This window comes from Cellulosimicrobium sp. NPDC057862, from assembly GCF_042797035.1.
In the GTDB taxonomy this organism is placed as follows: domain Bacteria; phylum Actinomycetota; class Actinomycetes; order Actinomycetales; family Cellulomonadaceae; genus Cellulosimicrobium.
Genome location: NZ_JBHVMH010000012.1, coordinates 1 through 115,343, shown reverse-complemented (window position 1 = coordinate 115,343; position 115,343 = coordinate 1). Strand labels below are relative to the sequence as shown.

Annotated in this window: 87 protein-coding genes and 2 tRNA genes; 47 read left to right on the top strand and 42 right to left on the bottom strand. The window is 74.2% G+C overall.

What is annotated here, in order from left to right; translation table 11 throughout:
• Positions 1 to 50 precede the first annotated feature (50 nt).
• Positions 51 to 779 (bottom strand): SAF domain-containing protein, encoded by a 729-nt coding sequence (locus tag ACFVN3_RS15145; RefSeq protein WP_378233737.1) that lies wholly within the window; start codon positions 777 to 779, stop codon positions 51 to 53.
• A 155-nt stretch (positions 780 to 934) separates the two neighbouring features.
• Positions 935 to 1,240 carry an FmdB family zinc ribbon protein gene (locus ACFVN3_RS15140; protein WP_378233736.1) on the bottom strand — a complete coding sequence of 102 codons (306 nt, stop codon included), beginning with the start codon at positions 1,238 to 1,240 and terminating at the stop codon, positions 935 to 937.
• A 284-nt stretch (positions 1,241 to 1,524) separates the two neighbouring features.
• On the opposite strand from ACFVN3_RS15140, the gene ACFVN3_RS15135 reads away from it, so the two are divergent.
• Positions 1,525 to 4,068: a penicillin acylase family protein gene (locus ACFVN3_RS15135; RefSeq protein WP_378233759.1), complete on the top strand. Its 2,544-nt coding sequence runs from the start codon at positions 1,525 to 1,527 to the stop codon at positions 4,066 to 4,068.
• Positions 4,069 to 4,294: 226 nt separating this feature from the next.
• On the opposite strand, the gene ACFVN3_RS15130 is transcribed toward ACFVN3_RS15135, so the two are convergent.
• On the bottom strand, positions 4,295 to 4,927 hold the full coding sequence (locus tag ACFVN3_RS15130) for a 5-formyltetrahydrofolate cyclo-ligase (protein ID WP_378233735.1): 633 nt from the start codon (positions 4,925 to 4,927) through the stop codon (positions 4,295 to 4,297).
• Positions 4,928 to 5,106: 179 nt separating this feature from the next.
• Between ACFVN3_RS15130 and ACFVN3_RS15125 the strand changes: the two genes are divergently transcribed.
• The 5 genes from ACFVN3_RS15125 (at position 5,107) to ACFVN3_RS15105 (ending at position 12,181) form a co-directional block, all read left to right on the top strand.
• Positions 5,107 to 7,353, top strand: a complete 2,247-nt coding sequence (locus ACFVN3_RS15125) for an NTP transferase domain-containing protein (RefSeq protein ID WP_378233734.1) — start codon at positions 5,107 to 5,109, stop codon at positions 7,351 to 7,353.
• 61 nt (positions 7,354 to 7,414) lie between these two features.
• On the top strand, positions 7,415 to 9,871 hold the full coding sequence (locus ACFVN3_RS15120; RefSeq protein WP_378233733.1) for a GH36-type glycosyl hydrolase domain-containing protein: 2,457 nt from the start codon (positions 7,415 to 7,417) through the stop codon (positions 9,869 to 9,871).
• Between the two features lie 189 nt (positions 9,872 to 10,060).
• Complete coding sequence (locus tag ACFVN3_RS15115) at positions 10,061 to 10,711, top strand: GNAT family N-acetyltransferase (RefSeq protein WP_378233732.1); 651 nt, start codon at positions 10,061 to 10,063, stop codon at positions 10,709 to 10,711.
• A 61-nt stretch (positions 10,712 to 10,772) separates the two neighbouring features.
• On the top strand, positions 10,773 to 12,044 hold the full coding sequence (locus ACFVN3_RS15110; RefSeq protein ID WP_378233731.1) for a hypothetical protein: 1,272 nt from the start codon (positions 10,773 to 10,775) through the stop codon (positions 12,042 to 12,044).
• A 64-nt stretch (positions 12,045 to 12,108) separates the two neighbouring features.
• Positions 12,109 to 12,181 (top strand) — tRNA-Ala (locus ACFVN3_RS15105).
• A gap of 57 nt (positions 12,182 to 12,238) precedes the next feature.
• Here the strand turns inward: ACFVN3_RS15105 and ACFVN3_RS15100 are convergent.
• Positions 12,239 to 13,063 carry a DUF4253 domain-containing protein gene (locus ACFVN3_RS15100; protein ID WP_378233730.1) on the bottom strand — a complete coding sequence of 275 codons (825 nt, stop codon included), beginning with the start codon at positions 13,061 to 13,063 and terminating at the stop codon, positions 12,239 to 12,241.
• A gap of 100 nt (positions 13,064 to 13,163) precedes the next feature.
• Between ACFVN3_RS15100 and ACFVN3_RS15095 the strand changes: the two genes are divergently transcribed.
• A complete protein-coding gene (locus tag ACFVN3_RS15095; RefSeq protein WP_378233758.1) occupies positions 13,164 to 14,015 on the top strand; it encodes a formylglycine-generating enzyme family protein in 852 nt (283 codons plus the stop codon).
• 60 nt (positions 14,016 to 14,075) lie between these two features.
• Here the strand turns inward: ACFVN3_RS15095 and ACFVN3_RS15090 are convergent, their stop codons facing one another.
• Positions 14,076 to 14,573, bottom strand: a complete 498-nt coding sequence (locus ACFVN3_RS15090; RefSeq protein ID WP_378233728.1) for a DUF4190 domain-containing protein — start codon at positions 14,571 to 14,573, stop codon at positions 14,076 to 14,078.
• A gap of 189 nt (positions 14,574 to 14,762) precedes the next feature.
• On the opposite strand from ACFVN3_RS15090, the gene ACFVN3_RS15085 reads away from it, so the two are divergent.
• Together ACFVN3_RS15085 and ACFVN3_RS15080 are read left to right on the top strand one after the other, a co-directional pair.
• Positions 14,763 to 16,391: a hypothetical protein gene (locus ACFVN3_RS15085; protein WP_378233727.1), complete on the top strand. Its 1,629-nt coding sequence runs from the start codon at positions 14,763 to 14,765 to the stop codon at positions 16,389 to 16,391.
• 96 nt (positions 16,392 to 16,487) lie between these two features.
• Positions 16,488 to 17,993 (top strand): family 20 glycosylhydrolase, encoded by a 1,506-nt coding sequence (locus ACFVN3_RS15080; protein ID WP_378233726.1) that lies wholly within the window; start codon positions 16,488 to 16,490, stop codon positions 17,991 to 17,993.
• 4 nt (positions 17,994 to 17,997) lie between these two features.
• Here ACFVN3_RS15080 and ACFVN3_RS15075 read toward each other — a convergent pair whose 3' ends face one another.
• A complete protein-coding gene (locus ACFVN3_RS15075) occupies positions 17,998 to 19,746 on the bottom strand; it encodes a dolichyl-phosphate-mannose--protein mannosyltransferase (RefSeq protein WP_378233725.1) in 1,749 nt (582 codons plus the stop codon).
• Positions 19,747 to 19,780: 34 nt separating this feature from the next.
• Between ACFVN3_RS15075 and rsmI the strand changes: the two genes are divergently transcribed.
• Entirely contained in the window at positions 19,781 to 20,671 is an 891-nt protein-coding gene (gene rsmI / locus ACFVN3_RS15070; protein WP_378233724.1) for a 16S rRNA (cytidine(1402)-2'-O)-methyltransferase, read from the top strand.
• Between the two features lie 19 nt (positions 20,672 to 20,690).
• On the opposite strand, the gene ACFVN3_RS15065 is transcribed toward rsmI, so the two are convergent.
• Positions 20,691 to 21,290, bottom strand: coding sequence for an isochorismatase family protein (locus ACFVN3_RS15065; RefSeq protein ID WP_378233721.1), 600 nt, complete (start codon positions 21,288 to 21,290; stop codon positions 20,691 to 20,693).
• A gap of 130 nt (positions 21,291 to 21,420) precedes the next feature.
• Between ACFVN3_RS15065 and ACFVN3_RS15060 the strand changes: the two genes are divergently transcribed.
• Both ACFVN3_RS15060 and ACFVN3_RS15055 read left to right on the top strand, forming a co-directional pair.
• On the top strand, positions 21,421 to 21,897 hold the full coding sequence (locus tag ACFVN3_RS15060; RefSeq protein WP_378233719.1) for a MarR family winged helix-turn-helix transcriptional regulator: 477 nt from the start codon (positions 21,421 to 21,423) through the stop codon (positions 21,895 to 21,897).
• Between the two features lie 115 nt (positions 21,898 to 22,012).
• On the top strand, positions 22,013 to 23,197 hold the full coding sequence (locus ACFVN3_RS15055; protein WP_378233718.1) for an aminotransferase class I/II-fold pyridoxal phosphate-dependent enzyme: 1,185 nt from the start codon (positions 22,013 to 22,015) through the stop codon (positions 23,195 to 23,197).
• Here ACFVN3_RS15055 and ACFVN3_RS15050 read toward each other — a convergent pair.
• Together ACFVN3_RS15050 and ACFVN3_RS15045 are read right to left on the bottom strand one after the other, a co-directional pair.
• Positions 23,181 to 23,990 carry an SDR family oxidoreductase gene (locus ACFVN3_RS15050; RefSeq protein ID WP_378233717.1) on the bottom strand — a complete coding sequence of 270 codons (810 nt, stop codon included), beginning with the start codon at positions 23,988 to 23,990 and terminating at the stop codon, positions 23,181 to 23,183. The genes ACFVN3_RS15055 and ACFVN3_RS15050 overlap by 17 nt on opposite strands.
• A gap of 129 nt (positions 23,991 to 24,119) precedes the next feature.
• The gene (locus tag ACFVN3_RS15045) at positions 24,120 to 24,554 is read right to left on the bottom strand and encodes a hypothetical protein (RefSeq protein ID WP_313662017.1); all 435 of its coding nucleotides are present in this window, start codon (positions 24,552 to 24,554) and stop codon (positions 24,120 to 24,122) included.
• A 129-nt stretch (positions 24,555 to 24,683) separates the two neighbouring features.
• Here ACFVN3_RS15045 and ACFVN3_RS15040 point away from each other — a divergent pair, with 129 nt between their 5' ends.
• The 6 genes from ACFVN3_RS15040 (at position 24,684) to ACFVN3_RS15015 (ending at position 32,542) form a co-directional block, all read left to right on the top strand.
• Entirely contained in the window at positions 24,684 to 25,937 is a 1,254-nt protein-coding gene (locus tag ACFVN3_RS15040; protein WP_378233715.1) for a PQQ-dependent sugar dehydrogenase, read from the top strand.
• Positions 25,938 to 26,311: 374 nt separating this feature from the next.
• On the top strand, positions 26,312 to 27,586 hold the full coding sequence (locus tag ACFVN3_RS15035) for a G5 domain-containing protein (protein ID WP_378233714.1): 1,275 nt from the start codon (positions 26,312 to 26,314) through the stop codon (positions 27,584 to 27,586).
• A 190-nt stretch (positions 27,587 to 27,776) separates the two neighbouring features.
• Positions 27,777 to 28,313 (top strand): hypothetical protein, encoded by a 537-nt coding sequence (locus ACFVN3_RS15030; RefSeq protein ID WP_378233713.1) that lies wholly within the window; start codon positions 27,777 to 27,779, stop codon positions 28,311 to 28,313.
• A 93-nt stretch (positions 28,314 to 28,406) separates the two neighbouring features.
• Positions 28,407 to 30,200, top strand: a complete 1,794-nt coding sequence (gene metG / locus ACFVN3_RS15025) for a methionine--tRNA ligase (protein ID WP_378233711.1) — start codon at positions 28,407 to 28,409, stop codon at positions 30,198 to 30,200.
• A 2-nt stretch (positions 30,201 to 30,202) separates the two neighbouring features.
• Positions 30,203 to 31,198, top strand: coding sequence for a TatD family hydrolase (locus tag ACFVN3_RS15020; RefSeq protein ID WP_378233710.1), 996 nt, complete (start codon positions 30,203 to 30,205; stop codon positions 31,196 to 31,198).
• A gap of 177 nt (positions 31,199 to 31,375) precedes the next feature.
• On the top strand, positions 31,376 to 32,542 hold the full coding sequence (locus ACFVN3_RS15015; RefSeq protein WP_378233708.1) for a ubiquitin-like domain-containing protein: 1,167 nt from the start codon (positions 31,376 to 31,378) through the stop codon (positions 32,540 to 32,542).
• A 40-nt stretch (positions 32,543 to 32,582) separates the two neighbouring features.
• On the opposite strand, the gene ACFVN3_RS15010 is transcribed toward ACFVN3_RS15015, so the two are convergent.
• Entirely contained in the window at positions 32,583 to 32,969 is a 387-nt protein-coding gene (locus ACFVN3_RS15010) for a VOC family protein (protein ID WP_378233707.1), read from the bottom strand.
• A 144-nt stretch (positions 32,970 to 33,113) separates the two neighbouring features.
• On the opposite strand from ACFVN3_RS15010, the gene ACFVN3_RS15005 reads away from it, so the two are divergent.
• The 4 genes from ACFVN3_RS15005 to ACFVN3_RS14990 all read left to right on the top strand — a co-directional run bounded on the left by ACFVN3_RS15005 (position 33,114) and on the right by ACFVN3_RS14990 (position 37,905).
• Entirely contained in the window at positions 33,114 to 34,139 is a 1,026-nt protein-coding gene (locus ACFVN3_RS15005; RefSeq protein ID WP_378233705.1) for a helix-turn-helix transcriptional regulator, read from the top strand.
• 333 nt (positions 34,140 to 34,472) lie between these two features.
• The gene (locus ACFVN3_RS15000) at positions 34,473 to 35,894 is read left to right on the top strand and encodes a transglycosylase family protein (RefSeq protein ID WP_378233703.1); all 1,422 of its coding nucleotides are present in this window, start codon (positions 34,473 to 34,475) and stop codon (positions 35,892 to 35,894) included.
• A gap of 125 nt (positions 35,895 to 36,019) precedes the next feature.
• On the top strand, positions 36,020 to 36,958 hold the full coding sequence (rsmA, locus tag ACFVN3_RS14995; RefSeq protein WP_378233702.1) for a 16S rRNA (adenine(1518)-N(6)/adenine(1519)-N(6))-dimethyltransferase RsmA: 939 nt from the start codon (positions 36,020 to 36,022) through the stop codon (positions 36,956 to 36,958).
• The gene (locus ACFVN3_RS14990) at positions 36,955 to 37,905 is read left to right on the top strand and encodes a 4-(cytidine 5'-diphospho)-2-C-methyl-D-erythritol kinase (protein ID WP_378233701.1); all 951 of its coding nucleotides are present in this window, start codon (positions 36,955 to 36,957) and stop codon (positions 37,903 to 37,905) included. Before rsmA ends, ACFVN3_RS14990 begins: the two co-directional genes overlap by 4 nt.
• A 437-nt stretch (positions 37,906 to 38,342) precedes the next feature.
• Here ACFVN3_RS14990 and ACFVN3_RS14985 read toward each other — a convergent pair whose 3' ends face one another.
• Positions 38,343 to 39,368, bottom strand: a complete 1,026-nt coding sequence (locus ACFVN3_RS14985) for an acetylxylan esterase (protein WP_378233700.1) — start codon at positions 39,366 to 39,368, stop codon at positions 38,343 to 38,345.
• 222 nt (positions 39,369 to 39,590) lie between these two features.
• On the opposite strand from ACFVN3_RS14985, the gene ACFVN3_RS14980 reads away from it, so the two are divergent.
• From ACFVN3_RS14980 to ACFVN3_RS14950, 7 genes are all read left to right on the top strand, one after another.
• Entirely contained in the window at positions 39,591 to 41,603 is a 2,013-nt protein-coding gene (locus tag ACFVN3_RS14980) for a DUF1349 domain-containing protein (protein ID WP_378233699.1), read from the top strand.
• Between the two features lie 258 nt (positions 41,604 to 41,861).
• Positions 41,862 to 42,953 carry a LacI family DNA-binding transcriptional regulator gene (locus tag ACFVN3_RS14975; protein ID WP_378233698.1) on the top strand — a complete coding sequence of 364 codons (1,092 nt, stop codon included), beginning with the start codon at positions 41,862 to 41,864 and terminating at the stop codon, positions 42,951 to 42,953.
• 54 nt (positions 42,954 to 43,007) lie between these two features.
• Positions 43,008 to 44,666 carry an FAD-dependent oxidoreductase gene (locus tag ACFVN3_RS14970; protein WP_378233697.1) on the top strand — a complete coding sequence of 553 codons (1,659 nt, stop codon included), beginning with the start codon at positions 43,008 to 43,010 and terminating at the stop codon, positions 44,664 to 44,666.
• A 52-nt stretch (positions 44,667 to 44,718) separates the two neighbouring features.
• Positions 44,719 to 46,065, top strand: coding sequence for an ABC transporter substrate-binding protein (locus ACFVN3_RS14965; RefSeq protein WP_378233696.1), 1,347 nt, complete (start codon positions 44,719 to 44,721; stop codon positions 46,063 to 46,065).
• 2 nt (positions 46,066 to 46,067) lie between these two features.
• Positions 46,068 to 46,955 carry a carbohydrate ABC transporter permease gene (locus tag ACFVN3_RS14960; RefSeq protein WP_378233695.1) on the top strand — a complete coding sequence of 296 codons (888 nt, stop codon included), beginning with the start codon at positions 46,068 to 46,070 and terminating at the stop codon, positions 46,953 to 46,955.
• On the top strand, positions 46,945 to 47,919 hold the full coding sequence (locus ACFVN3_RS14955) for a carbohydrate ABC transporter permease (protein WP_378233693.1): 975 nt from the start codon (positions 46,945 to 46,947) through the stop codon (positions 47,917 to 47,919). Before ACFVN3_RS14960 ends, ACFVN3_RS14955 begins: the two co-directional genes overlap by 11 nt.
• Positions 47,920 to 48,013: 94 nt before the next feature.
• Positions 48,014 to 49,888, top strand: a complete 1,875-nt coding sequence (locus ACFVN3_RS14950; RefSeq protein WP_378233692.1) for an ABC-F family ATP-binding cassette domain-containing protein — start codon at positions 48,014 to 48,016, stop codon at positions 49,886 to 49,888.
• A 106-nt stretch (positions 49,889 to 49,994) separates the two neighbouring features.
• Here the strand turns inward: ACFVN3_RS14950 and ACFVN3_RS14945 are convergent, their stop codons facing one another.
• Entirely contained in the window at positions 49,995 to 50,741 is a 747-nt protein-coding gene (locus tag ACFVN3_RS14945; RefSeq protein WP_378233691.1) for an SAM-dependent methyltransferase, read from the bottom strand.
• A gap of 219 nt (positions 50,742 to 50,960) precedes the next feature.
• Complete coding sequence (locus tag ACFVN3_RS14940; RefSeq protein WP_237839915.1) at positions 50,961 to 51,446, bottom strand: MarR family winged helix-turn-helix transcriptional regulator; 486 nt, start codon at positions 51,444 to 51,446, stop codon at positions 50,961 to 50,963.
• A 119-nt stretch (positions 51,447 to 51,565) separates the two neighbouring features.
• Between ACFVN3_RS14940 and ACFVN3_RS14935 the strand changes: the two genes are divergently transcribed.
• Positions 51,566 to 52,168 carry an NADPH-dependent F420 reductase gene (locus ACFVN3_RS14935; RefSeq protein ID WP_378233690.1) on the top strand — a complete coding sequence of 201 codons (603 nt, stop codon included), beginning with the start codon at positions 51,566 to 51,568 and terminating at the stop codon, positions 52,166 to 52,168.
• A 71-nt stretch (positions 52,169 to 52,239) separates the two neighbouring features.
• Here the strand turns inward: ACFVN3_RS14935 and ACFVN3_RS14930 are convergent, their stop codons facing one another.
• From ACFVN3_RS14930 to ACFVN3_RS14890, 9 genes are all read right to left on the bottom strand, one after another.
• Entirely contained in the window at positions 52,240 to 53,274 is a 1,035-nt protein-coding gene (locus ACFVN3_RS14930) for a TetR/AcrR family transcriptional regulator (protein WP_378233689.1), read from the bottom strand.
• A 107-nt stretch (positions 53,275 to 53,381) separates the two neighbouring features.
• Positions 53,382 to 54,209 carry an ABC transporter permease gene (locus ACFVN3_RS14925; RefSeq protein ID WP_378233688.1) on the bottom strand — a complete coding sequence of 276 codons (828 nt, stop codon included), beginning with the start codon at positions 54,207 to 54,209 and terminating at the stop codon, positions 53,382 to 53,384.
• Positions 54,206 to 55,153: an ATP-binding cassette domain-containing protein gene (locus tag ACFVN3_RS14920; RefSeq protein WP_378233687.1), complete on the bottom strand. Its 948-nt coding sequence runs from the start codon at positions 55,151 to 55,153 to the stop codon at positions 54,206 to 54,208. Before ACFVN3_RS14920 ends, ACFVN3_RS14925 begins: the two co-directional genes overlap by 4 nt.
• Before the next feature lie 176 nt (positions 55,154 to 55,329).
• Positions 55,330 to 56,709, bottom strand: coding sequence for a CynX/NimT family MFS transporter (locus ACFVN3_RS14915; protein WP_378233686.1), 1,380 nt, complete (start codon positions 56,707 to 56,709; stop codon positions 55,330 to 55,332).
• A 62-nt stretch (positions 56,710 to 56,771) separates the two neighbouring features.
• Positions 56,772 to 57,272 (bottom strand): MarR family winged helix-turn-helix transcriptional regulator, encoded by a 501-nt coding sequence (locus ACFVN3_RS14910; protein ID WP_378233685.1) that lies wholly within the window; start codon positions 57,270 to 57,272, stop codon positions 56,772 to 56,774.
• Positions 57,273 to 57,461: 189 nt separating this feature from the next.
• Positions 57,462 to 58,670 (bottom strand): ABC transporter permease, encoded by a 1,209-nt coding sequence (locus tag ACFVN3_RS14905; protein WP_378233684.1) that lies wholly within the window; start codon positions 58,668 to 58,670, stop codon positions 57,462 to 57,464.
• The gene (locus ACFVN3_RS14900; RefSeq protein ID WP_378233683.1) at positions 58,667 to 59,644 is read right to left on the bottom strand and encodes an ABC transporter ATP-binding protein; all 978 of its coding nucleotides are present in this window, start codon (positions 59,642 to 59,644) and stop codon (positions 58,667 to 58,669) included. Before ACFVN3_RS14900 ends, ACFVN3_RS14905 begins: the two co-directional genes overlap by 4 nt.
• A 131-nt stretch (positions 59,645 to 59,775) precedes the next feature.
• Positions 59,776 to 60,462, bottom strand: a complete 687-nt coding sequence (locus ACFVN3_RS14895; protein ID WP_378233682.1) for a hypothetical protein — start codon at positions 60,460 to 60,462, stop codon at positions 59,776 to 59,778.
• 121 nt (positions 60,463 to 60,583) lie between these two features.
• The gene (locus ACFVN3_RS14890) at positions 60,584 to 61,189 is read right to left on the bottom strand and encodes a TetR/AcrR family transcriptional regulator (protein ID WP_378233681.1); all 606 of its coding nucleotides are present in this window, start codon (positions 61,187 to 61,189) and stop codon (positions 60,584 to 60,586) included.
• Between the two features lie 241 nt (positions 61,190 to 61,430).
• Here ACFVN3_RS14890 and ACFVN3_RS14885 point away from each other — a divergent pair.
• From ACFVN3_RS14885 to ACFVN3_RS14840, 10 genes are all read left to right on the top strand, one after another.
• Positions 61,431 to 61,502: transfer RNA gene (locus ACFVN3_RS14885), tRNA-Gln, on the top strand.
• 30 nt (positions 61,503 to 61,532) lie between these two features.
• A complete protein-coding gene (gene glmU / locus ACFVN3_RS14880; RefSeq protein WP_378233679.1) occupies positions 61,533 to 63,209 on the top strand; it encodes a bifunctional UDP-N-acetylglucosamine diphosphorylase/glucosamine-1-phosphate N-acetyltransferase GlmU in 1,677 nt (558 codons plus the stop codon).
• Positions 63,210 to 63,276: 67 nt separating this feature from the next.
• Positions 63,277 to 64,260, top strand: coding sequence for a ribose-phosphate diphosphokinase (locus ACFVN3_RS14875; protein ID WP_053370151.1), 984 nt, complete (start codon positions 63,277 to 63,279; stop codon positions 64,258 to 64,260).
• A gap of 26 nt (positions 64,261 to 64,286) precedes the next feature.
• Positions 64,287 to 64,883, top strand: coding sequence for an SIMPL domain-containing protein (locus ACFVN3_RS14870; protein WP_378233678.1), 597 nt, complete (start codon positions 64,287 to 64,289; stop codon positions 64,881 to 64,883).
• A 90-nt stretch (positions 64,884 to 64,973) separates the two neighbouring features.
• The gene (locus ACFVN3_RS14865; protein ID WP_378233677.1) at positions 64,974 to 65,702 is read left to right on the top strand and encodes a GPP34 family phosphoprotein; all 729 of its coding nucleotides are present in this window, start codon (positions 64,974 to 64,976) and stop codon (positions 65,700 to 65,702) included.
• 316 nt (positions 65,703 to 66,018) lie between these two features.
• The gene (locus tag ACFVN3_RS14860; protein WP_378233676.1) at positions 66,019 to 66,621 is read left to right on the top strand and encodes a 50S ribosomal protein L25/general stress protein Ctc; all 603 of its coding nucleotides are present in this window, start codon (positions 66,019 to 66,021) and stop codon (positions 66,619 to 66,621) included.
• Between the two features lie 214 nt (positions 66,622 to 66,835).
• Positions 66,836 to 67,438: an aminoacyl-tRNA hydrolase gene (pth, locus tag ACFVN3_RS14855; RefSeq protein ID WP_378233675.1), complete on the top strand. Its 603-nt coding sequence runs from the start codon at positions 66,836 to 66,838 to the stop codon at positions 67,436 to 67,438.
• 115 nt (positions 67,439 to 67,553) lie between these two features.
• Positions 67,554 to 68,723, top strand: a complete 1,170-nt coding sequence (locus ACFVN3_RS14850; RefSeq protein ID WP_378233674.1) for a glycosyltransferase — start codon at positions 67,554 to 67,556, stop codon at positions 68,721 to 68,723.
• Positions 68,720 to 70,687: a hypothetical protein gene (locus tag ACFVN3_RS14845; RefSeq protein WP_378233673.1), complete on the top strand. Its 1,968-nt coding sequence runs from the start codon at positions 68,720 to 68,722 to the stop codon at positions 70,685 to 70,687. The genes ACFVN3_RS14850 and ACFVN3_RS14845 overlap by 4 nt, the downstream gene beginning before the upstream one ends.
• Positions 70,684 to 71,886, top strand: coding sequence for a glycosyltransferase (locus ACFVN3_RS14840; RefSeq protein ID WP_378233672.1), 1,203 nt, complete (start codon positions 70,684 to 70,686; stop codon positions 71,884 to 71,886). The genes ACFVN3_RS14845 and ACFVN3_RS14840 overlap by 4 nt, the downstream gene beginning before the upstream one ends.
• Here the strand turns inward: ACFVN3_RS14840 and ACFVN3_RS14835 are convergent.
• Genes ACFVN3_RS14835 through ACFVN3_RS14815 form a run of 5 tightly spaced genes read right to left on the bottom strand, consistent with a single transcriptional unit; the run spans position 71,840 to position 78,645 of the window.
• On the bottom strand, positions 71,840 to 73,006 hold the full coding sequence (locus tag ACFVN3_RS14835; protein WP_378233671.1) for a glycosyltransferase: 1,167 nt from the start codon (positions 73,004 to 73,006) through the stop codon (positions 71,840 to 71,842). The two genes, ACFVN3_RS14840 and ACFVN3_RS14835, sit on opposite strands and share 47 nt — an antisense overlap.
• Positions 73,003 to 74,034, bottom strand: coding sequence for a glycosyltransferase family 4 protein (locus tag ACFVN3_RS14830; protein ID WP_378233670.1), 1,032 nt, complete (start codon positions 74,032 to 74,034; stop codon positions 73,003 to 73,005). The genes ACFVN3_RS14835 and ACFVN3_RS14830 overlap by 4 nt, the downstream gene beginning before the upstream one ends.
• Entirely contained in the window at positions 74,031 to 75,203 is a 1,173-nt protein-coding gene (locus ACFVN3_RS14825) for a glycosyltransferase family 4 protein (RefSeq protein WP_378233669.1), read from the bottom strand. Before ACFVN3_RS14825 ends, ACFVN3_RS14830 begins: the two co-directional genes overlap by 4 nt.
• Positions 75,200 to 76,609 (bottom strand): O-antigen ligase family protein, encoded by a 1,410-nt coding sequence (locus ACFVN3_RS14820; protein ID WP_378233668.1) that lies wholly within the window; start codon positions 76,607 to 76,609, stop codon positions 75,200 to 75,202. Before ACFVN3_RS14820 ends, ACFVN3_RS14825 begins: the two co-directional genes overlap by 4 nt.
• Positions 76,606 to 78,645, bottom strand: a complete 2,040-nt coding sequence (locus ACFVN3_RS14815; protein WP_378233667.1) for a glycosyltransferase — start codon at positions 78,643 to 78,645, stop codon at positions 76,606 to 76,608. The genes ACFVN3_RS14820 and ACFVN3_RS14815 overlap by 4 nt, the downstream gene beginning before the upstream one ends.
• Positions 78,646 to 78,763: 118 nt before the next feature.
• Between ACFVN3_RS14815 and ACFVN3_RS14810 the strand changes: the two genes are divergently transcribed.
• Positions 78,764 to 79,720, top strand: a complete 957-nt coding sequence (locus ACFVN3_RS14810; RefSeq protein ID WP_378233666.1) for a glycosyltransferase family 2 protein — start codon at positions 78,764 to 78,766, stop codon at positions 79,718 to 79,720.
• Here ACFVN3_RS14810 and ACFVN3_RS14805 read toward each other — a convergent pair.
• From ACFVN3_RS14805 to ACFVN3_RS14785, 5 genes are read right to left on the bottom strand one after another with little or no spacing between them, the layout of a single operon-like run.
• A complete protein-coding gene (locus ACFVN3_RS14805) occupies positions 79,694 to 80,794 on the bottom strand; it encodes a hypothetical protein (protein ID WP_378233665.1) in 1,101 nt (366 codons plus the stop codon). The genes ACFVN3_RS14810 and ACFVN3_RS14805 overlap by 27 nt on opposite strands.
• The gene (locus ACFVN3_RS14800) at positions 80,791 to 81,840 is read right to left on the bottom strand and encodes a glycosyltransferase (protein ID WP_378233664.1); all 1,050 of its coding nucleotides are present in this window, start codon (positions 81,838 to 81,840) and stop codon (positions 80,791 to 80,793) included. The genes ACFVN3_RS14805 and ACFVN3_RS14800 overlap by 4 nt, the downstream gene beginning before the upstream one ends.
• Entirely contained in the window at positions 81,837 to 82,628 is a 792-nt protein-coding gene (locus ACFVN3_RS14795) for a polysaccharide deacetylase family protein (RefSeq protein ID WP_378233663.1), read from the bottom strand. The genes ACFVN3_RS14800 and ACFVN3_RS14795 overlap by 4 nt, the downstream gene beginning before the upstream one ends.
• Positions 82,629 to 82,663: 35 nt before the next feature.
• Positions 82,664 to 83,455, bottom strand: coding sequence for a hypothetical protein (locus ACFVN3_RS14790; protein WP_378233662.1), 792 nt, complete (start codon positions 83,453 to 83,455; stop codon positions 82,664 to 82,666).
• Positions 83,448 to 84,845 (bottom strand): hypothetical protein, encoded by a 1,398-nt coding sequence (locus tag ACFVN3_RS14785; RefSeq protein WP_378233660.1) that lies wholly within the window; start codon positions 84,843 to 84,845, stop codon positions 83,448 to 83,450. Before ACFVN3_RS14785 ends, ACFVN3_RS14790 begins: the two co-directional genes overlap by 8 nt.
• Positions 84,846 to 85,073: 228 nt before the next feature.
• Here ACFVN3_RS14785 and ACFVN3_RS14780 point away from each other — a divergent pair, with 228 nt between their 5' ends.
• A complete protein-coding gene (locus ACFVN3_RS14780) occupies positions 85,074 to 89,621 on the top strand; it encodes a LamG-like jellyroll fold domain-containing protein (RefSeq protein ID WP_378233659.1) in 4,548 nt (1,515 codons plus the stop codon).
• Between the two features lie 45 nt (positions 89,622 to 89,666).
• Here ACFVN3_RS14780 and ACFVN3_RS14775 read toward each other — a convergent pair whose 3' ends face one another.
• Genes ACFVN3_RS14775 through ACFVN3_RS14745 form a run of 7 tightly spaced genes read right to left on the bottom strand, consistent with a single transcriptional unit; the run spans position 89,667 to position 97,237 of the window.
• The gene (locus ACFVN3_RS14775; RefSeq protein WP_378233658.1) at positions 89,667 to 90,911 is read right to left on the bottom strand and encodes a GNAT family N-acetyltransferase; all 1,245 of its coding nucleotides are present in this window, start codon (positions 90,909 to 90,911) and stop codon (positions 89,667 to 89,669) included.
• Entirely contained in the window at positions 90,908 to 92,155 is a 1,248-nt protein-coding gene (locus ACFVN3_RS14770) for a GNAT family N-acetyltransferase (protein WP_378233656.1), read from the bottom strand. Before ACFVN3_RS14770 ends, ACFVN3_RS14775 begins: the two co-directional genes overlap by 4 nt.
• Positions 92,152 to 93,363 carry a glycosyltransferase family 4 protein gene (locus ACFVN3_RS14765; protein ID WP_378233655.1) on the bottom strand — a complete coding sequence of 404 codons (1,212 nt, stop codon included), beginning with the start codon at positions 93,361 to 93,363 and terminating at the stop codon, positions 92,152 to 92,154. The genes ACFVN3_RS14770 and ACFVN3_RS14765 overlap by 4 nt, the downstream gene beginning before the upstream one ends.
• Entirely contained in the window at positions 93,360 to 94,346 is a 987-nt protein-coding gene (locus ACFVN3_RS14760) for a glycosyltransferase family 2 protein (protein ID WP_378233654.1), read from the bottom strand. The genes ACFVN3_RS14765 and ACFVN3_RS14760 overlap by 4 nt, the downstream gene beginning before the upstream one ends.
• Positions 94,343 to 95,185, bottom strand: a complete 843-nt coding sequence (locus tag ACFVN3_RS14755; protein WP_378233653.1) for a hypothetical protein — start codon at positions 95,183 to 95,185, stop codon at positions 94,343 to 94,345. Before ACFVN3_RS14755 ends, ACFVN3_RS14760 begins: the two co-directional genes overlap by 4 nt.
• Entirely contained in the window at positions 95,185 to 96,021 is an 837-nt protein-coding gene (locus tag ACFVN3_RS14750; RefSeq protein WP_378233652.1) for an ABC transporter permease, read from the bottom strand. Before ACFVN3_RS14750 ends, ACFVN3_RS14755 begins: the two co-directional genes overlap by 1 nt.
• Position 96,022: 1 nt before the next feature.
• The gene (locus tag ACFVN3_RS14745; RefSeq protein ID WP_378233651.1) at positions 96,023 to 97,237 is read right to left on the bottom strand and encodes an ABC transporter ATP-binding protein; all 1,215 of its coding nucleotides are present in this window, start codon (positions 97,235 to 97,237) and stop codon (positions 96,023 to 96,025) included.
• A gap of 174 nt (positions 97,238 to 97,411) precedes the next feature.
• Between ACFVN3_RS14745 and ACFVN3_RS14740 the strand changes: the two genes are divergently transcribed.
• Positions 97,412 to 100,789 (top strand): hypothetical protein, encoded by a 3,378-nt coding sequence (locus ACFVN3_RS14740; RefSeq protein ID WP_378233650.1) that lies wholly within the window; start codon positions 97,412 to 97,414, stop codon positions 100,787 to 100,789.
• A 26-nt stretch (positions 100,790 to 100,815) separates the two neighbouring features.
• Here the strand turns inward: ACFVN3_RS14740 and ACFVN3_RS14735 are convergent, their stop codons facing one another.
• Positions 100,816 to 101,892, bottom strand: coding sequence for a glycosyltransferase family 4 protein (locus ACFVN3_RS14735; RefSeq protein WP_378233649.1), 1,077 nt, complete (start codon positions 101,890 to 101,892; stop codon positions 100,816 to 100,818).
• 179 nt (positions 101,893 to 102,071) lie between these two features.
• Between ACFVN3_RS14735 and ACFVN3_RS14730 the strand changes: the two genes are divergently transcribed.
• Entirely contained in the window at positions 102,072 to 103,325 is a 1,254-nt protein-coding gene (locus ACFVN3_RS14730; RefSeq protein ID WP_378233648.1) for a glycosyltransferase family 4 protein, read from the top strand.
• Here ACFVN3_RS14730 and ACFVN3_RS14725 read toward each other — a convergent pair.
• Positions 103,276 to 103,992: a phosphatase PAP2 family protein gene (locus ACFVN3_RS14725; protein ID WP_378233647.1), complete on the bottom strand. Its 717-nt coding sequence runs from the start codon at positions 103,990 to 103,992 to the stop codon at positions 103,276 to 103,278. The genes ACFVN3_RS14730 and ACFVN3_RS14725 overlap by 50 nt on opposite strands.
• A 302-nt stretch (positions 103,993 to 104,294) precedes the next feature.
• Between ACFVN3_RS14725 and mfd the strand changes: the two genes are divergently transcribed.
• Complete coding sequence (gene mfd, locus ACFVN3_RS14720; RefSeq protein ID WP_378233646.1) at positions 104,295 to 108,047, top strand: transcription-repair coupling factor; 3,753 nt, start codon at positions 104,295 to 104,297, stop codon at positions 108,045 to 108,047.
• 6 nt (positions 108,048 to 108,053) lie between these two features.
• On the opposite strand, the gene ACFVN3_RS14715 is transcribed toward mfd, so the two are convergent.
• Complete coding sequence (locus ACFVN3_RS14715; protein ID WP_047234128.1) at positions 108,054 to 108,272, bottom strand: PLD nuclease N-terminal domain-containing protein; 219 nt, start codon at positions 108,270 to 108,272, stop codon at positions 108,054 to 108,056.
• Positions 108,273 to 108,636: 364 nt separating this feature from the next.
• Between ACFVN3_RS14715 and ACFVN3_RS14710 the strand changes: the two genes are divergently transcribed.
• Both ACFVN3_RS14710 and ACFVN3_RS14705 read left to right on the top strand, forming a co-directional pair.
• Positions 108,637 to 110,850, top strand: coding sequence for a carbohydrate-binding module family 20 domain-containing protein (locus ACFVN3_RS14710; RefSeq protein ID WP_378233645.1), 2,214 nt, complete (start codon positions 108,637 to 108,639; stop codon positions 110,848 to 110,850).
• 332 nt (positions 110,851 to 111,182) lie between these two features.
• Positions 111,183 to 115,274 (top strand): endo-1,4-beta-xylanase, encoded by a 4,092-nt coding sequence (locus ACFVN3_RS14705; protein ID WP_378233643.1) that lies wholly within the window; start codon positions 111,183 to 111,185, stop codon positions 115,272 to 115,274.
• Positions 115,275 to 115,343 lie beyond the last annotated feature (69 nt).

Sequence of the window (115,343 nt, the reverse complement as noted above, 5' to 3'; positions counted from 1 at the left end):
CGGGTCGGGCACCGGCGTCCGGTTCACCCGTCTCCGAGCCCGGGTCGCCGTCAGGGCACGAGGACGGCCGTGACGGCCGTCTGCCCGCTCACGGCAGCGAGCCGGACCGCCTCCTCGGGGAGCACGGCGACGAGCGTCACGACGTCCGAGCCGGACCCGCCCGTCCCGAGCAGCCCGCCCCCGCCCTGGGGCTCGGGTGCCGGGACGACGACGGCCGCGCGGGCGAGGTAGGGGTCGACGGCCGCCGGGTCCTGGCCCTCGGTCGACGCGTCCGTGGGGGCTGTCGTGAGCACCAGGTCGCCCGTGGCGAGGAGATCGACGCGGTCTCCCGGGCCGAGGAGGGCCGCGACGCCGGGGTCGAGCCGGACGGGCGCGACGACCGTGCCCGCCGGAGCCGCGGCGGCGAGCTCGCCACCGGCGACGAGCGCGTCCTGGAGCAGGGTGCCCGCGGGCAGGGTCACGGTCGCGCGACGCCCGACGACGTCGTCGGGTCGTGCCGCGGCGCCCGCGGGGACGACCTCCGCGGACACGGGGTCCACGCGGAGGTCCGCCTCCGTCAGCACGGCACCCGCCGGGACCTCACGCGTGGTGACGACGGCAGGTGCGGTCGGGGGCGGGGGAGGGCGGAGCGCCCCGACGACCACCGAGGACGCGGCGCCGCAGCACAGCGCGGCCACGACGAAGCGGGACCGCCACCACACCCCGCGCAGCAGCCGTCGCCGCGCGGGCGAGCGGTCGGGTCGCGGGCGGGGGTCCGGCAGGCGGGACGAGCGCAGCATGGCGCGACCGTAGCCGTGCGACGGGCGCCGACGGTCGCCGACGGGTGCGAATCTGTGGACGGGACGCGGCGTCGACCCCGACGCGCCGTCCCGAGAGGGGCTGTGGTCGACCGCCGAGGGCAGGGCCGCCGTGGACCGCGCCCACGGGCGTCAGATCAGGAGGCGGTCGAGCTTCCCGACGAGGACGAGGTGCTGCTCGAGCCGCCGGACGTGCTGCTCGCGCCGGACGCCGCGGAGGAGGAGGCCGGCTTCGAGGCGGCGGGCGCCGTCGAGGACTTCCCGCCCGAGCGCGAGTCCGTGCGGTAGAAGCCTGAGCCCTTGAACGTCACGCCGACCGAGGAGAACACCTTGCGCAGGCGACCCGAGCACTCGGGGCACACCGTGAGGGCGTCGTCGCTGAACGACTGGTGGATGTCGAAGGCGTGACCGCAGGCGGTGCACGTGTACGCGTAGGTGGGCACGGGTTCTCCTCGTTCACGAGACGGCCGTCGGGCGGCCACCGGCGGGTCGGGATCGGGTCGGTCTCGGCCGGGTCGTCGGTGTCAACACCGCCTGGCACTCGAAACTTCCGAGTGCTAATCATACGCGGCCCGGTGCCCGCCCCGGGCCGGGTAGTCTCGCATCCGTGTCTGTGCACGAACCCGCCGAGGCCCCCGCCGGTGACTCCGTCCCCGGTGCCGACCCCGCGACGCCGGCCGAGGCGCCGGCTCCGCCCCGGCGCCGGCGTTCGGCACGACGGCGCGTCCTGATCGGCGTCGCCGTGCTCCTGGTCCTCGCGCTCGTCGCCGGTGCCGCCTTCGTCGTCGTCACCGTGCGCCGGCCGCTGCCGCAGACGTCCGGCGAGATCGAGCTCGCCGGGCTCGAGGGTCAGGTCACGGTGCTGCGCGACGCCCAGGGCGTGCCGCAGATCTACGCGGACACCCCGGAGGACCTCTTCCGCGCGCAGGGCTACGTCCAGGCGCAGGACCGCTTCTTCGAGATGGACTACCGCAGGCACGTCACCGCGGGCCGGCTCGCCGAGCTCGTGGGCGACAATCCCGACGCGATCGCTGCCGACACCGTGACGCGGACGTTCGGCTGGCGGCAGGTCGCCGAGGAGGAGTGGGACGTCGTCTCGCCCGAGACGAAGGCATACCTCCAGGCCTACGCCGAGGGCGTCAACGCGTACCTCGAGAACCGCAGCCCGTCCGAGATCGCGATCGAGTACACCGTGCTCGGGCTCCAGGTCGACGTCGCCGAGCCCGAGCCCTGGGACCCGGTCGACTCGCTCGCCTGGCTCAAGGCGATGGCGTGGGACCTCCGCGGAAACTACGACGACGAGCTGGAGCGCGCGCTGTCCTACAGCACGCTCCAGGACGCGGGGCGCGTCGCCGCGCTGTTCCCCGCCTACCCGTCCGACGTCAACGCGCCGATCCTCGACCCCGGCGAGCTCGAGAATCCTCAGCAGGTCGCGCTCGAGCTCGGCCCCGAGGCCCGCGCCGCGTACGGCTCGGACCATCTCCAGGGCGCGCTCGAGGCCGCCGACCGCGCGCTCGACGCCGTCCCCGTGCTCATCGGGCGCGGCGAGGGCACGGGCTCCAACTCGTGGGTCGTCTCCGGCGACCACACCGCCAGCGGCAAGCCGATCCTCGCCAACGACCCGCACCTGAGCCTCGGCGCCCCCGGGATCTGGGCGCAGGTCGGGCTGCACTGCAACGAGGTCGGGCCGCAGTGCGCGTTCGACGTCGCGGGCTTCTCGTTCGCCGGGTTCCCCGGCGTCATCATCGGCCACAACGCGCAGCTCGCCTGGGGCCTGACGAACATGGGCGCCGACGTCACCGACTTCTTCGTCGAGCGCGTGCGGGACGACACCTACCTGCGCGGCGACGAGTGGGTGCCGCTCGAGACCCGGACCGAGACGCTGAGCGTCGCCGGAGGCGAGGACGTCGAGTTCGAGATCCGCTCGACCGTGCACGGGCCGATCGTCTCCGAGGCGATCCCCGCGACCGAGTCCGCCGTCGACACCCCCGCCCTCGACACGCGCCTGGGCGAGTACGCCGTCTCCCTGCAGTGGACCGCGCTCGAGCCGGGCCGCACCGCCGACGCGGTCTTCGCGTTCAACCTCGCCCAGGACGCCGACGACATGCAGGCCGCCGCGGCGCTCTTCGAGGTGCCCGCGCAGAACATCGTCTTCGCGACGGTGGACGGCCAGATCGGCTACCAGGCGCCCGGCAAGATCCCGGTCCGTCAGGCGGTGCCCGACGCCGAGGTGCCGTCGGACGGCACGTGGCCCCGCGACGGCTCCGACGAGCGCTACGACTGGCAGGGGTACGTCCCGAGCGAGCAGATGCCGCGCGTGGTCGACCCGGCCGAGGGATTCGTCGTCGCAGCCAACCAGGCCGTCCTGCCCAGCGGCGTCGCGCCGTTCCTCACGACCGACTGGGACTACGGCTACCGCTCGCAGCGCATCCGCCAGCTCCTCGAGGCCGAGATCTCCGCCGGGCGACCGGTCGACGTCGACACGATGAACGAGATCCAGACCGACGACCGCAGCCCCTACGCCGAGGTGCTCGTGCCGCTCCTGCTCGACCAGGAGATCGACGACAGCTTCGAGGCCGAGGGCCAGGCGCTCCTCGCGGACTGGGACTACCGGACCGACACCGACTCCGCCGCGGCCGCGTACTTCGCCGCGGTCTGGCGCAACCTGCTCCAGCTCACGTTCTGGGACGACCTGCCCGAGTCGGCGCGACCGAACGGCGGGAGCCGCTGGCTCGCCGTCGTGCAGAACCTCCTCGAGAACCCGACCGACCCGTTCTGGGACGACCGCCAGACCGTCAGCGTCGTCGAGACGCGCGACGAGGTCCTCACCCAGGCGCTCGTCTCCGCCCGCCTCGACCTGACCGTGGAGCAGAGCAAGCAGCCCTCCGACTGGGCCTGGGGCACGCTCCACGTGCTCGCGCTCGAGCACCCGATCCTCGGCGGCGAGTCCATCCCCGGTCCTGTCCGCAACTGGGTCAACCCCGACCCCGTCGGCATGCCCGGCGGCTCGTCGATCGTCAACGCGACGGCCTGGGACGCGGCCTCCGGCTCGTTCGACGTGACGGCCGGCCCGTCGATGCGGATGGTCGTCGACCTCGACGACCTCGACCGCTCCACCTGGGTCACCGTCACCGGCACCTCCGGCCACCCGGCGTCCAGGCACTACTCCGACCAGCTCAAGACCTGGGCCCGCGGCGAGACCTACGACTGGCCGTTCTCCACTCAGGCCGTCGCCGAGGCCAGCAAGGACGAGCTCACCCTCGTCCCGTAGTCCCCGGTCCGGGCGCGGGGCCGTCGCGCCACCCGGTGCTCGGACGTCTGGCCGAGATGCGAGAAATGGCCCCTCCAGGCCTCGCCCCAGGGGCCACTTCTCGCGTCTCGTCGCCACGCGCGCGACCCTCGGCGGGGCGTGGCGACGACGGCAGGCCGAGCGCGACGGGCCGACCGGTCCGTGGTCCGGACGGGCCCCGCGGGAAGGGGCCCCGCTGCCGGAGACGCTACGGGAGCCAGCGCCAGCCGAGGGGGGTCACGACGGCGTCGACGGTCTTGTCGTGGGACTCGACCGGGAGCGGGCGGTCGGACGCGTCGTAGACCTCCTCGGGGAAGACGACGGCGACGACCTTGGTCCCGGGGCGCAGGTGCTCGAGGGCGCGGTCGTACCAGCCGCCGCCCTGGCCGAGCCGGACGCCTCGTGAGTCGACGGCGAGCGCGGGGGCGACGACGACGTCGGCCTGGGCGATGGCCTCGGCGCCGAGCGGCGGGGTCCCGGGTTCGGGCGGTCGGCCGGGGGCGCGGACCTGGAGGTCGGCCGGATCGTCGTACAGGGCCCAGTCGCGCTGGAGGCCGGCGCCGAGCACGGGGAGCAGGACGCGCACGCCGCGTGCGGAGAGACGTTCGAGCATCTCGGTGGTGCCGGGTTCGGTGGGGCGGGCGGCGTAGGTCGCGACGCACGTGGCGGTGGCGACCTCGGGGATGGTCTCGACGACGTCGGCGATCGCGGCGGCCGCATCCTTGCGGAGCCGCTCGGACCGCGCCTGGCGGTTGGTGCGGATGGCCTTGCGGAGGATCTCCTTCGCGTCCTCGGCTTCGATGCTTCCGTGCAGGGGGTACGGCTGGACCGGGCCACTCATGTCCCTATTGTCACCCGGCTCGCGGTTCCGTGCGGACGCAGCGCGGGTGACCTTCGGCCCTGGTGGGCCGGATCGGGTTCCGTCGACGGGTCCGGGGTGCCTATGATCGGGGAGAGCCAGTAGTTCGGACTCCTGACAAATGAGTCGTTGTCCGACGGAGGTCGACCAGTGAGGACGCCATGACCGCGACGACGCCCGCGAAGACCAGCGCGACGACCCCGCGACCGCGAGGGAGCGCGCACGCCCGGACCGCGCGGGCCGCCGTCGTGCTCGCCGCGGGGCACGACGCCGCGTCGCGCGAGCTCCTGTCCCGCCCGCTGGGCAGCGCGACGGTCGTCGAGCTCGCGGTGGCGAACGTGCGCCGCGTCGTGGACGCGAGCCGCATCGTCGTCGTGGTGGCGCCCGACGACCCGACGGTGCGCGAGCTGCTCGGCGAGGACGTCGTCTACGTCGAGCAGGAGGCTCCGCTGGGCACCGGCGACGCGGTCCTCGCAGCGCGCGGGGCAGTCGCCTCGGTGCTGGGGCTCGGGGTCGACGAGCCGGTGCTGGTCGCGTACGCGGACACGCCGCTGCTGCGCTCGGAGTCGCTCCTCGGCCTGCTCACGCGCCACACCCTCACCGGCGCGGACCTCTCGCTCCTCTCGGCCGTCGTGGACGACCCGGACGGCTACGGCCGCGTGGTCCGCGCCGAGGGCGAGATCACGGCGATCCTCGAGTCGTCCGAGGCGGGCGGCATCGCCGAGCCGCGCACGGAGATCAACGTCGGTGCGTACGTCGCGGCACCGGGCCTGCTGTTCGGCGAGCTCGAGCGCATGGCGTCCGACGGCGAGCACCGCCTCACGGAGCTGGCCCGCCGCGTCATCGGCGCGGGCAAGCGCATCTCGTCGTACCGGATCGTCGACGTCGACGAGGTGCGCGGCATCAACACGCCGGACGAGCTCGCGCAGGCGGCGGACATCGTCCTCAAGCGCCTGTTCGTCCCGAAGAAGAACACCGACACCAAGATCGTCTTCGGCACGGGCGGCTGGCGCGCGGTCATCGGCGAGGGGTACACGCTCGCGAACGTGCGCCGGCTCTGCCAGGCGATCGCGAACGAGACGATCCGCCGCGGCCTCGACGGCAAGGGCGTCGTGATCGGCGGCGACCGCCGCTTCCTCTCGCGCGAGTCGGCCATCGCGGCGGCCGAGGTCTTCGCGGGCAACAACATCGCGGTCACGCTCCTGCCCGACGACGTCCCGACCCCGCTCGTGACGTTCGCCGCCCCGTACCTCGGCGCGGCGTACGGCGTCATCGTCACGTCGAGCCACAACCCGCCCGAGTGGAACGGCATGAAGGTGTTCCGCCAGGACGGCTCGCTCCCGCTCGACGACGAGACGGACCGCTACCAGGACGAGGCCAACGCGCTGTCGGTCGACGACGTCATCACGCTCGACATCGACGTGGCGCGCAGCGCCGGCGTCGTGGTGGACCGGTCGCTCACCGACCCGTACGTGGACGCGATCGAGAAGATCATCGACGTGGACGCCGTGCGCGGCTCGGACCTCCAGGTGATCGTCGACCCGATGTACGGCACGAGCCAGCTCACGCTCGGCACGATCCTGTCCGACATGCGCGTGCGCTCGGAGTTCATCCACGCGACCCACAACCCCCTTTTCGGCGGGGTCGCGCCCGCGCCGGACCTCCAGCGCCTGAGCACGCTCGTGACGATGATCCAGCAGGGCGGGGGCCGCTACGACCTCGGCATGGCGACGGACGGCGACTCCGACCGCATCGGTATCGTCGACGAGACCGGCGAGTACATCTCCACGAACGACCTGCTCCTCCTCCTGTACTGGTACCTGCACGAGGTCCGCGGCGAGAAGGGCGGCGTCGTGCGCAACCTCGCGACGACGCACCTGCTCGACCGCCTCGCAGCCCACTTCGGCGAGGAGTCGCGCGAGGTCAAGGTCGGCTTCAAGCACGTCACCGCGGGCATGGAGGAGATCGGTGCCGTGCTCGGCGGCGAGTCGTCGGGCGGCCTGACGATCCGCGGCTGGATCCTCGGCAAGGACGGCATCTTCGCGTGCGCCCTGGTGGCCGAGATGCTGGCCCGCACGGGCAAGCGGATCTCCGAGCTGCGCGCGATGATCTACGAGATCACGGGTCGCCTCCACACGCTCGAGGCGGGCGTCCCGGCGACGCCGGAGATGCGCGTCGAGGTGCCGCGGCGCCTCGAGGCGGAGCCGCTCACGCACGTCGGCCCCTACCCTGTCGTCTCGGTCTCCCACCTCGACGGCACCAAGATCCTCCTCGAGAACGACAACTGGGCGCTCCTGCGGTTCTCCGGCACCGAGCCCGTCCTGCGCATGTTCGTCGAGGCGGACTCGCCCGAGAAGGCCGCCGAGCTCCTCGAGTGGCTCCAAGGGTTCGTCACCGCCGGCGTCTGACGGCCCCGGACCACCCCACCCCGGCCCCCCAGCCCACCCCACGACAGGAACCAGAGCAACGATGCGCTACGGCCACTTCGACACCGCGCACGACGAGTACGTCGTCGAGCGCCCCGACGTCCCCGTCTCGTGGACGAACTACCTCGGCAGCAAGAACCTGTGCACCGTGCTGTCGCACACCGGCGGGGGGTACTCGTACTACAAGAGCTCGCAGTACGGCCGGATCACGCGCTTCCGGCAGAACGGTGTCCCGGTCGACCGGCCTGGCCACTACGTGTACCTGCGCGACGACGCGGACGGCGACTTCTGGTCGGTGTCGTGGCAGCCGGTCGGCAAGCCGTTCGTCGGGCCGGGCGAGGAGCTCGACCCCGCGGGCGGGGCGGGCCGCTGGACGACCCGGCACGGGCTCGGCTACTCGACGTTCCGTGCCGAGTACAAGGGTGTCGACGCCGAGCAGACGGTCTTCATCCCCGTGGACGACGACGTCGAGGTCTGGGACGTCCGGCTGACGAACACGACGGACGAGGTGCGTGAGCTCACCGTCGGTTCGTACGTGGAGTTCAGCTTCCACACGATCACGATCGACAACCAGAACCTCCAGATGTCGCTCTACGCGTCCGGCTCCTCCTACGAGGACGGCATCATCGAGTACGACTTCTACTACGAGCCGTGGACGTACCACTTCTTCGCGTCCAGCGAGACGCCGTCGTCGTACGACTCGCTGCGCGACAACTTCATCGGCCCGTACCGCTCCGAGGCGAACCCGATCGCGATCGAGCGCGGGCACGGGTCGAACGAGTCCGCGACGACGCAGAACCACTGCGGTGCGCTCCAGCACAAGATCACGCTCGCGCCGGGCGAGACCAAGCGGCTCGTCTACATGCTCGGCTACGGCTCGCGCGACGCGGCCGGCCGTGCGCTCCAGGCGAAGTACTCGGACGTCGCGACGGTCGACGCCGAGCGCGCTCGGCTCCGCGCGTTCTGGCGCACCAAGCAGGACAAGCTGCGGATCCGCACGCCCCACGAGGGCATGAACACGATGATCAACTCGTGGACCCTCCTCCAGGCGGAGACGTGCGTGCAGTGGTCGCGCTTCGCGTCGTTCGTCGAGGTGGGCGGACGCGCGGGCCTCGGGTACCGCGACACCGCGCAGGACGTCATGAGCGTCATCCACTCGAACCCGACGAAGACGCGCCAGCGCATCGTCGAGCTCCTGCGCGCGCAGACGGAGGCCGGGTACGGCCTGCATCTGTTCGACCCCAAGGCGTTCGACCCCGACGCGGAGAAGCTGCCCGACGTCCCGTCGCCGACGATCGTGCCCACGGTCGACCCGAAGGACCTCATCCACGGCCTCGAGGACACGTGCTCGGACGACCACCTGTGGCTCGTGCCGTCGGTCGTCGAGTACGTCAAGGAGACGGGCGACCGCTCGTTCCTCGACCTGGAGATCCCGTTCGCCGAGGGCACGCCCGCGACCGTGTACGACCACCTGGTGAAGGCGCTCGAGTTCTCCGCCGAGCAGGTGGGCCAGAACGGCGTCGCGCTGGGCCTGCGCGCGGACTGGAACGACTGCCTCAACCTCGGCGGCGGCGAGACGTCGCTCGTGACGTTCCTCCACGCGTGGGCGATCGGCGCGTTCCTCGAGATCGCGGAGCCGCTCGCCGCGGCGGGCGACGAGCGGGCCGAGGCGGACGTCGCGCGGTTCACGGCCGAGCGCGAGCGCATCGCCAAGGTCGCCGACGCCCAGCTCTGGGACGGCCGCTGGTGGATCCGCGGGTACACGCGCGACGGCGTGAAGATCGGCTCGGCCGAGAACGAGGAGGGCAAGATCTTCCTCGAGCACCAGGCGTGGCCCGTCATCGCCGGGATCACGAGCCAGGAGCGCGGCGAGGCGTCGATGGACGCGGTGCGCGAGCTGCTCGGCTCCGAGTACGGCAACCACCTCAACTGGCCCGCGTTCACCAAGGTCGACGACACCGTCGGGTTCGTCACGCGCGTCTACCCGGGCATCAAGGAGAACGCCGCGATCTTCTCGCACCCCAACGCGTGGCCGATCATCGCCGAGGCGATGCTCGGGCGCGGCGACGAGGCGGTGCAGTTCTACGACGCGATCCTGCCGTACCACCAGAACGACAACATCGAGGTGCGAGGCGCGGAGCCGTACGCGTACGTCCAGTTCCTCTACGGCCGCGACCACGAGTGGTTCGGCAAGGCGCAGAACCCTTGGCTCACGGGTACGGCCGGCTGGATGTACACCGCGGTGACCAAGTACGTCCTCGGCGTGCGCCTCGCGCTCGACGGCCTTGTCGTCGACCCGTCGATCCCGAAGGACTGGGACGGGTTCGAGGTGCGCCGCGAGTGGCGCGGCGCCGTCTACGACATCGAGGTCCGCAACCCCGACCACGTGTCGAAGGGCGTGCGCTCGGTGACGGTCGACGGCGTCGAGCACGACCCGGCGGCCCCGATCCCCGCGCTGCCGGAGGGCACCGAGGCGAAGGTCGTCGTCACGCTGGGCTGATCCACGCTCCGCCGACGACGGACGCGCGGGATCCACTGCCAGGCACCTGCGCGTCGACCACGGCACGGCCCGACGGTCCGGGCGCCACCACGCCGGTGGCGCGCGGGCCGTCGGTGGTGTCACCCTGTGCACCGAGGACCGGGCGACCGCCCGTCCCCGCCGACAGCTCCCGAGGACGGTCACCGCCGGATGACGCACAAGATCACGCGCGGCTGGAGCGTCACCAAGCCGTGGCCCGTGACCCTGCGGGACGACACCCTGGGCGGGTCGATCGTCCTGCGCCCGCTGCGCCGTCGGGACGCGAACGCGTGGATGCGCCTGCGCGCGCACAACGCGGACTGGCTCGAGCGCTGGGAGGGCACGTCGCCGCGCCCCGGCAGCGGGGGAGGGCCGCCGACGTTCGCCGAGTACGTCCGCGTGCTGTCCGCCCAGGCGCGGGCCGGGTCGTCGCTGCCGTTCGCCGTCGAGCTGGACGGGGAGCTGGTCGGCCAGCTCACGGTCTCCTCGATCACGTACGGGTCGCTGTGCGGCGCGAGCATCGGCTACTGGGTGAGCGAGCACGTCGCGGGCCGCGGCGTCATCCCGACGTCCGTCGCCATGGCGACGGACTACTGCTTCGCGGTCCTCGGCCTGCACCGCATCGAGATCAACATCCGGCCGGAGAACGGCCCGAGCCTGCGTGTCGTGGAGAAGCTGGGCCTGCGCGACGAGGGCGTGCGCGAGCGGTTCCTGCACATCCAGGGGGCGTGGCGCGACCACCGCACGTTCGCGATCACGAGCGAGGAGGTGCCCGACGGGCTCCTCGCGCGCTGGCAGGCGACGCGCCGCGAGACCATCTGAGCCGACCGACACGCCGGAGCGCGTGCGGAGCGTGGCCACGCGCCTCGCCTACGGTCGTGATGTGGAATCGGCCTCGGGGATCGTCGCGCTCGCGGTGTTCCTGCTGTGGGTCGGGTTCTACGTCCCGCACCGGGTGCGTCACCGGCAGCAGCTGCTGGAGGCGCGCACGGACGACCGCTTCTCCGGCTCCCTGCGCGTCCTGGCCGTCGCCGGCCCGGGCGGCGGAGGGATGGACCGGTGGGACGCGCGGCTCGACGGCGTCACGACGGTCGCCGCGATCGCGTCCGGACCCGCCGGTGGCGGCGGGCGCCCCCTGCTCGGGGGAGCGGGGTCGCAGGACCGGTCCGAGGACCGGACGCACGAGGAGGAGGGAACGCACGCCATGGGGAGCACCGAGAGCGCGTCACCCTCGCGCGGGGCACCGCCGCGCCGTCAGCCGGCGTCCGAGCAGTCCCGCCTCGCCCTCCTCGAGCGGCGTGCCGCCGCGGCGCGCCGTCGGCTCGCGCTCACCGTCGTGCTGCTCCTCGCGAGCGTCGCGGTGTGGGTCGTCGTCGCGCTCGGGTACCTCCCGTGGTGGGCCGGCGTGGTCCCGACGGCGGTCCTCGGGCTCGTGCTCGTGCTGGGCCGTCGTGCGGTGCTCGCTGCGCAGCGGTCCGACGCCGCGTGGCTGGCGGAGCGTCGTGCCGCCGCCCGCGCCGCGCGCGGGACCGTCCTGGGGGCGCCGCCCGCGCCCCGGGGCGCCCGTCCGCGCGTCACCGGCCGTGCGGTGCACGGGTCGCAGGTCAGCACGCAGATGATCCCGCGCGTCACGCCCCAGGACCTCGCGCGGGCGAACGCCACCGCGGCGGCGCTCTCCGGGGCGTCCGGCGTCTCCGCCTCGTCGCCGCGTGAGCGCACGACCGCGTCGAGCACGACGACGGCCGAGGACTCCGGCTCCGAGGAGCCCGCCTCTGCCCGTGGTGCTGCGGGCGTGACCGCCGTGCTCGTCACGGAGGTGTCGGTCGAGGCGACGGAGGTCGTCGAGGTCGAGGTCGTCGACGAGGAGCACGTGCCCTCGGGGCGAGCCTGGGACCCGATGCCCGTGCCGCCTCCGACGTACACGATGAAGCCCACGGCCCCGCGCCGCGAGCCCGCCCCGCTCACGGACGACGACGTCGTCTCGCCCGCCCGGGCGGGCGCCGCGCCTACGCCGGCCGCCGCGGTCGAGGTCGTCGTGGACGTGCCGTCCGGCGCGCCCGAGCCCGCCGCGGGCGACGAGCGCAAGCCGTCGACCGAGACGCTGGGTCTCGACCTCAACGAGATCCTCGCCCGCCGCCGGGCAGCAGGGCAGTAGCTCCCCCGGGGGTGGCCGGTTTGGTAGACCCCGCCCCCGGGGTGCTAGTCTGTTCCTCGCTTGAGGGGCTATGGCGCAGTTGGTAGCGCGTCTCGTTCGCAATGAGAAGGTCGGGGGTTCGAATCCCCCTAGCTCCACCCTCTGAGAGGGCCGCTGACATCGTCAGCGGCCCTTTCTGCTGCTCAGGGCGCGTCTCAGTCCCACCAGAACGACCAGGCGTGGGTCCCGACGAGTGCGTGGGCGTACTCGTCGAACGTGTCGTGGGCACCTTGCCAGACGTTGTCGGGGCAGACGGCGAAGTGCTCGACGGCGAGAGCGCGGGCGTGCTCGATGTCCTGGGGCGGTCGCGCGACGGAGACCTGCAACGTGTCCGTCCCGACGCCGACGACCCGGGCGCCGAAGCGATCGGCCCAGGAGCGCAGGACCGCCGAGACCAGCTCCGTGTCGTTCGTGTGGTTGCAGGGCCCGTCCCAGCCGGCGAGGGTCAGGGCACCCGCGCCGTCGGGCGCGGGCACCAGGCCGAGCCGCCACGGTCGCGGTCGACCGTAGGGGTCGACGTCGTCCTGGAGATGGCGGGCGAAGGCGTCGGCGAGCGTCTCAGGGTCCTCCCCGGCCTGCCCGGGCCGAGCCAGGCCGGGCCAGGGCCCGCTCGGTTCTCCCGCCCCGGGCACCTCGTCCGCGTCGGAGCCCGCGTCGTCCTGGAGGTCGTCCCAGAGCGACCGGAGGGCCGTCTCGGGATCGACGGCGTCGAGCACCTCAGCGGGCTCGGGGAACGACCACCGTCCGACCCAGGCGTCCGGGTGGTCGTCGTCGTGCTCCAGGAGGAGAGGGACGAGGCCGGTCTGCGCGTGCGCGCTGCGCAGGCGCGCCCAGACCTCGCCCGCGTCCCGGACGGGTGCGTCCGAGACCCAGAGCAGCGCCGTGCCGTGGAGCCCGGGCGGTGCCCAGTCGCTCTCGTCGGCGAGCACGAGGCGCCCGGGCGGGAGGTCGTCGGGCAGCGAGGGGAAGCGAGGTGTCATGACGCGCAACGTACGACGTCCCACCGACAGCGAGACGCGACCCTATGCTGGCCGCGTGAGCCTCACCGAGCTCTGCCTCGTCCCCGGCGGGACGTTCCGCATGGGTTCTGACCGGCACTACCCCGAGGAGGGGCCGGCGCACGACCGGGAGGTCGAGCCGTTCCTGCTGGAACGCCACGCGGTGACGAACGCGCAGTACGCGGCGTTCGTCGCGGACACCGGCTACGTGACCGTCGCGGAGCGCGCGCTCGACCCGGCCGACTTCCCGGGGGCCGACCCGGCCGACCTGGTGCCCGGGGGTCTCGTGTTCACCCCGACGGCGTGTCCGGTGGACCTGCGCGACTGGCGGCAGTGGTGGCGGTGGCAGCCGGGGGCGTCGTGGCGCGCGCCGCAGGGGCCGGGCTCCGACGTCGACGACCGCCCGGACCACCCGGTGGTGCTCGTCGCGTTCGAGGACGCGTCGGCCTACGCGGCCTGGGCGCGGCGGCGCCTGCCGACGGAGGTCGAGTGGGAGCGTGCCGCGCGCGGCGGGTTGGAGGGCGCCGAGTTCGCGTGGGGCGACGAGCTCGCGCCGGGCGGTCGCCCGATGGCGAACACGTGGCGGGGCCGGTTCCCGTACCTCGACGAGGGATGGGGCGGGACGTCGCCCGTCGGCTCCTACGAGCCGAACGCGTACGGGCTGGTGGACCTCATCGGGAACACGTGGGAGTGGACGGCGGACACGTTCACCCCCCGTCACGTCGTCCCCGGGACGCGCGGGCCGGACGTCGGGGCGCGGCCGAACCTCCTGGCGCCGACGACGTCGCCGCAGGTCCTGCGCGTCACCAAGGGAGGCTCGCACCTATGCGCGCCCGAGTACTGCCGCCGGTACCGGCCCGCGGCGCGGTCACCGCAGTCGGACGACACCGCGACGACGCACCTCGGCTTCCGCTGCGCCGCCGATGTCGGCTGACGACGACGAAGGCCCCCGCCGTCGGCGGGGGCCTTCGTCAGGTGCGGAGCACGCGAGCGGTCAGCCGCAGGTGTACTCGATGCCGTTCTCGTAGTGCGTGCCCGGACCGAGCTCGGCGCACTTCTCGGCCACGGTGGCGATGCCGATGCCGAGCACGATGCCGACGACGATCGAGATCACCAGCACGACGGCACCGACGATGATGCCCGCGAGGGCAACGCCGTTCTTGTAGCCGGCCTTCTTCGACTTGTTGAAGGCGATGATGCTGAGGATCAGGCCCACGATCGAGAGGCAGCCGAGGAATGACAGCACGAGGCCGACGATGCCCATCGTCTTGCCGGGGTCCTGGGCCGGGGCGGAGTATCCGGGGGTGCCACCCTGGGGGGCTCCGTACTGCGGTGCCTGCGGCGCGCCGTACTGCGGTGCCTGCGGGGCTCCGTACTGCGGGGCCTGCGGCGGCTGCTGGGGCTGGCCGGGCTGCGGAGCGCCGTACGAAGGCGGTCCGGACGGCGTCCCGCCGGGCTGCGGGTTCTGGTCGGGCTGGTCGGGGGTCGACATGCGATCTCCTCGGCGGTGGGTTCGGGCCCGGCCAGTATGCCGGTCGGGGCCGCCTGACGTCCCGAGCGCCCGCGGCGCGTCCCGAACACCGGTCGCCGGTTCGTCCGCCGTCCACCCGACGGGCCGACCGTCACGAGTCCCACACATCCGTGGGTCGGCGGGGCGTGGGGCATGCGCGATGATGGGGGCGTGAACTCTCGGAAGGTCCGATTCGTCCCTGTCGTCCTCCCTGTCGTCCTCAGTCTCGGTGCCGCTGTGGCGCTCGGTGGCTGCGCCGCGGAGGCCGCGAAGGCCGACGGACCGTCCTCGGGCGAGACCGGGCTCGTCGCGCGTGCCGCGGAGCCCAGCGACGGCGTCCTCGTGCTGGACTCGACAGACCCGGCGGAGCTCGCTCTGACGAGCAGCCAGGCATTCTTCACGTCCGCGCCCGTCGTCGTCCTCGCCGTCGCCGACGACGAGGCGGCGCGGGCCACGGCGGCCGCCGCGGCGGTCGAGCTCGCCGCGCCCGTGCTCCTGGTCGGCGGGGCGATCTCCGACGGTGGGCTGCGCACGGAGCTCGCCCGGCTCGGCACGGTCGCGGCCGTCGAGGTCGGCGAGGCGGACGCGCCCCCGGGGCAGGACGACACGGGCGAGACCCCGGAGCGCGCGACGCTCGGCGACGTCGAGGGCGTCGAGCGGGTCCTGCTCGACGTGGGGGCGCTCGGCGCCGACGGGGCCCTCGACCCGCACGACCTCGACGACGTCCGCGCCGCGCTGCCCGAGCGCGGCGAGCCGGACACGCTGACCGAGGTGCTCGCCCTCACCGAGCCGGGGGGCCTCGACGCGCACGGGGGGCCGCAGGCCGCGGCGATCGCGACCGCCCGCGCGGCCGGTGCGGTGCCGCTCGAGGTGCCGCAGGGCGACCCGCGCTCCTCTGCGGAGGTCGTCGACGCGCTCGCGGCCGCGAAGGCGCTCGCCGTCGTGGGCATCGGGGAGAGCTTCGGGTCCGCGGAGGACCTGGCGTGGCGGCTGCGCGCGGCCGAGGCCGGCGACCTGCTCCCGAGCGGGTCGCAGCTCGTGCTCGCGGACCGCGTGCGGTACGTGGCGGTCGAGGCGGACGCGGTGACCTCCGGGCTGGAGGCGGTGGGGGAGTGGGCGGTGTCCGACGCCGTCTCCCGCGCGCAGGACGCGGCGGCGTCGTACGCGGAGGCCGTGCCGGAGGAGACCGTCGTCCCGGTGCTCGAGGTCCCGGCTACCCGGGCGTCCTCGAACCCCGGCGAGGACCGGGACTACTCGACCGAGATCCCGGCCGAGGAGCTGGTGCCGCTCGTGGACGCAGCGGCCGAGGCGGGGGTCATGGTCGTGCTGCGCCTCGAACCGGGCCGTGCGTCGTTCGACGAGCAGGTGACCGAGTACGCGGACGTCCTCGCCCGCCCGACCGTGGGCGTGGCCCTCGACGTCGACGCGCGCCGGGTCGGTGACGGTTCCCCGACCGGCACCGTGGACGCGGCCGAGCTGGGCGCGGCGATCGACGCGGTCGGCGAGGTCGTGCGGACGGAGGGGCTCCCGCAGAAGCTGGTCGTGCTCCAGCGCTCGGACGGGGACGCGATCCGGGGGGCGTCGGACCTCGACCTGGGGTCGGGAGAGGCGGCCGTGGTCCTGCAGTCCACCTCGGGCGACAGCTACGGCGCACGGGTGCGGGACTGGGGGCTGCTCCTTGACGGGCTGCCGCAGGGCGTGGTCGGCGGCTGGACGACCGGTTCGTCGGACCCGGCCCGTGACGTCGAGGGCGTGCTCTCGCTCGACCCGAGCCCGCGGTACATCGCGCCCTCGCGCTAGTCCGGAGGCGCTTGGCCGGGCCCCGGGCGGCGGGTTAGGGTGTGTCGCTCGCAAAAGCCGAATCGATTCGATCCCAGCCAGACGACGAGGTACCCGATGGTCTCGGTCATCCCCCAGCCCCTGCACGTCGAGCCCGGGACGGGGTACGTCCCCGTCGCCAGGCTGGAGGTCCACGCGCTCGGTCTCGAGCGGTCCGCCCCGTGGCTCGGTGACTTGGCCGCCTCGCTCCTGAGCGGCCGCGACGGCGTCGCCGCGACCCACGACGACCCGGCGTCCGGCACCGCGGTGGGCGCCGCCTCGGGCGCCCCGACCCCGACCGCGCTCGTGCTCCGGATCGACGCGCAGGCGGGCCCCGCGGGTTCGACGAACCCGGAGCGCTACAGCCTCGTCGCCGACGACCGCGGTGTGACCGCGACCGCCGCCGAGCCCGCCGGGCTGCTCCACGCGGTGCAGACGCTGCGCCAGCTCGTCGAGCCGTCCGGCCCGGGCGACGAGCCCGCGCGGGTGCCCCACGTCGTCGTGCACGACGCGCCCCGCTACCCCTGGCGCGGCCTGTCCGTGGACCTCGCGCGGACGTTCTTCGGTCTCGACGCGCTGCGTGCCGTGATCGACGTCGCGGCGGCGTACAAGCTCAACGTGCTCCACCTGCACCTCACGGACGACCAGGGCTGGCGCATCGAGTCGCCGTCCCGGCCCGAGCTCGCCAAGCTCTCCTCGGGGAGCGACACGTCGGGCGGGAAGGGCGGGCACCTGTCGCTCGCGGACTTCCGCGCGCTGCAGGACCACGCGGCGGAGCGCTTCGTGCGGGTCGTGCCGGAGATCGACGTCCCCGGCCACATCAACGCGGCGACGCACGTGTACGGCGACCTCATGCCCGACGGCGTCCCGACCGACGCCTACTCCGGCATCGAGGTCGGCTTCTCGCGCCTCACGTTCGACCTGCCGGCCACGGAGCCGTTCCTGCGCGACGTCTTCACGGACCTGGCGCACGCGACGGACGGCGAGCACGTGCACCTCGGCGGTGACGAGGTGCTGAAGATGGAGCCCGCGGAGTACGCGCAGTTCGTCGAGCTGTGCGAGCGCCTGGTGCTCGAGGCCGGCAAGAAGCCGGTCGCGTGGCAGGAGGCCGCGAAGGCGCCGCTGCGCCCGGGCACGATCGTGCAGTACTGGGACACGCACCCCATGGACCTCACGTACCTGGTCGATGCCGCCAAGGCCGGGGCGCGCGTCATCCTGTCGCCCGCGAACCGCGTCTACCTCGACATGCGCTACACGGCCGAGTTCGACCCCGCCCTGGGGCAGGACTGGGCGGGCCTCGTCGAGGTGCGCGACTCCTACGACTGGGAGCCGGAGGAGGTCGTGCCCGGCCTGCCGGTCGACACGATCGAGGGCGTCGAGGCGGCGGTGTGGACCGAGCGCATCCCGACGCTCGACGCCCTGTTCACCATGCTCCTGCCGCGCCTGAGCGCCGTCGCGGAGGTCGGCTGGACCGCCCCGGACCGCAAGGACTGGGACGACTACCGGCGTCGCGTGGCGCGCGAGGCGCACGCCTGGCGGCGCGCGGGCATCGCGTTCCACGCGTCGGGGCAGGTCGACTGGTGACGCGTCAGATCCAGGTCGGCAGCCACATGTGCAGGCGCCAGAACCAGTACGGCACCTGCCACGCCGTCCAGATCGGGTAGAAGAACACGCTGACGGCGCCGATCGTCGTGAGCAGGACCGTGAGCCCCACCTTCACGCGGGCCCGTGCGACCGGGCGGTGCTCGGTGCGTTCGAGTGCGAGCGTCATCGCGTACACGAGCGTGAGCACGACCCACGGAGTGAACACGATCGAGTAGAACGTGAAGATGGTCCGCTCGGCGTAGAGGAACCACGGCGCCCACCCCGCGACGACGCCGCTGAGCACGGCGAGCGCCCGCCAGTCCTTGAGCCGGACGAGCGCCCAGAGCGCGACGAGGATCGCGAGCGCCGCCGTCCACCAGATCACGGGGTTGCCGAGCGAGGTGATCGCGCGCGCGCAGCGCTCCACCTCGCACCCCGCCTCGCCGGGGTCGTAGGAGCGCCAGTAGAACGACGTCGGCCGCCACTGGAGGATCCACCCGAGCGGGTGGGCCTCGTACGTGTGCTCGGACGTGAGCCCGTTGTGGAAGTCCCACATCTTGAGGTGGTACTCCCACAGCGACCGCAACCCGGGCGGGAGCCACTGGACCCCCTCTCCGGGGTGGTCGAGCGCCCACTGGCGCATGTACGCCCCAGGGGTGCGGAACCACGACGTCCAGGCGCCGAGGTAGGCGAGCGCCGCGGTCGGGAGCATGACGAGCGCGGCGGGGATCGCGTCGCGCACGAGCGCGTCCTCCCACCAGCGCCCGACGCCCGCGGCGCGCCGCGCCGTCGCGTCCCACAGCACCGACACGACGGCGAAGACGGCGAGAAAGTACAGCCCCGACCACTTGACCCCGCACGCGAGACCCAGCGCGACGGCCGCCGCGAACCGCCACCACCGCCACCCGAGCCCGGGCCCGTAGCGCCCGATGCGCCCGCCCGCGTCGAGGATCGCCCCGCAGCGGTCCGCGAGGCGCCGTCGGGCCTGCTCGCGGTCGAGCAGCAGGCACCCGAACGCGACGAGGACCCAGACCATGAGCATGTTGTCGAGCAGACCCGTGCGGGAGTGCACGATCGCCTCGCCGTCCACGGCCATGAGCGCGCCCGCGACGATCCCCATCGCGGTGGAGGCGAACAGACGCCGGGCGATCCGCGCCACGAGCACGACGGCGACCACCCCGACGACCGCGGACGCGATGCGCCACGACCACGGGTTCTCCGCGCCGCCGAAGAACCTCATCCCGAGCGCGATCATCCACTTGCCGAGCGGGGGGTGGACCACGTAGTCGGCCGTCGGGAGGAACGAGTTCACGTCCCCGGCCTCGAACGCCGGGTTCGGCTCCTCGGGCCAGTCGGCCTCGTACCCGACCTGGAGCAGCGTCCAGGCCTGCTTCACGTAGTACGTCTCGTCGAACACGAGGGTGCCCGGTCGGCCGAGGTTCCACAGCCGCAGCACCGCCGCGACGACGGCGACGATCGCGACCCCGAGCCATCCCCACAGCCGGTCGTGCGCGGTCGCCCCCAGGGCCAGACGGCGAGGCCCGAGCAGGGCGAGCAGGAGACGCTCGCGGTGGGTCAGGTCGGGCGCGTCGACGACGTCCTGCTCGGGGCGGACGGCCGACCCGTCGGAGGCGGTGCCGTCGGGCTCGTCGCCGGACGCCGGGCGCGACGTCTCGGCGGGCTCGTCGGGGACGTCGGTCGCGTGCCGGGGTCCGGGGTGCGCGTCGGCGGGCGGCTGGGACACGCTGGCCATCGTAGGGGCACACGGGTGTGGAACCCTGGGAACCATGTCCTCCTCGACCGACGCGCCCGACGCCGACCGGCTCACGACCCCGCGGGAGGCCGGGCACCTGGTGCTGGGCGGCACCCCGATCGGCAACGCGGAGGACGCGAGCCCGCGGCTGCGGCGCCTGCTCGCGGAGGCGGACGTCGTCGCGGCGGAGGACACGCGCCGCCTGCACGCGCTCGCGGGCCGGCTGGGCGTGCAGGTCGGTGGTCGCGTGCTGAGCTTCCACGAGCACAACGAGTCCGACCGCGCGGACGACCTGCTCGACGTCGTCGACGGCGGCGGGACGGTGCTCGTCGTGTCCGACGCCGGCATGCCGAGCGTGTCCGACCCGGGCTTCCGCGTGGTCGCGCGCGCGGTCGAGCGCGGGGTCCCGGTCACGACGGCGCCCGGGCCGAGCGCCGTCCTCACCGCCCTCGCGCTCTCGGGCCTCCCGACGGACCGCTTCTGCTTCGAGGGCTTCCTGCCGCGCAAGGCGGGCGACCGGTCGCGCGCGCTCGCCGCGCTCGCCGACGAGCCGCGCACGCTCGTGTTCTTCGAGGCGCCGCACCGCGTGGCGGAGACGCTCGCCGCGATGGCCGAGGCGTTCGGCGCGGACCGGCCGGCCGCCGTCGCGCGCGAGCTCACCAAGACGTACGAGGTGGTGCTGCGCGGGCCCCTCGCCGAGCTCGCGGAGCGCGCCGCCGAGGAGCAGCTCCGCGGGGAGATCTGCGTCGTGGTCGGCGGCGCGCCGCCGCGCGGTCCGGTCCCGCTCGCCGAGCTCGTCCCGGGCGTGCTGGCGCGCGTCGACGGCGGCGAGCGGCTCAAGGAGGTCGTCGCGGACGTCGCCCAGGACGCGGGGGTCGCGAAGCGCGACCTCTACGCGGCGGCGCTGGAGGCGCGCCGCCGCTGAGCCTGCGCGGGACGGGTCGTCAGCGCCCGACGGCGGTGCTCGGCTCCAGCGCGACGCCCGCAGCGGCGAGCTCCTCGCGCGCCGCGGCGCCGAGCTCGGGCGTGACCGGCACGGTGAGGTCGGTGAGGACCCGGGTGGCGAGGCCGAGCGCGTGCGCGTCGAGCGCCGTCGCGCGCACGCAGTGCGACTCGGCGATGCCGACGACGTCGACCGCCTCGATCCCGGCGTCGCGCAGGACGTCCGCGAGCGGACGGCCGCCGACGTCGACCCCCTCGAAGCCGGAGTACGCGGCCTGGTACTCGCCCTTCTTCACCCCGGCGTCGGGCGCGAGGTCGGCCAGCGCGGGGTGCAGCTCGGCGTTCGGGGTGCCCGCGATGCCGTGCGGGGGCCACGTGTCGACGAAGTCGGGCTCCGGGCTCCAGTGCTCGCCCGGGTCGACGTGCCAGTCCTGGGTCGTCACGACGAGGTCGTAGGCGTCGCGGTGGTCGCGCGCGTGGTCGGCGATGCGCTGCGCGACGGCGTTCCCGCCCTCGACCCCCAGCTCCCCGCCCTCGCAGAACGTGGGCTGGACGTCGACGACGATCAGCGCGCGGCGCGCCGCGGGAGTGTTCTCGCTCATGCGCCCACTCTGCCACCCGGGACGGGGATGTGGGCCAGCCCCCGGGTGGGGTGCCGGGCCCGTCGGGCGCGTCCCGCGCGCGGGTGCGAGAGTGGGACCAGCCGTGACCCGAGCACCCGGGAGGTACCCGATGAGCGACGACCCGACGCCCGCCACGACCCCTCCGGCCGGCGCGCCCGAGCGCCCCATCGGGTACTGGCTCAAGCTCGTGGACCGGCTCATCGACGAGAGCTTCGACGGCGTGTTCCAGCACTCGGGGCTCACGCGCCGGCACTGGCAGGTGCTCAACACGATCCGGGACGGCGTGAGCGAGGAGACGAGCGTCGACGGCGTGCTGTCCCCGTTCACCGGCGCGGCCCCGGTGGCCGGGCACGGGGCGAGCGCCGTGACGGCCGAGATCGACGACCTCGTGCGGCGCGGCTGGGTCGCGCGCGACGGCGCGGGCAGCCTGTCCGTGACCGTCGCGGGCAACCACGCCTACCACGACCTGCTCGACGCGGTGTCGGTCTCGCGCGAGCGGGTCGCGGACGGGATCAGTCGCGCGGAGTACGCGCAGACGGTCGCGACGCTCGAGCGCATGGCGCGCAACCTCGGCTGGGAGGGCTGAGCGCCCGTCCCGACGAGACGGGACGCGCGGCGTCCGGCAGCAGGCGTACCCTGCGAGACCCGCGACCCGTGCGCACCCCGCGCCCGGGAGCGCCGCACAGAGCTGGAGCACTGCGATGGAGTTCCGCCGGATCCCCGGTCTGCCGCCCTACGTCTTCACCATCATCGACGGGCTCAAGATCGAGGCACGCCGAGCGGGGCGCGACGTCGTGGACCTCGGCTTCGGCAACCCGGACCTGCCTAGCCCGCAGGTCGCGGTCGACAAGCTCGCCGAGGCCGCCCAGAACTCGCGCAACCACCGCTACTCCGCCTCGCGCGGCATCCCCAAGCTCCGCGAGGCCGTCGCGGGCCTGTACCAGCGCCGGTTCGGCGTGAGCCTCGACCCGGACACGGAGATCATCTCGACCATCGGCGCCAAGGAGGGCTTCAGCCACCTCATGTGGGTGCTGCTCCAGCCGGGCGACGTCGCGCTCGTCCCGACCCCGAGCTACCCGATCCACATCTGGGGGCCCTACTTCGCGGGTGCCGACGCGCGCCAGGTCCCCATCGGCGACGGGACCGACGCCGCGGGGTACATCGACCGGATCATCGAGGCGTGGGAGCTGGGCTGGCCCAAGCCGCGCGTCGTCGTGCTGTCGTTCCCGCACAACCCGACGACGACGGTCGCGACCAAGGAGGACCTCCAGCGCCTCGTCGACTGGGCGCGGGACAAGGACGTCGTGCTCGTGCACGACCTCGCGTACGCGGACATGACGTTCGACGGGTTCCGTCCGCCGTCGATCATGGAGTGCGAGGGCGCGCGCGAGGTCGCGGTCGAGCTCTACTCGATGACGAAGTCGTTCTCCATGGCGGGCTGGCGCGTCGCGTTCCTCGTGGGCCGTCGCGACGTCGTCGGGGCGCTCGCCAAGCTCAAGAGCTACCTCGACTACGGCACGTTCCAGCCGATCCAGATCGCCGCGACCGTGACGCTCAACGAGGCGACGGAGTTCCCGCAAGAGATCTCGTCGGTGTACGAGTCGCGCCGCGACGCCCTGTACGACGGCCTCCAGCGCATCGGCTGGGACATCCACAAGCCCGGCGGCACGATGTTCGCGTGGGCCCGCATCCCCGAGCCCTACCGGGACATGGGGTCGATCGAGTTCGCGACGCACCTCGTCGAGGAGTGCGACGTCGCCGTCTCCCCGGGGGTCGGTTTCGGCCCCGGCGGCGACGAGTTCGTCCGGTTCGCGCTCATCGAGAACGAGCACCGCATCGGTCAGGCGATCCGGGGTCTCAAGCGCGGCCTCACCCGGCTGGCGTAGGCGTCGTCCCCGTCCACACGTCGTCCCCGCGCAGCACGGCGTCGGCACCGCCGTCGTCGTAGATCGTCTGCCCGGTGACGTGGGTGTTCGCCGGGTCCGTGAGCCACAGCAGCAGGCTCGCGACCGACTCGGGCGACTGGTGCCCGTGCAGGGGCATCGGGACGGCGGCGTCGACCATCGCGGCGGACTCCGGGGTCGCGAGCAGCGAGGACGTCATGGGCGTGAGCACGGTCCCCGGGGCGACGGCGTTGAGCGGGATCCCTCGACCCGCCCACGCCGGGGTCACGCACTCGCGCCGCACCCACCGCGAGAGCGCCCGCTTGGACGACGGGTAGCTGAGGTAGCCGACCTCGGGCCCCTGGTCCGCGAGCGCCGCGGCGACGCGCAGCGCCGCGTCCTCGTCGTCCGCGAGGCACGCGGCGACGAGCTCGTCGGAGACCGGCTGGAGGGTCGCCATGGACGACACGACGGCGACGCGCGGCGCGTCCGACCGTCCGAGCGAGGGGAGCAGCGCAGTGAGGAGCCGCGTGACGCCGAAGAAGTTCACGGCGACGGTCTTCGGCACCGGGGCGGCGATGCCCGCGCACGCGACGACCCCGTCGACGCGCCCGTCGGTGAGCCTCGTGACGTGGTCGACGGCGTGCGACCGGCCGTCGGGGGTGCTCAGGTCGGCCTCGACCTCGGCGTCGCGCAGGTCGACACCGACCACGCGGTCTCCCCGGTCGCGCAGCAGCGCGGCGGTGGACGCACCGACCCCCGACGCCGAACCCGTGACCACGTACGTCCGCGACATGCGTACCGACCTCCTCGCCGGCTCCTCCGGCCCTCGGAGGAGCTTCCGGTACCAGCGTGCCTCGCCGCGCGCGGGCGCGTGGCCGCCGAAGGACCGGGGCGCCGGGCCAGAGGTCCTGAGGGTCCGGGGTCAGGCCGGCGCCGCCGTGGGCGGCGTCCGACCGTGCCGCCCCTGGTACCTGTCGACCTGACGCCCCGCCGCGGCGACGGCGCGGTCGTCGACCAGGTCGTAGACGACCGTCCCGACCCAGACGATGAGCGTCGCCCAGACCCAGGTCCAGAAGCCGTCGATGTCGAACCCGCTCGACGGGGACAGCAGCGTGGTGACGATGAGCGAGCCGAGCACGGTGACGATCCCCAGGGTCCACGTCCAGCCGTGGACGTGCTTGCCGAGGAGCCGCACCACGAGCGGTCGCAGGAGGGTGATCGTCACGGTGAAGAGCGCGACCGCGACGAGCCCCCACAGCCAGCTCATGGTCATTCCCTCGAGCACCAGGTTGGCGATGACGAGCGTCACCCCGTACGCGACCGCGGCGACGACGAAGCTGAGCACCTTCGGGTTCATGGCGCCCCTCCTTGAGGGCCGGTGAGGCGGGAGGACCCGCCTCCTTCTCTCCAGTGTGGCGCGGATCGGCCGTCGTGCGCGGCGAGCGCGGCACGTGCGACGACGCCGACGGCGCGCGACGATGGGCGCATGCCCACGAACCGGACGTCCGCGCGTCGGGCGAGACGCGCGGCCGTGGCGGGCGCCGCCGTCGTGCTGCTCGCGGCATGCACGCCCGACGACGGTCCGGAACCCGCCCCGGGCCCGTCGGTCACGACGGCCACCGCCGAGCCGAGCGAACCCGCGGAGACGAGCACGCCCGAGCCCGAGCCCGAGCCCGGGCTCGTCGTCGTGCCCGAGGTGCGGGTGGACGTGACCGAGGTGGCGACCGGGCTGCCCGCCCCGTGGGCGCTCGCGGCGCTCGCGGACGGGACGCTGCTCGTCTCGCTGCGCGACGAGCGCCGACTCGTCGTCGTGGACCCGGCGACGGGCGCCGTCGAGCCGATCACGGGACCGGGCGCGGACGACCTGCGCGACGGCACGGTCGCGCGGGGCGAGTCGGGTCTGCTCGGGGTCGCGGTCGGGCCCGAGGGCGGCGCGGCGCCGGGGGAGGTGTTCGTCTACCGGACCGCGGACGGCGGCAACGAGGTCCTGCGGGGGACGCTCGCCGGTCGCGAGCTGTCGGGCCTCACCCCGGTCCTCCAGGGCATCCCCGCGGCCTCCACGCACGACGGCGGTCGTCTCGCGTTCGGGCCGGACGGCTACCTGTACGTGACGACGGGGGACGCGCAGCAGCGCGGCGCGGCGCAGGTCGCGGGCGCGTTGAACGGCAAGATCCTGCGGCTGACGGTGGAGGGCGATCCCGCACCGGGGAACCCGGACCCGGCCTCGCCGGTGTGGAGCCTCGGGCACCGCAACGTCCAGGGAGTGGCATGGGACGTGACGGGCCGCATGCTCGCGTCGGAGTTCGGGCAGGACACGTTCGACGAGCTCAACGTCGTCGTGCCGGGCGGGAACTACGGCTGGCCGGAGGTCGAGGGGGTGGGCGGCGCCGCGTCGGGGTTCGTCGACCCGGTGGCGACCTGGTCGACGTCGGACGCCTCCCCGAGCGGGCTGGCCGTGACCCGCGAGGGCGCGTACCTGGCGGGGCTGCGGGGCCAGACCCTGTGGCGGGTGCCGTTCGCGACACCCGACGGCGGCGGGTCGGCCGACGCCTTCGGCGCTCCCCAGGCGGTGGTCACCGACCGTGGACGGCTGCGCGCCGTCCTGGTCGACCCGGCGACTCCGCTCGGGGACGACGGGAGCGCGGTGCTCTACGTGCTGACCAACAACACGGACGGGCGGGGTGACCCGCGCGACGGCGACGACCGGCTGCTCCGGGTCGCGGTGACGCCGGTGGGGTGAGGCCGCCGTGACCCGTGGGGCTCGGTCCGTGAGCGCCGTCGCGAGATCGGCCCGAGCGCCCGAGATCTACCCTCGGGAGGTCGATCTCGGGGCGGTGAGGTCGATCTCGACGGATCCGGGGGCTGACCAGTCGGTTTGGAGCGTGATAACGAATCGGTTACGGTCGAGTGTCTCGCGTTGCCGCTCACCGGGGACAGGTGTATTGGCCGGCCGTGGGGCGCGGTCTCCGTAGAGCACCCAGGGTGCCGGGGGTCCGCAGGACGGCCGGATCGGCTGGTCGAACCGGGTGACGCCCGCGCCGTGGCGCGGGACGGCCCCGGGGCGCGCGTGCGCCGTCGACCCCCGTGCCCGGGACCCCCGACGACTGGACCAGAGTGCACAACCCCTTCCGCTTCCGCGCGCCCCAGAACCGTGACGTCGAGACGACAGCGTCGGACGTCACCCCCGACGAGACCATGCCCGGTACGCCGAGCCGTCGCGCCGCCCGCTCCGCGCGGACCCTGCGTTCGACGCGCCGCCGTCGCTGGTCGATCGTCGCGGCGGCCACCGCCGTCGCGCTCGTCGGCTCCGGCGCCGTCGCCTACGGCGAGGCCAACAAGACCGTGACGATCGACGTCGACGGCGAGCTGACGACCGTCAGCACGCTCGCCGGCTCGGTCGGTGGCGCGCTCGACGCCGCCGGGATCGAGGTCGGTACGCGCGACCAGGTCGCGCCGGACCCCGGCTCGGCCCTGGACGACGGGGACGAGGTCGTGGTGCGCCTCGGCAAGCAGGTCACCGTCCAGACCGACGGCGAGCAGTCCGACGTCTGGCTCACCGCGCTCGACGCGGACGAGGCGCTGGAGACCCTCGCCGAGCGCGGGGGCGACGTGCGCCTCGTCGCGTCGCGGTCGGGAGAGCGCGCGTCGCTCGACCTGCGCCTCGACACCGACGGCCCGGTGAACGTCGTGGCCGACGGCGAGACGACGGTCGCGCCCGACGGCAGCATCGGGATCCCCGCGATCCTCGAGCAGCGGGGCATCGAGCTCGGCGAGCTCGACCGCGTGAGCGTCCAGCGTGTCGAGGCGCCCGAGCCGGGCGCGCCGACGGTCTCGCTCGTCGTGCAGCGCGTCGTCGTCGAGCAGCAGCAGACGACGACCCCCGTCCCGCACGGGTCGGTCCAGCAGCCCGACGACTCGAAGTACACCGACGAGTCGGCCGTCGCCCAGGCCGGTGCCGACGGCGTCACCACGACGACGTTCGAGGTCACTCTCGTGGACGGCGTCGAGGAGTCGCGCGAGCAGCTCTCCGAGGAGGTCACCACGGCGCCCGTGGACGAGGTCGTCGTGACCGGGACGCAGGAGCGCCCGAAGGACCCGCGCACGATCGGGCAGGCCATGGCTGCCGAGCGCGGCTGGACCGGGTCGCAGTGGACGTGCCTCGAGAAGCTGTGGACCAAGGAGTCCAACTGGAACCCGGCGGCGGACAACCCGACGTCGAGCGCCTACGGCATCCCGCAGTCGCTGCCCGGCTCGAAGATGGCGAGCAAGGGCGCCGACTGGGCGACCAACCCCGCGACGCAGATCGCGTGGGGCCTGGACTACATCGCCGGCTCGTACGGCTCGCCGTGCGGCGCGTGGTCCCACTCGCAGGCCGTCAACTGGTACTGACGGCTGGTACTGACGGCTGGTACTGACGGCTGGGCCCGAGAAGGCAGCGCAGCGCAGACGACCGCGCCGGACGGCTCCGTGCGGGCCCGCGACCCCCGAGGTCGCGGGCCCGTCGTCGTCCCCGGTTCCTCGGCAGGCTCTGCACGCCGTCGCCACCGGGGTGAGCGCCCGTCCCGATAGCGTCCGCGACGTGGGACGACGGGGGCGGCGCGAGAGCGACGGGCGGGTGCGCGCGGTGCTCGTGCCCGCGACGGTGCTCCTCCTGCTCGTCGTGTCGGTGGCGGCGGTCGGCGGCGTGCTGCTCGGACGGACGCTCGACCGCTCGGTGCCGGCCGTCGAGGACGGCTGGAGAGCGTGGCGCGGGGTGGACGAGGACGACGAGCGGTACGTCGCCGACCTGGTCGCGGACGTCGAGTCCTGGCCTCGCGTGGACGACGTAACGGAGCCCTCACCGATCCGCCGCGGGGTCCTCGACCGGGTCGTGCGTGTCCGCGTGGTCGTCACCGTCGCGGAGACGCTGACCGACGCGGACGCCGACTCTCTGGGTGAGCGGATCTGCGGCGCGACGCACGCCGCGAGCGTCCACGGCTTCGACGTCTCGTTCCGTCTGGAGCGCGCCGATGTCGCGGTCGGCGTCGACTGTCGAGAGGTCGCCCAGGCTGCCGAGACGACGGCGGCGCTGGAGGAGGCCTTCGTCGACTCCCGTGGTGGTGCGGGCGACGGTTGACGACGGACGGCCCGGCCCGGTCAGCGCGGCGGGAGTCCAGGGTCCCGAGACGCCCCCGCAGGGCGCGCCGCGGCCCGACTAAGATCGGGCACCATGACCCACATCCTCTCGGCCGTGGCGTGGCCGTATGCCAACGGGCCGCGCCACATCGGCCACGTCGCAGGTTTCGGTGTCCCGTCGGACGTCTTCAGCCGGCACATGCGGATGGCGGGTCACGACGTCCTCATGGTCTCGGGCACCGACGAGCACGGGACGCCGATCCTCGTGCAGGCGGACAAGGAGGGCGTGAGCCCGCAGGAGCTGGCGGACCGGTACAACCGCGTCATCGTCGAGGACCTGCACCAGCTCGGGCTGTCGTACGACTTGTTCACGCGCACCACGACGCGCAACCACTACGCCGTCGTGCAGGAGATGTTCCGCACGGTCCACAAGAACGGGTACATGGTCGAGCAGACGACCATGGGCGCGATCTCGCCGTCGACGGGCCGCACGCTGCCGGACCGCTACATCGAGGGCACGTGCCCCATTTGCGGGTACGACGGCGCGCGCGGCGACCAGTGCGACAACTGCGGCAACCAGCTCGACGCGATCGACCTCATCAACCCGCACAGCCGCATCAACGGCGAGACGCCCAAGTTCGTCGAGTCGAACCACTTCTTCCTCGACCTGCCCGCGTTCGTCGACGCGCTGGGGGACTGGCTGCGCACGCGCACCGCGTGGCGCCCGAACGTCCTGAAGTTCTCGCTCAACCTGCTCGACGACGTGCGCCCCCGGGCCATGACGCGCGACATCGACTGGGGCATCCCCGTCCCGCTGGAGGGCTGGGAGTCCAACCCGAGCAAGCGCCTCTACGTGTGGTTCGACGCGGTCATCGGCTACCTGTCGGCCTCGATCGAGTGGGCGCGGCGCAGCGGCGACCCGGACGCGTGGCGCGCGTTCTGGAACGACCCCGAGGCCCGCTCGTACTACTTCATGGGCAAGGACAACATCACGTTCCACTCCCAGATCTGGCCGGCCGAGCTGCTCGGCTACGACGGCCGGGGGAGCAAGGGCGGGGCACCGGGGGCCTACGGGAACCTCCAGCTCCCGACGGAGGTCGTGTCGAGCGAGTTCCTCAACGTCGAGGGCCAGAAGTTCTCCTCGTCGCGCGGCGTCGTGATCTACGTGCGCGACATGCTGGCCCGCTACCAGCCGGACGCGTTCCGCTACTACGTCGCGTCGGCGGGTCCCGAGACGCAGGACGTCGACTTCACGTGGGCGGACTTCCAGCGCCGCACGAACGACGAGCTCGTCGCGGGCTGGGGCAACCTCGTGAACCGGACGGCGAACCTGGTGCACAAGAACTTCGGGGCCATCCCGGAGCCGGGACAGCGCCAGCCGATCGACGAGGGCGTGCTCGCCACGACGACGACCGCGTTCGGCCGCGTGGGCGAGCTCATCGCGACGCACCGCCAGCGCGCGGCCGTCGCGGAGGCGATGAAGACGGTCGGCGAGGTGAACAAGTACGTGTCGGACACCGAGCCCTGGAAGCTCAAGACCGACCCGGACCGCCTCGCGACGGTGCTGCACACCGTGACCCAGGCGGTGAGCGACCTCAACACGATCCTGTCGCCGTTCCTGCCGCACTCCGCGCAGCAGGTGCACGAGGCGTTCGGCGGCACGGGCACGATCGCGCCGCAGCCGCGCATCGACGAGGTGACCGACCTCGACGACGACTCGCGCCACTACCCGATCATCACGGGCGACTACCGCGCCGAGGGCCTGGCGACGTGGGAGCCCAAGGCCGTCGTGCCGGGCACCCCGGTGGGCAAGCCGACGCCGGTGTTCACCAAGCTCGACGACTCGATCGTCGAGGAGGAGCTCGACCGCCTGCGCGAGACCGCCTGACGGTGGCCAAGCAACGCGACCGCGGGTGGCCGCCGGACCCGGAGGCGCTGCCCGTCCCGGTGGTGGACAACCACACGCACCTCGACTCGATCGCGCACGTCCTGCCCGACGACGTCCCCGCCCCGAGCGTGGCGGACCACCTCGCGCGGGCGGCGGCCGTGGGGGTGGACCGGGTCGTGCAGGTCGGGTGCGACCTGCCCGCGGCCCGCTGGACCGACGCGCTGCTGCGCGGGGTCCCGGAGGCGTGGGGGACGACGTCGACCGCCGAGCATGGCGTGACCCCGGCCGAGCATGGGGTTTCTGCCCGTCCGGCCGGCGTGGGGCGGCTGCTCGGGGCCGTCGCGATCCATCCCAACGAAGCGGTGCTGCACGGCGGGGTGCGCGAGGTGGGGCCGGACGGGCTCGAGCCCGACCCGCGGCCGCAGCACGACGTCCCGCTCGACGACGCCGTCGCCGAGATCGCCGCGATCGCGCGCGGCAACGACCGCGTGCGCGCGATCGGCGAGACCGGGATGGACCTGTTCCGTACAGGTCCGCAGGGAGAGGCCGTACAGCGGGAGGCGTTCCGCGCGCACGTCGCCCTCGCGAAGGAGCTGGGCCTGGCGCTGCAGATCCACGACCGTGACGCCCACGCCGAGGTGCTCGACGTGCTCGCACGCGACGGCGCCCCGGAGCGGACCGTCTTCCACTGCTACTCGGGCGACGCCGCGATGGCCCGGTTCTGCGCGGAGCAGGGCTGGTTCCTGTCCTTCGCCGGCCCGGTGACGTTCCGCGCGAACGACGAGCTGCGTGCCGCCCTGCGGGAGGTGCCGCTCGGGCAGGTGCTGGTCGAGACGGACGCGCCCTACCTCACCCCGCACCCGTACCGGGGTCGTCCCAACGCCCCGTACGTGCTGCCGACGACCGTGCGTACGGTCGCCGAGGTCGTGGACCTGCCGCTCCCGGACGTGTGCGCGCGGCTCGCCGCGACGTCCGTCGCGGTCTACGGGCCCTGGTGACGCGGGCCGACGCGGCACCACCCGTCACCTCCCGTTCCGGGCGAACCGGAGGTTTCGTCCTGGGTCACGTTTCGGCTACGGTCGGGTCCGTGCGTCGCGCGCCGTGCGCCGACGACGTGCCCCACCTCGCCCTCGGCGGTCGCCGAGGGCCGCTTCCCCGCAGAAGGGACCGCGCGCGTGCTCGCACCTGACGGAACCGGTCGCCGGCGCCTGCAACGGCTGGCGGCCCAGGGCGTCGTCGTCGCGAGCCTGGTGGTCGTCACGGGTGCCTTCGCCTCGCTCCAGAAGAGCGTCACCCTCGACGTGGACGGCGAGCTGCACGAGGTCTCCGCGTACGGGCGCACGGTCGCCGAGGTGCTCGACTACCAGGACGTCGCGGTCGGCGCGGAGGACCTCGTCGAGCCAGGCCTGGCGGACCCCGCGCGCGACGGCAGCACGATCGTCGTCCGGTCGAGCCACGACGTGACGATCGAGATCGACGGCCAGGTCCAGACGATCTCGACGACCGCGCGCACCGTCGGGGAGCTCCTCACCTACCTCGGGCCGCGCGCCGAAGGCGCCGTGACCGAGGTCTCGCGCACGCAGGCGCTGGGCCGCGACCCGATCCGGGTCTCCACGCTCAAGACCGTGCACGTCGCCGTCGACGGCGCGGTCATGCCCATCACGACGGCGGAGCCCACGGTGCGCGGCGTCCTCGCGACGGCGGGCATCGTGCTCGCCGAGGGCGACAGCACGTCCGCGCCCCTCGACGCTGCCGCGGTCGACGGGATGCTCGTCCTCGTGAGCCGGGCCGCCGCGTCGGCGACGACCGTCACCGAGGTGCTGCCCTTCGCCACGGAGGAGGTCGAGGACCCGAACCTGCCGAAGGGCCACCGGGTCGTCGTCCAGTCCGGCCGCGTGGGCGAGGCGACCACGACGTACGCCGTCCAGACGCTCGGCGGCGCCGAGGTCTCGCGCACGGTCCTCACGCGCACGGTCACGACGGAGCCGCGCGACGAGATCATCAAGATCGGGACGATGGACATCTCCGTCTCGGTGGACCCGGGCTCGGCCCGGGCGATCGGCCGTTCGCTCGCGGCCCAGCGCGGTTGGGGCGACGACCAGTTCGTCTGCCTCGACAAGCTCTGGACCAAGGAGAGCAACTGGCGCGTCGACGCCGACAACCCGAGCTCGAGCGCGTACGGGATCCCGCAGGCGCTTCCCGGGTCGAAGATGTCGAGCGCCGGGGACGACTGGCGCACCAACCCGGCGACCCAGATCACGTGGGGCCTCGGGTACATCGAGGGCCGGTACGGCACGCCGTGCTCGGCGTGGTCCCACTCGGTGGCCAAGGGCTGGTACTGAGGCCGGTGCGGCGCCCGGGGTCCGCGGGCGCCGCGGCACGCTAGGCCTCGAGCATCTCCAGGTAGTGCGGGTTCTGCATGATCCCGAGCACGTTGCCGAACGGGTCGACCACGGACGCCGTGACGAAGCCCGTACCCTCCCCGCGCTCGACGACGCCCTCGTACTCGGTCGCGCCGAGCGCGAGCAGCCGGGCGAACGCGTCGCGCACGTCGTCGACGTGCCAGTTCACGATCGCGCCCCCCGGGGTCTCCGGCTGCGGGTGGGGAGACCACGACCGGGCGATGATGCCGAGCTCGTCCTGGCGGTCACCGATCCTGAACTCCACGTACCCGCCCGGCACGACGTAGTAGGGGTCCGTCCCGAGGACCTCCGCGTACCACGCGGACGCGGCCTCCAGGTCGTCGGCCCACAGGTTCAGCGTCGCCATCCCTCGCAGCATGCTCGTCTCCCTCGTCGTCGTCCCCGGGATCCTGCCCGGTGACCGCGGTCGTCGACCCGGCGGGACCGACACCACGACAGTAGGACTCCCTGCGGAACGTGCGGTTCCGCAGGGTGGGGCAGGATGGGATCCGTGCTCGACACCTCCGTGCGACTCCTGCGCCTGCTCGCGCTCCTCCCGTCGCGGCCGACGTGGTCGGGCCCCGACCTGGCGGAGCGGCTCGGCGTCACGACCCGCACGGTCCGCAACGACGTGGAGCGGCTGCGGATCCTCGGGTACGAGGTGCGGTCGGCGCCGGGTACGGCGGGCGGCTACCGGCTCGGGTCGGGGGCAGCGCTCCCGCCGCTCCTGCTGGACGACGAGGAGGCGGCCGTCGTCGCGGTGTCGCTGCGGGCCGCCGCCACGGGGTCGATCACGGGGGTCGAGGACGCCGCTCGCCGCGCGCTCGTCAAGCTCGACACCGTGCTGCCCGCCCGGCTGCGCGCCCGGGCGGACGCGCTGCGCGCCGCGGTCGCGAGCGCGCCGGTGGGTGGTCCGGCGGTCGACGCGCGGGTGCTCTCCGACATCGCCGGCGCGGTCGCGGCGCGGACCGGTCTGCGCCTCGAGTACCGGGCCCACGACGGGACGACGACGTCCCGGGCGGTCGAGCCGTACCGGCTCGTGCACGTGGGCCGGCGGTGGTACCTGCTGGCGTTTGACCTGGGCCGCGACGACTGGCGGACCTTCCGCCTCGACCGGCTGCGCCTCCGCACGCCCGTCGGACCCCGCTTCACGCCTCGCCCCGTGCCGGGCGGCGACGCGGTCGCCTACGTGGTCCGCGGAGTGGGGTCGATCGCGTGGGCGCACCCCGCCCGCGTGCGGCTGCACGCGCCGGCGAGCGTCGCGGCGGAGCGGCTCGCGCCAGAGGCGGGGGTGCTCGTCGACGACGGCCCGGACGCGTGCGTGCTCGAGACCGGGGGGACGTCGCTCGCCCAGCTCGCCGGGTTCCTGCTGGGCCTCGACGTCGACCTCACGGTCCTGGACCCGCCGGAGCTCGCCGAGACGCTGGCGCGGCTCGGGGCCCGTGCCGCGCGATCCGGGTCTGCGGGCTCCGGGCGCCCGGGATCGGGCTCGGGGAGGGGCGGCCCCGCGCGTGACGCCGACGGTGACACCGGGTGAGAAGCGCGTGGAGGCGCCGGTGACATAGGCGCTGAAATCCGGACAGAACCTCCCAGTCTAGCGGCCTGGGGGTTGGACTTCGATAACGGATCGGTTACGGTCGAACGTCGCTCGCGCGTGAACGGCACGCTGCCACGGTCCTTTCCGGACCGCGGGAGAGGTGCCCGGACCACGCGGGCGGTGCGCCGTCGTCGGGCCCTGGGGAAGGGGCGCCGGGGTGGCGCCGGCAGCCGGATCGGCCGCTCGAGACTCGCGGACGCACGTGTGCGCCCGCCGCGGAGGACGCACGTCCGCCGCGGACCGCGGGTGGTGCCCACGCGCCGTCGAGCACCCGTGCCCGGGACCCCCGACGACTGGACCCGAGTGAAGAACCCCTTCCACCGGACCGCTGACGCGGCCGGCGCACACGAGAGCGCCGACACCACCACCCTGACCCCCTTCGAGACCACCGACGGCCCCGCGGAGAGCCCCCAGAGCCCCGCGGCCACCGCCCGTCGTCGCCGCCGCTGGCCCCTCGTGGCCGGCGCCACCGCCGTCGTCCTGCTCGCGACCGGCGCCGTCGCCTACGGCAACGCGCGCAAGACCGTCCAGCTCGACGTCGACGGCCAGATCACCACCGTCACGACCTTCGCCGGGTCCGTCGAGGGCCTGCTCGCCGAGCAGGATGTCGCCGTCGGCGACCGCGACCTCGTCGTACCCGACGTCGACTCGGCCCTGCGCGGCGGTGGCGACGTCGTCGTGCGCTACGGGCGCGAGGTGCCCGTCCAGGTCGACGGCTCCCAGTCCTCCGTCTGGCTCACCGCGCTCGACGCGGACGAGGCCCTGACGACCCTCGCCACGCGCGGCAGCGACGTGCGCCTCGTGGCGTCGCGCTCCGGCGAGCGCGCGTCCCTCCCGATCCGCCTCGACGCGGACGGCCCCGTGAACGTCGTCGCGGACGGCGAGACGAAGGTCGCGCCCGACGGCGGCATCGGCATCGACGCGATCCTCGACCAGCAGGGCATCCAGCTCGGCGAGCTCGACCGCGTCCACGTGGAGAAGTCGGACCAGATCGCCGCGGCCCAGGCCGACGCCGCTGCCGAGGCAGCACCCGCCGACGCCACCGCCACCGCCGCCGCGACCGAGGACGCCGAGGCCGCGGCGGACGCCGCACCGGTCTCGCTCGTCGTTCAGCGCGTGAAGGTCGAGGAGGTGCCCACCGAGAAGGCCGTCCCGTTCGAGACGGTCACCGAGGAGGACGCCAACCGGTTCAAGGACCTCGACCCGGTCGTGAAGCAGGAGGGCGTCGAGGGCGTCCACACGACCGTGCACCGCGTCACGACGGTCGACGGCGCCGAGGAGTCGCGCGAGCTCGTCTCCGAGGGCGTCACCACGCCCCCGGTGAACAAGATCCTCGTGCAGGGCACCAAGGAGCGCCCCAAGCCGCAGCCGAAGGCCGAGACGCAGCAGCGCTCGTCGTCGTCCTCCTCGTCGTCGGGCGGCTCGTCCGCGCCGGCCGCGAACCTTGGCTCCGCCCCCGGCGGCGTCTGGGGTGCGCTCGCGCAGTGCGAGTCCGGTGGCAACCCCGCGACGAACACGGGCAACGGCTACTACGGCCTCTACCAGTTCTCCGCGTCCACGTGGCGTGCCATGGGCGGCTCCGGCCTCCCGTCGGAGGCCTCGGCCGCCGAGCAGACGCAGCGCGCCCAGGCGCTCCAGGCCCGCTCGGGCTGGGGCCAGTGGCCCGCGTGCGCGGCCAAGCTGGGTCTTCTCTGACCGGCTAGCAGGACTCACGGCCGCCCGACGGCCGCACCGCGGAGGGCGGGGCGCACGGCGCCCCGCCCTTCGTCGTCCCCGCGGCGTCCGACCCCCGGGTGTCCCGGTCGGTAGGCTTGGCTGTCATGAGCGACACCCGCGGCGCCCTGCTGGGTCCGGCCGAGATCCGTGACCTGGCGGGCCGCCTCGGCGTCCGCCCCACCAAGACTCTGGGCCAGAACTTCGTGCACGACGGCGGCACCGTCCGCAAGATCGTGCGCGCCGCGGACGTGCGGTCGGGGGAGCGCGTGGTCGAGGTCGGCCCGGGGCTCGGCTCGCTCACCCTCGGACTCCTGGAGGCCGGGGCGAGCGTCGTCGCGGTCGAGATCGACCCGGTGCTCGCGAAGCAGCTCCCCACGACGGTCGCCCGGCACGTCCCCGACCTCGGCGACCGGCTCGAGGTCGTCGGCGCGGACGCGCTGGAGGTGACGACCCTGCCCGGCGAGCCGCCGACGGCGCTCGTCGCCAACCTCCCGTACAACGTCGCGGTGCCCGTGCTGCTCACGTTCCTCGAGCGGTTCAACTCGCTCGAGCGCGTGCTCGTCATGGTGCAGGCCGAGGTCGCGGACCGGCTCGCCGCCCCGCCCGGGTCGCGCACGTACGGGGTCCCGTCGGTCAAGGCCGCCTGGTACGCCGACGCCCGCCGCGCGGGGACGATCGGCCGCAGCGTGTTCTGGCCGGTGCCGAACGTGGACTCCGCGCTCGTCGCGCTCGACCGGCGCGAGCCGCCGGCGACGACCGCGACGCGCGAGCAGGTTTTCGCGGTCGTCGACGCGGCCTTCGCGCAGCGGCGCAAGATGCTGCGCTCCGCGCTGTCCGGCCTCGCGGGCTCCGCGAGCGTGGCCGCCGAGGTGCTCGAGGCGGCCGACGTCGACCCGCAGGCGCGCGGCGAGGTGCTCGACGTCGCGGCGTTCGCGCGCGTCGCCGAGCAGCTCGTCCTGCGGGACAGCCTCGACGAGCGTCCCGCCCGCGGCGCGGCACCCGCGGAGCGTCGCACCGGACGACCTGGCACAGTGGACGCGTGACACCCCCGCGACCGCCGAGCATCGCCCTCGCGCCACCCCCGTCCGTCCGCGTGCGCGCACCCGGCAAGGTCAACCTCTCGTTGCGGGTGGGGGCGCTCCAGGACGACGGCTACCACCCGCTCGTGACGATCTTCCAGGCGGTCGGGCTCAGCGAGGACGTCGTCGCCCACCAGGTCCCGCCGGGCTCGGGCGTCTCGCTCAGCGTGACCGGCCTGCAGGCCGACGTGGTGCCGACCGACGAGACGAACCTCGCGTGGCGGGCCGCCGTCGCGCTCGCCGAGCACGTGGGCGTCGACCCGGACGTGCGCCTGGAGATCCACAAGGAGGTCCCCGTCGCGGGCGGCATGGCGGGCGGTTCCGCCGACGCCGCGGCCGCCCTCGTCGCGTGCGACACGCTCTGGGAGGCCGGCGTGCCCCGCGCCGACCTCGTCCGACTCGCCGCGGGGCTCGGGGCCGACGTCGCGTTCGGGCTCGTGGGCCACACCGCCGTCGGGACGGGGCGGGGCGACGTGCTCACGCCCGCGATGACGCGCGGCGAGTTCCACTGGGTCTTCGCCGTCCAGGCGGAGGGGCTCTCCACGCCCGAGGTGTACCGCACGTTCGACGCGACCGTCGGCGGCCCGGCCGAGCTCGACCTCGCCGACGACACCGCGCTCATGCAGGCGCTGCGCGCGGGCGATGCCGTCGGGCTCGGGCAGGTGCTCCGCAACGACCTCCAGGGCCCCGCGCTCACCCTGCGCCCCGAGCTCCAGCGGACGATCGACGTCGCGACCGAGGCCGGCGCGCTCGGCGCGATCGTCTCCGGATCCGGCCCGACCGTCGCCGCCCTCGCGCGCAGCCGACAGCACGCGCTCGCGATCGCCGCGTCGTGGACGGCGAACGACGCGTGCGACACCGTCTGGTGCACCACCGCCCCTGCGGCCGGTGCGCGGGTCGTCGCGCACTGACGAGCCCGCCCGCCGAGAGCGATCCCGGTCGCGCGAGGGAGAACCGTGGTTCGTGTGCCCGACGGCGTGTGGTCGCCCTGGGTGGTCGGGGTGGGTGGTGGTGCCGCGTCTACCATCCGCCAGGCCCGCCACGACGCGGCACCACCACCCACCCCGCCCTACGGTGTCTCGCCCTGGTCGTCGCTCACCCGGGCGAGTGCCCGCGGTGTCGGGTCCTTCCGCACCGCACCGCATCGCATCGGGCGACCCGACTGCGGCGCGCGGCCAGCCGCCGCCGGGCAGGACCAGGGTTCTACTTCGCGCGACCACGGTTCTACCTCGCGCGACCGTGGTTCTACCTCGCGCGGCCACGGTTCTCCTTCGGCAGGCCGGGGTTCTCCCTCGTGCTCCCGGGGGTCTACTGGTGGCGGCCCAGGTCGTTCGCTCTCCCGGCCGGGCTAGCGGGTGTGCTCGCGGAGCCAGGCGAGCTGGCGGGCGAAGCGGTAGGCCTGGCCGCCCTCGTGCTCGTTGAAGCGGTAGACGTCGATCGCGCGTGCGACGTCCCCAGCACCCGAGCCGGCGGCCCAGCCGTTGTAGGCCGCGTACACCGTGGACGGCGGGCAGACCGGGTCCATGAGGGCGACGGAGAACAGGCCGGGGGCGGTCGCGCGGCGGGCGAGGCTCGCGCCGTCGAGGTAGGAGAGGGTGCGGAAGACGGCGTCCTCGTGCTCGCGGTGGACGGCGAGGTAGCGCGTGATCTCCGAGTAGGGCGGACGGTCGGTGATTTCGACGGCGCGACGGTAGTGGGTGAGGAACGGGACGTCGGGCATCGCGGCGACGAGCCCCTCGGTGAGGCCGGCGACGGCGATGGTCAGGCCCCCGCCCTGGCTCACCCCGGTCACGGCGACGCGCGCGGGGTCGATCCCGTCGATGGTCCGCACGGCGTCGACCGCCCGCACGGCGTCGGTGATGACGCGGCGGTAGTAGTGCTCGTGCGGGTCGAGGATGCCGCGGGTCAGGAAGCCGGGGGCGGCCGGGCCGGACCCGACCGGGTCGGGCGTGTCGCCTCCGGCGCCCCAGCCGCTGCCCTGGCCGCGCGTGTCGACGACGAGGTGCGCGTAGCCCGCGCTCGCCCACACCAGGTGCTCGTGCGGCAGGCCCCGCCCGCCCCCGTACCCCAGGTACTCGACGACGGCCGGGAGCGGTGCGGCGTCGCCCGCGGCGACGGCGCCCTCGGCCGCGGCCGGCCGGACGAGCCAGCCCTTGACCGGCTGGCCGTCGAAGCCCGGGAACGTGACGTCGTCGACCACGACCGTCTCCAGGCCGGCGTCCACGCGCTCGAGCCGGACGGTCTCGGCGAGGTCGCCACCGGCCGCGCGGGACCCGTCGAGGGTGCGCGCCCAGAACGCGTCGAGGTCGGCGGGCTCGTCGAGCGCGGGCGTATAGGCCTCGAGCTCGGCGAGGGGCAGGTCGAAGAGCGGCACGGTGGCGATCCTCCGGGGTGCGCATAAGTCTGATGTCGGACATCGATGTCGGGTCGGGACGACTCTAGCGCCGCCCCGAGAACCCTCGGGCCACGCTAATAATGCGCATCATCCCTTTGACCCGCGCAGGGCCGGTGCGGCGAGACTGCCACCAGCCGCCGCCGCGCGCGCGGCGCCCGGTCGGCGACGAGGCCGCCGGTGAGGAACCGATGGAGGTCCCCTGTGAGAACCCGAGCAGCAGCACCCCGCCGCAGACGCGGCGTCGCGACGGCGGCGGTCGCCGCCCTGGCGGTGGTGGTGGCAGCCGGCGCGGTCGCCCCGGCCGTGGCCACGACGCCGGCAGCCGTCGTCCCCGCGACGGTGAGCGCGGCAGCGGCCGACGCTCCGTCCGCGTCCGACCTCCCGGTGTTCGAGTACCGCGGCGTGATCACCGACAAGGAGTCGATGACCTACAACCCGACGGACGAGTTCATCTTCCCGAGCGTCTTCCACGCGGGCGCGTACCTCGACGAGCCGCTGGGGGAGTGGTACCTCTACTACGCCCCGCACGACTCCCCGGGCGGCATCTCGCTCATGTACGCCGACTCGCTCGAGGGCCCGTGGACGGAGTACGCGCACAACCCGATCGTCGCGAACGAGTGGCTGCCCTTCTACGAGCGCGTCTCGCACGTGTCGTCGCCGGACGTGCTGTGGGACGACGAGGCGGGCCAGGTGCTCCTCTACTTCCACGGCGAGAACTCCACGACCCGCTGGGCGACGTCGCCCGACGGTGTCACGTTCGACGACTCCGGGGTCGCGGTCACCAACGCCGACGGCGGTGCGGGGACCACCGAGACGTCGTACGCCCGCGTCGTCGAGCACCCGGACCCGGCGTCCGGCTACCGCTTCGCGATGACGTACATGCAGAACCGGACCGACAACATCCGGCGCATCAAGGTGGCCGAGTCGGTCGACGGCAGGGCCTGGGACGTCCGACCTGACCCGCTCGTCGTGCCCGACGCCGCGACCGGCACGAACGTGTCCGGCGGCAACCTGTGGGAGTGGGAGGGCCAGCTCTACGTGGTCTACCACGGCTCCACGGGCATCACGTTCGCTCGCACGCTCGACCCGACGATGACCCAGGTCGGGCCGCGGTGGGAGCTGCACAAGGCCAGCGGCGTGGGCGACGACACGGGCCGGGTCGCCGCGCCCGAGATCGTGACCGACGGCGACGAGACGTACCTCTTCTACGAGTCCGGCGACCGGCTGGGGGCGACGATCGCGTGGGCGCAGCGCGACCCCGACGCCGTCCGGCCTCCCGAGCCCGGCCAGGATCCCGACCCGCTGCGCGAGCAGTGCAGCGGCGCCGCGTCCGACGAGTTCGACGGCGCGACGCTCGACCCGGCGAGGTGGTCCGTCGTCCGCGCGGGCACCGCTCGGCACGAGCTCGCCGACGGCGCGCTGCGCATCCCGGCGTACCCGACCGGCGTCGCGGGCGCCGCGCTGCCGCTCCAGGCCGTGCCCGCCGGGCCGTGGGAGGTCACGACGGCCGTCTCCGTCTCCCCGACCGAGCGCTTCCAGCAGGGCGGTCTGCTCCTGTACCGCGACGACGCGAACTACGCGAAGCTCGACCTCGTGCACGGCTCGCTCGGGCCGCGCGTCGAGTTCATCTGGCGCCAGAACGGCACCGACCGCAACACGGGCTTCGACTCGGTCGTCCCGCCGGCTGGCCTCGGGGACACCTTCTGGTTGCGCCTCGCGAGCGACGGGACCGCCGTGCAGGCCTCGGTGTCGGTCGACGGCGTCGAGTTCGCGCCGTGGGGCCGCACGGTGGACGTCGCGGCGCTCGGCGCGACGGGCGTCGGGCCGTTCGCGATGCGCGGCTCGGCGACGCCGCCGGAGATCGTCGCGTCGTTCGACTGGTTCCGGTGGACCCCGACCGCCGAGGAGGCGGCAGCGTGCGACGACGCCGGCCCCGCCGTCGACGTGCAGACCGTGACGCGCTGCCTCGCGGGCCGCGCGTACGTAGCGGTGGCGGCACGCAACGAGGGCGACGCCGCGGCGACGGTCCGGCTCGTGACGCCGTTCGGCGAGCGCACCGTGGCGGACGTCGAGCCCGGGCGCAGCGCCTACCAGTCCTTCGCGACGCGCGCGACGTCGGTCGTCGCCGGGGAGGCGAGGGTCGAGGTCGCCGGCGCGGACGGCGTCGCGCGCGGCTCGACGTCGTCGGCCTACGACGCGCTGACCTGCGGGTAGCGCGGCCGACGAGCGCGGCGCAGCGGGCCCAGGGACGCACCTCGGAGTGCGTCCCTGGGCCCGTCGTGCATCCTCCGGCACGTGCCCACCGGGGCGGACGCGGCCGTCGAGTCGCCGATTATGCGGATCACCGGCGGCGTACCGAGGCCCGGAGTGCCAGCGTTCGCGAAGTAATAATGCGTATTACCGCGTTGACCCGGGCGCTCCGCTCTGGCGAGACTCCTCGCACGTCATCGACGACGTGATCGAGGAGGATCCATGCCGAGGCACCGCATCACCCAGGCCGACGTCGCCGCCATGGCCGGCGTCAGCCAGGCGACGGTCTCGTTCGTGCTGAACGACAGCACGCCCGCCGGGGTGCGGATCAGCGAGGAGACCCGCCAGCGCGTGCTCGACGCAATCCGCATCACCGGCTACTCGGCGAACCCCGTGGCGCAGCGCCTCGCGGGCGGGCACAACCAGATCCTCGGCGTCTTCACCTACGAGGCGACGTTCCCGCGCGCAGGTCGCGACTTCTACGGCCCGTTCCTCGTGGGGATCGAGCACGCGGCCGAGAAGCTCGGCATCGACATCCTGCTCTTCACGAGCGCGCGCGTCGTCGACGGCCGCCGCCGCCTCACGCGCGACGGGTGGCAGCGCCTCGGGATCGCCGACGGCTGCCTGCTGCTCGGCCAGCACGAGGACCGCGGCGAGCTCCAGCACCTGCTCGACACGAACTACCCGTTCGTCTTCATCGGCAAGCGCGGCAGCGACGGCGGCCGCCTGCCCTACGTGGGCGCCGACTACGTCGCGGCGACGGCGCGCCAGGTCGAGCGTCTCGTCGAGCTCGGCCACGAGCGCATCGGCTACGTCGGGCCGCGCGGCACCGACCAGCCGACGCTCGACCGCGTGGACGCCTACCGCGCCACGATGAAGGCGCACGGGCTCACGGTGCGCTTCGTCGAGCTCGACGACGTGCCGGCCACGGCCGCGGAGATCGTCGACCAGCGCCTCACGGCCGTCGTCGTCGCCCCGGAGAACTACCCCGAGGAGCTCGTCGACGAGCTCGAGAGGCGCGGGGTCCGCGTGCCCGACGACGTCTCCTTCCTCCTCCTGGGCCAGCCCCACCACGGTCGCCCGGGCGGGCGCCGGTGGTCCGGGTTCTCGATCCCGCGCGAGGAGATGGGGGCGCGCGCCCTCGTCCTGCTCTCGCGCCTCGTCGCCGAGTCCGGCTCGGGCCGCTCCGACCGCAAGGCCGCGCGCGCCGCCCGGGTCCCCGAGGACGAGCTGCACCAGCTCCTCGAGTGCGTCGACGTCGACGGCGAGACCGTCGCCGCGCCACCGGTCCCTGCGCACCTCCCCGGCGTCTGAACGTCCTCCAGCCCCAGAACCCCGCTCCAGAGCACCAGAGAAACGGAACCCAGCGTGACCCATCCAGACCTCCAGGCAGACGTCCTCGTCGTCGGTGGCGGGCTCGGCGGCGTCGCCGCCGCGCTCGCCGCGGCCGAACGAGGCGCCCGCGTCGTCCTCACCGAGGAGCACCCGTGGATCGGCGGGCAGCTCACGTCGCAGGCGGTGCCGCCGGACGAGAGCGCGTGGGTCGAGCGGTTCGGCGTGACCGCGCGCTACCGCGCGCTGCGTGACGGCATCCGCGACGTCTACCGCCGCTCCTACCCGCTCACCGACGCCGCGCGCACGTGGGACGCCCTCAACCCCGGCGCGGGCTGGGTCTCCAAGCTGTGCCACGAGCCGCGCGTCGCGGTCGGGGTGCTCGAGGAGATGCTCGCCCCGTGGCGGTCCGCGGGCCGGATCCGCCTCCTCGAGCGCGTGCGCCCGACGGCGGCCACGACCGACGGCGACCGCGTCACCTCGGTGACGCTCACCCGGGTCACCGACGGCGCGGCCGGTGCGGCCGGTGCGGCAGGGGCGGTCGGCGAGAGCGTCACCGTCCACGCGGCGTTCGTCGTCGACGCCACCGAGACGGGCGAGCTCCTGCCCCTCACGGGGACCGAGTACGTGACCGGGTTCGAGTCGAACCGCGAGACCGGGGAGCCGAGCGCGCCGGACGAGGCGCAGCCGGACAACGTGCAGGCGCTGAGCGTGTGCTTCGCCGTCGAGCACGTCGACGGCGACCACACGATCGACCGTCCCGAGCGGTACGACTTCTGGAGCACGTACACCCCGGGGCCGTGGAACGGGCGGCGCATGCTGTCGTGGGAGGCGCCCAACCCGCGCACGCTCGCGATGGACGTGCGGTCCTTCACGCCGAACCCGGGCGACGACGCGCGCGCCGTCGACGCCGACCAGTCGAAGAACCCCGGCGACGGCAACCTGTGGACGTTCCGGCGCATCGCGGCGCGCGACCTCTTCTCGCCAGGCCACTACGCGAGCGACCTCTGCCTCGTGAACTGGCCGAGCATCGACTACTTCCTCGCGCCCGTGCTCGACGTGCCGCGCGACGTGGAGGAGGCGCGGCTCGCGGACGCCCGGCAGCTCAGCCTCTCGATGCTCTACTGGATGCAGACCGAGGCGCCCCGCCCCGACGGCGGGACCGGGTTCCCGGGCCTGCGCCTGCGGCCCGACGTCATGGGCTCGGCCGACGGCCTCGCCCAGGCGGCCTACCACCGCGAGTCCCGCCGCCTGCGCGCCGTGACGACGGTGACCGAGAACGACGTCTCGTACGCCGTGCGCGGCGACCGGGGCGCGACGCGGTACGACGACTCCGTCGGCGTCGGCATGTACCGCATCGACCTGCACCCCTCGACGGGCGGAGACACGTACATCGACGTCGCGTCGACGCCGTTCGAGATCCCGCTCGGCGCGCTGCTCCCGCAGCGCGTGACCAACCTGCTCGCGGCCAACAAGAACATCGGCACGACGCACGTCACCAACGGCTGCTACCGCCTGCACCCCGTGGAGTGGAACATCGGCGAGGCCGCCGGCCACCTCGCGGCCCACTGCCTCGTGACCGGCCGCACGCCGCACGCCGTCCAGTCGAAGGCAGACCTGCTCGCCGACTACCAGGACGAGCTCGTCCGATCCGGCGTCGAGCTGCGCTGGCCGGCCGAGGCGCACCCCTACTGACGCGGGCCCCCGCCCGCACCGACACGTCCACCCTCAGTCCGAAGGAGAACTGATGAACCCCCTGACCCCGCGCCGTGCACCCCGCCCGGCCCGCGCCCGACGCCGTCTCGTCGGCGTGCCCCTCGCCGCCGGAGGCGCCGCGCTCGCGCTCGTGCTCACCGCGTGCTCCGGTGGCGGCGACGACGTCGCCGGCGAGCCCAGCACGCCCAGCGAGCCCGTCGACCTGCGCATGACCGTCTGGACCGCGGACGAGACGCAGCTCGCGCAGTTCCAGGAGATCGCCGACGCGTACGTCGCCGAGAACCCTGACCTCGTCTCGGGCGTGACGTTCGAGACGATCCCGTTCGAGGACTACACGACGTCCCTCACCACGCAGCTCGCGGGCGGCAACGCGCCCGACCTCGCGTGGATCCTCGAGAGCTACGCGCCCGAGTTCGTCGCGAGCGGCGCGCTCGTGGACGTCGCCCCGAAGCTCCAGGAGACCGAGGGGTACGAGTACGACGACCTCCTGGACTCCTCGCTCGCGCTGTGGGAGAAGGACGGCGGGCTCTACGCCTACCCGTTCTCCAACTCGCCGTTCGCGATGTTCGTCAACACCGACCAGGTCGCCGCCGCGGGCCAGCCGAACCCGGCCGACCTCGTCGCTTCCGGGGACTGGACCTACGACCAGGCCCGCGACATCTCCGCGGCCGCCGCCGCGACGTCGGGCAAGCAGGGGCTCGTCGTGCGCGACTTCGACTTCAAGGTGTGGGAGAACCTGTCGACGATCTGGGACGGCTGGGATGCGGCGCCGTGGAGCGAGGACGGCACGCAGTGCACGTTCACCGACCCCGAGATGGTCGACGCGCTCACGTGGGTCCACGACGCGACGTTCGTCGACAAGGCGATGCCCGGTCCGGGCACGACGGCCGACTTCTTCGCGGGCGACTCCGCGATGACGATCACGCAGATCAGCCGCGCGTCCGCGCTCGACGACTCGTTCGCGTGGGACGTCCTGCCGCTGCCGGCCGGTCCCGCGGGCCAGCAGAACGTCATCGGCCAGGCCGGGATCGGCGTCTTCGCGGCGGGCGAGCACCCGGACGTCGCCGCCGACTTCCTCGCGTGGTTCACCAACCCGGAGAACGCCGAGACGCTCGCGGCGTACTTCCCGCCGCCGCGCGAGTCGCTCCTGAACGCCGAGACGCTCGGGGCCGCGAACCCGAAGCTCAGCGAGGCCCAGCTCCAGGCGGTCGTCGTCGACGGCATCCAGGGTGCGGTGACCAAGCCGTCGCACCAGAACTTCGCCAAGCTGCAGGACACGGTGCGGGCCCAGCTCGACGCGCTGTGGACGGCGGACGCGGACGTCGAGGGCGTGCTCGCCGACACGTGCTCGGCGATCCAGCCCCTCCTCGAGGACTGAGCGTGGCGTCCTCCGCACTCGCACGACGGGACGCGGCCGTGGGGTACACCATGGTCGCGCCCGCCGTGCTCGGCGCGCTCGCGTTCGTCGTCGCGCCGCTGGTGGCCGTCGTCTGGTACTCGCTGCACGAGTGGAACGTCCTCGCGAACACGTTCACGTTCGCGGGGGCCGACAACTACGAGCGCATGCTCTCCGACCCCGGCCTGCGCGACTCGCTCCTCGCGAGCCTGTGGTTCTCGATCGGCCTCGTGGTCCTCAACATCTCGCTCGCGCTGCTCCTCGCGGTGCTGCTCAACCAGAAGCTCCCGGGCACGACGACGTTCCGCACGTTCTTCTTCTCGCCGGTGGTCGTGTCGCTCGTCGCCTGGACGATCGTGTGGAGCTTCCTGCTCCAGGCGGACGGCGGGATCAACGGGTTCCTCTCGCTGCTCGGCATCGAGGGACCGAACTGGCTGCGCGGCGAGACGACGGCCATGATCTCGGTGATCGTCGTCCAGGTGTTCAAGAACGTCGGCCTCAACATGATCCTGTTCCTCGCGGCGCTGCAGGGGGTGCCGGAGGAGATCCAGGAGGCGGCGCGCATCGACGGCGCCGGGGCGTGGCGACGCTTCCGCTCGATCACGCTCCCGCTCATCAGCCCGACCCTCCTGCTCGTCTCGATCCTCACGATCGTCGGCTCGCTCGAGGTCTTCGCGCAGATCGCCGTGCTCACGGGTGGCGGTCCGGGGAACTCGACCACGGTGCTCGTCTACTACCTGTACCAGCAGGCGTTCCGCTTCAACGACTTCGGCTACGCGAGCGCGATCTCCGTCCTGCTGTTCGTCATCGTCCTCGTCCTGACACTCGTGCAGTGGCAGACGCGCAAGAGGTGGGTCTTCCATGAAGTCTGACGTGATGCCCGGCCCGGCCACGCTCCCGGGCGCGGACGACGGCCCGGCCCGGCCCGCGGCGTCGGGCACGGGCGGCGACGGCGCGGACCGCTCACGGCACGCGCCCGCCCGTCGGGACCGCGCCGCGCGGTCCCGGCGCCGGTGGGGACGCTGGGCCCTCGTGGCGCTGCTCGTCGTGCTCAGCGTGCCGTTCGTGTTCCCCACGTGGTGGATGGCGACGTCGAGCCTCAAGCCGATGAGCGAGATCCTGCGCGCCGTGCCGACGCTGTGGCCGCAGGACCCGTCGTTCGCGGCGTACGGGGAGGTGTTCCGGCTGCAGCCGTTCGCGCAGCAGTACTGGAACAGCCTCTACATCGCCGCGCTGGTGACGGTCGGGACGATCCTCGTGTCGTCGATGGCCGGGTACGCGTTCGCGCGCATCCGGTTCCCCGGGGCGAACGCGCTGTTCCTGCTCGTCCTCGTCGGGCTGCTCGTGCCGTCCGAGGTGACGATCGTGCCGCTGTTCCGCATGGTCAACTCGCTCGGGCTCATCGACACGCACTGGCCGCTGGTGATCATCCCGATCCTCGGGGCGCCGAGCGTGCTCGCGACGTTCATCATGCGGCAGTTCTTCCTCGGGCTGCCGGGCGAGCTCGAGGAGGCGGGGCGCATGGACGGCCTGGGCCGCTGGGGGATCTTCTGGCGGATCGCGTTCCCGCTGTCGCGCTCGGCGATCTCGGCCGTCGCGATCTTCACGTTCCTCAAGTCGTGGAACCTGTACCTCGAGCCGATCGTGTACCTGTCGAGCAAGGACCGGTTCACGCTCCCGCAGGCGCTCACGCAGTACGTCGACGCCTACGGCGGCCCGATGTGGAACGTCCAGCTCGCGGCGACCACGCTCACGGTGCTGCCGGTCCTCGCGGTATTCCTCGTCGCGCAGAAGCAGTTCGTCCAGGGCTTGGCCCACTCGGGCCTCAAGGGCTGACCGCCCTTCCCGTGAGTGCATGGAATAGTCGCGATCTCCTCGAGGATCGGCGACTATTTCCTGCACTCACGGGGGGCGGCCTAGGCTCGTGCGTGTGGCTCATCTTCTCGGCGCCGACGGCATCTCGCTGACCGTCGGCACCCGCACCCTGCTCGACGACGTCTCGCTCGGCCTCGACGACGGCGACCGCGTCGGCATCGTCGGCCCCAACGGGGCCGGCAAGTCGACGCTCCTGCGCCTGCTCGCGGGCACGCAGCAGCCCGACGGCGGTCGCGTCACCCGGGTGGGCGGGCTGCGGGTCGGTCTGCTCGACCAGCGCGACGACGTCGGCACCGGCGCGACGATCCGCGACCTCGTGCACGGCGACGCCGCGACGCACGCGTGGGCGTCGGACGCGAGCATCCGCACGGTGCACGCCGGCCTGCTGGCCGACCTCGACCTCGACGCCCCCGCCGACACGCTGTCCGGCGGGCAGCGGCGTCGCGTCGCGCTCGCGGCGCTGCTCGTCGCCGACCACGACGTGCTGTTCCTCGACGAGCCGACGAACCACCTCGACGTCGAAGGTGTCGCGTGGCTCGCCGCGCACCTGGGCGACCGGTTCGCGCGCCCGGGCGCGAAGGGCGCGCTCGTCGTGGTGACCCACGACCGCTGGTTCCTCGACGCCGTCTGCTCGCGCATGTGGGAGGTCCGCGGCGACGGCTCCGGCGCGGTCGAGGGGTACGAGGGCGGGTACGCCGCCTACGTGCTCGCGCGCGCCGAGCGCCAGCGGACCGCCGCCGTCGCGGCGGAGAAGCGCGACAACCTGCTGCGCAAGGAGCTCGCGTGGCTGCGTCGCGGCGCGCCCGCGCGCACCTCCAAGCCCAAGTTCCGGCTCGACGCCGCCGCGGCGCTCATCGCCGACGTGCCACCCCCGCGCGACACGCTCGAGCTCACCCGCACCGCGACCAAGCGGCTCGGCAAGGACGTGCTCGACCTCGAGGACGTGACGGTCGCGGTGCCGGTGCGCGGCCCGGCCGGAGAGGACGGTGCCGAGCGCGTGCTGCTCGACGACGTCACGTGGCGCCTCGGGCCCGGCGACCGGTACGGCGTCGTGGGGGTCAACGGCGCGGGCAAGACGACGCTGCTGGCCCTGCTCGCCGGACGCCGCGAGCCCGACGCGGGGCGCGTCAAGCGCGCCAAGACCGTGCACGTCGCCGAGCTGTCCCAGGACGTCGGCGAGCTCGACGACATCGCCGGGTCGCGCGTCATCCAGGTGATCGAGGACGAGAAGCGGTCGGTCGTCGTGGACGGCAAGGAGCTCACGGCGTCGCAGCTCGTCGAGCGGCTCGGGTTCACGCGCGAGCGGTCGCAGACCCTCGTGCGCGACCTCTCGGGCGGCGAGCGCCGCCGCCTCCAGCTCCTGCGCCTGCTCGTCGCGGAGCCCAACGTGCTCCTGCTCGACGAGCCGACGAACGACCTCGACACCGACACGCTCGCCGCGCTCGAGGACCTGCTCGACGGCTGGCCGGGCACGCTGATCGTCGTCTCGCACGACCGTTACCTGCTCGAGCGCGTCGCGGACCGGCAGGTCGCGCTGCTCGGGGACGGCAAGGTGCGCGACCTGCCGGGCGGCGTCGAGCAGTACCTGGAGCTGCGGCGCGCGGCGCTCGCGGGCGCGGGGGCGTCGTCGAGCGGCTTCGCGCCGGCGGCGGGCGCCGGGGCCGACGGTGGTGCGGAGGGCACGCCGGACGCGGTCGCCCCGGCCGGGCCGAGCGCCGCCGAGGTGCGCGCCGCGAAGAAGGAGATCAACCGGATCGAGCGCCGGCTGTCGAAGATCGCCGAGGTCGAGGGCCGTCTGCACGAGAAGATCGCGGCGAACGCGACGGACTTCACCGCGGTCGCGGGGCTCGACGCCGAGCTGCGCACGCTCGCGGCCGAGAAGGACGAGCTGGAGGCGGCCTGGCTCGAGGCGGCCGAGGTCGCGGGCTGACGCCGGCTGCGCCGGCCGTGCCGACGTCCACCCCGGCGTGCGGGTGCCGCAGGCGGGGCCGCGGGCGACGGGCGGGTGGTCGCCCGCCCGTCGCCCGCTCTCGCCGCTAGCGCGCCATCAGTGCGAACACGCCCCACCCGAAGTGGATCCGGGTCCAGGCCGCGTACTGCTGCGGCTCGGTCGCCAGGAGGTGGCGCACCTCGTCGTGCAGCTCGTGACCCGGGTGGGCGTCAGCCCAGCGCCGCATGGTCAGCCACTGCGGTGCGGCGTAGCGGTCCCAGGACTCCTCGGTCGCGCACATCATCTCGACGACGTCGTAGCCCTGGGCTCCGAACGAGGCGAGCAGGTCCGGGAGCGTCAGGTAGTCCTCCGACGACCGCACCCCGCAGCCGACCAGGGCCCCCGGGGTCGTCGGGACGGTGCGCCAGTACGGCTCCCCGACGAGCAGCAGCCCGCCGGGTCGCAGGCTCCGGCGCAGCAGGTCGAGCGTCCCGGGGACGCCGTCGCCGATCCACGTCGCGCCCACGCACGCCGCGACGTCCACGGGCTCGTCGGCCACGTAGCCGGACGCGTCGGCTTCGACGAACCGCACCGAGCCGGCCACGCCGAGCTCGTCGGCGCGGGACCGGGCGTGGGCGACGAAGTCCGGGTTGAGGTCCACGCCCAGCCCGGTGATGCGGTGGTCCCGCGCCCACGTGGAGAGCATCTCGCCAGACCCGCAGGCCAGGTCGAGGAAGCGCGTCCCGGGCCGCAGGTCGAGCGCGCGGCCGAGGTCGGCGAGCTGCCGCTCGGTCAGCGGGTTGTGGATGCGGTGACGGGACTCACGGACGGAGAAGAGACGAAGGTCGAACACGAGGATGCTCCTTGTACGGGTGCCAGCAGGGAACGCGTTCGGGAGCGGACGGATCCGCTCGCCGGCACCAGGACCGTCATCGAGCATCAAGACCTTCTGTGATCGCCCTGCGTCGACCGTGCGGGGCGGGCTCCGGGTGAGCCTCCGCGACGCTACGACCGGGAGCGACCGGCGGGCAACGGAATTCCGCCCGCGGCGTGGGGGCCGGGCGCGGTCGTATCAGCGGCGCAGGAAGCCCATGCGGTCGTCGGGGTCGACGCGTTCGAGGATCGCGCCCGCGATCTCGTCGAGCTGGCCGACCTGCTCGGGGGTGAGCGCGTCGATCACGTGGTCCCGGACGGTGGCGACGTGGCCCGGCGCCGTCGCGACGACCTTGGCCCACCCGGCGTCGGTGAGGTGCGCGTTGGTGGCGCGCCGGTCCTCGGGGCACGGGACGCGCTCGACGAGCCCGCGCTTCTCGAGCCGGGCCACGACGTGGGAGAGGCGGGGGAGCGTCGCGTTGGTGGCGCCGGCGAGGTCGGTCATGCGCAGCGTGCGGTCGCGGGCCTCGGAGAGCATGGCGAGCACGTAGTACTCGAAGTGGCTGAGGTCGGCGTCGCGCCGGAGCTGGGTGTCCAGGACGCCCGGCAGCAGCTCCACGACCGCCACGAGCCGCTTCCACGCGTCGAGCTGCTGGTCGTCGAGCCAGCGGGGTTCTGTCGTCATCGGGCCTCCTCCGGTGTGACCATCGTAATAGTTGACGCTACAAGTTTAGCGTCGTATCGTGATGGTTGTAGCAACAACCAATAGCCGACCGGGCGGCCGGCGCACGAAGGGAAGCCATCATGAGCAGCATCACCATCATCGGCGCGGGCAACATGGGCTCCGCGATCGCCGGCCTCGCGCTCGCCGCGGGCAGCGAGGTGCAGGTCCTCACGCGCGAGGCGACCGACCTGGACCCGCGGGTCGCGGCCGGCACGGTCGGCGACGAGCTCAAGGGCGACGTCGTCGTCCTCGCCCTCCCGTACGGGGCCGTCGCGGAGGTCGTCGACCTCTACGCCGACCGCCTCGACGGCAAGGTCGTCGTCGACATCACCAACCCGCTCGACTTCGCGACCTTCGACGCCCTCGTCGTGCCCGACGGCTCGTCGGCCGCGGCGCAGCTCCAGCAGCGCGTGCCCGGCGCGCGCGTGCTCAAGGCGTTCAACACGAACTTCGCCGCGACCCTCGCGTCCGGGCAGGTCGGCCCGCTCCCGACGACGGTCCTCGTCGCGGGCGACGACGCGGACGCCAAGGCCGCGCTCGCCGGCGCCGTCTCCGGCGTCCGCGTGGTCGACGCCGGGTCCCTGAAGCGCGCGCACGAGCTCGAGGCCCTCGGCTTCCTCCAGCTCACCCTCGCCGCGGGGGAGAAGACGTCCTGGACGACGGGCTTCGCGCTCGCCGAGTGACGCGTCTCCCGCACGGACGACGGCGGCCGGCCACCCCTCGGGGTGACCGGCCGCCGTCGTGCGTCGGCGAGTCAGCCGCGCGCCTTCTCCACCGCAGCCCGCGCCGTCTCCCGCTCGGCCTTCTCCGCCTCGCGCAGCGCCTTCTCGAGCTCGCGCACCTTCTTCTGCGCCTCGCGGACACGGCGCTCGGCGTCGCGCCGCTTGAGCGTCGCCTTCTTCACCTTCGGGTCCTTGACGTGCACGGCCATCTCGACCGGCGCGACGGCGTCGCGCGGGTCGGTCTCCGCGCCGGTGCCGCGGGGTCCGACCTCGTCGTCGGAGGTACCGTCCGAGGCGGACGCGTCCCGTCCCGCGCCCGGGGCACCCGCGGCCCGCGCGTCGACGTACACCGCGATCCCGTCGAGGACGCGCTCGAGACCCCAGGCGGTGTCGTCGATCTCGCCCTCCTGCGCGTACGTCCCCGCCTCGACGAGCGGGCGCAGGTAGGGGAAGCGCACCTCGTCGACGAGGTCGCGCAGCGCACCGGCCCAGCCGCCGCCCAGGACGGTCACGTCGCCGCCCGCCGCGGTGACCGCGCGCGCCAGGTCGGTCTGGAGGCGGGCGGCGTTCCGCGCGTACCCGCTCACGAGCAGGATGACGGACATCTTCTCCTCGTCGTCGAGCGGCGTGGAGCGCAGGGCGCGCAGCCCGCTGTCCGCCCCGCGCAGGTTGTTCGGCGTGAGGGGCGCGCCGGTCACCGGGATGTCGAGGAACCACGGGTGGGACGCGAACACCGCCATCGTGAACTGCGCCCACTCGCGCAGCTCCGCGCGCCAGTCCGCGGGGTCGTGCGCGGGCGGGTACTCGACGTCGAGCGCGGCTTCCTGCATGAGGAGCAGCAGGTCGTCCTTGCTCGTCACGTACCGGTAGAGCGACATCGTCGTGAAGCCGAGGCTCTGCGCGACCTTCGCCATGGAGACCGCGGCCAGCCCGTCGGCGTCGGCGATCTCGATGGCGGCCTCGACGATCCGCTCGATGCTCAGCTCGCGCTTCGGCGTGCGCTCGGGACGTTCGGCGACGCCCCACGCGAGCGCGAGCCGGGGCGGGAGGTCGGGTGCGTCCGTCATGCCCACATCATCCCCGAGGTCGTGTGTGGTCACGTGTCGGGCCGAGCATGCGGTTGTCGCCCGTCCCGGGCTCAGGACGGGCGACAGCCGCATGCTCGGCGACGGGGTCAGCGGGCCGTTCGCCGGCGGTAGAGGAACGAGCCGGCGGCGCAGCTCACGACGAGGAAGCCGACGAGCCACGCGACGGCCGTGAGGACCGTCGTCGCGTCGGGCGACCCCGCGAGGAGGCCGCGGAACGTCTCGATGATCGGCGTGAACGGCTGGTTCTCGGCGAACCCGTGCAGCCACGACGGCATGGTGTCGATCTCGACGAACCCCGAGCTGAGGTAGGGCACGAACAGGAAGAGGAAGTTCACCGACTGCGACGCCTCGACGCTCAGCACCAGCCCGAGCGCGACGCTGAGCCACGTGAACGTGAGCACCGCGAGCACGGCGAACGCGACGAGGCCCAGCCAGTCGGCGAGACCCGCGTCGGGACGGAAGCCCAGCGCGAGCGCGACGGCCACGACGACGACCGCGGACGCGAGGTTGCGCACCACGCTCGCCACGACGTGGCCCCACAGCGCGGACGGGCCGAAGATCGGCAGCGTCTTGAACCGGTCGATCGTCCCTGACGTCATGTCCTGCGCGACCCCCACCGCGGCCGTGGCGGAGCCGAACCCGAGGCACATGACGAGCACGCCCGGCACGACGTAGTCGATGTAGTCGTCGCCGCCGATCGCGCCGCCGAAGATGACGACGAACACGAGCATGATCATGACGGGCAGCACGAACGCGGTGATGAGCCCGTCGACGCTGCGGAGCTGGCGGCGCGTCTCGCGCGCGACCATCGTGCGCACGTCGCGCGCGGCCGTCGCGGGGGTCTGTCGGGCGCGCGCGGCGGTGCGCGGCGGCCGCGCCGGGGAGGTCGTGAGCGTGGGCGTGGTGGCGCTCATCGGGCGCCCTCCTTCCGGGTCAGCGCGAGGAAGACGTCGTCGAGCGTGGGCTTGACGACGCTGACGCCGACGACCGCGAGGTCGTGGGAGTCAGCCGCCGCGAGCACGTCGCGGATCGTGCGGACGGGGTCGTCGCTCGGCGCGGTGAGCGACAGGTCCTTCTCGTCCGTGGTCGTGCGGGCGAGCCCCAGCGTCGGCGCGAGCCCGACGGCGGCCGCGAGGCTCGCGGGGTCGTCGAACGCGACGCGCACGTGGTCGCCCGCGACGAGCGCCTTGAGCTCGGCCGCCGTGCCGCGCGCGGCGACGCGGCCGTCGTGCAGGACGGCGATCGTGTCGGCGAGGCGGTCGGCCTCCTCCAGGTACTGGGTCGTCAGCAGGACCGTCGTCCCGTCGGCGGCCAGGCCGCGCACGACGTCCCAGAGCTGGGCGCGCGACGCCGGGTCGAGCCCCGTCGTCGGCTCGTCGAGGACGAGGACCGCGGGGTCGGCGACGAGGCTGATCGCGAGGTCGAGGCGACGGCGCATGCCGCCCGAGTACGTGCCGACGCGGCGCTCGGCGGCGTCGGTGAGGTCGAAGCGGGCGAGGAGCTCGTCCGCTCGTCGGCGCACGGTGCGCCGGGGGAGGTGGGCGAGCTCGCCCATCATGACGAGGTTCTCGCGGCCCGTCTGGAACTCGTCCACCGACGCGTACTGGCCCGTGAGCGCGATCGTCTCGCGCACCCGCGCCGCGTCGTGCACGACGTCGGCCCCCGCGACGCGGGCCGTGCCGCCGTCAGGCCGCACGAGGGTCGTGAGGATGTTGACGGTCGTGGTCTTGCCGGCGCCGTTGGGCCCGAGCAGCGCGAAGATCTCGCCGCGGCGCACGGTCAGGTCGACGCCGCGCAGCACGGCGTGGTCGCCGTAGGACTTCTCGAGCCCCTGCACGGCGATCATCGGTTCGGTCATCGCCTTCTCCTTCTCGGTCGGACGTGCTGGCCGGTGTGCGGCGCACACTGACGTGTATGGCATAAACGATGTGTACACCATAAACACGCCTCGCCGCGCGGGTCAAGGGGGTGGTGCCCGCCGAGGGGAGCGAGCGCGAGGGAGAGCCGTGGTCTCCCGAGGTGGAGCCGTGGTGGCTACCTCGCGTGAGAGCGGGGGGACCCCGTGAGGGCGAGTCCGATCCCCGTCATGAGCACGAGCGCGCCGAGCACGACGGCGACCGGCGTCGTCCACGTCCCGGTCACCGTGTGCAGAGCACCGGCGAGGGTCGGCGCGACGGCGGCGAAGCAGTAGCCGACCGACTGCACCGTCGCCGAGGCCTGACGCCCGCGGCGGACGGTCGAGAAGCGCTGCGCCACGAGCGTGAAGATGACGACGAAGTTCGCCGCCTGGGCGATGCCGGCCATCGACGCCCACACCGCCCACAGGTCGGGCGCGACGAGCAGGCCCACCGGCAGCGCCAGCCACAGCACCGCGATCACGGCGAAGCTCTGCCGCAGCGACCAGCGGCGCGCCGCCAGCGGCACGGCGAGCCCACCGACGATCGCGAACCCTTGGAACAGCGACGCCGCGCCGCCCGACGCCGCGCGCGGGATCCCCGCGAGGTCCTCCAGGATGAGCGGCAGCCAGGCCGTGAGCGCGTAGAAGCTCGACGACTGGAGCGCGAACATCGCGCACAGCCACCATGTGAACGGCGTCGCCAGGACGTGGCGCTCGCGGGCGGCGGCGGGGTCGGTGCCGGTGACGCCCTCGGCGACCGCGGCGGCGAGGTCGTCGGGGTCAGGGGCGGCCTCGTCGCCCGACCTGCCCGCGTCGCCGGGTGCGGGCCGCGCCCTGTGGGAGGGCGCCGTCGTGCCCGACGGCGTCCCGCTCGCCCGGTCGGTCGCCGCCCGTCCCGGCCCGCTCGCCTCGCGCGGGACCGCGCGCAGCCACCACACGAGCGCGACGACGGCGAGGACGGACCACGACGCGAGCGCCCAGCGCCACCCGACGGCGTCGGCCAGGGGTGCGGTGAGCGCCGTCGTCGCGACGGTCCCCACGTTGATCGCGGCCGTGTACAGGCCGGTCACCGTCGCGACGTGCCCGGGGAAGTCGCGCTGCGCGATCATCGGGACGGCGAGGTTCGCCGTCGTGATGCCGAGCCCGAGGAGCACGGTGCCGGCGAAGGTCCCCGCCGTGCCGAGGGCGTCGGCGCCGAGGGCGGCGAGGTCCGCCGACCGCACGAGCGTCCCGGCCAGGATCAGCCCGAGCGCGACCGCGATCGCGGTCCGCAGCGACGACCGCCCCAGCAGGCCCGCGACCGCGGGCGTCGCCACGGCGAAGCAGAGCACGGGGATGCCCGTGAGCAGGCCCGCGGCCGCCGCGGTGAGGTGCAGGTCCGCCGCGACGTCCGCGACGACCGGCGGCAGCGCCGTGAGCGGCGCGCGCAGGTTGACCGCGACGAGCAGCACCGCGACGAGCAGCACGCCGTCGATCCCGCCGCGGAACGTGCTCGGGCGGGGCGGCCGGGACGGCATCGGGCGGTGACCTCCGGGTGCGGGCGCGTGCGACGCCGCCGCCCGGTCAGCCGGGCCGTCGGTCAGTCGTCGAACTGTCCTACGACTGTACGCAGGAGCGCCGCGAGCGCAGGGCGGCCGCCCGGCTCCAGCGCGTCGAGGATGCGGGCCTCCACCGCGAGCAGGTCGGTCATCGCCGTGTCGACGCGCTCCAGTCCGTCGGCGGTGAGCTCGACGAGCACGCCGCGCCGGTCGTCGGGGGACCGGCGGCGCAGCACGAGCCCGCGCTCCTCGAGCCGGTCGATGCGGTTCGTCATGGTCCCGCTCGTCACGAGCGTCTGCGTCACGAGGGCGCCGGGGGAGAGGCGGTACGGCTCGCCGGCCCGCCGCAGCGCCGACAGGACGTCGAACTCCCAGGTCTCGAGGTGCCCCCGCGCGAACGCCGTGCGGCGCGCGCGGTCGAGGTGCCGCGCGAGGCGGTCGACGCGCGAGAAGACGGTGAGCGGCTCGACGTCGAGGTCGGGCCGCTCGCGCTGCCACGCCGCGACGATGCGGTCGACCTCGTCCTCGTGCTGCTGGTCCATGACGCGAGGGTACTCGATGTGTCTCGACATCAAGACTCTTGACGGCTCCCCTGTCGCGCCCGCACGCCGTCGGAGAACCGACGTCGCGAGGTAGAGCCCTGGTCACACGAGGTAGAGCCCTGGTCACCCGAGGTAGAGCCGGCGTCGCACCAGGCCTCTACCTCGGCGGACCGGGACTCTACCTCGCGGTCAGGACGTGCGGAGGGCGTCCTTGAGGCTGACGCGGGCGCCGGTGCGCAGGACCGCGTTGGAGTAGATCTTCGCCGCGAGCCAGACGAGCACCGGGATGACAGCGAGCGAGAGGCCGAGGGCGAGGAGCGCCTCCCAGGTCTCGGCGCTGCCGAGCGCGATGCGCACGGGCATGAGGAGCGGCGAGCACAGCGGGACGTACGACAGCCACACGACGAGCGGGTTGTCCGGGGCCCACGGTGCGACGGAGACGCCCACGATGTAGGGCACGATCATGAGGAACGTGACGGGGGTCGTGACGGCGCCGACGTCCTCCTGGCGCGACACGAGCGCGCCGAGACCGGCCATGAGCAAGGCGTAGCTGACGAACCCCACGACGAACCACACGAGCGCCCAGAGGGCCGCGGTGCCGAGGTCGATCGTCGACGTGTCGACCAGGCCGAGGCCGAGCGCGGTGCCGACGCCCGCGAGCACGACGAGCGCCACCTGCCCGAGGCCGACGAGGCCGATGCCGAGCACCTTGCCCGCCATGAGCTGCCACGGGCGGACGGTCGAGAGCAGGAGCTCGACGACCCTGCTCGTCTTCTCCTCGACGACGCCCTGCGCGATGAGCTGGCCGCTGATCATGATGGCCATGAAGAGCAGGATGCCGGTGACGAGGCCGGTGACGTAGCGCGTCGGGTCGAACTCGCTGGGTTCGCCGATCGTGCGGACGGTCGGCTCGGCCGTCGCGATGTCGCCCGCGACCTGGGCGGGGTCGCCGCCGAGGCTCGCGACGGCGTCGGACAGCGCGGTCTGCTGGGCGAGGGTGGTGAAGACGGCCGTCAGACCGGGGGAGAGCTCGGTGTCGACGACGACGGTCGGCGCGTCGGCCGTCCCGGTGACCAGCGCGTCGAGGTCGCCGTCGCGGACCTGGGTCTCTCCGGCGGCGTCGTCGGCGACGTCGACCGTCTCGACCTCCGTCCCGAGCGTGCTGCCCGTCGCCTCGATGGACTCCGCGAGCGCCGACGTCTCGGGCGTGACGCCCACACGCTCGGCGGTCGGTCCGGACGAGCTCGCGGCGTTGAGCACGAACCCGCCGAGCACGACCGCGCCGACGAGGACGACGGTCAGCCACACGAACGACTTCGAGCGGAGCCGCGTCATGATCTCGCGGCTCGCGACGAGGCGGATCGCACCCCAGGACGTCAACGAGGTCCCCGTGCTCATGCCCCCACCTCGACGGTCTCCGCGGCCGTCCCGGCCGGCTTCTCCTCGGCGCTCACGACGTCGCGGTACAGCTCGGTGAGCGACGGTCGCACGAGCGAGAACTCGTGCACCGGCCCGGCGGCGAGCGCGGCGCGCAGCACGGCCTGCTCGCGCCCGCTCGTCCCGTCGACGGTTCCGTCGCCCGTGGCCCCGTCGCCCGGCGTGAGCTCGACGACGGTGCGCGACCCCGCCAGGCTGACGGCCCGCGCGTCGGGCACGGCGCCGATCCAGGTCGCTCCCGGTGGCCCGTCCACGACCCATCGTTCGGTCTCGGTCCGCCGCAGCTCGTCGATCGTGCCGACCTCGACCATGGCGCCGTCCTTGATGATCCCGACGCGGTCGCACAGGCGCTCCACGAGGTCGAGCTGGTGCGAGGAGAAGACGACGGGGACGCCCGCCTCGGCGCGGTCGCGGAGCACGTTGCTCATGACGTCGACGGCCACGGGGTCGAGCCCGCTGAAGGGCTCGTCGAGGACGAGCAGCTCGGGGTCGTGCGTGAGCGCCGCCGCGAGCTGGACGCGCTGCTGGTTGCCGAGCGAGAGCTTCTGCACCTCGTCGCCGCGGCGGGCGTCGACGCCGAGCGTCGTGGTCCACCGCTCCATCGCGTCCTTCGCCTCGGCCGCGGACAGCCCGTGCAGCCGGGCGAGGTAGACGAGCTGCTCGCCCACCTTCATGCGCGGGTAGAGCCCGCGCTCCTCGGGCATGTAGCCGATGCGGCGGCGCGCGGCGAGGTCGATCGGTCTGCCGTCCCAGCGCACCTCGCCGCCGTCGGCGGCGAGCACGCCGAGGACGATGCGCATCGTCGTGGTCTTGCCGGCCCCGTTGGAGCCGACGAAGCCGAAGATCTCCCCGGCGCGCACGTCGAACGACGTCCCGCGCAGGGCGCGCACGTCGCCGTAGGTCTTGGTCAGCGAGTCGATCTCGAGTGTCGCCATGCGACCCACACAACCACGCTGCACGGCGCGCGGCACGGGACAGATGTCACGTCCTGCCCCTCCTGACGGCGGGTGCGGACCCTTCCGAGGTCGGGGTCCCGCCGGACGGCTCACCCGGGCGACGCGGGAGCTCAGCCCCGGTGCTCGTCGCGCACGGGCGGCAACGGCGTGCGGGCGGCGCGCACGGTGAGGCGCAGCATCGCGGCCGTCGCGTGGTCGACACCCGCGACGTCGTCGCGCCGGACCGCGTCGAGCGCGACCCACAGGAGCTCGCGCGCGATCGCCGCCTCCTGCTCGTCGAGGCGGCCGGAGATCGACTCGACCGCGCTCATCGCGACGAGCACGCGCATCCCCGCGGACGTCGGGGGCGCGAGGCGCACGCGCCGGATCTCGACGGCGTCGCGCAGGGCGCGGCGCTCGACGCGCGAGAGCCGGGGGCCGGCCACCCGCAGGAGAGTCGGGGTGAGGAGCGCGGCCGCGAGGCCGAGGAGCGCGGCGACGAGGACGAGGGCGACGGGGGCCAGGTCGCGGCCGACGAGGACCGCGGCGATCGCGGTCGCCGCGCCCGCGACGATCCCCAGACGCACGCCGTCGACCGACGCGTGCCACTCGGCGTGCCGCCGCACGCGGTCCAGCTCGCGCGGTGTCAGGCCGGGGACCAGCACGTCGGTGCGCTGGACGATGCGGTCCTGCGCTCCGGCGACGGCGCCTTGGAGGCAGCGCGCCGTCGTCCAGGTCGAGTACCCCCAGACCGTGGGACGGATCTCGTCCTGGCAGTCCTCGTGCGTGCGGTCGGTGGACCGGTCGTGCCCGTGCATGAAGTGCCCCGCTTCGTCGATCTCGTGCTTCCGCAAGGAGAGACGGGTTCGCCCGGGCCCCATGACGCGGATTCTGAGAAGTTTCCCGGGGCGACCGGTGGACGGACGCGTCAGGACGCCGTCACGACCTGGGCGTCGTGATGAGGTGCGGGCGCTTCTCCATGTCCGCGAGGCCGTTCCACGCGAGGTTGACGAGGTGCGCGGCGACCTCGGTCTTCTTGGGCGAGCGCGCGTCGAGCCAATACTGCCCGGTGAGCGCGACCATGCCGACGAGCATCTGCGCGTAGATGGGCGCGACCTTCGGGTCGAGGCCGCGCGTGCGGAACTGGTTCGCCAGGAGGTGCTCGACCTGGGTCGCGACGTCGCCGATGAGGCTGGAGAACGTGCCGGTGGCCTGAGCGACGGGGGAGTCGCGCACGAGGATGCGGAAACCGTCCTCGGACGCCTCGATGTAGGACAGGAGCGCGAGCGCGGTGCGCTCGAGGAGGACCTTGGGGTGGCCGCCCTCGTCGAGCGCGCCGGAGAGCGCCGCCGTGAGCGCCTGGACCTCGCGGTCCACGACGACGGCGTAGATGCCCTCCTTACCACCAAAGTGCTCGTACACGACAGGCTTGGACACCTCGGCGCGTGCGGCGATCTCCTCGACGCTCGTCCCCTCGAACCCCTTCTCGGCGAACAGGCCGCGGCTCACCGCGAGCAGCTGCTCGCGCCGCTGGCTCGCGGTCATGCGGGATCGGGGGGTGCGTCTGGACTCGGCCACGGGGTCCATCATGCCGTGCACCCGCTGCTGCGCCCCGCGTGCGCTCGCGCACGGGTGTGGCGCGGGCCACCCGAGGACCAGGGTGCGGATGGGACGAGACGGGCGCGACCGGCGTCGGGCACGGGGACCGACCTGGCAGACTGTTCCCGGACCCACCCCGCCCGCCGTGGCCCGGGAACGCACCGGGCGCGAGCGTCGCCGGGTCCGATCCGCCTTGGTGTAATCGGCAGCACAAGGGTTTTTGGTGCCCTTGGTCCAGGTTCGAGTCCTGGGGGCGGAGCTCGTGCCACCGATCCCGAGGGGAACGCCCATGGAAGCTCAGCAGGGAACCGACTCGACCGTCGCCCCCGCTGCCGTGATCGTCCTCGCCGCCGGCGAGGGCACGCGGATGAAGTCGTCCACCCCCAAGATGCTGCACCCGCTCGCGGGACGCAGCCTGCTCGGGCACGTGCTCGTCGCCGCGCGCTCGCTCGACCCGGCGCTGCTCGCCGTCGTCGTGCGGCACGAGCGCGACCGCGTCGCCGAGCACGCCGTGTCGGTCGACCCGGACGCCGTCGTCGTGGACCAGGACGAGATCCCCGGGACGGGCCGCGCCGTGCAGTGCGCGCTCGCCGCGCTCGACGCGAAGGCCCACGCGCAGGCGCTCGTCCACGGCGTGCCCGACGGCGAGGAGGGGCGCGGCCTGGGCGACGGGCTGGAGGGCCCCGTGGTCGTCACCGCGGGCGACACCCCCCTGCTCGACGGCGGCACGCTCGCCCAGCTCCTCGCCGCGCACGTCGCGGACGGCAACGCGGTGACGATGCTGACGACGGAGCTCGAGGACGCGACGGGCTACGGGCGCGTCGTGCGCGACGGCTCGGGTGACGTGCAGCGGATCGTCGAGCACAAGGACGCGTCGGCGGACGAGCGCGCGATCCGTGAGATCAACGCGTCGATCTACGTGTTCGACGCCGCGGTCCTGCGCCGCGGTCTGGGCACGCTCGGTCGCGACAACGCGCAGGGCGAGGTCTACCTGACGGACGTCGTCGCGGCGGCGCGGGCCGAGGGCGGCACCGTCCGGGCGCTCGTCTCGGCGGACCCGACGATCGTCGAGGGCGTGAACGACCGCGTGCAGCTCGCGACTCTGCGTGCCGAGCTCAACCGCCGGATCCTCGAGGACTGGATGCGCGAGGGCGTGACGGTCGTCGACCCGGCGACGACGTGGGTGGACGTCGACGTGGAGCTCGCGCGCGACGTCACCCTGCTCCCGGGCACGCAGCTCCACGGCGCGACCGTCGTCGCCGAGGGCGCGACGATCGGCCCGGACACGACGCTCACGGACACCGAGGTCGGCGCCGGTGCGACGGTGACCCGCACGCACGGCAGCCTCGCGGTGCTGGGCGCGGGGACGTCCGTCGGGCCGTTCGCCTACCTGCGCCCGGGCACCGTGCTGGGGGCGAAGGGCAAGATCGGCACGTTCGTCGAGACGAAGAACGCGGAGATCGGCGAGGGTTCCAAGATCCCGCACCTGTCCTACGTGGGCGACGCGACGATCGGCGAGCACACCAACATCGGCGCCGCGTCGGTCACCGTCAACTACGACGGCGTCCACAAGCACCGCACGGTGATCGGCTCGCACGCCCGCACGGGCGCGGACAACATGTTCGTCGCCCCCGTGAGCGTCGGCGACGGCGCCTACACCGCGGCCGGCTCCGTCATCCGCCGCGACGTGCCGGCGGGCGCGCTCGGCGTGAGCGGCGGGCAGCAGCGCAACATCGAGGGCTGGGTCGAGCGTCGTCGCCCGGGCACAGCCGCGGCCGACGCCGCGGGCGCCGCGCGCGCGGGCGGCCCCGACGCGCCGCCGCTCGGCGCGCAGGCGCAGGCGCAGCTCGCGGACCAGAGCGCCGCAGCGACCGCCGAACGCCCGACCCCGCCGCCGCCCGGACCCGAGCTCGAGCACACGCTCGAGGCGCTGCGTGGCGGTCGCCCCGCGACCACGGCAGACTGACCGCGTCCGGCAGAGACCTCCTCAGACCCACCCCGCACCCGGAAACACCACCGAAGGAACCACTGGTATGAGCAGCACGATCGCCGGAAACGGGGAGAAGTCCCTCGTCCTCGCCTCGGGGCGCGCGCACCCCGAGCTGGCCAACGACGTCGCGCGGGAGCTGGGCATCGACCTGCTGCCCACGACCGCGTACGACTTCGCGAACGGCGAGATCTACGTCCGGTTCGGCGAGTCGGTGCGCGGCGCCGACGTCTTCATCCTCCAGAGCCACACCGCGCCGATCAACCAGTGGATCATGGAGCAGCTGCTCATGGTCGACGCGGCCAAGCGCGCCTCGGCCCGCACCATCACGGTCGTCCAGCCCTTCTACGGCTACGCGCGCCAGGACAAGAAGCACCGCGGTCGCGAGCCGATCTCGGCCCGCCTCATGTCCGACCTGTTCACCGCGGCGGGCGCCGACCGCCTCATGAGCGTCGACCTGCACGCCGCGCAGACGCAGGGCTTCTTCGACGGGCCGGTCGACCACCTGTGGGCGATGCCGATCCTCACGGACTACGTGCGCTCGCGCGTCGACACGTCGAACGTCACGGTCGTCTCGCCCGACGCGGGCCGCATCCGCGTCGCCGAGCAGTGGGCGGCGAAGCTCGGGGGCGGGCCGCTCGCGTTCGTGCACAAGACGCGCGACGTCACGCGCCCGAACCAGGCCGTCGCCAACCGCGTCGTCGGCGACGTCGAGGGCCGCGACTGCGTGCTCGTGGACGACCTCATCGACACCGGCGGCACGATCGCCGAGGCGGTGCGCGTCATCCTCGCCGCGGGTGCGCGGTCGGTCATCGTGGCCGCGACGCACGGCGTGCTGTCCGACCCGGCGGCGCAGCGCCTGTCCGAGTGCGGGGCGAGCGAGGTCGTCATCACCGACACGCTCCCGATCGCCGCGGAGAAGCAGTTCCCGCAGCTCACCGTGCTCTCCATCGCGCCGCTCGTCGCGCGCGCCATCCGCGAGGTGTTCGACGACGGGTCGGTCACCTCGCTCTTCGACGGCAACAGCTGACGGGAGGGGCCGTGGGCGGCTCGGGAGTGACGACCACCGGACAGGGCGCGGTGACGGCGACGCCGGACGTCGCCGTCGTCGAGCTGGGCGCGGAGTCGAGCGCGCCCGGCGTCCAGGAGGCCCTCGACCGGGCGAACGCGGGGCTCGCCGCGGCGCGTGACGCGCTCGTCGCGGCGGGCGTCGACCCCGCGGACGTGCGCACGTCCCAGACGTCGACGTGGACCGAGCAGCGCGACGACGGCCCACGCACGACGGCGCGGCTCACGCTGCGCGCGACCGTGCGCGACGTCGCGGCGTGCGGGGACGTCGTCCGCGCCGCTCTCGACGCCGCCGGGCCCGTCGCGCGGCTGGACTCGACGAGTCTCGCCGTCGGCGACCCGGGACCGCTCGCCGTCGCGGCGCGCGACGCCGCGTTCGCCGACGCGCGCTCGCGCGCCGAGCAGTACGCCCGGCTCGCCGGCCGCTCGCTCGGCCCGGTCGTCGAGGTCCGCGAGGACGCGGGCGGGCCCGGCCCGATGCCGCGCCTCATGGCCGCCAAGGCCGCGAGCGACGCGCTCGTCATGGAGCCCGGCACGCAGGAGGTCCGCGCGACCGTGACCGTGCGCTGGGAGCTCGCGGACTGACACCCTCGACGCGCGACCGTGCACGGCGCACGCCCGGGCCGTGACAAAAGGCAGGTGTTCCGGGCCCCGGCGCGCCGTAGCGTGAGCACCATGCTCATCCTCGAGGACTACCTGCTGCTCACGCTCGACGACGTGACCGGGAAGGCCGTCGTCGACGCCTCGTACCGGGAGCAGGTCGCCGCGGGGGCGCTCCTCGTCGAGCTGGCGCTCCTGGGCCGCGCCGACCTCGCGGGCGACGGCGACGGCGGGCGCGTCGACCGGATCGTCGTGCGGGACCCGTCCCCGACCGGCAACGTGCTGCTCGACGAGGCGCTGACCGTCGTGCGGTCGCGCGAGGGGTCGAAGCCGAAGGCGCTCGTGGCGCCCCTCGCGAAGCTCAAGCCGGCCTCGCGCGCGATCGGGTCGCTCGCCGAGCGCGGCGTCCTGCGCCGCGAGGACGGGCGCGTGCTGGGGATCTTCCCGACCACGCGCTGGCCGGCCGCCGACACCCGGCACGAGGACGGCGTGCGCGCCGACCTGTGGCGCGTCCTGGTCGACGGCGGTGCGCCGGACCAGCGCACCGCCGCCCTGGTCGCCATCCTCGCCGCGACCGGGCAGGCGGGCCGCGTGCTGGCCGCGGGCGACGGCCGTGGCGCTCCGGCCGTCGTCGACGGCGGAGCCGACCTGTCCGGGTCGCGCCGCCGCGCCGTCGACGCGCGCGCGAAGGAGATCGCGCAGCAGAGCTGGGCCAGCGAGGCGGTGCGCGCGTACGTGGAGGAGGTCACCGCGGTCATCCTCGTCGGCGCCACGGTCGCGGCGACCGCAGCGGCGACGAGCTGACCTCCTGGTCCGCGCCGGAAGGACGGCGCGGGTTTCGTCCCACCGTCGCGCCCGGGTACAGTAGTCAGGTTGCCTCGGCGAGGGACGTCTGACGGCCGGCAGCGCTGGACCGGTGAGCACACCGGCGGCGCGGGACCGCGAGTGTCAGCCAGACCTGTTGGATCTCCGTTATCGACTGGGCGGTCGTCCTCCTGCGCGCCCGTCATACGTCCCGCGCCGACGCAGCCGCCCGTCCGGGTGGCCCTCTCAACCGTCCGGACAGCCGACCGCTCCCCACTGGTGGCCGGCCCGCAACGTTCTTCCAGGAGTGATCCACGTGTCCGAGATCAAGCTCGTCGCCGAGGCCCGCACCGAGTTCGGCAAGGGTGCCGCCCGCCGCGTCCGCCGCGCCGGCAAGATTCCCGCGGTCCTCTACGGCCACGGCAGCGACCCGCTGCACGTGACCCTGCCGGGTCACGAGACGATGATGGCGCTCAAGCACTCGAACGCGCTGTTCTCGATCGAGCTCGACGGCAAGGCCCAGCTCGCCATCACCAAGGACGTCCAGCGCGAGCCGGTCCGCAACGTCATCGAGCACGTCGACCTGCTCATCGTGAAGAAGGGCGAGAAGGTCGCCGTCGACGTCCCCGTCGTCGTGACCGGCGAGTCCGCCCCCGGCACCATCCACCTCGTCGACCTGCAGACCCTCGCGGTCGAGGCCGAGGCGACGCACCTGCCCGAGTCGATCGAGGTCTCCATCGAGGGCCTCGAGGCCGGCTCGCAGATCCTCGCCGGCGACGTGGTGCTCCCGAAGGGCGCCACCCTCACCGCCGACGCCGAGCTCCTCGTCGTGTCGGTCACCGAGCCGCAGGCCGAGGCCACCGAGGACGAGGCGGCCGAGGCCGCCGAGGAGGCCCCCGCCGAGGCCGCCGCGGAGTGATCCTCCCCGTCGTCGGCTGACGCCACGACGACCCGCGTCGGACGCCCGGTACCGTGACGGTGCCGGGCGTCCGTGCGCCCGCACCTCCCTGCACCGACCTGCACCGACCTGCACCGACCTGCACCGACCTGCACCGACCTGCACCGACCTGCACCCCACCCGTACGACCACCGTGCCGCCCGACGCGGGACCCGGACGAAGGACGAGAGACGACATGACCGACCAGCCGTGGCTCGTCGTCGGGCTCGGCAACCCCGGGCCGACGTACGCGGGCAACCGCCACAACCTGGGCCACATGGTCCTCGACGTCCTCGCGGGGCGGGCCGCCGCCCGGTTCGCGCGCCACCCGCGGGCGCAGGCCGCCGTCGCCGAGGCCCGCATCGGGATGCTGCCCGGCGGGCGGCCCGGGCCGCGTGTCGTCCTGGCCAAGCCGACGACGTACATGAACGTCTCCGGGGGCCCGGTGTCCGGGCTCGCGAAGTACTACGGGATCGACCCGGACCACGTCGTCGTGGTCCACGACGAGGTCGACATCCCGTTCGGTGCCGTGAAGCTGAAGGTCGGCGGTGGCGAAGGCGGCCACAACGGCCTGCGCGACATCACGAAGGCCCTCGGCACCAAGGACTACGTGCGCGTGCGCGGCGGCGTCGGGCGCCCGCCCGGCCGCCAGGACACCGCCGACTTCGTGCTCAAGGACTTCAAGGGCCCCGAGGCGAAGGAGCTCCCGTTCCTGCTCGACGACGCCGCGGACGCCGTCGAGCTCCTGCTCACGGACGGTCTGCTCGCCGCCCAGGGGAAGTACCACACGAAGGCGTAGCACCGCCCCGAGCGCGTCAGGACGCCCGTTTTCACCCGGGTGAGGTCCCTTCGTCCCCCCTCGCGGGGGGTCCCTCCGACCTAGGCTGGTTCTCTGCGTTCGCGAGGGAGGACCGATGACCCACGGTGTCGCGCTCGCGCACGACTACGCGACCCAGCGTGGCGGCGCGGAGCGGGTCGCGCTGCTGCTCGCCGACGCGTTCCCCGGCTCGCCGATGTACACGACGCTGCACGACCCGGCCGGCACGTTCCCGGAGTTCGGCTCCCTCGACCTGCGCACCTCCGCCCTCGACCGGGCCGCCCTGCTGCGCCGGCACCACCGGGTCGCGCTCCCCTTCCTCGCGCCCGCCGTCGACCGGCAGCGCGTCGAGGCGGACGTCCTGCTCGCGTCCTCCACCGGCTGGGCGCACGGGTACCGCGGGGCCGGACGCACGGTCGTCTACTGCCACGCCCCGGCCCGGTGGCTGTACCAGCGCGACCGGTACCTGGGGCCGGCGGACGGCTCCGCCGCGCACCGCGCCCGACGGCGCGCCGCGGCCACCGCGCTCGGCCTCCTGTCCCCGGGGCTGCGCCGGTGGGACGGCGCCGCCGCCCGGCGCGCGGACGTCTACCTCGCGAACTCGACCGTGACGCAGCGCGCGATCCGTGATGCGTACGGCATCGAGGCCGAGGTGCTCGCACCGCCGCCCGCGATGCTGCCTGACGGCGAGGAGCGCGCCGTGCCCGGCGTCGAGCCCGGGTTCCTCCTGTGCGTGGCGCGCCTACTGCCGTACAAGAACGTCGACGTCGTCGTCGCGGCTGCGCAGGCGACCGGCCGCGAGCTCGTGGTCGTCGGCGACGGCCCCGACCGGGCGCGGCTCGACGCGCAGGCCGCACGCGGTGGTGGGCGGGTGCACCTGCTCGGCCGGGTCGGCGACGCCACGCTGCGCTGGGTGTACCGGAACGCGACCGCGCTCGTGGCCGCGTCGTACGAGGACTACGGGTTGTCGCCGCTCGAGGCGGGGGCCTTCGGCCGGCCGAGCGTCGTGCTGCGTGACGGCGGCTACCTGGACACCGTCGTGGAGGGCGTCAACGGGGTGTTCTTCGACGCGCCGCGCCCGGAGCTCGTCGCGGACGCCGTCGAGGCCGCCGTGGCGCGCACGTGGGATGATGACGCCGTGACGGCGCACGTCGCGACCTTCGGCCGCGACCGGTTCGTCGAGCGGCTGCAGGTCGTCGTGGCCGAGCAGCAGCAGGACCGCACCGCGAGCGCGGCACGACCCGGTGGGGGGAGAGCACGGCGATGACGATCAGGGAGTTCGTCCGCACCGTCTGGGCGGGCAAGTACTACGTCCTCGCGGCCGTGCTGGTCGTCGTGGCGGGGGCGCTGTTCTACCTCGACCGCCAGGAGACGATGTACCGCGCGACCGCGACGGTCCAGCTCTACGGCGTGCAGAGCGCGCAGGGCGGGGAGTCGCTGGTCGAGGTGACCGTCATGACGGACGCGGACGACGTCACGTCGCCCGAGGTCGCGGAGGCCGCCGCGACGGCGCTCGGCGACCCGGCTGCCGCCGACGAGCTGGCCGACCTGGTGACGGCGGACGTGGACGGCGAGAGCAAGACGGTCGCCGTGAAGGCGACCACGCCGGACGAGGCGTGGTCCGTGGAGGTCGCCAACGCGTTCGCGGACGCGTACGCCGCGCAGCTCGTCACCATCCAGGGGGCGCAGGTCGCGGAGCTCGAGGCGCGCCGTCAGGCGCTCGCCGAGCAGCTCGGCGGCGTGCGCCAACGGCTCGCGGTCGACGGCGACGACCCCCTCGCGCTCGCGGAGCAGGACATCATCGTGGGCGACTACTCGGCGCTCACCGTGCAGAGCAACTCGCTCCGCGGGATCGCCGTCCCGGGCGAGGTCGTCACGCCCGCGATCGGCGCCGAGGCGCTCGGCCTGTCCCAGGCGACGGTCCTCGCCCTCGCGGCCCTCGTCGGGCTGGTCGCCGGGATCGGGCTCGCGTTCGCGCGCCGCGGTCTGGACATCCGCGTCCGCAGCGCGGCGGAGTCCACGCGGCTCACCGAGACCCCGGTCCTGGCCGAGCTGTACGGGACGCGCCCCGCGGAGAAGGAGTTCGCGCACACGCACGCGCTCCCGGTCGCGAGCAAGGTCGCGACCCCCTTCACGGAGTCGATCCGCGAGCTGCGCACCGCCGTCCAGGTCTCGACCGCCGGCATGAAGCACGCGGTCGTCGTCGTCACGGCCGCCGACCCGTCGGCGCCCCGGTCTTTCATCACGGCGAACCTCGCCGCCTCGTTCGCGCTGAGCGGCCGGCGCACGGTGGCGATGTCGGGCGACCTGCGTCGTCCGCAGCTCGACCGGATGCTCCCGGCGCCGGACGACTGGCACGGGCTCGAGCAGGAGCTGCGCCCGACCGGCGTGCCCAACCTCCGCGTCATGCCCGTCCCCGAGGAAGAGATGGACCCGGCGGACTTCCTCGCGACGGAGCGGGCCCGAGGCCTCGTCCGGAGCCTGCGCGACCACGCGGAGGTCGTCGTCGTCGATGCTCCCCCCGTGCTCGCGGCCGCCGACGCGACGATCCTCGGCGGCTACGCCAACGGCGTCGTCCTCATCGCGTCGGCGGGCCGGACCGACCGCGCGGTGCTCGCGGAGGCAGCCGAACGGCTGCGTGTGAGCAACGTCCCGCTCCTCGGGGTCGCGCTGACCGGCGTCACGGGCGACCGACGCATGCTCTACGCCTCGACGTACGGCGATGACGAGGCCGTCGGCCCGGGCCCGGCCGACGACGCCGCGGGAGACGAGGACGCGTCGGCCGTGCCGGTCGAGGCGACCGGGCGCCGGTCCTCCGACACCTCGTCGGGGCCGCGCCCGGGTGCCGACGAGCCCGCGGAGCCCGGCGGTGTCCGCACGCCCGCTGGTGCGGAGACGCCCGTGTCGAGCGACGAGCGGGCGGTCGGGACGCGCCGCGCGTCCGTCGCCGCCGCGGCGGTCGCGGTCGAGGACGCGCCCGCGCGTGCCGCGGCACCCGTCGGGGCGGGCGACGAGCCCGCGACCGGTCCGGACTCCTCGCCACAGGGTCCGTCGACCGGCGCCGACGTCAGCGCCGGCACCGGGGCCGCGCAGGGTCGGCCCACGCCCCAGGGCGGGGGCAGGCGCAACGCGGTCCTCGCCCCGGCCTGGAGCAAGGTCGAGCCGGCCGCCCCGGCCGAGACCGGTGACGAGCCGGAGAACGACGAGCGCAAGCGTCCCTTCCGGTGGTGACCGATCCGGGCGGTCCGCCGCTCCGGGTCCTCGTCCTCGACCACACCGCGGAGCTCGGCGGCGCCGAGCTCGCGCTCGTGCGCACGTGCGCGGCGCTCGGGCCCGAGGTCGACGTGCGGGCGCTGCTCTTCACCGACGGTCCCCTGCGCGCGCGCCTCGAGGAGCTCGGGGTGCGGGTCGACGTCGTCCAGCTCGCGCCGTCCGTGGCGACCACCGACCGCGAGCGTGCCGGGCGGCTGTCGGCGTCGACGGTCACGGGCGCCCTGCGCACGCTCCCCTTCCTCTGGCGGCTCGCGCGGCGCGTGCGGGCGCTGCGGCCCGACGTCGTGCACTCGACGTCGCTCAAGGCCGACCTCCTGGGGATCGTGCCCGCGGCGCTCGCCCGCCGGCCCCTCGTGTGGCACGTCCACGACCGCATCGCCGCCGACTACCTGCCCGGACCGCTCGTCCGGGTCGTGCGCGGGCTGGCCCGCCGCGTCCCGGCGGCGGTGGTCGCGAACTCGCGCGCGACGGCGGAGACACTGCCCGGGGTGACGGCGGTCGCCTACCCGGGCTTCGCCCCCGAGCAGGCGGAGGGCGCCGAGGCGGCGCTCGCCGGGCGCGCGGACGTGCCCGAGCCCCTGGTCGTGATGGTCGGGAGGATCAGCCCGACCAAGGGCCAGCTCGAGGTCGTGCGCGCGCTGCGCACGGTCGTGGACGTGGTGCCGACGGCGCGGCTGCGGGTCGTCGGGGAGCCGGCGTTCGGCGCCGAGGACTATGCGGCGCTGGTCCGGGCCGAGGTGACCCGGCTCGCGCTCGACGACCACGTCAACCTCGTCGGCTTCGTCGCCGACCCGCGCGCGGAGCTCGACGGCGCGGCCGCGTGCGTGCACGCGTCGCCCGTGCCGGAGCCGTTCGGGCAGGTCGTCGTCGAGGCGATGGTCCGCGGCGTCCCGGTCGTCGCGACGCGGGCGGGCGGCGTCGAGGAGATCCTCGACGACCCCGAGGACGGGCCCCCGCCGCTCGGGCTCCTCGTGCCGCCCGGCGACGTCGACGCGCTCGCGGCGGCCCTGCTGGACGTGCTGCGCGACCCAGCCGCGGCCCGCGAGCGCGCGCTCCGGGCGCGGGCGTCGGCGCTCCGCCGGTTCCCGGTCGAGCGCACGGCGCGCGTGCTCACGGACGTCTGGACGTCCGTGTCCGGGCCAGCGCCGCGCGCATGAGCGCGGCCTGACCGCGCCAGGTCGGGACGTCGGGCGGGTCGGTGGCGAGCCGGTCGGCCCGCGGGGGCGCCGCGTCGCCGAGCGCGGCGAGCACCGCCGTCGGGAAGTCCTCGCCGGCGGCGACCCGCACCCCGGGCTCGTCCCGGAACCCGGCCACGGGCGTCGACACCACGGGTCGTTCGACGGCCCGGTACTCGTAGAGCTTGATGGGGTCCAGGCTGTCGGTGAACGCGTCCACGACGTGCGGGACGAGCAGGACGTCGGCGTGGCGCAGGTAGGCCGGCACCGCGGTCCAGGGACGCGGCCCGAGGAGCACGACCCCGGCGCGCGCGAGGTCGGCGTGCTCGGCGGCGGAGAGGTCCACCACCGGGCCGACGAGCACCACGCGGGCGCTCCCGTCCAGCGCGCGGGCCGTCGCGAGGAGCAGCGGGACGTCGAACCGGTCGGGGTGCACGGTCCCGACGTAGAGCGCGACCCGGCCGGCGGGGAGGTCGTCCGGCCGAGCGAAACCGCGCCGGTAGCGCTCCAGGTCGACGCCGTTCGTCAGGAGCGTCACGTCGCGGATCGCCCCCTTGCGCGCGACCAGGCCCGAGGAGCACACCGTGACCTCCGCGCACCGCTCCAGCAGCGTCGCCTCGTCCTCGACCAGGCGCGCGTGCTCGGCGGGGGAGCGGTCGGCGGCGAGCCAGTCGTCGGTGACGTCGTAGAGCGCGGGCCAGCCCGTGCGCCGCACGACGGCGGCACCGGACGGGTCGTTGACCCACAGCACGGGGCGGCGCAGCCCGGCGCGGGCCACGGCGCGCTCGACCGACCGGGCGAGCCGGACGTCCACACGCGGGTCGACCCTGCGGGGGAGCCACTTGGTCGGCTCGTGGAGGAGCACGCGCCCCGGGGCGATCCCGTCCAGGTCGGGCGCGGCCCGCAGGCCCCGCCCGGGGCGGGGGACGCCGCGTCGGCTGAGCCGGTGCAGCGGGTCGGCCGCCGGCTCGACGAACAGCACGCGCGCCGTCGGGTCGGCGCGGCACAGCTCCGCGACGAGGTACTGGTTGCGGCGCCACACGTCGTCCCAGCGCTCGAGCGACAGGACGACGACGTCACCCGCGCCCGCGGCGGCCGTCACGCGAGCACCGCGCGGTAGACGGCGTCCGTCCCGGCGACCTGCGCCGCGGGCGTGAAGCGCTCGCGCTGCGCGGCGCGGCCGGCGGCGGCGCACGCGTCGCGGCGACCGGGGTCGGCAGCGAGGGCGGCCAGGGCGCGGCCGGCGGCGCCCGGGTCGAGCGGGGGGTAGAGCGTGAGCGGGTCGATCCCGCCGAGCGTCTCGCGGTGCCCGCCCGCCGCGGAGGCGACGACCGGCAGGCCGCTCGCCATCGCCTCGAGGACGCTCAGCCCCAGCCCTTCCACGGGGCACGGTGCGACGAGCAGTCCCGCGCGTCCGAGGAGGGCGTCGACGTCGTCGCGCGCCCCGAGGAACGACGTGGCGCCGTCGATGCCGAGCGACCGGGAGAGGTCCGCGAGCGCCGCCCGCTGCGCGCCGTCGCCCGCGACCTCGAGCCGCCAGCCGCGGCCGGCGAGCCCCGACGCCGCGAACGCCTCGAGCGCGAGGTCCGTGCGCTTCTCGGACTCCAGCCGCTGGACGACCAGCACGACGTCGTCGCGCGCGGCGGCGGCGCGCCCGTCGGGACGGTCCGCCACGCCGGGGTGCACCACGACGCTGTCGCCCTCCACGTGGTCCGCGACGTACCGGCTGATGGCGATCTGGGCCCGGACCGACGTCGCGGCGACGACCGCGACGAGCCGTCCCCGGGCCCCGGTGCCGCGCCGTCGGGCGAAGTGGCGCGTCGACACGACCGGCGGGAACCCGCGCGTCGTGCGGGCCGCCACGGCGGCGGCGACCTCGGCCGCGGTCATGTGGACGTGGACGACGTCCGCCGCCGCCGCGTGCCGGCGCAGCGCCCGCACGACGTCGCCGGTCGAGGTCGCCGGGAGGAGGGGCACCGTGGGGTCGTCCACCGTCGCGCGCATGCCCTCGGGAGCCCCGCCGACGACCGCGACGTCGTGGCCCGCGGCCGACTGCGCGCGCGCGAGCCGCGCCACGTGCCGCTCGACGCCGGCGAAGCCGTCGGACCGGACGGCGTGGAGGATCCTCACGGGCGGTGCTCCGATCGTGCGGTGGCGATCGCCGCCGCGAGCTCGAGGTAGCGACGTGCGACGGCGTCCCAGTCGTGCCGCTCGGCAGTGGCCCGCGCCCGCGCCGAGACCTCGCCGCGCGCGTCGTCGTCCAGGGCGGCGACGGCCGCGAGACCGGTACGGACGCCCTCGACCGTCCGGTCCACCAGCCACCCGGTGACCCCGTCCTCGACCACGTCGGGCGCGTAGCCCACGGGCGTCGCGACGACGGGGACCCCGCACGCGAGCGCCTCGAGGACGACGAGCGCGTTCGCCTCGTAGGCGCTGGGCAGGGCGAGGGCGTCGGCCGCGTGGAGCCAGGGCCGGGGATCAGGCACGCGGCCGGCGAGGTGCACGCGGTCGGCCGTCCCGAGGCGGGCGACCCGCGCCCGGACGTCGGCGAGCATGTCGGGTGTGCCGCCGACGACGCTCACGTGGACGTCGGGCAGGTCCGCGGCCGCGACGAGCACGAGGTCGAGGCCCTTGCGGTCGAACTCGTGCCCGACGAACACGATGTGGACGGCGCCCTCGGGCACGCCCGCCGCGGCACGGGCGGTGGCGCGCTCGGTGGGCGTGGGCGGCGCGAAGCGCGTGATGTCCACGCCGTTGCCGATCACGACCGCCCGCGCGCGCAGCCGCGGGTACGTGCTGCGCAGCGCGTCGCGCTCGGACCGCGTGAGGTTGACGACCACGCGGTGGGAGCGGCCGCGGTACCGGAGCGCGTCGCGGGCCGCCGTGAAGAGGTGCAGCGGGTTGCGGGCCATGCGCCACGCGTACCCGCCGCGCGCCCGCATCGCGACCCGCAGGATGCCGTGGTTGACGTACACGTCGCCCGCGAGGACGTCGTTGTGGCAGATCGAGACGACGGCGTCGCCCGCGCCCCGGGGCGCCCGGCGCTCGCCGGCGACGCGGCGTCGCGCGAGGGCCGTCCCCACGGTGGAGAACCACACGACCCGCGCGAGGAGCACGAGCCGCCCCCGGACGCCCGGTCCCGGCTCGGGGAGCCACGCCCCTCGTGCGTCGGCGAGCGTGAAGCGCGCGGTCTCGACGCCCGCCCGCTCGAACGCCTCCTCGAGGTGGTGCGCGACACCGCCCACGCCGCTGCCGGGCGCGATCTCCGGCGCGATCTGCAGGATCCGCAGGTCTGTCATCGTTCGGCCATCTCCCGGACGGATCGCAGCTCGTCGAGAGGGAGCTCTCGACCGGTCTCGTCCCGCAGGTTCTGCCGGGACTCGGCGTACGCCTCCGCGCCGAGGCACACGCCGACGATGACGAACGGGACGGTCACCTGGACGGAGACCCAGAACAGGTCGAACTGGCCCTGGACGAAGCGCATCATGAGCATCGAGAACGCGAGCGTGCCGAAGCGCGGGTTGATGCGCCAGAGCACGACCATGCCCCCGAGGAACAGCACGAGGAAGCCGACGAGCCCGACGATCCCGGCGGACGTCAGCACCTCGAGCTCGACGTTGGGCGGCTGGAAGACGAACTCCGTGACGCCCGCCGTCCACCAGCGCAGCCCCATCCCGACCCACGGGCTGCGCTGCCAGACGTCGATCGAGTCCGCGTACCAGGTGAGGCGCTGGTTGGCGGAGTTGAACTCGTTGCCGGACTCGAGCTGCTCCTGCACGGCGAGCACGACGAAGTAGATGGCCGGGACGGCCGCGAGCAGGATGAGCTTGGACCGCTTGCGGTCGGGGTCGCCCCGCAGCGTGATGAGCATGATGCCGATCGCGAGCCCGATGAGGGCCTGGCGGGCCTGCGCCGCGAGCACCCCGAGCGAGCACAGCCAGAACGCGCCGAGCGAGAACCATCGCGGCCAGCCGACCCACCACGGACGCGCGTACGCGGTGAGCGCCGCGAACGCGAGCACGCACCCGATGAAGTTCTTGTGCATCGCGATCGGCGAGTCGATGTAGACCGGGCCCGTGATGCCCGCGGCGAGCTGCTGCAGCGCGACGACGCACGTCTGCGCGGCGATCGCGAGGCAGGGCACGAGGAAGAGGGTCAGCCCGAGCCGCGCGCGCCCGGAGCGTCCGACGGCCCAGCCGAGCACGAGCGCCCCGGCCACCGAGTGCCACGCGTGGAACCACTCCACGACGTTCGCGCTGAACGGGTTGACGATCACGGTGAAGAGCGTCGCGACCTGGTACACGAGCGACAGCCACAGCATGGCCCGCATCGGCCGGGAGAACGGTCGTGGCGAGAAGAAGAGCGCGAACCAGAACGCGCCGAAGAGCGCGAAGTCGCTCAGCGAGAGGTCGACCCCGCCGCCGCCGACGCGCTGGACGATCACGAGCGCGGGCATGGCGAGGATCGGCAGGGCCACCGGCTCGTACGCCGTGAGCCCGACGACGAGCACCACGAGCGCGCCGCCGACGGCGGCCATCTGGAGCTCGGGGACGACGAAGCCGAGCAGTGCGAGGAGCGCGACGACGACGGTCCCGCCCATGAGCCAGGCGGCGACGGTCCGGCCGCGCGCGACGATCGCGCCGGGGACGCGCGGCGCGCGGTAGAGCACGGGCCGGCGGCGCAGGAGCGGCGCGCGCTGGGTCACAGCGCCGACTCCGCGCGGACGGGACCCGCGAGGTAGAGCCGGAGGCGCCGACGCGCCGACTCGCGCGCGTCCCCCCGCAGCGCGACGGAGCGGGCCGCCGCCCCGACCACGGCGCCGGCGCGCGCGAGCGCCCAGCCGGCGCGGCCGTGGTGCTTGCGCAGGTAGCGCTCCTGCGACGCGTGGAAGTGCGTCTCCCGACGGGTCGGGTCGCTGCTGGTCGCGCCGCCGAGGTGCAGGGCGTGCGCCTCGGGCACGACGGCGTGCCGCCACCCGGACCGCACGGCGCGGTACGCCCAGTCGGTCTCCTCCGCGTAGAGGAAGAAGCGCTCGTCGAAGCCCCCCACGTCCTCCACCGCCGCGGCGTTGAGCAGCAGCACCGAGCCGATGACGAACGAGCGGTCCGCCGGGGCCCGGCGCAGCCGCCCGAGCCCGACGGCCTCGACCCAGGTGGCCGCCGGGGACGGGAACGGCCAGACCACGCGCGCCCGGACGCCGTCGTCGTCGACCTGCTCCGGCCCGACGCTCGCGATCCCCGGGGCGGCGTGCAGCGCGCGGTGGAGGGTCTGGACGTCCTCGGGCGTCACGACGGCGTCGGGGTTGAGCAGCAGCACGTCGGCGCCGGGCGCCTGGCGGTGGGCGAGCGCGTGGTTGACCCCCGCGGCGAACCCGCCGTTGCGGCCCGGGTCGAGGTAGCGCCCGCCCGCGAGCTCGGTGATCTCCCGGATCTCGGGGAGGGACGAGTTGTCGACGACCGTGATCGGGTACTTCCCGGCGAGCGGGGCGATCGCGTCGCGCACCATCGCGGGAGAGCCGTAGGCGACGACGACGACCTCGGGCGGCACGGCCACGGACGCGCCGCCCGTCCCTCGCGCACGCGCCGGGCCCGGACCGTCGTCGACCGCCGTGCGGTAGAGCTCTTCGTAGCGGCGGGCGACCTCGGTCCACGAGCACGACGCCGCGCGCGCGGTGCCCGCGGCGCGCAGGCGGTCTGCCAGGCCGTCCTCGTCGCGGACGCGCGCGAGCGCGGCGCGCAGGGCAGCGGAGTCCTCGGGGTCCACGAGCAGGCCCGCGCCGCCGACGACGTCGGGCAGGGCGCCCGTGCGGCTCGCCACGACGGGGACGCCGCACGCCATGGCCTCCACCGCGACCCGCCCGAACTGCTCGACCCACCCAGGCGTCTCGCGCGACGGGACGGCGAGGGCGTCGAGGGAGCGGTAGAACGCGACGAGGTCGTCGCCCCCGAGCGCGCCGACGAACCGGACCCGGCCGCCGAGCGGGCGCGCCGCCTCCTCGAGCGCCGCGCGGTCCGGGCCGTCGCCCGCGACGACGAGGTCGAGCCGGTCGTCGCCCGCGACCGCCGCGAGGAGCACGTCGACGCCCTTGTGGTGCGCGAGCCGCCCCGCGTACCCCACGCGGAGGCGAGCCGTGCCGGGTCCCGGGCGCGCGTCGTCGGACGCTTCGTCCGACGGGTCGTCGGACGGATGGCCGGGCGCGGGCGCGAAGACCGCCGGGTCGACGCCCAGCGGGACCGTCTCGACGCGCCCCAGGGCGCCCTTGGCGCGCACGATCCTGCCCGCCTCGTCGTTGCAGACCGACACCGCCGCGGCGCCGCGCAGCGCGCGCGCCTCGAACCACCGGAACGGCCAGGGGTAGCGCTTGTCGAGGTTCTGCGCCGAGTAGAGGAGGTACGGCGGCGCGGGGCGACGCGACACGAGCGCGCGCAGCCGGCGCAGCAGGAGGACCTCCGCCGTCGCGAGCGCGAACGGCTCCTCGTGCACGTCCAGGACGTCCCACTCCTGCCCGAGCGCGCGCCACAGGGGGAGCGGGTCGTAGAGGAAGAGCGCCGGGTGCGACCCGAGCGTCCGCACGCCCCGCACCGGCTCGCCGCGGCGGGGCACGAGGCGGACGGTCGCGCCGCCCTCGTCCCACGCGCGCGCCGAGAGGAGCCGGACGTCGACCCCCCGCGCGCGCAGCTCTCGCTCGCGCTCACGCCAGGCGTCGACCACGGCGCTGTGCGAGACGCGGAGGACCCTCATGTGGGAGATTGTCCCCCAGCAGGCCACGGATCCCGCAGGAATCCGCCGATTTCACCCCATCCGTCCGGGAGCCGGTGGCGTGTGGCCGAGCAGGACGGGGAACCGGAGGAGAAGAGTCGTGGGAGAGGTCCGACAGGCGGGCGAGGGCGGCCCCGTCCCCCTGCGCGTGAGCGTCGTCGTCGCGACCAACCGCGGCGGCCCGTTCCTCGCGGAGGCGCTCGCCTCGGTCCTGGCCCAGTCGTACCCCGCCGCTGAGCTCGTCGTCGTCGACGACGGCTCGCCCGACCCGCAGGCGCTGCTGCAGATCGTCGAGGACGTGGCGCAGGGAGGCACGTCCCCTCGTCCCCGCGTGGTGCGTCAGGCGCCCGCGGGCGTGTCCGCGGCACGCAACGCCGGGGTCGCGCAGACGTCCGGCGAGCTGGTCGCGTTCCTCGACGACGACGACCGCTGGCACCCCGACCGGTTGCGGCGCCACGCGGAGGTCATGGCCGAGCGGTTGGACGTCGTGGTGAGCTACTGCGGCATGCGGACGATCGACGCCGACGGCACGGAGCTCGTGGCCGCGGACCAGCGTGCCGCCGACGACCAGCGCGCCGTGATCCGCGGACCGGGCGTCATGCTCCCGAACCTCGTGATCCGCCGTGACGTCTTCGACGCCGTCGGTGGCTTCGATCCGGAGTACCAGCAGGGCGAGGACCTCGACCTCGTCCTCAAGGCGTCGGCGCACGGACCCTTCGCGTTCGTCGACGACGTCCTCGTGGACTACCGCCACCACGCGTCGAACACCACGAGGTCCTACCGCGCCCTGGCGGCCGCCATCCGGGTGATCCTCCGTCGCCACCGTGCCGCCGCGGGCGCGGCCGGACGGCGTGACCTCGTCGACGCGTTCGACGACCGGCTGCGGGCGAACGACCGGTTCGCGTGGTGGAGCGCGGGACGCGCGACGCGCGCCGCGCTGGCCCGGATGCGTGTGCGTGCGGCGCTCGGTGAGGCGTCGTGGGCCGTCCTGTTCGCGCCCACGACACCGGTGCGCGTCGCGACCGAACGACTACGGGGCCGTGCCCGGCGCGCCTAGCCCGAGGTCGTCCCACTGCTCGGCGAGCAGAGCACCGACGCGAGCGAGGTCGTCGACCACGGTGAGCCGCCTCGCCTCGTACCAGCACGTCACGGCCGCCCAGAGGGCCAGCACGAGAACGCGGTCGCGCCGCGTCGCGTCGAAGGCCGCGCGAGCTGACGTGAACAGCTGACCGACAGCCTCGTCGAGGCCCCCGTCCAGGTACGCGGCGAGCACCGCCCCGTGTGCCGACGCGATCATCCCGACGGGGAACACGAAGAACGGCGCGAGGACCATGACGCCGAGGTCGATGGGTACGGGTGTGCCGTCGGGTGCCACGACGAGGTTGTTCACCTGGGGGTCCGCGCCGGACGGCACCGTGCCCCACTCCGGCGTCCGGGCCACGAAGGCGGCGAGCTCGCTCGGCGACGGGAAGCCGTCCGGGAGGGCGGCACCGCGGACGAGGTCGAGGGCGCTCTCGACGATGCGTCGTGAGTCGACCTCCCACTCCGCCCGCGCGAGGTGCGCGTAGTCGAGCACCAGCGTCCGCACCAGGGCGACCAGTGCGTCGTCGTCGAGCTCGAGCGGGTGCCGACCGGTGACGAACTCCTCGACCAGCAGGTCGTCGACGAAGCGGTACGAGGGGCATCGCACGTGCTCCGAGAACCTCCGTCGCAACGTCGCGTAGCGTTCGTTCGCGCCGCCTCCCTCGACGGTCCTGGCCACGGAGCGTCCGGGCTCGAGGAAGAGCATCCCGCCCTCGAACGTCGTGGTGACCACGGTGTACGGACCGGACGGTCCGTGGCTGAGGAAGGCCCAGGGCGGGGGGAGGCGTCGTGCGGCCAGGAGCAGCGCGTCCCGGAGGGGATGCCGGGACGGTTCCGCGCCGACGACGTCGAGGTGACGGCGCGACCGGCGCAGGTGGTGCGGCAGGGGTGTGCCGAACCGGTGCCACACCCCTTCCGACGTGCTCACGAAGACGCCGCGAGCGAGCAGGTCGGCGTGCCCCAGCGCGCCCGTGCGCGTGGCGCGGCGCCTCGCGCCCACGGCGTTCCAGCGGGCGAGCGCTGCGCGTGCCCGGGCGGCGGCCGTCATCGCCGCAGGTCACCCTGCAGGGAGCGCGGGCGCGACCGGCTCACCTGCGGTGTCGCGGGATCGACCCGAGTGAGGCTCCAGCCGAGCGACCAGCACACGCGCCACGCGACGTCGGAGAGGTCGCCCGGGTGACGCACGGTCGCCGCCTTGCGGACGGCGCGACCCGCGACGCGCCCGCCTCGACGGAGGAGAGCGGCGGCCTTCGCCGCGACACGTCCGACCCTGCTCGGCCCCTGTCCGGCGCCCGACCGGTCCCTCGCTGCCGCAGCACCCGTCGACGGGGTCTCGCCTGTCTCCGCCGAGGAGGTCTGCGCCTCGGCGACGAACTCGGCGTAGCGATGGAGGAGACGTCGCTCGCCGCCCCCGTACGAGTACGCCTGCTTGCACACGTCCCACAGACCGTCGCGGCGTCGCACGTGCAGAACGATGGCCGGATCGAACTCGAGCGCGTGCCCGTGGAGCTGGACCCGCAGGCAGAAGTCGTCGTCCTCCGCCGTACGGGCACCCTCGTCGAACCCGCCGACCTCCTCGAAGACCGCCGTCAGCACACCCATGTTCCCCGAGCCGGCGGTGACGAACTGCGGCAGGAACGGCTTGACGGTCAGTCCGTGCGCCTGCGCCGTCCAGCTCACGGCCGAGCGGGACCCCGCGTTCAGCAGGGCTCCCTCGAACGGGCCGGCGACGAACTCGTGCTCGTCGAGCGCCCGCCGCATGGCCTCGACCCAGCCGTCGCCGACACGGTCGTCGGCGTCGCAGAACGCGATGCGTGGACCGCGGGCAGCCGCCACGCCGAGGTTGCGCGCGGCGCTCGGCCCGCGCCGTGCCGAGGCGTCGACCAGCCGGAGCTCGGGCATCCGGGTCGACGCCCACGACCGCACCAGCCCCGTGGTCGCGTCGTTCGACCCGTTGTCCGCCACCAGCACCTCCCACGGCCAGTCAGGCCGCTGGGCGAGAAGCGCCTCGAGCTGCGTCGGCAAGGTCTCGACCGCGTCGTACGCCGGGATCACGACCGAGAGCTCCGGCACCGGCCTGGGGAGGTCGCTCATCGTCGGGCCATCCGCTCGCGCGCGAGGCTGCGCACACGCCGGTAGCGCGTCGTCAGCGCTCCCGTCGTGGCCTCCGCGTACCCCTGCGCCCGGGTCGCGGTGAGGATGCGGTCGAGGACGTCGGCCCGGTCGAACTCCGGGAGACGCTCACCGGGGCCCAGCGTCTCGGGATCGGCGCGCGTGTCGTGCAGCAGGAGGATCGCACCCGGGAACACCGACGAGAGGGCCCGCGCCGCGACAGCCTCCTCGTCGTCATGGACCCAGTCGAACGCGTCGCCGGACCAGATCGTGAGCTCGAGACCGAGGCGGCGGACGCCGCGAGCCTGGCCCCACGTGTGCTCCCCGTACGGGGGGCGGTAGAGCCGCACGGCAGTGCCCGCGACCTCCTCGACCACGTCCCGGGCCTCACGGATCGTCGCGACGGCCACGTCGTCGTCCATCGTGAGCAAGGACGTGTGGTCCTTGCCGTGGAGGGCGAGCTCGTGCCCCTCCGCGACGATCCGGCGGACGATCTCCGGATGGCGCCGCGCAGGCTCGGAGAGCACGAAGAACGTCGCGGTGGCCCCGTGCCGGGCGAGCGCGTCGAGCACGCCGGGCGTGGTCCTGGGGTCCGGACCGTCGTCGTACGTCAGGGAGTACACGCGGTCCGGGGTGTCCACGCAGAACGTCCCGAGGGACCGCGTGAGAAAGGCCGGGACGAGTCCTCGGGCATAGGCGACCTCACGGAACGCGCCGGCCGGTGGGTCCTCGCGCTCGATGTCGCGGCGGCGGACGACGAGGTCGAGCACCGGTCCTCCTCTCGTCCTGCCGGTCGTGGCGGGGGTCATGGTGTCCGCCCGTCGAGCACGTCGAGCTTGCGGCGGGACACGTCGTCGTCGGCAGCGGCCAGGCGCGCTCTCAGCGCGTCCACGGCATCGTCGAGCGTGACGTCGAGGACGTGGTGGAACGACCAGTCGTCGTCCGGGTCGAAGGCGGGGTCGAGCGGTCGTGAGCGGGGAGCGGGGTCGTTGCCCGTGACGTCGCCCGAGTCGAGGAACGGGATACCGGGAGTCCGGCGCGAGAACGTCTCGAAGTCCGTCGCGACGAGCCGGCCGTCGAGCAGCCACACGTTGTGCGGCTGCAGGTCCCCGTGCAGGTACCCCTCCAGGTAGATCTCGAGCAGCACGTCGAGCGCCCATGCCCCCGCCTCGACCCGTTGTGCGCGGTCCATGCCTCGGCACGCGAGGTCGAGCCGCGCGTCGTCCGCCAGTCTCGGCACGGTGAACCCCCGCCGATGCCACCGGACGACGGGCATGCGCCAGGTGCGGTCTTCCAGGACGTCCGCGGCGAGCCGCTCCGCGGCGAAACCCTCGCGCCCGAGCGCGCCACGTGCGAAGAACTTCCCGACCGTCGGGCGACCACGGGTCGCCGTGTACACGGTGACCGCGTAGTCGGTGCTCTTGACGAACGTCGCCCCGACCGGGCACCCGAAGAGGTAGACGAGCTTGATGCGTCCCAGGACGCGGCTCACGAGCGTGCGGCGCACGCCGGGCTCGGGCCGTACGTCCCGCCCGATCGGTGCACCGGCCCCGACGGGAGCTCGCCCTGCGGGGCCGTCGGACCGGGCGTCAGCCATCGCCGGCCCCCCGGCCGGTCACGCGCCGGACGAGCGACCGGAAACCCCGGAACACGCGGCGCAGTGCCGACGAACGGGCGGCCACCTCTGCGACGCGCGAGCGCCGCGCGGCCTCCCAGAGCTCGGTACGGGCGAGCGCGAGCGCGGTCGGTTCCACCGTGGTGAGCCGGAACCGCTCGACGAACGCGTCGTTGCGGTGCACCCCCGCGTCCTCGCTGCGCGGCAGGCCGTAGCCGTGCGCGGAGAGGAAGCCGTCGAGGACGGACGCCGCGACGTCGTCGTCGGTGATGCGCGCCGCGACGTCCTCCGGCAGACCGACCGTGCGCGCCAGCCCCTGCAGCCTCGGTGCGTAGACAGGCTTCACCCGGGGCTTCTGGACCTTCGCGTGGTAGAGCAGCGAGAAGAAGTGGTCGTCGGTCCGGGGGACCGCGACGCGACCCGCGTGCCACGTACGCCGTCGCAGCAGCTCGTCCTGCCAACGACGGTCGAGGTAGCCGTCCCCGACCTCGCGCACGTCCAGGACGACCTGCTCGCCTGCCACGAGACAGGCGTGCTGGACTCCGTCGCCCCCCGGGTCCAGCGGCCGGGCGCCGGCGACCGCGGCGAGGTCGGTGCGGTCGCGTGCGAGGACGTCGATCTCGCGGTCGTCCTCCAGACCGGTCGGCAGGTCGTCGGCGTTGCGCAGGACGACGTACTCGCTCGTGAGCCGCAGGACGTCGAACAGCTCGGTGAGGTCGCGCCAGCCGCCGCTGCCGACCACGTCCTCGGTCACGACCTCGCGGTACGGCTCGTCCGCCGTGTGCGCGAGGACCGCGCGCAGCCGCTCCTCGCCGAGGACGAGCGTCGCGTCGTGGAAGAACTCGCGGATGTTGTTGCTCGAGTGGATCCGGTATCCGCCGGCGAGCGACCGCGCGGCAGCCTTGGCGCGGGCCACCGCGAGGTTCGTCAGCTCGACGTACCCGGTCACGTTCTGCCCGTAGCCGTAGCGCGGGTCGAGATCCTCGACGACGACGAGGAGGAACGGGCCGGCGCCGACCTCGAGAGGCTTGGGCGACGTGCCCCACAGCTCCTGGCCGTACAGCCGCTCGAAGTTCGTGACGACCTCGTCCGGGGACCAACGGACCTCGATCTCGGCGAGGACGCGCAGCTCGCGGCGCAGGATCCCGAGGACCTCGGCCTCGTGCTCGCGCGCGGCCGACCAGATCACCACGAGCTGGAGGTCCCGGTCGTACTGGTGGACGAACGTCCCACGCGCCACGTCCTGCGCATAGGCAAGATCTGACGGGGAGAACTCGCCGACCGGTGTCGTCCCACGACGGGTCGCGGCGGAAGCGCCGTCCGTGGTGCCGACGCCGCTGGTGCCGACGTCGAGCGTCCGGGGCTCGGGCATCTGGGACCTCCCCTGTGTCTCCGGTACACGTGTGTGCCGGCGACCGACCAGCAGACAGTAACGTACGACCACCGGCCGACGGCCAGTACCCCTCGCGCGGGTGAACTTGCCGGAGCGCCCTCCCGCTCCGGGGCCCCACATGGTTCGATCAGAGGTGGTACGTGCGCCCGGGGGGCGAGCGCTGTTTCCCTCGCCGAGAGTCCGAGCACACACGACTGGCAGGTCATCATGTCCGTTTCAGCCCGGCGACGCCGCCGTCCCGTCCGCGCCGTCGCCGCTCTGGTCGCCGTCACCCTGGGCGTGGGCGTCCTCGTCACGGCGTCCGAGCACGGCGAGTGGGGCATGGCCCCGGCCGCCGCAGCGGTGGACGACGTCGTCGGCGACGTCGCCTCGGAGGCGCGCGTCGTCGGGGGCGCTGTCGGGCAGGACGTCGCCCCGAACTTCCCGGCGTCCCACCGAGGTCCGGGGGCTCCGAGCACCGTCGCCCGCTCGCTGTGGTGGTCCTGGACGGCGCAGGAGAGCGGACCCGTCACGTTCTCGACGGCGGGCAGCGAGCTGGACACCGTCCTGCGCGTGCGCGAGGGGTCCGGCCGAGGTCCGGTCGTCGCGACGAACGACGACGACGGCGACGTCTCGACGTCGGCCGCCACGGTGGACGCCACGGCAGGCAAGACGTACCTCGTCGAGGTCGAGGTCCCCGCCGGTGACGGCCTGGTGGGTCTGTCGTGGCAGCCTGCCGCGCCCTCGTCCGACGAACCTGCTGCGCCTGGCCCCGCACCGGACGTCTCGGCCACCGTCACCGCCGCGGGCATCCCGCTCACGGGGAACACGGGGGAGAAGCCGCAGTCGAAGGTGTGGTTCGCGCACGGCTCGTGGTGGGCCGTCCTCGCCTCGGCGAGCACGAGCCCTGCGGGTACGTGGGTGTGGCGGTACGACGGCGCCGCGTGGACCAACGTGACGTCGGTGTCCACGCGCACCGACGTTCGGGCGGACGTCAAGGAGGTGGGCGACGTCGTGCACGTGCTCCTCCACGGCCCGTCGAGCTCGCTCGTCTCGCTGCAGTACGCGTCGGCGACCCACTCCTACGTGCCGTGGACCTCGCGGCCGGTGGCGACCGCCCTCTCGCTCCCCGGGAGCGAGACCGCGACGCTCGACGTCGACACCGCGGGAAGGATGTGGGTCGCCTCCGACACGGCCTCGGCGGTGCAGGTGCGCTACGCCGACGCGCCCTACGGCTCGTTCTCGTCCGCGATCACGCTCGCGTCGGGGATCACCGAGGACGACATCGCGCTCGTGACCGCGATGCCTGGGGGGAAGGTCGGCGTCCTGTGGTCGAACCAGGCCACCGAGCGCTTCGGGTTCCGCACGCACGTCGACGGTGCGTCGCCGTCGACGTGGGCGGCGGACGAGAAGCCCGCGCAGTCTTCTGCGCTGCCGATCGGCGACGGGTTCGCCGACGACCACCTGAACGTGGCCGTGACCTCCGACGGGACGGTGTACGCGGCGATCAAGACGTCCTACGACACGGGGTCCGCGACGACGCTCGGTCTCCTCGTCCGGCGTCCGAACGGCACGTGGGACCCGGTCTACGAGGTCGACCGTCGCGGTACCCGGCCCATCGTGCTGGTGGACGAGCAGACCGGGTCGTTGCGGGTCGTCTACACCGCGAGCGAGCAGCTCGACGACATCCTCGAGAAGGTCACGCCGCTCGACGACATCGACTTCTCGGGCGCGCCCGACCTGGTGCTCGACGGGTCCTACAACAACGTCACCAGCTCCAAGGCGAACGTCTCCGGCGAGGCGCTCGTCCTCGCCGCGTCGAGCGCGACCACCGGCACGGCTCGTCTCGCCTGGACGGCGCTGGGGGCACCCACGGCGACCGACGGCGCCGCATCGACGGTCGCGGGCGGCGTCGCGACGGGCGTGCTGCAAGGATCGTCGTCCGCCGACGCGCCGCTGCACTTCGAGATCGTGCAGGCCCCCGCGCGGGGGGCGGCCACGGTGACGAACGCCGCGACCGGGGCGTTCACGTACGTGCCGAACGCCGGGTTCGTCGGTTCCGACGCCTTCACGTTCCGCGTGCGCGCCGGTGACCTGTGGTCGAACGTCGCGCGCATGAGTCTCGCGGTGACCTCGGAGGCGGGCGCCCGCGGGCGCTGGGACCTCGACGAGGGAACGGGGCTCGTCGCCGCCGACACGTCGGGATGGGGCAACGCGGGCGCGATCTCGGGCGGCACGACGTGGGTCACCGGCCGCAGCGGCACGGCGCTGCGCTTCGACGGGTCGTCCGGCAAGGTGACCGTCCCGGACTCCGCAGGCCTCGACCTGGCGGGGACGATGACGGTGGCGGCGTGGTTGCGGCCGGAGCGGGTGGCGACGCAGCACGTGGTGAAGAAGGCGCAGTCGTACGAGGTGGACGGGTACGAGCTGAGCGTGGCGAGCACGGGTCGGCCGTTCTTCCGGGTGAACCAGGCGTCGTCGGGTGATGCGTTCCGGGTCAACGCGTCGTCGGTGCCGGTGGCGGACGGTTCGACGTGGACGCACGTGGTGGGGACGTTCGACGGTTCGCGGTTGCGGTTGTTCGTGAACGGTGTGGAGCAGGGTTCGGTGGCGGGTCCGGCGGCGGTGGGGACGAATGCGTTGCCGTTGGTGATCGGTGACCAGTCGGGTGGGGGGTATCCGTTCAAGGGTGCGGTGGACGGTGTGCGGTTGTACGACCGTGCGCTGAGCGCGTCCGAGGTCGCTGCCCTGTACGCCGGGTCGCCCCCGGGACCGGTCGCGCCCGTCGCGACGCCGGGGTCGCTGACGACGGTCACCGGGACCGCGGCGCAGGGTGTGCTCGCGGCACAGGCGACGGGGACGCCGACGTTCGAGGTCGTGCAGGCTCCCGCCCACGGGACCGCCGTGGTGACGAACGCGGCGACGGGGGCGTTCACGTACACGCCTACGGCCGGGTTCGTCGGGGCGGACCCGTTCACGTTCCGCGTCCGTGCCGGGGGCGTGTGGTCGGCCCCGGCCACGATCGACGCGCGCGTGCTCGCCGAGACCGGGACGCGTGGGATCTGGGACCTCGACGAGGCGTCGGGGACGACCGCCGCGGACGGGTCGGGCTGGGCGCAGACCGGGACGCTGTCCGGCGGGACGACGCGCGTCGCCGGCGTCTCGGGCAACGCGGTCCGGTTCGACGGCACGAACGGGAAGGTCACGGTCACCGACCGGGCCTCGCTGGACCTGGCGGGGACGATGACGGTGGCGGCGTGGTTGCGGCCGGAGCGGGTGGCGACGCAGCACGTGGTGAAGAAGGCGCAGTCGTACGAGGTGGACGGGTACGAGCTGAGCGTGGCGAGCACGGGTCGGCCGTTCTTCCGGGTGAACCAGGCGTCGTCGGGTGATGCGTTCCGGGTCAACGCGTCGTCGGTGCCGGTGGCGGACGGTTCGACGTGGACGCACGTGGTGGGGACGTTCGACGGTTCGCGGTTGCGGTTGTTCGTGAACGGTGTGGAGCAGGGTTCGGTGGCGGGTCCGGCGGCGGTGGGGACGAATGCGTTGCCGTTGGTGATCGGTGACCAGTCGGGTGGGGGGTATCCGTTCAAGGGTGCGGTGGACGGTGTGCGGTTGTACGACCGTGCGCTGAGCGCGTCCGAGGTCGCCGCCCTCTACGCCGGCCCCGCGGGCGCGACCGGACCGGGCACCGTTCCCGGCACCGACCCGACGGACCCCGGCACGGATCCGACGGACCCGGGCACCGACCCGACGGACCCCGGCACGGATCCGACGGACCCGGGCACCGACCCGACGGACCCCGGTACCGACCCGACGGACCCGGGCACGGATCCGACGGACCCGGGCACCGACCCGACCGAGCCCGTCGAGCCGCCCGTGGTGGACGACCTCGCGCTGTCGACGGTCGCCGGGACCGCGGTCGCGGGGACCGTCGCCGTCTCCGGTGCCGCGGGTGCGACGGTCGAGGTCGTGAGCCAGCCGGCGTCCGGTACGGCCGAGGTCACCGACGCGGCGGCGGGTGCGGTCCGCTTCACGCCCGCGCCCGGCTTCGTCGGGACGACCTCGTTCACCGTCCGCGCCGGCGTCGACGGGGCGTGGTCGGAGCCCGCGACGGTCTCCGTCCGGGTGCTCCTCGCGACGGGCGCGCGCGGTGCGTGGCGCTTCGACGAGACGGGCACGAGCGCCGCGGACGGCTCGGGGTGGGGCACGGACGGTGTGCTCGCGTCGAGCGGCGTGACGCGCGTGGGTGGCGTGTCCGGGAGTGCTGTCCGGTTCGACGGCTCCTCGGGTCGCGTGAGCGTCCCGGACGCCGCCCCGCTCGACCTGTCAGGCCCGATGACGGTCGCGGCGTGGGTGCGGCCAGAGCGCGTCGCGACGCAGTACGTGGCCAAGAAGGCGGTCCTCGCGACGCACGACGGGTACGAGATCGGCCTGTCCGCCGCGGGCAAGGCGTTCTTCCGGGTGAACCAGGCGACGTCGGGCGACACCTTCCGCGCCAACGCGACGTCGTCCTACCCGGTCGACGGGCAGACGTGGACCCACCTCGTGGGGGTGTTCGACGGGACACGCGTGCGCCTGTACGTCGACGGCGTCGAGCAGGGGTCGGTCGCTGGCCCTGCCGCGATCGGGACCAACGACCGGCCCCTTCTCCTGGGTGACCAGCCGGGCGGTGGGTACCCGCTCCGGGGCGCCGTCGACGACGTGCTGATCCTCGACCGGGCGCTGAGCCCGGCGGAGGTCGCCGCCCTCGCGGCGGGGGGCTTCCCCGGCTGACCGCCTGGCGTGACAGCACGGCCCCGCCCCGGTCGCCGGCGGCTGTCAGGACACGTCGAAAGGTCGCTCGGCGACGTCGGCCGTCCCGGCGACCGCGCTCACGGTCGGGGAGGGCGCCGGCTCAGGGTGCCGGGCCAGACGGCGGCGGAGACGACCTAGGGCCGGGATGGCCCTCAGGACCCAGCCCACCGGGCGCGGACCGAGCGCCGCCGTGTACGAGGCGGTGCGCAGGCGCGACGGGTAGAGCTCGTTCTGGTCGGGGTACATCGACGGGTGCATGCACGAGTCGAGGAAGGTGACGCTCGGGTCGGCCGCGAACATGCGCACGGTCAGGAGCCTGCCCACGACGCCGGGCGCGAAGCGTGAGAACCGGTCGGCGTACTCGTCGTACCACGCGAAGACGTGCGATCCCGAGCGCAGGAACCCGGCCATGTAGAGGGTCACGCCGGCGACGGCCAGCGCGACGATCGAGGCGTTCCCCGAAGCGGCGTAGGAGGAGAAGACCTCGCTGAACCACGCTTCTCCGCCCTCGACGCGGGAGAAGCCGGGGCCGTTGCGCTCGGGGTCGGCCTTCCACGTCTCGTGCTCGAACGCGAGGAACTCGCCCGGGTCGGCGACCGGGACGAGCGTCGCGGCCGAGAGAGCGACGGGCTGGCCGAGCTCGTCGCCCAGCCGGCGCACGCGGCGGCGCACGGCCTTGGCGCGCGACCGCGGGACGTGCGCCAGCGGGTCGTCGCCCTCGGGAAGCTCGGCGAAGCGCACGGCCGCACGGTCGTCGCCACCCCACACGTGGAGGGTGACGTGCGAGGAGTCGAGCGCCCGGTGCAGCGCCCCACCCGCCGCGCCGTCGTCGGCGACGTACGCGAACGCGAAGGCTCGACCGAGCTCGCGCCCGTGAGCGCGCAGCGCGGCGACCAGCGCGGCCGCCGCCGCGTCGGGGTCGGTCGCGTCGAGCAGGGGGGAGCCGAGCGACGTCACCTGGTTGAGCACGGGCCCGTCGTTCGAGGCGTGCCGCCAGGGCCAGTGCCGGTCGCCCGGCACCATCTCGTAGGGCATGACGGCGGCCCACTCTCCGGCGCGCTCGACGACGAGGAGGCGCACGCCACCGTCGGGGTCGAAGTGCGCGACCGTGGGCAGGAGGAACTCGGGCTCGAAGAACACGTTGGGCTCGGCCGCGCGGTGGGCGAGCGACCGCCACGCTGCGAGGTCGGCGTCCGAGATGCCGCGCACCGCGACGGTCCGGGAGACGGTGCCCGGGCCGGCGGCGCGGGTCGGGTGCGTCGTGGTCATGACGACTCCTGCTGATCGTGGGTCGCCGGCCCCGGACGCGCGTCCGTGGCCGCTGCCGGACGGGCAGTCGCGCCCGACCGGGAAGCGAGGCCGCGCACCCGGGAGAAGGCGTCGCGGACCCGGGTGGTGGCGTCGCCGGCGCGCGTCGCCAGGGCGCGCAGGCGCGCGGAGCGGCGGAGCAGCGCGCGGGCGACGCGCCCGCGCGGCGCGATGACGACGCCCCGCAGCGTCCGGCGGTCGCGGTAGAGGCCGGAGGGCACCGCGTACCGGGGATGGAGGCACGGGTCGAACAGGGTCGCGTCGGTGTGCTCGAGGACGTGCTCCTGCTCGACGACCCGCCCGATCGAACCGGGGCTGAACTTGGCGAACCGTTCGTCGTACGTGTCCATCAGCGAGTAGAGGCGGTCGCCGGCCCGCAGGACGACGGAGATGAAGACCACCTCGTCGCCGGCGGTGAGGACGAACAGGTGGAGCCGGCCCCGCGCCCGCAGGTCGTCGGCGACGTCGGTGAACCAGTCGAGCGCCCCGGGGACCACCTGAAGGGCCCCGCCCTCCTCCGTCGTTCCCTTCCAGCCGGCGGCCTCCAGACGGACGAACGCGTCGAACGCCTGCGGGTCGAGGCCCGCGTCGGTCATGACGAGGGGGCCGACGTCGCGCTCCAGGCGGCGCCGCAGCCGTTCCACCTGCTTGCGCCGGGACGTGCTGAGCGCCTCGCGCGGCGTGGGCGCACCGGTGGCAGGGACGAGAGCGGCCCGCTCGAAGCGGTACCTCTCCACGAGCGGCACGTCGTGCGCGCGGCACGCGGCCTCGAGCGCCTCGTCGAACCGTCCGCCGACGGGGACCAGGGTGAGCTCCACGAGACCGGGCAGGCGTGAGGCACGGGTCGCGAGGTGGGCGAGCAGCGCCCCCATCGTCTCGGCCGGCCTGTCCTCGTCCACCAGCGGGACGCACAGCGGCGACTCCGACCCGAGGAACGGGCCGGCGGTCGTCGCGTAGGGCAGGGGAGTGCGCGCGAAGCGGCGCGCCCTGCTCAGGGGCAGGAACGCGTGCATGGCCTCGTCGTCCTCGACGACGACGGCGACGATGCCCCTCGCGCTCGGCAGGTGCCGCACCGCGGTCGCGAGATAGGCGGGCGAGAGGAACGGGTTCGGTTCGAGGGCTCGGTCGACGAGGTCCGCCCATCGGTCGTGGTCGGCTGCGGTGAGGTCCTCGAGCGCGACGGTCCGCGTCCGCAGCGAAGTCATCGTGCGGTCCCGGTGCGCTCGCTCGACACGGCGAAGGGAGCGAGCACGTCGTCGAGCCGTGCGGCGGACACGCGCCAGTCGTGCCGCCGGGCGTGCTCGACCGCGGCACGTGCCGCCGCGTCCAGCGCCTGCCGGTCGTCGGCGAGCGCTTCCAGCGCGCCGGCGAGGGCCGCCACGTCACCGGGCGGGACGAGGATCCCGGCGTCACCGACCGCCTCGGGGACGCCGCCGACGTCGGACGCCACCACCGCCGCGCCCGCTGCCATCCCCTCGAGCGCGGTGAGCGCGAACGGCTCGGGCCAGATGGAGGGCACGACCACGACATCGGCCTCGGCGAGCCGCGACGGGAGCGCGGGGCGTGGGACGAAGGAGCCGAAGCGGACCCGCTCGCCGGCGCGCTGCGCCCTCCTGCGCAGGTCCTGCTCGTAGGGGGACAGCGGCGCGTCCGCCGCGAAGCCCGGACGGCCGAGGACGGTGAGCTCGATGGTCGGACGACCGAGCGCGACGACCGCGTCCAGGAGGACGTGGACCCCCTTGTCGGGGATGACGCGGCCCACGTAGACGACGCGGAGCCCATCGGCGCGCGGACGGCGGGGAACGGCGAACGCGGCGCAGTCGACACCGTTGTGGACCGTGCTCACGCGGTCGCGCAGACGGACCGGGAGCCTGCTCGCGACCGCCTCCGCGAGGTGGTCGCTCACGCAGAGGATCGCACCGGCGGGGTCGAGCGCACGGCCGGCGTCCCGCTGCGACCACGCACCGAGCACCTGGTTGTGGGCATAGAGGACGGGCACGTGCCGGGTCGCGTGGACGAGCGGGACGAGAGCAGGCGCGTTGTGGGCGAGGACGACGCCCGGGTCCCACCTGTCCTGGGCAGCGACCGTCGCACCCAGCACCCGCCGCGCGCCCGGGCGGTCCAGGCCGAGCCTGCCCGCGGCCGCGTCGAGCCAGCGGTCGGCTCGGCGGGGTGGGGCAGGGACGTACTCACGGATCTCGGCGCTCTCGTAGCGATCGGGGTAGGTGCCCTCCGCCACGACGACTGCCGGACGAGGCCCGTCCGGTCTGGCGTGGCGGCTCAGACCGTCGACGATCGTCGGGACGGCGCTCCCGGTGCGCGGGGAGAAGTGGTCGCCGGGCGTGATGACGTGCACGAGGCCGCGAGGCTGCCCGCCACCCCTCGCCGACGTGGTCTGCCCGGTGCGGCTCATGGGGTCGCGACCCCGTCTGCCCGGTCGCGTCGTGTCGCGACGAGCGCCGCCGGAACACCCGCGACAAGGCCCCACAGCTCCGCGGCCGCCCTCGAGAGCACGACAGGGGCGGTGACGCGCCGTAGGAGCGAGCGCGGCGAGCCGTCGGCCATCGTCGGGCCGAGACGGCTGCGCACGGCCCACAGGTAGCTGGACTGGGCACGCCACGTCGTGCGGGCGTACCGGCGCACCATCGGGTCGCGCCAGCCGAAGTTCCGCACGAGCATGACGACGTGGTTGCGCCGCGCGTAGTAGAGGTAGCGGCGGTCGAACCGCTTGCCGCCGATCCCGTACGGCGCTGCCATGTGCCGCACGACGGCGGTCGGCGTGTAGAGCAGCCGCCCGCCGGTCGCCCGCAGGCGCAGCGAGATGTCGGACTCCTCGCACAGGCATGTCCCGGGGTAGTTGCCGCGGATCCCGCCGATCGCTTCCAGCGCGCTGCGGCGGAACGACATGTTCGCCCCGAGCAGGTGGTCGACCTCGATGACGCGGCCCGTGTCGGCGGCGAAGTAGCCGGTCAGCCGGCCGTCCGGCAGGAGCCGGCCGACACGGTCGAGCCCGTCGTGCTCCTCGCCCGGGATACCGTTGTCGGCGCGCCCCCCGACGGCGACGACGTCCGGGTCGGCGTAGGGGGCGACGAGCTCGTCGAGCCAGTCGGGAGCGACGTACGCGTCGTCGTCGACGAACGCCACGACGTCACCGCTCGTCACGGCGTAGCCCATCTGTCGGGACTCGGGGGTCGTGCCGCGGCCGAGCGTGCTGTGCAGGAGGCGGACGTCGGGGAAGCTCTCGCGCACGAGCCGCCGCGTCGTGTCCGCGGGCGTGGAGTCGACGACGACCACCTCGAGCGGCGCGGTGTCCAGCTTCTGCAGGTGCTCGAGGCACTCGCGCACGCTGTCGGGGCGTCCGTACGTCACGACCACGACGCTCACGGTGGGCTTCACGGCTCGCCTCCGGGCGGCTCGGGGAGGGTCACGAGGCGGAACCAGTCGCGGCGGCGCAGGGGTGAGGTGAGGGCCGCGCGCCGCGGGCGCCGCGTGCGCTCGACCCACGACTCGTAGACGCCCGGGCGCGAGTAGTGGGCGGTGTGCCCGGACCACCCGAACTTCTGCCGCATCGTCTCGGGGCGGCGCACCCACGAGAAGTGCAGCACCGCGGAGTCCGGGTCGACGACCTCGTGGACGATCGTGTCGCGGCGCCGGGCCGGGTCGGTGTTCCAGGGTCCGAGGTCCACGCGGTAGAGCGGCACGTCGGCCTGCCGGGCGTGCGTGAGCGCCGTGCCGGCCCGGACTGCGAGCGGGCCCGGGTACGACGCGGCAGGCCGCCCGAGCCGGGTGCTCGCCTCCAGGTAGCGTCCCGGCGCGACGCGCGAGTAGAGCCAGCGCGAGGGGTAGTCGAGGCCCGACGCGCCGGCGGCGTCGGCGCGACCCACGGCACCGACGAACGTCGCGGGGTCGAGCACGACCTCGTCGGTGTCGAGCTGGAGGACCCAGTCGGCCCCCTCGGACGCCTGGTCGAGCGCGGCCTGGCGCTGCAGCGTCTCGCTGTCGAGCGGCGGCTCCCCCGGGCGTGCGTAGCGACCGGGCGCCCGGACGCACTTGCCGTCGACGTCGAGCTCGTCGATCACGGCGAGGCACTCCTCGACCGGCAGCGGCGTCCCGGTCCACGACGTCGACGTCTCGTCGTAGGACAGCACGATCTTGTCGACGTGGTCGTAGTACGACCGCAGGCTCGCCCCGAGGAAGCTCGGGTCGGCGACGAGCACGTACGCGGTGCGGCGCATCAGATGAAGTCCGCGAACTCGCGCTCGTTCTTCTGGAAGACGAGCGTTCCACCGAGCAGGATGAGGGGCGCCGCGACGACGAGTGCCACGATCTGCCAGGTCACCGGCGCCTCCGTACCCAGCAGGGACCAGCGGAAGCCCTCGAGGAACCAGGTCACCGGGTTGATGTCGAACAGCCATCGCAGGTTCGCGGGCACCGCCGACAGCGCGTAGGCGACCGGGCTCGCGTAGAGCAGGATCTGCACGAGCCAGGGGAGCACGTAGCCGACGTCGCGGTACTTGACCATGTACGCCGCCGCGGCGAGGCCGATCCCCGTGCCGATCATGAGGATGAGGACGATCCACACGGGCAGGAGGAGCACAGCCCAGCCGGGGTTCACGCCGTAGACGAACAGGAGGACGATCGCGAGGGCGAGCGCGACGAGGAAGTCCACGACGACCGACGCGAGGCTGGAGATGGGGACCAGGAGGCGCGGGAAGAACACCTTCTGGACCAATGACTGGTTCCCGACCATCGAGCTCGACGCGCGGCCGAGCGACCCGTTGAAGAGGTTCCACGCCAGCATGCCGGCGAGCGTGAAGAGGAAGTAGGGGATGTTCTCGTCGCCGGTCGACAGGTCCGCGATCTGACCGAACACGACGGTGAAGATCCCCGCGCTGACGAGCGGCTGGGCGATGACCCACGTGATGCCGAAGATCGTCTGGCGGTACCGCACGATGATGTCGCGCAGCGCGAGACGGACGGCGACCTCGCGGGCGTTCCACAGCTCGCGCCACGACGGCAGGTTGAGGCGGCCGGGCGGCGTGATGACGGTGCGCTGGACGGTCTGCTCCACCTCAGGCCCCCTCGTAGTCGAAGTTCACGAAGACCATGCCCTTCTCGGTGCCCGACGACTCCGTGAACTCGGGGTACGGGAGGTCGGGCAGCACCTCGAAGCGCCACGCTCCCTCCCAGGCGTCGAGCACACCGGCCTGGCACGCGTAGACGTCGACCGTGTACTGGCCGGGCTTGAGCCACAGGTCGCGGACCACGAGGCGGCCCCTCTGGGGTCGCTCCGGGTCGAACCACTTCCCGACGAGCCGCGAGTCGCACTGTGCGATGACGGTGCCCTGGTCGTTGTTGATGTGCATCGAGACGAAGTACGTCCCGATCAGGTCCTTGCTGGCAGGCGCCTCGAAGTCCACCACGATGTCCTGCGACGACTTGACGAACTCGTCCTCCATACGGACCGAGGACAGGCGGAGGTTGCCGTTCCCGGGGCGCTTCGCGGGGTCGGACTGTGCGGCCGCGAAGCTCTCGAAGCTGTCGCGGTACGCCTGGAGCGTGCCCTCGACCGTCCCGGAGTACGTCAGGGTCCCGCGGTCGAGGAGGACCGCGGACGTGCACAGCGCCTGGACCGTCTGGAGCTGGTGGCTCACGTAGAGCACGGTGCGCCCGCCCTGCGCGGCCTCGCGCATCTTCTGGATCGAGCGGCGCTGGAACTCGGCGTCGCCGACGGCGAGCACCTCGTCGATCGCGAGGATCTCGGTGTCGAGGTGGGCCGCGACGGAGAACGCGAGCCGCACGTACATGCCGGACGAGTAGCGCTTGACCGGGGTCGCGAGGAACTTCTCGATGCCGGAGAACGCGACGATCTCGTCGTAGCGCTTGGTGATCTCCTTGCGCGTCATGCCGAGGATCGCGCCGTTGAGGAAGATGTTCTCCTTGCCCGTGAGCTCGGGGTGGAACCCCGTGCCGACCTCGAGGAGCGACCCGACGCGCCCGGTGAGCTCGATGCGCCCGCGCGTGGGCGCGGTGACGCGCGTGAGGATCTTGAGCAGCGTCGACTTGCCCGCGCCGTTGCGCCCGACGATCCCGAGCGCCTCGCCCTGCGGGACCTCGAAGGAGACGTCGTCGAGGGCGTCGAACAGCGTGTACTTCTGCTTGCCGGTCGATCGGATCCACTGGATCGCGGCGGACGCCGCCGTCGAGGGTCGCTCGCCGAACGCGCCGAGCCGGTAGGTCTTGCCCAGCCCGGCGACGCGGATCGCGGGTTCCGTGGTCGCCTGCACAGATGAAAGATAGTCGTCCTGCCCCTGCCGGCGGCCGGGTCGAACGGGTGAATCGGGCCCGGAACCGGACGAACGCGGGTGAAAGTGCTCTCGGGCGCTCTGCGACGGCGGGGCGCGGTCCTACGATCGCGGGAGCGGCACCAGTGCCGGGCCCGACGACGGCAGGGCGACGAGATGGCTTCGGACGAAGACGGCAAGGGGTCGCCGGGCGGCGCGGACCCCACGGTGGTCGGCGGCGTCGTCGCCGCAGTCCTCGGGCTGGTCGCCGCCGTCGCGATCGGTGGCACGGGGACGGCGAGCACGTCGGACGCGCAGCCGTTCACCGCGTCGCCGGTCCCCGCGGCGGCACCCGTCACGCAGACGGGCGCGCTGCCCCTGTGCGGCTTCCCTCGCCTCGAGCAGGTGACCGACGACGGGGTCGACACCGAAGCGCTGGACGGGATCCGCACGGTGGTCGACGACGTCGTGACGCTCGACGACGGCGAGCTCGTCACGTTCCGCGTGCTCGACGGCGCGGCGTACGTGCTCGAGTGGGACCGCGAGGCGACGTACACCGTGACGCGCTACGACCTCGCGACCGGGGACGTGGAGGCGACGACGCCGGTCGAGCTCGAATGGGACGGCGCGAGCGAGACGTTCCGGACGGACTCCTTCGAGGCCGACCCCGACGGGAGCGTCTACCTGCTCGACACGCTCATGCACCGGCGAGACCTGCTCAAGGTCGCGCCGGACGGCACCACGACGTGGGCGACGACGATCCCCGCGGGGGAGCACACCGCGGGCGACCTGCTCGACCTGTACGGGACGGTGCGCTGGACGGACGACGGCCGGACCGTCGTCGGCGTCCAGGAGGCGGGCGAGGTCCTGCACGAGGTGTCGGGTGACGGAGAGCTCCTCGCCGACACCCCGTTCGAGGGCGCGGTCCTCGCCCAGCTCCCGGACGGCACGGCCCTCGTCCAGACCGACGTGCGCGACGACGAGCGCCGTACGCTCGACCTGCGCGCCGTCGGGCCGGGCGGCGACGAACCGGACCTCCACCTCGGCGCCTCGTGGGTGCGCGGGCGACCGTTCGGCGTCCCGCGCGTGCCGTGGCTCGACGACACGACGGGTGCGACCACCGGGCCGTCGTCGGGGTCGGAGGGCGACGGCCTCGTCGTCGCCGACGAGAACCTCGGGTTCCGGTGGTGGGGGAGCGACGGCGTGTTCCGGGGCGTGTGGCCCGACACGCACAAGGACCTCGAGCAGCCGTTCGCGCTGTGGGAGAGCACGCCGGTGCTGCGCGACGGCACCGCGGGGGACACGCCCTACTACGTGCTCACGCACGGCGAGGACGGCGGGTTCGCGATCACCGAGATCACGGCCGACCGCATGGCGTACCAGCTCGGCGCGCCGGTGAAGTACAACGCGGCGAACGAGGAGCTGTTCGGCGGGCTCGGTCTCGGCGCCGGGCTGCTCGTGGACGCGCCCTACGGCGTCTTCCCCGACGGGTCCGCACCGCGCGTGGTCGCCGCGTTCGACGACGCGTGGGGAGCCTCCGCCGGGACGTACCGCCTGCGGTACCAGGTGCGCGGCGACCCGCGCGTGTGGGACCCGGTGGTCGGCGCGGAGACCGTGGTGGACCTCCCGGCCGAGGGCGGCGAGCTCCCGCTCGACCTGCCGCCGACCCGACCGGGTGTGTACGAGGTCGACGCCGCGCTCGTCGACGCCGCGACGGGCGAGGCGGTCTCGGGGACGTGCCTGCGCTACACCGTCGCCGCCGCGGGCAGCGGACTCGACCCGGCGGCGCTCGCGGACGGCGCGGACTGGGGCGGCGCGGGGCCGCTGCGCGGCGTGCAGCTCGCCGACCAGCTCGGCGTGGGCAGCCATCGCACGCAGCTCGACTTCGGGGCGATCGTGCCCGACCCGACCGCCGAGCCGGACGCCGCCGCGCTCGTCTGGGACTCGCTGCCGAACGCGGCGTTCGAGCCCGACGTGGAGGAGGGCGAGGAGCCCGCCGACGTCGACCCGTTCACCGAGCTCGCGGCCGCCGCCGAGCTCGCCGGGGAGACAGGCGTGGTCCTCACGCTCCAGCTCGGCTCGGGGGGCGAGGCGGAGCAGGCCGCGGTGGAGGCCGGCACCTGGGAGGGCTGGGCGCGCGAGATCGTCGCCGCCGTCCACGAGCACGCGCCGCAGATCCGCTACTGGCAGCCCTGGAACGAGCCCAACAACACGGGCTACGAGGACGCGGCCGCGTACGAGGAGGAGGTCGGCGCGCCGTTCGCGGCGGGCGCTCGCGACGCGTCGGCCGACGTCGTCGTGGTCGGCGGCAACACGCTCGGGATCGAGCCCGCGTGGTGGGCCGACCTGGTCGCGGCGGGTGGCTGCGACTCGCTCGACGTCGTCGGGATCCACCCCTACACCGGGTTCAACCGGTCGTGGGAGGAGGAGGGGTTCTCCGCGGACGGCGCCGAGCTGGACCGGCTGCGCGAGGCGATCGGTCCGTGCGGCGAGGTTCCCGTGTGGGACACCGAGACCGGGTGGTGGTCCGACGGCGTCGCGAACTTCTGGGCGGGCGGGTCCGACGTCGTGCGCAAGCTCCTCTGGTACGGGCTCGAGGGCGTCGGCGAGTGGACGTACTTCTTCTCCGAGGGCGGGTTCGGCGAGGCGGGGAACTCGTGGTCGCTGCTCCAGTACGGGCAGTACGTGAAGCCCGCCGGCGCCGCCTTCGCGGCGAGCGCGCCGTTCCTCGACGGGTTCGGGCCGCCCGAGGAGGTCGACACCGGCATCCCCGGGGTCCACGCCGTGCGCGCGCCCGGGACCGGAGGGGTCGAGGGTGCGGAGCTGCTCGCGCTGTGGAGCGAGGACCTGTCCACCACCGTGCGGCTCACGGCGCCGGGCGGCGCGGTCACCGTGACCGCGCGCGACCCGTACGGCGCCGAGCGCGGCCTGGAGGTTCCCTCCGAGGGGGTCGACGTCCCGGTGGACGGCGCTCCCGTCCTGCTCGTCGCGCCCGCGGGCACGGCGCTCGGGGTCGCTCCCGCCGAGGCGTTCGGGGACGACGTCCTCGAGGGCCGACCGGTGACCGCGACGTCGACCCACGAGGACGCGAGCGGTCCCGACGTCGTCACGTCCGGCACCTTCGCCGTGCGCGAGCCCTGGCGGTCGGGCCGCCTGGCCGACGGGTCGGTCGACGAGGCCCCCGGTGTCGAGGTCACCACCGACGGCCCGCGCACGATCGACCGCGTCGCCGTCGCGACGGCCGGCATCCGGTGCTGCACGTCAGGACTGCGCGACTACACCGTCTCCGTGCGGACGCCCGACGGCGACTGGCACGACGTCGCGCAGCAGACCGACCAGTTCCTCGACCGCGTCGCGCTCTTCACATTCGAGCCCGTCGAGGTCACGGCGGTGCGCGTGGCGCTCCCGATGACGACCGAGCGCGACGTGCCCGTGCTCGCGGCGAACTACACGGGGATCGTCGGCGGGCTGCACCCCGACTTCATCCCGCTCGCGACGGAGAGCGAGTGGATCGCGACGATCAGCGCGGTCCGGGCGTGGGAGCCGGCGGGGTGAGCACCGTCGCCCGGGTGCGGGCGCGGTCAGCCGCGCGTGGCGACCGCTCGCCAGATCGCCGCGTGCTGCGCGGCGCTGCGCTCCCACGTGAACGTGGCCGCGCGCTCGCGGCCGCGCCCGACGAGCGCCTCGACCTCGGCGTCGCGCGTCGTCACCCACAGCAGCGCCTCCGCGAGGCTCGCGCCGTCCGGCTCGGCGAGCACGCCGCCGTCGCCTACGACCTCGGGCAGCGAGCTGGTGCGCGCCGCGACCACGGGGACCCCGGCCGCCATGGCCTCGAGGGCGGGCAGCCCGAACCCCTCGTAGCGCGACGGCACGACGACGGCCGCGGCGCCCGCGACGAGCCCTGGCATGAGCTCGCCCGGCAGCCGACCGACGAGCCGCGTGCCGGGCAGGTCCGCGAACAGCGCGGTGCGCCGGGGGTGCGGCGGCCCGCTCATGACGAGCGTGAGGTCGGGGCGCGCGGAGCGGACGGCGGTCCACGCGACCGCGAGCTCCTCGAGGTTCTTGCGCCGCGACGCACCGCCCGCGTGCAGCACGTAGGGGCCGTCGACCCCGAGCGCCGCGAGACGCTCGCGGGGGAGCGGCTCGGCGGAGAAGTAGACCGGGTCGACGCCGTTGTAGGCCACGGACGGTCGCTCGGCGAGCCCGAGGACGTCGGCCGCCTCGTCCGCGCTGAACTCCGACACGCACACGACCGCCGCCGCGCGGCGGACCTCCTCGGCGGCGGCGCGCACCGGCGCGGACTCGTCGTCGTAGCGCCACGACACGACGTCCTGCACGGCGACGACGTCGCGCGTCGGGTGCGGCGGCAGGTCGAGCCCCACGCGGTGCACGACCGCGCCGCGCGGGTAGACCGCGCGGCCGACGGCCCGGCGCACCGCGGGGCTCGCGGAGCCGAGGCGTCCGAGCGGGAGCCGGTGGGTCCCGGCGAGCGGGGAGCGGAGCGAGCGGAAGACGGCGCGGTCGACGGACCAGCTGCCGGTCGCGTCGGCGGAACCGTCCGCGAGCGCTCCCGCCGCGCGCGAGGCGACCTCCTCCTGGTACACCTGGGCCCCCATCGGGACCTCGACCGCGACGGTCGCGACGACGAGCTGCGGCATCGGGAGGGTCCCCCTCGGGGCGTGGTGCGCGGCGGGCGCGGCACGGTCGGGACGACCGGAGCGGTCGGTAGAGTGGCCCACTCTAGTGGCGCGGACGCCCCGCCGGACCTGCGGGAGCGGGTGATGAGCGGGTGATCGTGGACCGGGCGCGGGCAGTCCCGCGAGAGGGTGAGGGGCGCATGGCGGGACGTCGTGTGGCACTGGTCGCGAGCTCGTTCGACCCGCACACCGGGGGCGTCGAGTCGCACGTGCGGCACGTCGCTCGGGTGCTGGCGGCACGGGGGACCGCGGTGGAGGTCTGGACCGTCGACCGCGGCGAGCGGCTCGGCACGCGCCGCGTGGACGGCGTCCTCGTGCGCTACCTGCCGACCCCGCAGCCGTCGAGCCGGCCCGGCGACGTCGCCCGGTTCGCCCTCGCCGCACCGGGGGCCGCGCTCGCCTGGGGCCGGGCGTTCCGGGCGTTCGGGCCGGACGTGCTGCACGTGCAGTGCTTCGGCCCCAACGGCGCGTACGCCCTCGGCCTGCGCACGCTCACGCGGACGCCGCTCGTGGTCAGCTCCCACGGGGAGACGTTCGCGGACGACTATGCCGTGTTCGAGCACTCGCGGCTGCTGCGCGCGGCGCTCGAGCGCTCGATCGGCGTCGCGGGCGCGGTCACGGGGTGCTCGCGCGTCGTCGCGGACGACCTGGTCCGCTTCGGGGCGCCGGACGCCGTGGTCGTCCCGAACGGCGTCGACCTGGCCGGGCACGACGCGGCCGGTCACGACGTGGCCGGGCACGACCTGGTCGAGCGCCGTCCGCGGGACGCCGCGGCGGCGGGGGAGCCCGCGCGACCGGGCGCGGCGCGCGAGCCCGTGGTCGTCGCGGTGGGGCGGATCGAGCACGTCAAGGGTTTCGACCTGCTCGTGGACGCGTTCGCGTCGTCGCCGTTGCGCGACCGGGCGCGGCTCGTCGTCGTCGGCGACGGGAGCGAGGCGGGCGCGCTGCGCCGCCGGGTCGCGTCGGCGGGGCTGACGGACCGCGTCGAGCTGCCCGGGCGGCTGGACCCGTCCGAAGTAGCGGCCCGGCTCGCGGACGCGGACGTCGTCGTCGTGCCGAGCCGTGCCGACGCCGCCCCGCTCGTCGTGCTCGAGGCGTGGCGGTCGGGCCGGCCGCTCGTGGCGACGGTGCGGGGCGGGCCCCCGGAGATCGTCACCGACGGCGTCGACGGCGTGCTCGTGGACCCCCAGGACACCCAGGCGCTGGCGGCCGCCGTGCTCGGCCTGCTCGACGACCCGGAGCGCGCGGGGCGGATCGGGGCCGCCGGCCGCCGGCGGGTCGAGGACTTCACGTGGGAGCGCGTCGTCGACCGGTACGAGGACCTCTACGCGGGGCTCGCCGAGGTCAGGCCGAGGGGTCGCCGACCCGGGGAGGCTGGGGCGTCCCGTCGGTGACGGCGGGAGCCGCGGCCGGGGGCGCCCCTGCCGCGTGAGCCCCCCGCGGGACGTCGAGCAGCCACACGACGGCGACCGTGACGGCCGCCGCGACGAGCAGCGAGCCGACGACGTCGCTCGGCCGGTGCGCGTACGTCACGACGGAGGCGAGGGCGGCGACCGCCGTCACCCCGATCGCGGCCCAGCCCGCGGCCGCGCGCGACGACCGCCACGGCCACAGCAGCCAGATCGCGACGCACAGGCCGCCGACCACCGCGACGTGCCCGCTCGGGAAGGTCTGGTGGGCGTAGCCGTACCCCCCGAGGTCCGGCCGCACGAGGACCTCGCGGAGCCCGAGCGCGATCCCGACCGTCCCGAGCACGACGACGACGGCGGCGAGGAGGTCGCGCCACGCGCGGCGCACGAGCGCGACCACGCCCAGGACGGCGACGACCGCCGCGCACGCCACCGGGAGACCCCGGCGCAGCGCCCCCGCGAGGTCGCGGCCCGCGTCGTGCAGGGGAGCGAGCGTCCGGAACGCCCCCGCGTCGGCACGCTGGCCCGCGACGGTGAGGTGCGAGGCGGCCCAGAGCGCGACGAAGGCCGCGACGAGCAGCACGAGCACCACCAGGAGCGCGGAGGAGCGGGGCCGGGCCGACACGGAGGCCGGCACCGCAGACGTGGACACGTCCCGAGCATGACGGAGCAGCGGGGACCGTGTCACCGGTCGCGAGCGGGAGACGCCGGGTGAAAATGTCGTGTCCCCCTCGAGCGGCCGCCGGTCGACGTGTGGGCGCCGGGGCGTACGCTGGGATCCGTCGTCTCGCACGACGTCAGCCCGGACCCGCTCGCCCTCGGTGAGCCTCGGTCCGGGCCGTTCGTGCTGCCCCGTCGTGTCCTCAGCCTGCCCCGGTACCGTCCTCGACCCGGGCCCGCCCCGTGCGCGGCCGCCGACGCTCCCGACCACCGTCCTCGGAGGGACCCCACCGCATGAACCTCACCGGCATCCTGCCCGCGCTGCTCGCCGACCCCGCCGCCACGGCGGCGGTCGAGCACGTGCGCGCCCGCGGCGAGGCGGACGTGGTCGGCCCGGCCGGCGCGCGCCCGCCGCTGCTCGCCGCGATGGCCGGGGCACGGGCAACGGGCCCGGTCGACGGGGCGGCGTCCGACGGCACGGCGGGGGGCACCGCGTGGGCCACGGGCTCGCGCTCCCTCGTGGTCGTGACGGCGACCGGGCGCGACGCGGACGAGCTCGCCGCGAGCGTGCGCGCCTACCTGCCGGACGAGCTGGCGGACGTGGTCGCGGTGCTGCCGAGCTGGGAGACGCTGCCGCACGAGCGGCTGAGCCCGCGCGCGGACACCGTCGCCAAGCGCATCGCCGTGTTCCGGCGCCTCGCGCACCCGGACCCGGAGATCGGGCCGTCGGGCCCCGTGCGCGTGCTCGTCATGCCCGTCCGCGCGCTCCTCCAGCCGGTCGTGGACGGGCTGGGCGAGCTCGAGCCGGTCGAGCTGCACGCCGGGTCGACGGCGGACCTGACCGACGTCGCGGAGCGGCTCGTCGCGGCCGCGTACACGCGCGTGGACATGGTCGAGCGGCGCGGCGAGTTCGCCGTGCGCGGGGGCATCCTCGACGTGTTCCCGCCCACCGAGGACCACCCGCTGCGCGTCGAGTTCTGGGGCGACGAGGTGTCGGAGATCCGTTGGTTCGCGGTCGCGGACCAGCGCAGCCTCGAGATCGCGGAGCACGGGCTGTGGGCGCCGCCGTGCCGCGAGATCCTGCTCACCGAGTCCGTGCGGGCGCGCGCGGCGGCGCTCGTCGAGCAGCTGCCGGGCGCGGTCGAGATGCTCGACAAGCTCGCCGCGGGCGTCGCGGTGGAGGGCATGGAGTCGCTGGCCCCCGTCCTCGTCGACCGCATGGTCCCGGTGCTCGAGCTCGTGCCCGACGACGCGCTGCTCGTCCTCGACGACGCCGAGCGCGTGCGCCGGCGCGCGCACGACCTCGTCGCGACCACGGAGGAGTTCCTCGCCGCCGCCTGGACGGGGGCGGTCGCGGGCGGGACGTCGCCGCTCGACCTGTCCGCGGCGTCGTTCGAGACGTTCGCGGAGGTGCGCGCGGTCGCTCAGCGCCGCGGCCTCGGCTGGTGGACGCTGTCCTCGTTCGCGCTCGACAACCCGGACCTCGACGTGCCGACCGAGGCGGCCCCCGACGCCGGTGCGCCGGCCGCAGCCGGTGCGGGCGCGCCGTCGGGCACGACGGCCGCGCACGTGGGCGAGAGCGCGGACGGCGTCCCGACCTTCACGCTCGGCGCGCGCGACGTCGAGTCGTACCGCGGCGACGTCTCGCGCGCGCTGGACGACGTGCGCGGGCTCCAGCACGCGGGCTGGCGCCTCGTGCTCACGACCGAGGGCCACGGGCCCGCCAAGCGCATGGTCGAGCAGCTCGGCGCCGTCGACACGCCTGCGCGCCTCGTGCCGCGGCTCGACGACGAGCCCGAGGGCGGCATCGTCCTCGTCACCCCGGCCATGGTCGGCAAGGGCTTCGTCGCGCCGGAGCTCCGCCTCGCCGTCTTCTCCGAGGCCGACCTCACGGGCCGCGCGGGCACGAGCACGCGCGACATGCGCAAGATGCCGAGCCGGCGCCGCAACGTCGTCGACCCGCTCCAGCTCAAGGCGGGCGACTTCGTCGTGCACGAGCAGCACGGCGTGGGGCGGTTCGTCGAGCTCGTGCAGCGCACGCTCGGCACCGGCGGCAACGCGGCGACGCGCGAGTACCTGGTCATCGAGTACGCGTCGTCGAAGCGGGGCCAGCCGGGCGACCGGCTGTTCGTGCCGATGGACCAGCTCGACCAGGTCACCAAGTACACGGGCGGCGAGTCCCCGAGCCTCAACAAGATGGGCGGGGCCGACTGGGCGAAGACGAAGACCCGCGCGCGCAAGCACGTCAAGGAGATCGCGGGCGAGCTCATCCGCCTGTACTCGGCGCGCATGGCGACGCAGGGGCACGCGTTCGGCGCCGACACGCCGTGGCAGCGCGAGCTCGAGGACGCGTTCGCGTACGTCGAGACTCCCGACCAGCTCGCGACGATCGACGAGGTCAAGGCGGACATGGAGAAGACGGTCCCCATGGACCGGCTCGTGTGCGGCGACGTCGGCTACGGCAAGACGGAGATCGCGATCCGCGCGGCGTTCAAGGCGGTCCAGGACGGCAAGCAGGTCGCCGTGCTCGTGCCGACGACGCTCCTGGTCCAGCAGCACCTCGAGACGTTCTCCGAGCGGTACGCGGGCTTCCCCGTCACGGTGAAGGCGCTCTCGCGCTTCCAGACGGCCAAGGAGTCCGAGGAGACGATCGAGGGCCTGCGCCTGGGCAAGGTCGACGTCGTCATCGGCACGCACCGGCTCATCACGGGCAGCATCCGGTTCAAGGACCTCGGGCTCGTCATCATCGACGAGGAGCAGCGGTTCGGCGTCGAGCACAAGGAGACGCTCAAGCAGCTGCGCACCAACGTGGACGTGCTCGCCATGTCCGCGACCCCGATCCCGCGCACGCTCGAGATGGCGGTCACGGGCATCCGCGAGATGTCGACGCTCGCGACGCCGCCGGAGGAGCGCCACCCCGTCCTCACGTACGTGGGCGCGTACGAGGAGAAGCAGATCGCCGCCGCGCTGCGCCGCGAGCTGCTGCGCGAGGGCCAGGTGTTCTACGTGCACAACAAGGTCGAGACGATCGACCGCACCGCGTCGCGGCTGCGCGAGCTCGTGCCCGAGGCCCGCGTGGGCGTGGCCCACGGCAAGATGAACGAGCACCAGCTCGACCAGGTGATCCGGGCGTTCTGGGAGAAGGAGCTCGACGTCCTCGTCTGCACGACGATCATCGAGACGGGCCTCGACATCTCCAACGCGAACACGCTCATCCTCGAGCGCGCGGACATGCTCGGCCTGTCCCAGCTCCACCAGCTCCGGGGCCGTGTGGGCCGTGGCCGCGAGCGTGCGTACGCGTACTTCCTCTACCCGCCCGAGCGGCCCCTCACCGAGACGGCGCACGACCGCCTCGCGACGATCGCGGCCCACACCGACCTCGGCGCGGGCATGCAGGTCGCGATGAAGGACCTCGAGATCCGCGGCGCGGGCAACCTGCTCGGGGGCGAGCAGTCCGGGCACATCGCGGGGGTCGGGTTCGACCTCTACGTGCGGATGGTGGGGGAGGCCGTCGCGAACTACCGGGGCGACGGGCCCGAGGAGCAGCCCGAGATCTCCATCGAGCTGCCGGTCGACGCGCACCTGCCCGAGTCGTACATCGCGACCGAGCGGCTGCGGCTCGAGGCGTACAAGAAGATCGCCGCAGCCACTGACGCCCCGGAGCTCGCGGAGGTGCGGGCCGAGCTCGTCGACCGCTACGGCGCGCTGCCCGACGTCGCGTCCGCGCTGTTCGACGTCGCGGACTTCCGCAACCACGCGCGCCGCGCGGGGCTCACGGACGTCACCGCGCAGGGCAAGTTCATCCGGTTCGCGCCCGTGGACCTCGCGGAGTCGGCGCAGCTCCGGCTCAAGCGCCTGTACCCGGGCACGCTCCTCAAGCCCGCGATCCGCGCGTTCCTCGTGCCGTACCCGACGACGGCGCGCATCGGCGGCCGGCCGCTGCGCGGTGCCGAGGTGCTCACGTGGGCGCGCCAGCTCATCGACGCCGTGGTCCTCGGCGAGGTGAGCGCGGCGGCGACGGTCGGGACGTCGCCGGCCGCCCGCTGACCGGGGTCAGCTCTTGCGGCCGTCGAGGAAGTAGGCGATGGGGCCGACCCAGTTGACGAGCAGCGCGAGGCCCCACGCGAGCTTGGTGCCGTTCACCTGCTCCGCCGGGCGGCGCAGCAGGTCGCGGTACGCCGCGGCGGTGAGCGTGACCTGTGCCGCGCCCACGACCCCGACGGCGATCTTCTGACCCTTGGTCAGGTCCTTCCAGCGGCGCTTGGTCCCCATGTCGTCGTCTCCTCCCGTGGTGCGTACCGCTCGACGTTATGCCGTCGGGGCCTACGGTGCACGGCCCGCGGGTCAGCCACGAGGTGCCGCCGGCGAGAGCTGCGCTCCCGGCCGGGTGAAGCACCCGGACGTGCGTCACCCGACCCCGAGCGCATCGCTCGGCGCGGGCGGGTCGACCGGCCGCCACGGAGGAGGTCGTGACAGCGTGGGGGTTGCTCTGTAAGGTTGCAGCAAGATCCGGAAACTCTCTGCAAAGCCGCCGAGTCCGGACGCGCCCGACACCCCGGGGCGCAGTCAGCACCGCGTGGCCCTCCGCGCTCGATGCCGAGCGTGCCGTCGGCCGCAGCACCTCGAAGGAGCAGCAATGACGCGCACCACCGACCCCGCCGGTCCGCCGGCACCCACCCCGACGTCCGTCGCCGGTCGCCGTGCCCGGCGAACGTCCAGGCGCACGAGCCGCGGGGACGGCCGCCTGCGGCGTTTCGTCGCGGCCGCGGCGTCGGCCGCCCTCGCGCTCGGGGCGGCGCTCGCCGCCACGGTGCCGGTCGCCGCGCCCGCCGCGGCGGCGCCGCCCGTGCCCACGCCCGTCGTCGACTCCCCGAACGGCCGGGGCGACGTGATCCTCAACCTCTTCCAGTGGACGTGGGACTCCGTGGCCGCCGAGTGCACCAGCACGATCGGCCCGGCCGGGTTCGGCTACGTCCAGGTCTCGCCGCCGCAGGAGCACATCCAGGGCTCGGCGTGGTGGACGTCCTACCAGCCCGTCAGCTACAAGCTCGAGTCCAAGCTCGGCACCCGCGCCGAGTTCCAGCACATGGTGAGCACGTGCAAGGCGGCAGGCGTGGGCGTGGTCGTCGACGCCGTCGTCAACCACACGGCCGGTGCCGACACGGGGTCGGGCACGGGCACGGGCGGGACGAGCTACTCCGTGGACAGCTTCCCCGGCGTCCCGTACGGCCCGAACGACTTCAACGACTGCCGGTCGAACATCAGCAACTACGGCGACCGGTACAACGTCCAGAACTGCCGCCTCGTCTCGCTCCAGGACCTGCGGACGGGCTCCGACTCCGTGCGCGGCAAGATCGCGGGCTACCTCAACGACCTCCTCTCCCTCGGCGTCGCCGGGTTCCGCATCGACGCCGCGAAGCACATCCCGGCCGCGGACCTCGCAGCGATCAAGGCGCGGCTCACGAACCCGAACGTCTTCTGGGTGCACGAGGTCATCGGCGCGAGCGGCGAGCCGATCCAGCCCTCCGAGTACCTCGGCTCCGGCGACTCGCACGAGTTCTTCTACGCGCGCGAGCTCAAGTCCCGGTTCGACGGCCAGATCAAGGACCTGCGGACCATCGGCGACAACAAGCTCCCCTCGGACCGCGCGGGCGTGTTCGTCGACAACCACGACACCGAGCGCAACGGCGAGACCATGAACTACAAGTGGGGCGCCAAGTACACGCTCGCGAACACCTTCATGCTCTCGTGGCCGTACGGCGCGCCGAGCGTCTACTCGGGCTACACGTGGACCGACAAGGACGCGGGCGCCCCGGGCGCCTCCGCGACGTCGGTCCCCGACGCGAGCTGCTCGAGCAGCGCATGGGTCTGCACGCAGCGCTGGACCGAGGTCGCGGGCATGGTCGGCTTCCACAACGCCGTCGCCGGGACCGCGGTGACGAGCTGGTGGGACGACGGGAGCAACCACATCGCGTACGGCCGCGGCAGCAAGGGCTACGTGACGATCAACAACGCCGCGAGCGCCGTCACGCGTACCTACCAGACGTCGCTCCCCGCCGGGACGTACTGCGACGTCGTGGCGTCGAAGGACTGCGCGAAGACGGTCACCGTCTCCGGCTCCGGCACCTTCACCGCGACGGTCCCGGCGTACGGGGCGCTCGCGCTGCACGTCGGCGCCGTGGACGACGGCGGCACCGGCGGCCCCGGTCCCGTCGACCCGAGCGGCGCGACGACCGTCTACTACGCGACCGACAAGGGGTGGAACGCGTACAACGTCCACTACCGAGTCGGCACGGGTGCCTGGACCGCGGTGCCCGGCGCCGCGATGACCGCGGCCTGCACCGGCTGGGTCTCGAAGGAGATCGTCCTGCCGACCGGCGCGACCGGCGCCGCCGCGACCGTCACGGCGGCGTTCACCAACGGCTCGGGCTCCTGGGACAACAACGGCGGCAAGGACTACTCCCTGACCGGTGCCGCGGTCGCCGTCTCGGGTGGGGCCGTCACGGCCGGCGACCCGTGCGCGGACGAGGGCGAGGGACCCGGTCCCGTCGAGGGCCAGGGAGACGCGTCGTTCGCCGTGACGGCGACGACGACCTGGGGGCAGGGAGTGTTCCTCGTCGGCAGCATCCCGGCTCTGGGATCCTGGGCGCCCGCGAACGGCGTCGCGCTCTCGGCCGCGAGCTACCCCGTCTGGACCGCGACCCTCGACCTGCCGGCCGGGACGACGTTCCAGTACAAGTACGTCAAGCGCGACGGCGGGGGGAACGTCGTCTGGGAGAGCGGCGGCAACCGCACCGCGACGGTCGGCCCGGACGGCTCGGTGACGCTGTCGGACACCTGGAGGTCGTGACCTCGCGGCCCCGCCCCGGTCTCACCCAGACCGGGGCGGGGCTTCCCGCTGTGATGGTCGGACACCAGGCCCCACCGCTCGCAGCCCTCTCGCCAACCGCCGAGGGAGAACCGTGGTCGGCCGAGGGAGAACTCTGGCTGGCCGAGGGAGAACTCTGGTCGACCGAGATGGAGCTGCGACGTGCCGGAGTCACCTCCGGTGTGGGCGGAGGGCGGCGAGAAATAGTTCAACCGTTGTCTGAACCTGGTGGGTGCCCCTAGGGTGTGGCCGGGCGCGCCGGTGCGCCCGGGGGCGACGTGCCCCGCGCAGCCGATCGCAAGGGAGCGACGACGATGAGACGCACGTGGAGGACCGCCGTGGCGGGGGTGCTCGCCACCCTCGTGGCGGGAGGGGGAGCGAGCGCGGCCGTGGGGATGGATGCGATGGGAGCGCAGACGCCTGCCGGTGTCGATAACGATATCGATATCGTTCTGGAGAACGATTTCGAGTCGACGGGGACGGCGCCGTGGGCGGCGCGCGGTCCGGTCACCCTCGCGCTGACCGACGCGGAGGCGCACGGTGGGGAGTCGAGCCTCGCGGTGAGGGGTCGGACGGCCGAGTGGCACGGCGTCGGGACCGACGCGCTCGCGCTGCTCGAGCCCGGCGTCGCGTACGACGTCGAGGCGTGGGTCAAGCTCCCCGCCGGCACGACCGGGTCGTCCGGGGTCCACTTCACGGTGCAGGAGACGGGCGCGTCGGGGACGGCGTACACGTGGGTCGGCGGGGCCGTCGCGACGACGGCCGACGGCTGGGTGGAGATCGGCGGGACGTACACGCTGCCCGCCGGCCTCACGTCGGCGTCGCTCTACGTCGAGGCCGCGCCCGTCGCGGGCGCGCACCCGTCGTTCCTGCTCGACGACGTCCGCGTGACGACCGTCGCGACCGACCCCGGTGACGTCGTGCCCGGGGGAGCGGTGAACCCCGTCCCGACGCCCGTGCGTCTCGCGGAGGGGACCGGCGACGTCGCGGCACTGACGTTCGACGACGGGCCGAACCCCGGGACGACGCCCGCGCTCCTCGACTTCCTCGCCGAGCACGACCTGCACGCGGTGTTCTGCGTCATCGGCCAGAACGTCGAGGCGCCGGGCGGCGCCGAGCTCCTGCGCCGGATCGTCGACGAGGGCCACGTGCTGTGCAACCACTCGACGGGCTACGCGGACATGGGCGCGTGGTCGGTGGACCAGGTGCGCGCCGACCTCGTCGAGAACCTCGGCATCCTGCGCGACGCGCTCGGCGACCCGGCGTACCCGGTCCCGTTCTTCCGCGCGCCGAACGGCTCGTGGGGCGCCACCCCCGAGGTCGCCGTCGCGCTCGGCATGCAGCCGCTCGCGGTCGTCAACACGATCTCCGACTGGGAGACCCAGGACGTCGAGACCCTCGCCGCGAACCTGCGCACCGCGATGAAGCCCGGCGAGGTCGTGCTCGCGCACGACGGCGGCGGCGACCGCGCGGGCACGCTCGTGGCGGTCGAGACGGTCGTCGCCGAGCGGCTCGCGGCGGGCTGGCAGTTCACGTTCCCGGTCGGGACCCCTCCTCGCGGCGGTGAGATCCTGCTGGAGACCGGCTTCGAGGACGGCCTGGGCGGCTGGGGCCCGCGCGCCGGGAACGCGACGACGCCGTCGCTCGACCTCACGGACGTGGCGCACGGCGGCACGCAGGCCGCGCTGGTCTCGGGCCGCGACACCTCGGGCGACGGGATCGGGCACGACGTGACGGGACTCCTCACCGCCGGCACCACCTACGAGCTCTCGGCCTGGGTGCGGTTCGCGGACGGGCAGCCCGTGGACGACGTGTGGCTGAGCGTCGCGCGCACGGTCGACGGAGCGACGACGTACTCGACGCTGGCCCAGCTCTCGGGCGTGACGAACGACGGCTGGACCCGGGTCTCCGCGACCTTCCAGGGCGCGAACGCGGACGACGCGCTGCTGTACCTGGAGACCGCGTACAACGGGGGCAACACGAGCGACCTGCTCGTCGACGACGTCGTGCTGCGCGTCCCGCCGCCGCCCGCCGTCGAGGACCTCGCGGGGATCAAGGAGACCGTCGACGTCCCGGTCGGGGTGGCCGTCGACAGCCGGGAGACGTCCGGCGCGGCGTCCGAGCTGCTGCTGCGCCACTTCGACCAGATCACGGCCGAGAACCACATGAAGCCCGAGGCCTGGTACGACGAGGACCGCACCTTCCGGACGCACCCCGAGGCCACCGCGCTGATGGACTACGCGGCCGCGAACGACCTGCGCGTCTACGGCCACGTGCTCGTGTGGCACTCGCAGACGCCGGCGTGGTTCTTCGAGGGCGCCGACGGCGCGCCCCTGACGACGTCGGAGGCGGACCGGCAGGTCCTGCGCGACCGCCTGCGGACGCACGTCTTCTCCGTCGCGCAGGCGCTCGCGGACACGTACGGCCCGTTCGGCGGCGGCAACCCGCTCACGGCGTTCGACGTGGTGAACGAGGTCGTGTCGGACGGCGGGGAGAACCCCGACGGCCTGCGCCGCTCGGAGTGGTTCCGGGTCCTCGGCGAGGAGTACCTCGACCTCGCGTTCGCGTACGCCGACGAGGCGTTCAACGACGTCTACGCGGACCCGGCGGCGAAGGAACGCGGAGAGCGCCCGGTCGCGCTGTTCATCAACGACTACAACACCGAGCAGGGCGGCAAGCAGGACCGGTACCACGCGCTCGTCGAGCGGCTCCTCGCGCGCGGGGTGCCGGTGGACGGCGTGGGGCACCAGTTCCACGTGAGCCTCGCGATGCCGGTCTCCGCGCTGGAGGGCGCGATCGAGCGGTTCGCCGACCTGCCCGTGACCCAGGCCGTCACCGAGCTCGACGTCACGACCGGGACCCCGGTCACCCAGGCGTCGCTCGTCGAGCAGGGGTACTACTACCGCGACGCGTTCCGCGTGTTCCGCGCGCACGCCGACGACCTGTACTCCGTCACCGTGTGGGGCCTCACCGACGGCCGGAGCTGGCGCGTCGACAACGGCGCCCCGCTCGTCTTCGACGACGCGCTGAAGGCCAAGCCCGCGTACCACGGCGTGGTCGACGGCGAGCTGCCGTCCCTCCTGCGGACGGTCGACGTGTTCGCCGGGGACGTCCCGCTCGACGGCGACGCCGCGGCCTCCCCGGACTGGCAGCGGCTCCCGCTGCACACGTTCGCCGCGCCCGGCGGCGCCTCGGCGGGAGACGTGGGCTTCCAGCTCCGCTGGGCCCCGGACCACCTCACGGCGTTCGCGAGCGTCGACGACGCGACCGCCGACGCCGCCGATGCCGTGACGTTCGCGCTCGACGGCGCGGAGCACGTCGTCGGCCGCGACGGGACGACGAGCACGGGGGCCTCCGCGGAGGTGACCGAGCGCGCGGGCGGGTACGACGTCGTCGCGCACCTCCCGCTCGACGCCGCCGCCGCGGGCGACACGCTCGAGCTCGACGTACGCGTCACGGACGGGGGGACCGACGGCGGTGCGACGTCCGCGTGGAACACGCCCGGCGCGACGGGCACGCTGCGCCTGCTCGAGGAGCTGTCGTACCTCGAGGTCGCGCACGCGTCGGCCGCGCCCGCGGTCGACGGCGACGTCGACGCCGTGTGGGCCGAGGCGAACGCGCCCGTGACGACCGCGAAGGAGGTCCAGGGGAGCGGCGGCGCGGTCGCGACCGTTCGCACCCTGTGGCGCGACCGGACGCTCTACGTGCTCGCCGAGGTCGCCGACCCGGTGGTGGACGTCAGCGGCTCCGACCCGTGGGTGCAGGACTCCGTCGAGGTCTACGTCGACGCGGGCAACGCCAAGAACGGCGCCTACCGGGACCTGGACACCCAGGTCCGCGTGAGCGCCGAGAACGCCGTGTCGTTCGGCACGGGCGACGAGGCGGCGCAGCGGGCGCGCGTCACGAGCGCGACGACGCGCACGGCCGACGGGTACGTCGTCGAGCTCGCGGTCGACCTCGCCGACCAGGGCGGCGAGGGCACGTTCCACGGGCTCGACCTCCAGGTCAACGACGCGTCGGACGGCACCCGCACGGCGATCCGCAACTGGGCGGACCCCTCCGGGGCGGGCTACCAGTCGACGGCCCGCTGGGGCGTCGCGCGGCTCGTCGGCGCGGGCACCGCGCCCGAGGTCGCGCTCGACGTCGAGGCGTCCGCACGCTGCCTCGCGGGCAAGGCCTACGTCGCGGTCCGGGCGACGAACCGCGAGGACGTGCCCGTCGACGTCACGCTCACGACCCCGTACGGGACGCGGACGTTCACGGCGGTGGCGCCGGGCGCGAACGCGTACCAGTCGTTCGCGGCCCGCGCGACGTCGGTCCCGGCCACCACGGCCACGGTCACGGCCGCGCTCGACGACGGCCGCTCGACGACCCGCGACATCACGGTGGAGCCGCGCACCTGCTGACCTGCTGACCCACCGACCCGCCGAGCATGCGGTCGTGGCCCGTCCGGACGCCCGGACGGGGGGTGGCCA

What these genes read in the sequence shown, in the direction of transcription:
- ACFVN3_RS15145 (WP_378233737.1), bottom strand. Translation starts at nt 779, where the DNA reads ATGCTGCGCTCGTCCCGCCTGCCGGACCCCCGCCCGCGACCCGACCGC.
- ACFVN3_RS15130 (WP_378233735.1), bottom strand. Translation starts at nt 4,927, where the DNA reads ATGAGTGGCCCGGTCCAGCCGTACCCCCTGCACGGAAGCATCGAAGCC.
- ACFVN3_RS15125 (WP_378233734.1), top strand. Translation starts at nt 5,107, where the DNA reads ATGACCGCGACGACGCCCGCGAAGACCAGCGCGACGACCCCGCGACCG.
- ACFVN3_RS15120 (WP_378233733.1), top strand. Translation starts at nt 7,415, where the DNA reads ATGCGCTACGGCCACTTCGACACCGCGCACGACGAGTACGTCGTCGAG.
- ACFVN3_RS15115 (WP_378233732.1), top strand. Translation starts at nt 10,061, where the DNA reads ATGACGCACAAGATCACGCGCGGCTGGAGCGTCACCAAGCCGTGGCCC.
- ACFVN3_RS15100 (WP_378233730.1), bottom strand. Translation starts at nt 13,063, where the DNA reads ATGACACCTCGCTTCCCCTCGCTGCCCGACGACCTCCCGCCCGGGCGC.
- ACFVN3_RS15095 (WP_378233758.1), top strand. Translation starts at nt 13,164, where the DNA reads ATGGGTTCTGACCGGCACTACCCCGAGGAGGGGCCGGCGCACGACCGG.
- ACFVN3_RS15090 (WP_378233728.1), bottom strand. Translation starts at nt 14,573, where the DNA reads ATGTCGACCCCCGACCAGCCCGACCAGAACCCGCAGCCCGGCGGGACG.
- ACFVN3_RS15080 (WP_378233726.1), top strand. Translation starts at nt 16,488, where the DNA reads ATGGTCTCGGTCATCCCCCAGCCCCTGCACGTCGAGCCCGGGACGGGG.
- ACFVN3_RS15075 (WP_378233725.1), bottom strand. Translation starts at nt 19,746, where the DNA reads ATGGCCAGCGTGTCCCAGCCGCCCGCCGACGCGCACCCCGGACCCCGG.
- rsmI (WP_378233724.1), top strand. Translation starts at nt 19,781, where the DNA reads ATGTCCTCCTCGACCGACGCGCCCGACGCCGACCGGCTCACGACCCCG.
- ACFVN3_RS15065 (WP_378233721.1), bottom strand. Translation starts at nt 21,290, where the DNA reads ATGAGCGAGAACACTCCCGCGGCGCGCCGCGCGCTGATCGTCGTCGAC.
- ACFVN3_RS15060 (WP_378233719.1), top strand. Translation starts at nt 21,421, where the DNA reads ATGAGCGACGACCCGACGCCCGCCACGACCCCTCCGGCCGGCGCGCCC.
- ACFVN3_RS15055 (WP_378233718.1), top strand. Translation starts at nt 22,013, where the DNA reads ATGGAGTTCCGCCGGATCCCCGGTCTGCCGCCCTACGTCTTCACCATC.
- ACFVN3_RS15050 (WP_378233717.1), bottom strand. Translation starts at nt 23,990, where the DNA reads ATGTCGCGGACGTACGTGGTCACGGGTTCGGCGTCGGGGGTCGGTGCG.
- ACFVN3_RS15045 (WP_313662017.1), bottom strand. Translation starts at nt 24,554, where the DNA reads ATGAACCCGAAGGTGCTCAGCTTCGTCGTCGCCGCGGTCGCGTACGGG.
- ACFVN3_RS15040 (WP_378233715.1), top strand. Translation starts at nt 24,684, where the DNA reads ATGCCCACGAACCGGACGTCCGCGCGTCGGGCGAGACGCGCGGCCGTG.
- metG (WP_378233711.1), top strand. Translation starts at nt 28,407, where the DNA reads ATGACCCACATCCTCTCGGCCGTGGCGTGGCCGTATGCCAACGGGCCG.
- ACFVN3_RS15010 (WP_378233707.1), bottom strand. Translation starts at nt 32,969, where the DNA reads ATGGCGACGCTGAACCTGTGGGCCGACGACCTGGAGGCCGCGTCCGCG.
- rsmA (WP_378233702.1), top strand. Translation starts at nt 36,020, where the DNA reads ATGAGCGACACCCGCGGCGCCCTGCTGGGTCCGGCCGAGATCCGTGAC.
- ACFVN3_RS14975 (WP_378233698.1), top strand. Translation starts at nt 41,862, where the DNA reads ATGCCGAGGCACCGCATCACCCAGGCCGACGTCGCCGCCATGGCCGGC.
- ACFVN3_RS14965 (WP_378233696.1), top strand. Translation starts at nt 44,719, where the DNA reads ATGAACCCCCTGACCCCGCGCCGTGCACCCCGCCCGGCCCGCGCCCGA.
- ACFVN3_RS14955 (WP_378233693.1), top strand. Translation starts at nt 46,945, where the DNA reads ATGAAGTCTGACGTGATGCCCGGCCCGGCCACGCTCCCGGGCGCGGAC.
- ACFVN3_RS14940 (WP_237839915.1), bottom strand. Translation starts at nt 51,446, where the DNA reads ATGACGACAGAACCCCGCTGGCTCGACGACCAGCAGCTCGACGCGTGG.
- ACFVN3_RS14935 (WP_378233690.1), top strand. Translation starts at nt 51,566, where the DNA reads ATGAGCAGCATCACCATCATCGGCGCGGGCAACATGGGCTCCGCGATC.
- ACFVN3_RS14930 (WP_378233689.1), bottom strand. Translation starts at nt 53,274, where the DNA reads ATGACGGACGCACCCGACCTCCCGCCCCGGCTCGCGCTCGCGTGGGGC.
- ACFVN3_RS14925 (WP_378233688.1), bottom strand. Translation starts at nt 54,209, where the DNA reads ATGAGCGCCACCACGCCCACGCTCACGACCTCCCCGGCGCGGCCGCCG.
- ACFVN3_RS14920 (WP_378233687.1), bottom strand. Translation starts at nt 55,153, where the DNA reads ATGACCGAACCGATGATCGCCGTGCAGGGGCTCGAGAAGTCCTACGGC.
- ACFVN3_RS14915 (WP_378233686.1), bottom strand. Translation starts at nt 56,709, where the DNA reads ATGCCGTCCCGGCCGCCCCGCCCGAGCACGTTCCGCGGCGGGATCGAC.
- ACFVN3_RS14910 (WP_378233685.1), bottom strand. Translation starts at nt 57,272, where the DNA reads ATGGACCAGCAGCACGAGGACGAGGTCGACCGCATCGTCGCGGCGTGG.
- ACFVN3_RS14905 (WP_378233684.1), bottom strand. Translation starts at nt 58,670, where the DNA reads ATGAGCACGGGGACCTCGTTGACGTCCTGGGGTGCGATCCGCCTCGTC.
- ACFVN3_RS14900 (WP_378233683.1), bottom strand. Translation starts at nt 59,644, where the DNA reads ATGGCGACACTCGAGATCGACTCGCTGACCAAGACCTACGGCGACGTG.
- ACFVN3_RS14895 (WP_378233682.1), bottom strand. Translation starts at nt 60,462, where the DNA reads ATGCACGGGCACGACCGGTCCACCGACCGCACGCACGAGGACTGCCAG.
- ACFVN3_RS14890 (WP_378233681.1), bottom strand. Translation starts at nt 61,189, where the DNA reads ATGACCGCGAGCCAGCGGCGCGAGCAGCTGCTCGCGGTGAGCCGCGGC.
- glmU (WP_378233679.1), top strand. Translation starts at nt 61,533, where the DNA reads ATGGAAGCTCAGCAGGGAACCGACTCGACCGTCGCCCCCGCTGCCGTG.
- ACFVN3_RS14875 (WP_053370151.1), top strand. Translation starts at nt 63,277, where the DNA reads ATGAGCAGCACGATCGCCGGAAACGGGGAGAAGTCCCTCGTCCTCGCC.
- ACFVN3_RS14865 (WP_378233677.1), top strand. Translation starts at nt 64,974, where the DNA reads ATGCTCATCCTCGAGGACTACCTGCTGCTCACGCTCGACGACGTGACC.
- pth (WP_378233675.1), top strand. Translation starts at nt 66,836, where the DNA reads ATGACCGACCAGCCGTGGCTCGTCGTCGGGCTCGGCAACCCCGGGCCG.
- ACFVN3_RS14850 (WP_378233674.1), top strand. Translation starts at nt 67,554, where the DNA reads ATGACCCACGGTGTCGCGCTCGCGCACGACTACGCGACCCAGCGTGGC.
- ACFVN3_RS14845 (WP_378233673.1), top strand. Translation starts at nt 68,720, where the DNA reads ATGACGATCAGGGAGTTCGTCCGCACCGTCTGGGCGGGCAAGTACTAC.
- ACFVN3_RS14825 (WP_378233669.1), bottom strand. Translation starts at nt 75,203, where the DNA reads ATGACAGACCTGCGGATCCTGCAGATCGCGCCGGAGATCGCGCCCGGC.
- ACFVN3_RS14815 (WP_378233667.1), bottom strand. Translation starts at nt 78,645, where the DNA reads ATGAGGGTCCTCCGCGTCTCGCACAGCGCCGTGGTCGACGCCTGGCGT.
- ACFVN3_RS14805 (WP_378233665.1), bottom strand. Translation starts at nt 80,794, where the DNA reads ATGACGGCCGCCGCCCGGGCACGCGCAGCGCTCGCCCGCTGGAACGCC.
- ACFVN3_RS14800 (WP_378233664.1), bottom strand. Translation starts at nt 81,840, where the DNA reads ATGAGCGACCTCCCCAGGCCGGTGCCGGAGCTCTCGGTCGTGATCCCG.
- ACFVN3_RS14790 (WP_378233662.1), bottom strand. Translation starts at nt 83,455, where the DNA reads ATGGCTGACGCCCGGTCCGACGGCCCCGCAGGGCGAGCTCCCGTCGGG.
- ACFVN3_RS14785 (WP_378233660.1), bottom strand. Translation starts at nt 84,845, where the DNA reads ATGCCCGAGCCCCGGACGCTCGACGTCGGCACCAGCGGCGTCGGCACC.
- ACFVN3_RS14780 (WP_378233659.1), top strand. Translation starts at nt 85,074, where the DNA reads ATGTCCGTTTCAGCCCGGCGACGCCGCCGTCCCGTCCGCGCCGTCGCC.
- ACFVN3_RS14775 (WP_378233658.1), bottom strand. Translation starts at nt 90,911, where the DNA reads ATGACCACGACGCACCCGACCCGCGCCGCCGGCCCGGGCACCGTCTCC.
- ACFVN3_RS14770 (WP_378233656.1), bottom strand. Translation starts at nt 92,155, where the DNA reads ATGACTTCGCTGCGGACGCGGACCGTCGCGCTCGAGGACCTCACCGCA.
- ACFVN3_RS14765 (WP_378233655.1), bottom strand. Translation starts at nt 93,363, where the DNA reads ATGAGCCGCACCGGGCAGACCACGTCGGCGAGGGGTGGCGGGCAGCCT.
- ACFVN3_RS14755 (WP_378233653.1), bottom strand. Translation starts at nt 95,185, where the DNA reads ATGCGCCGCACCGCGTACGTGCTCGTCGCCGACCCGAGCTTCCTCGGG.
- ACFVN3_RS14740 (WP_378233650.1), top strand. Translation starts at nt 97,412, where the DNA reads ATGGCTTCGGACGAAGACGGCAAGGGGTCGCCGGGCGGCGCGGACCCC.
- ACFVN3_RS14735 (WP_378233649.1), bottom strand. Translation starts at nt 101,892, where the DNA reads ATGCCGCAGCTCGTCGTCGCGACCGTCGCGGTCGAGGTCCCGATGGGG.
- ACFVN3_RS14730 (WP_378233648.1), top strand. Translation starts at nt 102,072, where the DNA reads ATGGCGGGACGTCGTGTGGCACTGGTCGCGAGCTCGTTCGACCCGCAC.
- mfd (WP_378233646.1), top strand. Translation starts at nt 104,295, where the DNA reads ATGAACCTCACCGGCATCCTGCCCGCGCTGCTCGCCGACCCCGCCGCC.
- ACFVN3_RS14715 (WP_047234128.1), bottom strand. Translation starts at nt 108,272, where the DNA reads ATGGGGACCAAGCGCCGCTGGAAGGACCTGACCAAGGGTCAGAAGATC.
- ACFVN3_RS14710 (WP_378233645.1), top strand. Translation starts at nt 108,637, where the DNA reads ATGACGCGCACCACCGACCCCGCCGGTCCGCCGGCACCCACCCCGACG.
- ACFVN3_RS14705 (WP_378233643.1), top strand. Translation starts at nt 111,183, where the DNA reads ATGAGACGCACGTGGAGGACCGCCGTGGCGGGGGTGCTCGCCACCCTC.